Here is a 115,343-nt window from a genome sequence, read left to right as displayed (position 1 = left end):
TGACGCTGACGGTATTTCCTAGCGGTGTCGTAAAGGAGACGGGATTGTTGATGGCCGCGCTGAGATTGACCGAGCCGTTGATATAGGAACCGCCCCAGATCAGTTCGGCGTATAGCACCGTGCTTCCGGCAGGCAGCGTCAGAATGGCCGCCGAGCTGTTGTTCTGGTACAGACTGGTAGTACCCGCAGGGTAGGTGCCGAAGACGGAGGCTGTATTGACTGTGCTGAACGCGCCGATGCTGTCCTCGGTGCCGGGAACGCCGGTGGTGCCGGAACGGCTTAAGCCCAGCGTATTCCCGGTAAATGTGATGGCGCCTGTAGCGTTGACTGTAGCCCGAACGACTAGAGGAATGATTCTCACCTCCTTCTGATGAGTGTTGTCCTGCAAGAAGTCCCGCACGTACCTGAAAGCAGACCGCCCCCAGCCCAAACCGGCGTCCGCCTCTCGGATTTTACAGGAGGCATACACCAGGGACTTTGCAAAGCACCTGAATCCGCATGCAGTAACGGCTCCGCCTTTTTCGGGTTATCTTGCCGGGGTCCCCGCAAATAATCTGAACCGGCATTCTGTGAAAGCTCCGCTTTGCGGGGATTGTTTTGTGCTATATTAGCCTATGAAGGGGGATGTACGGATTTGTATGTCCCAGTGCATTTTTTCCTGAAATATATGATTTACCGCGAAGCCGGACCCCGCAGCACACAAAAAAAGAGAACAGCAGCTTATCTGCCGTTCTCTCCGGGCAGGCGTCTGTAGCGCAGAACCCGGGGCTCCGGGTAGGCTTTGCGGCTCATGGCCTCCAGCTCTTCCAGAGAGATTTCTTGTTTGATTACGGCAAAATGATACATAATTTCATGCACCACATTGGACTGCAGCGTGCGCAGAACCTCCAGCTCCTCCGCTTCGTACAGCGTGTCGTTGAACGGATACTGATAGAACACCTCCATGCGCAGCAGCCTGTAATCGAAGGGAGGAGCGGGCGAAGGGTAGTCGGGAACGGCCGGAGACGGCATACCTAGGGAAGGCTGGAAGAACTGGGCGGTGAGATGCCGCGGCGTGTATTCATCGAATTTTTGCCTAAACAAGGGATTGGAGACATGGGGGAAGCTGTGGGCGTATGGCGCAAGAATGCATACAACGGCTTTATGGGCACTGATGCGGTATATTTCTTTCATTACGGCAAACAAATTGCGTACGTAAGGCAGCACACGGCTGGCCATAACAAATTCGGCGGTATTGTCCGGCAGCGGGATTTCCTCATTAATATCACAGACGATATCCACGCCGGGATAGGCAATGCGGTCGATTCCCAGATAACCGGTTTCTTTGGCGGAACCGCAGCCGATATCGATTCTCACGGAAATCACTCCTTCGCGAAGGCTGTAATCAGGCTCATCATCATTGTATTAATCCCGCCCCGGCCTGCTTCCGGCTCTTGCCTAAGCCCCCTCCGGAATCGCAGGCAAAGTATATATAACGATATAAAAAGGAGAGTGGAGCAATTGAAAGCAACCTTGTTCACGAATGGCAACCTGTCCCTCAGCGGTCATCCGGAATCCGATGCCGTGTATGTAGAAGCTGGAGTAATCACGGCCGTGGGCAGCGGCAAGGACCTTGCCCTGCAGGTTGGCGGCAAAGACGTTGAGCACGTAGACTGGGAGGGCGCTCACGTGCTTCCCGGCCTGACCGATGCGCATGTGCATCTGGGCATGCACGGAATGAAGCTGGACATGCTCGATTTCAGCGGCATGGCTTCCAAGGAGGAGATGCTGCGCGCGGTTGCGCAGCGCGCGGCCGTCACGCCGACGGGAGAGTGGATTCTCGGCCTGAACTGGAATGAGAATGAGTTCGCTCCGAAGCTTGCACCGTCGATGTCTGAGCTGGATGAGGTCACGGACCGGCATCCGGTCTTTCTGACCCGGACCTGCTTCCATGCCTACCTGGGCAATAGCGAGGCGTTCCGGCGGGCCGGCGTGAGTGAAACAACGCCGGACTCTGCCTCCGGTGCATATGGCCGCGATTCTGCGGGCAAGCTGAACGGCTGGATCTATGAGGATGCGGCGGCACCGTTTCAGGCGGTTCAGCCCGAGCCGGATTATGCCGCCAAGAAGAAGGCGGTCCGCCGGGGCATCCTGGATGCGTTGTCGCTAGGCCTGACTGCGGTCCATACGGAGGACTTGCGTCTCCTGGGCAGCGTGGAAACGATGCTGCGGATTCACCGGGAGCTGCGCGAGGAGGGATTGTGCTTCCGCACCCACCAGCTGCTGTATTATGAGTTCCTGCAGGAGGTGGAGGCGCTGGGACTTAGCGCCGGGCAAGGCGACGAGTGGCTGCGGCTCGGAGCGGTCAAGCTGTTCGCCGACGGGGCGATCGGCGGGCGGACGGCGCTCCTCGAAGCGCCATACAGCGACGCTCCCGGGACAAGGGGCATCGCCATCCATCCGCAGGAGCAGCTGGACAGCATCGTCGCCGCAGCCCGCCGGCTCGGCTTCCCGGTCGCGGTGCATGCCATCGGGGATGCGGCGGCCCGTATGACGCTCACGGCTATGGCCCGGCATCCGCTGCCGACGGCTGCGGGACTACCGGACCGCTTCATTCACGCGCAGGTGCTGAGCCGCACTCTGGTAGAGCAGATGCAGCGGCTTCCGCTGATCGCCGACATCCAGCCGCGCTTCGTTGCCAGCGACTTCCCGTGGGTGCTGGAGCGGGTAGGGCCGGAGCGTACGGAGGTTCTGTACGCCTGGAAGAAGCTGCTGCAGGCGGGCATTGTCTGCGCCGGCGGCAGCGACGCGCCGATTGAGCCGCTGAGTCCCTTCCTGGGCCTGCATGCCGCCATAACCCGGCGCAAGCCGGGCGAGACGCATGCCGGGTATCTGCCGGAGGAGAAGCTGAGTCTCGGCGAGTCGCTGGCGATCTTTACTGCCGGCAGTGCCGCAGCCGCCGGCGAAGCAGCGGTGCGGGGCGGTATACAGCCCGGCCGGTGGGCGGACTTTACGGTAATTGACCGCGATATCTCTGCAGATCCTGAAGCGCTGCTCGAAGTAAAGGCAAGGATGACGGTAGTTAATGGAAGAGTGGCTTATACCGCAGGATAAGGGTCAGCGGGAGCGCCCGGCAGCAGAGTCTGGCCAAGTTTATGCAACCCTTAATACGGGTTAAACGTTATAAGGGTAAGCACATCCCAGCCATTACGCGAATACAAGAGGAGGCAATCATCATGAAGCACAAACGTTCACTGCCGGCCATCTCCGCGGCTCTGGTCTTAACGCTGGCTCTTACCGCCTGCACCGGCAACTCCGGTGCGCAGGCTCCCTCAGAAACGGTGGACCCGGCTTCTCCGGCCCCGGCTTCGAGTCCGGCCGCTACACCGAGCCCGGCACTCTCGCCCAGCCCGTCTCCAGAAGCGGAGTCGGAGGTCATCCATGACACCGGGATATATGTGGGCCAAATTGACAATCATTCCGTGGAGATCGAGACAGAAGCCGGACCGACAGCCTTTGAGCTGGGCGCCGGAATGGAGAATGCTCCCGAGGGTCTTGAAATGGATGATCAAGTGGAGTTTGAATATGTAGAGAAAGCCGTGGAGGGCGATGAAAGCGTCGTTCAGCGGGTGTTGTCCAAACTGGTCAAAGCCGGTGAAGATGCCGGCGGGGTTGCAGCGCTGCCCGGGACGAAGACGTTCAAGCTGACGCTTGAAGGGATGGAGGAGGAGAAGACGGCAGCCCTGGCACAAGGCGACGGTTACGCTCTGTACGTGTTTGACATCTTTGATTTCGATGCGGCGGCCAACCGGTTGTCCATGAAGGTCGATCCGGAGTATTACGCCGAAATTACCAAGCTGCCCTCCGATTTCAATCTGGACGCCCTGGAAGAAGAAGGACGGGCCGAGCTGTCCGCCGTCGGCAAGGTCAGTGCACTCAGCCAGAGTGAGCGGGACAAGCGGATGAGCAGCCTGCGGCTATATCTGAGCGCCATGAAGACCGGCCTGACCCGGCAGTATATCGTCAAGGAGATAGACGGCCAAGGCTACATCATCAAGCTGAATATCCCGCAGCGCGAAGCTTCCGAAGGCTTCGGCCCGCATGTCTATGCTTCGCTTGACTCTATGATCGACCAATAAGCCGAATACCGGATAACAGAACCCCGCAAAGCGGGAGACGGCTTCCCGGCCGCTCCGCACTTTGCGGGGTTCTCTCTCCGTGTGCCGGGCAAGAACGGTCAGGAAGCTCCTGCGTTCACCAGCACGGCGCTGACCATCAGCATGAACAGCAGCACGAACAAGGCGTTGAAGACGGTGCCCAGCACGGCAAATACTTTGCGCCGGCCCCGGAGTGTCAGGCCGATAATGCCGACGATGCCCCCGATAATGTTGAGGGCGAGCAGCACCAGGACAGACACTCCGAGCAGCATAATAACCTCGGAGGAGCTGGCAATGGGACCGCTGCTCGACTCCAGTATAGTTGTAGCTTGCACGCCGGCATAAAGCAAAGTAACAATGTATCCGATGAGCGTTACCATCGAGATAACGAAGGAAGCGATTCCCGGGCCGGAATGCTTCATGTCTTGCTTGCTCTGCCGGTATTCGTAAGGTGTCTCTTGCGGCTGCTCCGCGTAGTATCCGGGCATGGGGTGTTCCGGCTGGAAAGCGGAATCGGGCGGTTTAGGCGGCGGATGATTGTCCATAGGCGGCACTCCTTGCTTTTAGTAATATACTGTTGCTGCTGATTCCACTTTTTCACAAGATGACGGCAATTGCAAGCCCCCGGCCGAAAAATCATCCTCCCCCCAGCCGCTGGCTTTGTCTGGCCGGAATACGTTAATATAGGAGAAGCCTATAATCGATGAAGGAGTGGATCTATCCATGCAGCGAAGATTGACGGCCTGGGGAGCGCTGCTTGCCATGCTGTCGGTGGCAATCGGTGCCTTCGGTGCACATTTGCTGGAAGAGCGGATCAGCGAGCATTATATGCAGGTGTATGAGACTGGCGTCCATTATCACATGATCCATGCGCTGGGCCTTATTCTGATCGCGCTAACGGCAGGAGCGTGGGGGGAGAGCAGGCGGCTGCTCTGGGCCGGACGGCTGCTCATTCTGGGGATTATTCTCTTCTCCGGCAGCCTGTACGTGCTGAGCATCAGCGGAATCAAAATTCTGGGTGCCATTACGCCCCTGGGAGGCGTGAGCTTCATCGCCGGCTGGATCTGTCTGGCCTCGGAGGCGCTTAGCCGGGGCAAGTCCTGACAAAGAAAACAAGCACCGCTTCCGCATGCTATTGGGCGGGAGGGGTGCTTTGTCGGTTTTTTGACAAGAAAACGGCTACATAAACTCATCGATTTCATTAAGATGAAACGTATATACCTGCTTCTCGTCCACATGGTAGACGCTGATCGTATTAGCGGCTTCGTCGAAGTTCAGAATGCGGCAGGGCATGGAGGATTGCTTGCCCCTCTGATTGGTTCTGAGGCGTACAAGCTGCTTGTTCTGGATGTATTGCCTGATGGTATTATACACATCAAGCGGCCCTTCAACTGGAGGCTTGGATGCAGCCGGCGGCTGTTGCCGTTTCTCCGCTTGCTTCACTGGCAGCCTGATGGCTTCGGGAGCTGCAGCTTCTTGTTTCAGGGCAATCTTGGCCGAGCGCAGAAGATGGTCGATCGTCCTCCCCAGCTCGAGTCCCGAGTTAATGTTGAAGTCAGTGATTTTCTCATTGCTGTTCAACATCTCAAGCAGATACTGCAGCGCAAGCGGGTTGGTACGGGCATTGACCAGGATGTCGACATTAAATAAATAATTGCCGTCTGTATGATGTAATTTCTTGTCCATGGCTCCCCCAGCTTCATCGTAAACACGATTCATAAAGTAAATAAACTATATCATTATTTTAAGTTTTAGCATATACCCGAAAGGGAAGAACTTAGGACATTGTCCCCAGGAAATTGGCTCCATTCGTCCACACGCCGATTCCAATGGACGCATACACATACTTTGTGATTATGCTAAAAGGAGGAGCTGACATTGGTTACATTGGAGCCTGTTCAGGTAGGCGATCATACTCTGGTTGGCGTGGAGGTCAAACTTCCCAAGACGACGTTGCTCAGCATCAGCACCAGCCGCGGATATATTATGTGCGGAGCACTGGATGTCGGCCTCTTGAACACGAGGCTTGCCGACCGCGGCATTATTGCCGGACGGGCGGTAGGCGTAAGGACCCTGCAGCAGCTGCTGGAGGCGCCGCTGGAGTCGGTTACCGCCGAGGCGGAGAAGCTGGGGATTGTGCCGGGAATGAGCGGCGCGGAAGCGCTGCTCCGTATGCTGTAGAATGCAGATCCGCCCGCGTCCATATGGACATTGGCAGATCTTCGCGGAGAGACCCGACCGGCCTGCCGGCGGGTTTCTTTTTTTGATTAAGCAGCAGAACTCGCAAAATAGCTGAACCGGCTGCTGGCCTGCTGCAGCCGCAGGCGAGTATAATGAAGGCAGGAATGCCGCAAGCTATACCGCATGGGGCAGCCGTGCCTCCGGGGGCCGGAAATTGTTTCGACCCGCGGGGCCAAGGGTAAATGGAATATAGACAACGGCGAGGCCGGACACCGGATAAGCAGCCGGCAAATTTAAGGATAAGGAAGGGATATTGCAATGGCTAAAGCATCGAACAAAGTGGACTCTGCAACACTGGAACAAGTACTTAACCGTCAAGTGGCGAACCTGAATGTCTTATACGTCAAAATTCATAATTATCATTGGTACGTCAAGGGAGAACAGTTCTTCTCGCTGCATGAGAAGTTCGAGGAAATCTATAACGACGTTACCCTGAAAATGGACGAGGTTGCCGAGCGCCTGCTTAGCATTAAAGGGGCCCCGGCCGCAACGATGAAGGAATATCTGGAAATTTCTTCGATTCAGGAGGCTTCCGGCAAGGAAGACGCCCGCGGTATGGTGCAGGCGCTGATCGAGGACTTCGCAACGGTAGGCGAAGAGCTGACTGAGGGCATTGAGCTGGCGGAAGGTCTCAGCGATCAGCCTACGGCAGACCTGTTTATCAAAATCCGTACCGATTTTGAAAAGACACAGTGGATGCTGCGCTCTTTCCTTGGCCAATAAGCTGCTGAAATCATGCATAAAGCCTCTCCTGCGGGAGGCTTTATTTCTTGTCTACAGGTCAGCCGGAGTATTCCGGCTGACCTGTTTTTATAAAGACGCTTCGGGATGCCCCGCTACGATTTGTGGAACCCTGATACGGGTGTGGTACTCTGCAAAGGCTAGTTGGGGGACTCCGGCAGCTTCGGCAGCGGAAAATGCTGAAAGCCCAGGAAAGGCATGGATGCGGCTGGTTGAAAATTGAAAATAGATGTTTGTAAAAACGTATGCTTTGTAATAAAATTAGTGAGAATCATTGATAATCAGTTCATTCTACTTTATAATTATTATAATGTGATATAAAGTATAACTGTGCTGCAAGCAGGTTTATCCTGTCACAATACACTTTCTAGATTTCGCAAATTCATCAATGGAGGGAAAATTAACTATGGCAGCAGAATTCGTCATTGAGGGTCTGAAAGCGACGATTGAAGGCAAGGAGATTTTGAAAGGCATTAACCTGCAAATGAAGGGCGGCGAGATCCATGCCATCATGGGTCCGAACGGTACCGGCAAGAGTACCCTGGCTTCCGCTTTGATGGGCCATCCGAAATATGAAGTAACCGAAGGCACCGCGCTTCTTGAGGGTGAGGATCTGCTGGAGATGGCCGTCGATGAACGTGCCCGTGCCGGATTGTTCCTGGCTATGCAGTATCCGAGCGAAATCAGCGGTGTGACGAATTCCGACTTCCTGCGCAGTGCAATCAACTCCCGCCGGGAAGAAGGAAAGGAAATCTCGCTGATCAAGTTCATCCGCCAAATGGAAGCGAAGATGAAGGAACTGGAGATGAATCCGGAATTCCTGCACCGCTATCTGAACGAAGGGTTCTCCGGCGGGGAGAAGAAGCGCAATGAAATTCTGCAAATGATGATGCTGGATCCGAAGATCGTCATCCTGGACGAAATCGACTCCGGCCTTGATATCGACGCACTGAAGATTGTCGCCGAAGGCGTCAACGCGATGCGCAGCCCGGAACGCGGTTTCCTGGTCATTACCCACTATCAACGCTTGCTGAATTACATCAAGCCTGATTTTGTTCATGTCATGATGCAGGGACGTATTGTGAAATCCGGCGGTCCGGAGCTCGCAGAGCGTCTGGAAGCCGAAGGCTATGAATGGGTCAAGGAAGAGCTTGGCATCGAGGACGAAACTGTAGGACAAGAGGCTTAATCAAAGACGCCAGGAAGGAGGAAATCACTTATGACGACGCAAACCATTCTTCCGGTGGACGCTGCCCGGATTTCGGAGCTCTCCCAGGCTGGCGGCGAGCCGGTCTGGCTGAAGGACAGCCGGCTCAAGGCGCTGGAACTGGCAGCAGCTCTGGAGCTGCCGAAGCTGGAGAAGACGCGGCTTGACCGCTGGAACATTAATAATTACGGAAGCCACAAGGCCGGTGCAAGTCTCGCTTCGCTGGCCGAAGCACCATCATCCGTCGCCGCTTTGATCGCCGGACAAGAGGAAGGCAGTCTGGTTATTCAGCGCAATTCTGGCGCAGTATACACACACCTGTCCCCTGAGCTTGCAGCTCAAGGCGTAATCTTTACCGATCTGGCGACAGCGGCGAAGGAACACGGCGACCTCGTGCAGAAGCATCTGCATAAGGCCGTATTGCCGGATGAGCATGCCATCGCTGCGCTGCATGCGGCGCTTTGGAACGGCGGAGTATTCCTGTACGTTCCGAAGAATGTGGTCATTGACACTCCGCTGCAGGCGATTCTGCTTACAGACGATGCCGAAGCGACGTTTGTACCGCATATTCTGATCGTTGCCGATACGAACAGCTCTGTAACCTATGTCGATAACTACGTGTCCGACAAGACAGAATCCGGTCTTCATAACGGTGCGGTGGAAGTATTCGTCGGGGCAGGTGCGAAAGTGCAGTACGCATCAGTGCACCAGTTCGGCACTGATACCACGGACATCACTTACCGCCGTGCGGTCGTGGAGAATGACGGCACAATCGAATGGATTGTGGGCGAAATGAACTACGGCGACACTGCGAGCGATACGAAGTCAGTGCTCAAAGGCAACGGCGCCAGCTCGGATGCGAAGGTAATTGCCGTCGGCTCCGGCTCGCAGAAGCTGAACTATACGACACAGGCGCAGCATTTCGGCAAGAACACGCCGAGCGATATGATTACCCGCGCCGTTATGCGGGAATCCGCCACCTCGATCATCAACGGCGTCACCAAGATCGAAAAGGGTGCTACCCGGGCCGACGGCCAGCAGACGGAGAAGGTCCTGATGCTGAGTCCGAAGGCGCGCGGCGACGCCAACCCGATTCTGCTTATCGATGAAGACGATGTTACCGCAGGCCATGCCGCTTCCGTAGGACAGGTCAATCCGGAACAGATCTATTACCTGATGTCCCGGGGAATTTCACGGCATGACGCAGAAAAACTGATTATATACGGCTTCCTTGCGCCTGTAGTGTCGCAAATTCCACTGGAGGGACTGCGCAATCAGCTGCAAACTCTTGTGGAAAGGAAGTTGGGACAATGATTAACAGCGCCATCCGGGAGCAATTTCCCATCCTGAACCAGAATATTAACGGGCACCCGCTCGTCTACCTGGACAGTGCGGCAACTTCACAGAAGCCGCTCCGGGTCATTGAAGCGGTCAAAGCCTATTATGAGCTGGACAACGCCAACGTTCACCGCGGCGTGCATACGCTCGGCAGCCGGGCAACCGACGCCTATGAAGGAGCCAGAGAGAAGCTGGCGAAGTTCCTGAATGCGCGCAGCACGAAGGAGATTATCTTCACACGCGGCACCACTACGGCGCTCAATCTGGTAGCCTCCTCTTACGGTGCGGCCAATGTGGGCGAAGGCGACGAGATCGTCATCACCCAGATGGAGCATCACAGTAACTTTATTCCCTGGCAGCAGCTGGCGAAGAAGACAGGGGCGACTCTGAAATTCCTTCCGCTGCAGCAGGATGGAACAGTTACGCTGGAGGATGCCGAGAAGACGATTACGCCGAAGACGAAGATTGTCGCTATCGCCTATGTCTCCAACGTTATGGGCGTAACTCATCCGGTCAAGGAGCTGGCGGCCATTGCCCACCGCAACGGAGCGGTGATCGTGGTCGACGGTGCCCAGAGCACGCCGCATATCAAGGTGGATGTCCAGGATCTGGACTGCGATTTCTATGCCCTCTCCGGGCACAAGATGCTTGCTCCAACCGGGATCGGCGCGCTGTATGGCAAGAAAGCGCTGCTGGAAGCCATGGAACCCGTGGAATTCGGCGGTGAAATGATTGACGATGTCGGCCTGTATGACTCTACCTGGAAAGAGCTTCCCTGGAGGTTCGAAGGCGGAACGCCGATTATCGCCGGGGCTGTCGGCCTTGGCGCGGCGGTCGACTTCCTCCAGGAGGTTGGCCTCGACAACATTCATCAGCATGAGATGAAGCTGGCCGCTTATGCCGAAGCACGGCTGGCCGAGATTGAAGGGCTGTCAGTCTACGGTCCCAAGGGCCGGCAGGTTGGCGTTGTTACCTTCAATCTGGGCGATGTGCATCCGCATGATGTAGCGACTGTACTGGACGCGGAGGGCATTGCCATCCGTGCCGGGCATCATTGCTGCCAGCCGCTGATGCGCTGGCTGCAGGTCAGCTCAACGGCGCGGGCCAGCTTCTACCTGTACAACACGGAGCAGGATGTTGACGCACTGGTGAATGCGTTAATCAAGGCAAAGGAGTATTTCGCCTATGAACTTGGATGATTTATACCGTCGCGTAATTATGGATCATTATAAAAATCCCCGGAATCGCGGCTTGTTCGCAGATGACGCACTGAACATCGAACTGAACAACCCGACCTGCGGCGACCGCATTACGCTGCAGCTGAAGGTGGAGGACGGCATCGTACAGGATGCCCGCTATACGGGCGAAGGCTGTTCCATCAGCATGTCCTCGGCTTCCATGATGACGGAGGCGGTCAAAGGCCAAACTGTACAGCATGCGCTGGAGCTGGCCGAACGCTTCTCCGCACTCATGAAGGGTGAACCCGCAGAATTCGAAGAATATGAAGATATCGAAGCACTTTCCGGTGTTAATAAATTTCCGGCGCGGATCAAATGTGCCACTCTGGCCTGGAACGCGCTGCGCAAAGGGATCGACCCTGATAGAGAGCAGCAACAACATTAGAACAAGGAGGCTGACACCATGGCTAAAAAAGCGCCTGAAATGGAAGAGTACCAGTACGGTTTCCGTGATGAGCACAAGTCGATCTTTCAGTCTGGCAAAGGTCTCACCGAAGAGATCGTTAGAGAAATCTCCAAGATCAAGAATGAGCCCGATTGGATGCTGGAATTCCGCCTGAAATCTCTGGAGCAATTCCGCAAAATGCCGATGCCCAAGTGGGGCGGCAATCTCGACGAGCTGGATTTCGATGACATTCAATATTATGTAAGACCTTCCGAGAAGCAGGGCAAGACTTGGGAAGAGGTTCCTGCCGAAATCAAGGAGACCTTCGACAAGCTGGGGATTCCGGAAGCTGAGCAGAAATTCCTTGCCGGCGTCTCGGCGCAGTATGAATCCGAAGTCGTCTATCACAGCATGCAGAAGCAGCTGGAAGATCAAGGCGTCATCTTCACCGATACCGATACCGCGCTGCGCGAGCATCCGGAGCTCTTCAAGAAGTTCTTCGGCACGATCATCCCGCCTACGGACAACAAGTTCGCCGCGCTGAACAGCGCTGTCTGGTCCGGCGGCAGCTTCATCTATGTGCCGAAGGGCGTCAAATGTGAAGTGCCGCTGCAGGCCTACTTCCGCATCAACTCGGAGAACATGGGACAATTTGAGCGCACACTGATTCTTGCCGACGAAGACAGCTTCGTGCATTATGTTGAAGGCTGTACGGCTCCGATCTACAGCACGAACTCCCTGCACAGCGCCGTGGTTGAAATTCTGTGCATGAAGAACGCCCGCGTCCGCTACACCACCATCCAGAACTGGGCACCGAACATCTACAACCTCGTAACCAAACGCGCGGTTGCTGAAGAAGGCGCCAATATGGAATGGGTAGACGGCAACATCGGCTCCAAGCTGACGATGAAATATCCGGCTGTTGTCCTGAAGGGACGCGGCGCCAAGGGCTCCGTGCTCTCCATTGCCGTTGCCGGCAAAGGCCAGCATCAGGATGCCGGCGCCAAGATGATTCACCTGGCACCGGACACGACTTCGACCATCGTCTCCAAGTCGATCAGCAAGCACGGCGGCAAGGTGACTTACCGCGGTCTGGCTTCCTTCGGCCGTCAGGCGGAAGGCGCCAAGGCCAATATCAAATGCGATACGCTCATTCTGGACAATGAATCCACTTCGGATACGATTCCATACAATGAGATCATGAACGACAACATCGTGCTGGAGCACGAAGCGACCGTCTCTAAGGTCTCGGAAGAGCAGCTCTTCTACCTGATGAGCCGCGGCCTGACCGAGGCCGAAGCCACCCAGATGATCGTCATGGGCTTCATCGAGCCGTTCACCAAGGAGCTGCCGATGGAATATGCCGTTGAGATGAACCGTCTGATCAAGTTCGAGATGGAAGGAAGTATAGGTTAACCAATTGCTTTAATGTATAGCCGTCGTACACATACAGAGCCCTAAAAGGCCGTGTATGTGTACGGCGGCTTTTTTATTAGGAACTATTTAAACTGTGATCCATTAATTTACAAACCTATCCCTTCTAAGGTATAACATAACTAGAAAGGAGGATAAAAATGTCATTGAAGAACAAAACAATAATGATGCTATGTATTTTTGGTGTTTTGAACATGGGACAAGTATCTGCTTGGCGAGAGACAAGCATGAAGATTTATAAAATGAACGATTATTTTCGAGCGTGGCAAGGGGTTGGCGTTGACCGTGAGAGAATGTATGTTACTTCCGACAGGGATGCTCAGTTTCATTTAGCCAATTCAATCTCCGTGTACGACAGGAAAGGGCGCTTCCTGAAAATAGCACTTAACGCATATACAGGAACAGATGCAAAAGGACGCTTTATGTCATTTGGCGATTGTTTTGCTTACAATAATAATCTATATATAACAGCTTATAACTTTAATGTAGCGCCACCTAAAGATCAACGTGAGAGTAGAGTTATTCAGTTTCGTTTAACAGATTTACACAAGATAAATGAGTATCAGATCGGGGATGGCGTCGCGGAGTCCATCGCATACTACAAGAATTCCTTTTGGGTTGTCTATCATGATCGCAATGAAGTTAAACAATTTGATACGAGATTCCACTTTCTCCGGTCTTACTTTCTGGAGTCTGAGTTTGGGACAGAAGGAGGATATCAGGGGGTTTTTTTTAAGGGTGATGATATGTATGCGAATCTTCACGGCTCCAATAAGTTCAATCAGGAATACGCACAAGGGCTTGACCGCTATCATTTTGACGGGCATACGTTTGAATTTATAGAAAGAATAAAGCCGCCTACCTATGGCTCTGGTCAGGGAATTGAATTCTTTGACAACACTGTTTACTGGGCGGACCGTCCGGGCAATCAAATAGTAATGACTCCGGGGTTTCTTAATGCAAACTAAATATATACATGTTAATTATATTAAAAATTTTTGGCACGGCCACGAAGGTTCATCTTCTCGGCCGTGTTTGACTTTGACGATAGTCATAAAACTCTTAATAAATTATCCAGGATTCTGTATTTTGTTAATTGAACAGAATTAACGAGGAAATGGAAGCAATTTAAGCCTGAGGGTTGTTTTTCCACCGGGATGACCCCGCTTTTCTCGCGAATAAACCGGAATATGACCCATTCTCCGCTTTGCCGCAGCAAAACATGGATGGTAAACTGCTTAAAGTCGCTCAAAATGGAAGCGTTCAATTGATGGCTTGCGGTGCTGGAGAAATCCGGCATGGCAAGCCAAATGTGTCCTATGCGGACTATGAGGAGGAGAGACATGGATGTTCTCAGGCAACTGCGAGGCTTTTACCGGGAGAAGCGTCATTATTTGCTTCTGTCGATTCTAGCTTTAGCCGCCGCCACTGCAGTGGGGCTGATTACCCCCAACCTGTTAAGAAAGCTGATTGACGAAGTAATCGTGCCCCTGAAATTTGACGAGGTGCCGATGCTGGCCCTGTCCGTTCTGGCTGTAGTCATTGTAAAAGCCTGCCTGCAGTTTGCGCACGGCTTCTTTGGAGGAAGGCTGGGCAATTATCTGGCCTACCGGCTGCGCAATGCCTGCTACGAGAAGCTGCAATTTCTTTCCTTCCGTTATTACGACACGGCGAGGACAGGCGACCTGATGTCCCGTTTGACCGGGGATTTGGAAGCGATCCGTAACTTTATCGGTTTTGGCTTCGCCCAATTGTTGAATGTGTTTTTTATGGTGATTTTCGGTTCGGTGATGATGTTCTCGATCAACTGGCAGCTGACACTGGTAACGCTGATTACGATGCCGTTTCTGGCGGTGGTCGCACTCCGGTTTGAGTCGAAAATCCATCCGGCCTTTCAGGAGATGCGCCTGGCGCTCAGTTCGCTGACCACAGCGGTCCAGGAGAATGTGACCGGTGTACGGACGGTCAAGTCGTTTGCCAGAGAGGCTTATGAGGTGGAGAAATTTTCGCACCGCAATGAGCGTTACAAGGATAACCAGATTTTTGCCGCCGAGCTGTGGAGCCGGTTTTTTCCGATGATGGAATTGCTGGCTTCGGTGAGCGTCGCCATCCTGCTCGGAGTCGGGGGGACTCTGGTTATCAAAGAGCAGATGTCGCTTGGCGAGCTGGTCGCATTCTTCAGCCTGATCTGGTACATTATCGGTCCGGTCTGGGGCCTCGGCTTCCATATCAACAACTATACGCAGTCCAAGGCTTCGGGAGAACGCGTGCTGGAGGTGCTGAATCAGCCGATTGATGTACGCGACAAAGAGCATGCACTTGACCTGGATGCCTCACGTGTAAAAGGCGAAGTGGTGTTCGACCATGTTACCTTTGCTTACGGCAACAAAATGCCTGCGGTTAAGGATATCCATTTCACCGCCAAGCCGGGCGCAGTGATCGGCTTCCTCGGCGGCACAGGTTCCGGCAAATCGACGATCATTCAACTGATGATGCGCGCCTACGACGTGAATCAGGGCAGCATCCGGCTAGACGGTGTCGACATCCGTGAATTCAAGGTGCGCAGCCTGCGCGCCCAGATTGCGACGGTGTTCCAGGAGACGTTCCTGTTCTCGTCCACCATCCGCAATAATATTGCTTACGGTATGAAGCAGGTAGATATGGATGATATTATCCGTGCCGCCAAGCTGGCCAAAGCCCATGACTTTATTATGGAAATGCCGGAAGGCTATGATACGGTCGTCGGTGAGCGGGGAATGGGCCTCTCCGGCGGGCAAAAGCAGCGGATCGCCATCGCCAGAGCGCTGTTGAAGAATCCGCGGATTCTCATTCTTGACGATGCCACAAGTGCGGTAGATATGGAGACGGAGCATGAGATCCAGTCCGGCTTCCAGGAGGTTATGCGCGGCCGGACGACGCTGATTATCGCCCACCGTATTTCCTCGCTGCGCCATGCCGACCAGATTATCGTCATGGATGAAGGGCGGATGGTGCAGTCCGGCACCCATGCTGAGCTGATTGAGGTTCCCGGTCCTTATCAGGATGTATACCGGATTCAATATGCAGACTACCTGGCCAGAGCGGGCGGAAGAGGGGAGGGACCTACACATGAAGCTTGAGACCTCGAAGCAGACCGCAGCTGCGGATGCCAAAATAGAGACGGAGCAGGATCACGCCATTGAGGAGCGCTTCGTTTATAAGGACGACGACCAGATTGACAAGGCGTTCGACTGGAAGCAGTTCACCCGGCTGTTCGGCTACATGAAGCCCTATGCCAAGCAGATGCTGCCGCTGGTAGCGGCGCTGATGATACTGGGTACAATCACCAAGCTGACGGTTCCTTACCTGACGAGTATGGCGATCGACAATGCCCTGAGCCCGGTCAATCCAAGTCTCAGGCTGCTCTATTCGCTGACTGCCATCGTCATCGTGCTGTATTTGGTCCAGTGGATTGCCGGGATTTACCGGATCAAGTACACCAATATTATCGGGCAACGGGTCATTTATGATCTGCGCTCCGATTTGTTCCGGCATATTCAGAAGCTGTCGTTTAACTTCTTCGACAAGCGGCCGGCCGGATCGGTGCTGGTACGGGTGACCAATGACATTAACTCCCTGCAGGACCTGTTCACGAACGGGGTGGTCAATCTGATGATTGACTGCGTACAGCTGCTCGGGATCACGGTCATTCTGCTGCTGATCAATTGGAAGCTGGGCCTCGCCGTTATGGTTACCGTGCCGATCATGTTCCTGATCTCCACGAAGCTGCGGCAGAAGATCCGGATTGCCTGGCAGGATGTGCGGATGAAGAATTCGCGGATCAACTCCCATTTGAACGAATCCATTCAAGGAATCCGGGTAACCCAGGCGTACACGCAGGAAGAAGAGAATATGCAGTATTTCGATGCGATGAACATGGACAGCCGCAAATCCTGGAACAAGGCTTCGGCGATGAATCAGGCGTTCGGTCCGATTATCGAAATTACCGGCGGCTTCGGAACAATGATCCTGTTCTGGCTCGGGGCTTATCTGATTCAATCCGGGGAGCTGACCGTCGGCTATCTCGTCGCCTTCAGTACCTATGTGAGCAACTTCTGGGACCCGATCAACCGGCTGGGGCAAATGTACAACCAGCTGCTGGTGGCAATGGCTTCTTCGGAGCGGATCTTCGAATATCTGGATGAAGAACCGGCCGTACAGGACCGCGAGGGAGCGCTGCCACTGCCGAAGATCGCCGGAGACATCCGGTTTGAGAAGGTTATCTTTGAATATGAGCCCGGCAGGGCAGCGCTGAAGGGTATCGATCTGGAGGTAAAGGCGGGACAGTCGATCGCACTGGTCGGCCACACCGGATCAGGGAAGAGCACCATTATCAACCTGATCGGGCGCTTCTATGACATTAAGAGCGGTACGCTGACGATTGACGGCAAGGACATCCGCGGAGTGACCCTGCAGAGCCTGCGTGAGCAGATTGGCATCGTGCTGCAGGATACGTTCATCTTCTCGGGAACGATCCGCGACAACATCCGCTTCGGACGGCTGGATGCCACCGATGCGGAGATCGAAGAGGTGGCCAAGGCGGTAGATGCCCACGAGTTCATAATGAAGCTGCCGCGGGGCTATGACACGGAGGTTGAGGAACGGGGCAGCGCCTTGTCCATGGGCCAGCGGCAGCTGCTGTCCTTCGCGCGGGCCTTGCTTGCCGATCCGCGCATTCTGATCCTGGATGAAGCGACGGCCAGCATTGATACGGAGACGGAGATTAAGATCCAGGAGGCGCTGAAGATTCTGCTTAAGGGCCGGACCTCCTTTATTGTCGCCCACCGGCTGTCGACCATCCGTCACGCGGACAAAATTGTCGTGCTTGACCACGGCGAAATCAAGGAAGTGGGCAACCATGCCGAGCTGACCGCGCGGGATGGCATCTACAACGGACTGATCGAAGCGCAATTCAGGTTCCTGTAGACTGAATACGGCAGGCAAAGACAGTAAGCGTAACAAAGAAAGCCTCTGTCCGCGCAAGTGCTAATAAGTACTTGCACTTGCGGGCAGGTGCTTCTTTATCGTTATATTTACTTGAGGCAAGAGGGCTCCTGAAGGGTCACTTCCGGCCGTGCAGCTGCTCCCATTCCTCCCAGTACATCATCCCGAGTTCCGGCCGGGGATCATCGGGCAGCATGGCAATCAGCTCTAAAGAATGTCCGTCGGGATCATCGAAGTAGATGGAGACTGCCGGCATGAACGGAAAGACAATAAGCTTCTCCGCGCTTTCCCCCTTGAAGTTCTCAGGCTGCAGTCCCAGCCCAAGAAGCCGGTTCCTGGCTTCCGGCATGTCGGCAAGCGCAATCCGGAAGGCAAAATGCTGGCGCTGGACCAGCGGTGAAGGATAATTCTCGCGCAATCCCAGCATCGCTTCTCCCGGCTGTCCGATCCAGTAAAACCTGGACTTGCGCACTGGATCATTATACAGCGGTAGGACGCCGGGAAGCTGCTCATAGAAAGCAGCCGATCTCTGGACATTGCTTACATTGATATGAGTTTCAAAAAGGCCGCGAATCATAGATGTCAACTCCTCCTGAAGGTGAATGTGATAAAATACCTCACTGTACTGTAACATCTATTTCCGCCTTTTGCCTACCTTCCCCTTGGTGCGCAGCTCCGCCATTTGGGCGACGATCTCCTGCTGCCAGGCTAAATCCTGTGTATCTGCTGCCAGCAGGGATTCGTTGTTCAGCCGGGCCATTTCCCAGCAGTATAGGGCATTGGCCTGCAGGCAGTGCTTCTGTTCGGTCTTCTCATCTTTGGTCAGCGGACGGGCCATACTGAGCATGTACAGCTCCGCCAGACGCTGATGTACCGCCAGCATAAAGACTCCCCCTTGTGATTCATCCTAAGAATAGCCTCGACAGCAATGCGGATTTTCAAACCCGAATATTGATTGCTGACACAGCACTGCAGCAACAAAAAAGGAGGTTCCCCGGGCTCAGCAGAGTCCGGGGAACCTCTTCTTGACATGCAGCAGGGCTATTCCATATAGATCTCAATGACCGATACATTGCGTTCGCGGGAGAGGTCAAGAAATTGGCCGTCACACTGCACAAGCGGCCGGAATACATCTACGGGATTGTTCATTATAATGACGCCCAGGTCGCCGGTGCTGAGCAGCACACGCTTGCCGATGAAGCCCGGCATCAGGTGCTGGATGAAGGCCTGAACCGGTACGGCGCTGAGCTTGCCGAAGCTGAGCGAGTGAATCTCGCGCAGCACGGAGATGAGCTCTTGCTTGGATTGATAGACACGGTGGGAGGTCATGGCGCTGTAGATGTCGGCAACGGCAGCGATCTGGGCATACGGATGGATGTCTGTCTTGGTGAGGCGGTGCGGATATCCCGAGCCGTCTTCCCGCTCATGGTGCTGTAGGGCGGCAAGCGCGGTATAGGAATCGTTCATGGAGTTCCTGATGATGTCATGGCCGTAGATGGTATGCAGCTTGACTTCCTCATATTCCGCTGGAGTCAGCTTTCCCGGCTTGTTCAGGATAGCCGGGGAAATGCGGCATTTACCGATGTCGATCAGATACCCGGCACGGGCAATTACGTAGCATTCCTGCTTGGAATATCCCAGCCAGGATGCTATATAATAAGAAAGCATCCCTACCTGCAAAGAATGGGTATATGTATAATTGTCGCTGCGCTCAAGCAGCAGCAGCAGCGTCACTACATCCTTCTGCTTGTCGAAGGATTCAAGGGAGGGACGCAGAATATCGTCGACTACCGACTGGTTGAAGCTCCCTTTGGTCAAGGCTTCCATATAAACCGATTCGAAGCCTTCAATGGCGGTATCGAAGCCGCGGGCTACCGCCTGAATCATCGAGGTTCTGATGTTCGGCGCGGGCGGCTCCTGCAGTTCCTCGATATCCACATAGTCGACGCCATGCTGTATCAGCCTGGCAATCTCCTCCAGCTGCAGACGCGATCCTCTCGGCAATACATGCAGTCCGCGGGCGCTGAACGTATCCGCTTGCAGGAAATCGCCAGGTTTTAGGTCCATGACATGTACTCTCAATGACAAGGCCACCTTACATTAGCGTTTTTTTCCAGCATAGCAACAAACTTCGTATTATTCAATGATTCAATTAACGGTTTAGGTGTTATGAAACTTCGCGGCCGCAGGATCGGCTCCGACCCACTGTTCCCCGGATTCGCCCAGATCCTTCTTCCATACAGGAACAGTGGCTTTGAGCTGCTCAATGGCGTAGCGGCTGGCTTCATAGCAGACGTCTCGGTGCGCAGCGGAGACTGCGATAATCACGCTGGCTTCCTTGAGGCCGACGAGGCCGATACGATGGGCAATGGCGCAGTGCGCATTCCAGCGTTCACGGACTTCGTGCCCGATTTGCTGCATTTTGCCGAGAGCCATTGGCAGGTATGCTTCATAATAGAGTGCGGTTGTCCGCTGCTCACCGGTCATTTCCCGTGTAGTGCCGACGAATACCAGCGAAGCGCCGTGATTCTGGTCAAGCACCTTGTCAAGCAGCGCCTCGGCGTCCAGCGGCTGATCGTTTACACTGAACAATCCATCAGGTGTTTCACCGCAATCCGGTACGGATTCACCGCCGGAAACAGGGGGGATCAGCGCAACCTCGGCATCGCCGGTAATTCTGGTATCACCCGGGGCGTATTCACGGTTAATGGCGACCATGGACACCTGAATCTGTGCGGCGGCGTCGGGATAAGCGGCGGACAGCTGCTCCTTCAATTGATCGGCGGTTGCTTCCTCGTTATGCATGTGGAAACTGAGGGAGGATGTGCCGATGACTTCGGCCAGACCGGCAAATAACCGGATGTTGATATGCATGCTTCATTCACCTCAAGGTTTATAATGATTCCAATATACCATAATGGGCATGAAAATGTTATGCTAGGCTTTGTAGATCACAGCTTGCCGCTTCGTTTAAGAACGGCATAAGGGATAGGAAGGACAGAAGACGCATGGACCTGCTTCCGCAACGTTTGACTATACTTCATACCAATGATATTCACAGCCATTTCGAGATGATGGGCCCGCTAGCCGCCGAGATTACAGACATCAAAGCCGCTGCCGGGGAAGATCCGGTGCTGCTTGTGGACATCGGCGATCATATGGACCGCTCCGCCGTTGAAACGGAAGGAACGCTGGGCCAGGCCAATATCGACATGATCAATTTAACCGGCTACGATGCGGTCACGATCGGCAACAACGAAGGATTGACCTTTTCCAGAGAGACGCTGTCTGCCATCTATGCCGGCATTCAGTGCCCGGTAGTCTGCTGCAATGTGCTGGAGTCGGCAACCGGCAGGCCGCCGGAATGGATGGAGCGCAGAGTTATTGTAGAGAAGGACGGAATCAGGATCGGGATCACCGGGGCGACCGTTGCCTTTACCTCCTTCTATTCACTGCTGGGCTGGGAAGTGGGGGATCCTGAGATTTCACTGGAAGAACAGTGCCGGGAGCTTGCTGCGGAGACGGATATTGTGATTGTGCTGTCGCATCTGGGATTGCCTGCCGATCAGCGGCTGGCGGAGAAGCTGGAAGGGGTGCATGCCATTCTTGGCGGACATACCCACCATATGCTGGAGAAGCCGCAGATCATCAGCGGCACGGCGGTTTGCGGTGCAGGCAAGTTCGGGCGTTACCTGGGGCGGCTGGTGTTTGAAAGACCGGCGCCGGGTGAGCCTTTTACCTTGCGTGAAGGGGAATGCAGGGCTGCCGATCCCGCTAGATCGGATGAGGCCGTCCGTCAAGCCCGCGTTATCCATGTGCAGCATGCGCAGGAGAAGCTGGCGGAGACGGTAGCGATTATCGACCGCGAGCTTCCGCTTGATGTATACGGAGAGTCGCCGCTGGGTAATCTGCTGGCCCAGGCTGTACGCCATTTTACCGGCTGCGAACTCGCTTTGGTCAATACCGGACAGCTGCTGGGGCCGCTGCCGAAGGGTGAGATTACGGCGGGAATGCTGCACGGTCTGTGTCCTTCGCCGATCAATGCCTGTATCCTGAAGCTGATGGGCAGGGATATCCGCACAGCGCTTGAACAGAGTCTGACGGAGGAGTTCCGGGGCAAAGCCATCTACGGATATGGCTTCCGCGGAGAAGTTCTGGGAAGTCTGGCCGTGGACGGATTAAAAATCTTGTACGATCCCCGGGCCATGCCTTATGATAACGGTATTGCCGTTTCAGTCGGCGGGGAGCCGCTGGCAGACAACAAGGAATACACGGTAGGGACCCTGGATATGTTCACCTTCCGTGTTGGATATGAGAGTATTGCGGGCGGCCGTGATCCCGTTTATTTAGTGCCGCACTTTATAAGGGATTTGCTGCGGATCGAGCTGCAGCGTCCGGAAAGCCTCGATGAGGCTGCCGTTGCCCGCTGGGAAGCCGAAGCCTATTAAGGCTTCTTTTACATAATAGATTTACTGCGCCGCGCATTGGCTGGAACAGGTACTCCAATAAATATAAGAATGATTTGCGTAATACTGGATTTTTGTATTTTTGACAGCAGCAAAAAGTTGTACTATTTATACTATCGCAGTAAACAGGAGGAGCATATGGATACGATTACGGCAATTATACTTGCCATTGTGGAAGGCATTACCGAATTTATTCCGGTTTCATCGACCGGACACATGATTTTAACGAGTAAGCTATTAGGATATGACGAGCAGGAACCGATTATGAAGACATACGAGATTGTCATCCAGCTCGGTGCCATTCTGGCGATTGCGCTTGTCTACCGCCAGCGAGTCGCTGATCTGCTCGGATTCGGCCGCCGCCGGAGCAGCGGCAGGGGCGGGCTCATGCCAGCCTCCCGGCTGAACCTGATCCATGTCATTCTGGGCATTGCGCCGGCGCTGGCCGTGGCCTTCTTTGCCCGCGATTTCATTAAGGGATTGTTCGGGGCAAGCACGGTGTTGTGGGCGCTGGTTGCGGGCGGGATTCTGATGATTGTAGCCGAATGGGTGAACGGACGCAAGGTGCGTGTAACTGCACATGAGCTCGACGACCTCTCTTACGGGCAGGCACTGGCCATCGGGCTGTACCAGATTATCTCCGTGCTGTGGCCCGGCTTCTCCCGCTCCGGCTCCACCATTTCGGGGGGGATGCTGAGTGGCGTCAGCTACAAGGCTTCGGCGGACTTTTCGTTTCTGATCGCCATTCCGATTATGTGTGCAGCTTCGGGATACGAGCTGCTGGACTCCTACAAGTATTTTACCAGTGATACGATCTGGGACTTTGCCATCGGCTTTGTCATTTCATTCATTGTCGCCTATGTGGTGGTGGTACTGTTCATGAAGCTGATCCAGAAGATCAGACCGACACATTTTGCGATCTACCGTTTTATATTGGCGGCGGTATTCTGGCTGTTCATTATGCGTTAAGCATTCACCCCCCGGCAAACCGGCAGGGCCCGTCTGATTATCGCAGATGCACTTGCCGGTTCAGAGTAACGGTACAGGCATAGCGTGTGACCCAAAGATTTAGAAGCAGAGTAGAATTTACCGTTAAGGGCAGGAGTGAGCCAAGGTGCGTTTAGTATCCGTGAATCGGCTTCAGGCGGGCATGAAGCTGGGGAAGAAAATTTATAATGATGAAGGACTGGTTTTGCTTGCGGACGGCATGGAGCTGACGGATTCCCTGATCAAGCGGCTGGCCAAAATTGATATCGGTTATATCTATATTGAGGATGCTGTTACCGATGATATCGAGATTAAAGGCATGCTGCAGGAAGAAACGCGCCATCAGGCCCTTAAGATTATCCGTAACCAGTTTCAGGAAATGTCAAATGCGTCGGGAATCACCAAGGGGTTCTATCATCTGGATAAGAAATTCTCCAGCATCATGGATTCGATCCTTGACGACATGTCCTCGCAGGAAGACCCGATGATTATGCTGGCGGATATGAACACTGCGGATAATTATCTCTACGTGCATTCCCTGAACGTCTGCCTCTATACGCTGGTACTGGGAATTGCCCATGGCTACAGCAAGGAAGAGCTGCGTGTCATCGGCCTCGGATCGCTCCTGCATGATATCGGCAAGACCCAGATTCCGGTCAAAATTATCCAGAAGCCGGGTATGCTTACCGATGATGAATTCCGCCATATGCAGGCTCACACCGAGATCGGGTATAAGATCCTGAAAGAAGAGCCTAATATTCCGCTACTGGCCGCTCACTGCGCCCTGCAGCATCATGAACGGATCAACGGATCGGGATATCCGCGCGGACTGACCGGCCCGCAAATTCACGAGTATGCCAAATGGCTGGGGGTTGCCGACTCTTATGACGCCATGACCTCGAACCGGATTTATAAAAAAGCGATGCTGCCCCATCAGGCGGTTGAGGCGCTGTATGTGGGCTCCGGCACACTCTACGAGCAGAAGCAGCTGGAGCTGTTCCGGGACCGTGTGGCGATCTATCCGCTGGGGCTGACGGTCAAGCTCAGCACCGGCGAGACCGGCGTTGTGGTCAAGATTGACCCCAGTACCCCGCACCGGCCGGTGGTGCGCATTATTAGCGGCCCGGAAGGGGAGAAGGTCACTCCATTCGAACGGGATCTCTCGACCGCGCTGTCAGTCGTAATTATGGGAGTTGACGATGTGGATTCCCCTGCGGTGAATTCCACATCCATTTGAAGTGAAGGCGGCGGGAAGAATCCGGCAGGCGCGTAAGTCAAGCGGCGCCCGGGATTCGTACCCGCTGCCTTTGCATTTTGCCGTCCCGCCGGAAATGCAGCAGGATGGGGTGTTCCGGGAGAATGTGCAGATTTTTTGACGAGCATGGTATGATAAGAGTTAGGTTATCGTGCTTTATGTAAAGTTTTCGGTTAATAATAAGAAATACGCATCAAAGGAGACACTGAATAATGAGTATACTAGATCCTTCATCATCAACTGTGGCCAGGAGGCTGTCGCCTGCTTACGATCCATGGGATCCGATCACCTCACTGCGCGAGCATGGGCGTCATGTGCTGACCAGTGTGGAGATGACGGTGACAAATCTGTGCAATATGCGCTGTGAGCACTGTGCAGTTGGCGACAGTCTGACGATGAGAGAAGCGGAAATGCTGCCGCTGAAGACCATGCTGGACCGGCTGGAGGAAGTGGAGCATCTGCAGACGATCAGCATTACCGGCGGTGAGCCGATGTTCCGGGCCTCTACCGTAGACAACGTTATCGTGCCGCTGCTCAAATATGCCCGTGAACGGGGCATCCGTTCGCAGATTAATTCCAATCTCACCATGCCTTATGCCCGGTATGAGCAGCTGCTGCCTTACCTGGATGTTATGCATATCTCCTTCAACTATGTGAATGGCGATGATTTCCATGAGGTCGGCTTCGCCAACAGCGGACATCCGGTAGCCAAGGAGGCCGCTTACCGTCTGTATGATACGATGCTGGAGAATTCCCGTCGGCTTAGCGAGGACGGAATGCTGATCTCGGCCGAGTCGATGATCAACTACCGGACCCACCGTAAATTGCCGCAGATTCACCGGCTCATCCGTGAAATGGGCGCGGAGCGCCATGAAGTGCATCCGATGTATGCTTCAAGCTTCGCCTCTTCCCTGCCCGTGTTATCGCTTAAAGAGATGAATGCGGCCATTAATGATCTGCTGGACCACCGTGATCCGGAGCTGTGGATGCTGTTCGGCACGCTGCCCTTCTTCGCCTGCAGCTTCCTGGAGGAAGACCAGCAGCTGCTGCGCAGACTGCGCAGTGAGAAGAATGTAACGGTCCGCAATGATCCCGACGGCCGGAACCGGGTGAATGTCAACCTGTTTACAGGGGATGTATTTGTCACTGATTTCGCCGATATTTCGGCCTTCGGTAATGTGCATTCGAGCAAGCTGGACGATATCTTCACGGAATGGCAGGAGAAGCATCCGCTTAACCAGAAGGTGAATTGCCACTGCGATGCCGCTGCCTGCTGCGGACCGAATCTGCTGGTGGCCGACATGTACTATCCGCAGGTGGACTTCAAGACCAGACAAGCGATCAATTTGTAGAAATGGGGCGCTATTATTGTGCATACGGATTTTGATATAGGAAAATTGCTGTTTAATCTGGCTGTAGTCATTGTGCTTGTGTTCCTTAACGGTATATTCGTTGCCGCGGAGTTCTCACTGGTTAAGGTCAGGCAATCGCGCCTGACCCAGCTGGTCAGTGAGGGTAACAAAATGGCAGGCTATGCCCTGAAGGTCAACAAGAAGCTGGATGCCTATCTGTCCGCTACCCAGTTCGGGATTACGCTCGCCTCGCTCGGCCTCGGCTGGGTGGGCGAACCGGCAGTCTCGGAGCTCTTGATTGAGCCGCTGATGTTTCAGCTGGGTGTGACCGATGAGACACTGATTTCCACCGTATCCGTAATTATCGGGTTCTCCATTATTACATTCTTACATATTGTACTGGGCGAACTGGCGCCGAAATCGCTGGCGATCCAGAAGACAGAGGGCTCTGCGCTGCTCCTGTCCGCACCGCTGATGTTCTTCTATAATCTGTTCTTCCCGTTCATCTGGGTGCTTAATGCCTCGGCTAACGCCCTGCTGCGCCTGGTTGGCGTCGAACCTGCCAGTGAAGCAGAGGCGGCGCACTCCGAAGAGGAAATTCGGATTCTGATGAATCAGAGTGCGAAGAGCGGGGTCATTGACCAGGATGAAATGAAGCTGATGGACAATATCTTTGAATTCTCCGATCTGCTGGCCCGTGAAGTGATGCTGCCGCGTACAGATATGGATGTGCTGTACAGCAACCTGTCCCTGGAAGAAAATATGAGGATCATTACAGAAACGAAGCATTCGCGTTACCCTGTCGCAAATGAAGACAAGGACCGGATCATCGGGTTCGTCCATATTACCGATCTGCTGTTTGCCCCGCCGGAGCAGCAGAATGATCTGGCTTCACTGGTCCGCCCGATCCTGAACGTACCGGAGTCCATGGAGATCAGCCATGCGCTGCGGATTATGCAGAAGAACAAGGCGCAATTGACGCTGGTGGTCGACGAATACGGCGGGACCGCCGGACTCTTGACGGCCGAGGAGATTCTCGAGGAAATCGTCGGTGACCTGCACGACGAATTCGAGGATGAGCGGCCAAGCGTGGAATATAACGGCGATTATATCTCCGTTGAGGGCCGGATGCTGATCGAAGATGTCAACGATCTGACCGGGGTCATTATCGAGGATGACGAGGTGGACTCCATCGGAGGCTGGCTGTTCAAGGAGCTGGAAGGTAATCCGACCAAAGGCAAGAAGGTCGTCATCGGAAATGTGACCTTTGAGGTGGAGGAAGCGACAAGGCTGCGGATCACTCGGATCAACATCCACAAGGAAACGCCCGAGGAGAGCGAAGAGACAGCTCCGGCCGAAGAAGAGGATAACGAAAGGGATTAATCCGGTTACCCGGAGGATAGACAACCCCGCCTGCACAGATGCAGTACTGATCTGTGCAGGCGGGGTTGCTTTGTGTTGTTCGTTGACAGTTCTAATCGTCCGCCGACGGCATAGATTTGTTACGAAGGCAGTGCCAGAGGACTGCTTAACAGCTTTCCGGAATGTAAACCAAAGGAGGGTATAGCCGTGGAATCGCAGGAACGTGTATGGAAGCCGTACAGGGGGCCGTTCGATCCCTGTCCGCCGATCCCGTTCAAGACGTATATCGTGCCGCCCAATCTGTTCATTCCCTTTCAACCGCCGGGTCTTCCGCAATTTCCGCTGAATGAAGCGCTGAAGGCGGGAACGCTGTGGCCGGCCTTGTTCAGTCCCTATGAGTCCAAAGCCTGTGAAGGAGGGGGTAAAGGATGACGGAAGCAAATCCTTGTGATTCCCGGTACTACGAGCTGCTGGAGCAGCTGCAGGTGCTGGATTTTGCGCTGGTTGAGCTGAATCTCTATCTGAATACGCATCCTGAGGATCTCAAAGCGATTGAGCAGTTCAACCAGCTGACCCAGGAACGGACCCGGCTGGCTAACCACTTCCAGGAGCTTTACGGACCCCTGCAAAATTTCGGGCGTGCCTATTCGAAATGTCCATGGGAATGGAACCAGCCCCCGTGGCCATGGCAAGTTTAATTTAGGGGAAGGAGGGGGACTATCCAATGTGGGTTTATGAGAAAAAGCTGCAATATCCGGTACGCGTCAGTAAGTGCGATGTCCGCATGGCCAAATATTTGCTGGAGCAATACGGCGGTGCGGACGGAGAGCTCTCGGCGGCGCTGAGATATTTGAATCAGAGATACACGATTCCGGATAAGGTCATCGGTGTACTCAATGATATCGGGACGGAGGAATTCGCGCATCTGGAGATGATCGCCACCATGATCTATAAGCTGACGAAGGATGCCTCGGTCCATGAGCTGGAGGCAGCCGGGCTGGGGGCCAACTATGCACAGCGCGATCACGCGCTGTTCTACCAGAACGCCGCAGGGGTACCGTGGACCGCGTCCTACATCCAGGCCAAGGGTGATCCGATTGCCGATCTGTATGAAGATATTGCCGCCGAAGAGAAGGCCCGGGCTACATACCAATGGCTGATTGATATGACTGACGACGTTGATTTGCAGGATAGCCTGAAGTTCCTGCGTGAGCGGGAAATTATACATTCGCTGCGGTTCAAGGAGTCGGTACAGATCCTGATTGATGAGCGGGATAAGAAGCGGGTGTTCTAACGGATGAGGTTTAAGACCAAGGAGTAAAGCTGCCAGAAGGCTGCTTTACTCCTCTTTTTGAATGTAGAAAATTTCACCAGATCACTCAGTCGTTGAGGTGCTCTTTTTCATAAACACGATTCCTTTACCACCGAACATTTGGAAATAGTTGGCGGAGATTAACAATGTAATGACAAATCATTCATAGGTATTTTAACTCATCGCAACTAGGAGATAAATGCGTGAAATTGTTGTCGATGGAAAAGATTTTAATTGTTGAATCATTATAGCGATAAGAGTATTATAGGAAAAAAATATTTTCAAAAAAATGTTATTACTTTCTATTGTTTAAATAGAAAAAAGAAACTCTGGAATGGTGGAAGAAAACTAGAGAAAGTAGTGAGTTTATTGAATCGTTCGTATCATAATGGACTTCAATTTAATCTGAACAATTCGTTTGATCGATTTGTTTACTGCAGTTATGAAATTGAAACTGTAGCTGGTGAATTTATGTCACCATCTGTAATGCTTGATGGAATAACAATAATTTAAATTTAAATAATTGGAGAATACCAAATGCAAAATAATAGGAGAGCAGAATTATTGACGTTAGAATTTCAACGGTATGGGCTGCTGTTATTAAATGAAAATCCTACTTTACCGAGTGTAATTGGAGTAGGAGGAGACTGGAACTCTTTAATGAGTCTAATAGAATCACGTACTGTATTTTATAGTAAAATCTACAAAAACAAAGTGACTTATCTGTCTAGGGAGTTGTATTTTCATCTTAAACCTTTTCGCCAAAGAAAACTTTTCACAGAGTCGGAGAGAAAAATCTATGATTTCTTGAATGAGGTAGGAGAGGCTGAAAAAGATGAAATAGAATCTGTACTTTTGCTGAGTAAGGATTCTTATAATTATTCGATGGATGCTTTATTTAAAAGTTTAAATGTTACCGCAATACGGCGTGGAAGAACTATTAATCAGCATTGGAGCACATTAATCTGGGGAACGAGTGACCGATGGGAGGAAAATCTTACAGAAGAAAACAAAGATTATTCAATAGAAGAGAGTACTCGTTTTATATATGAAAAGTTAAAAGGTAATTTTTCAGAAAGACAAATTAAACAATTTATGTACAAATAGCTGGAGGTGACATGCTTTGGACTACAATTTAGCAGAATTATTTGAATATCCTACGTGGATCTCGTGGGAACTGACAGAACAATGTAATTAGCGGCTTTAATATTTCCAAAAGCCGGATGATTGGTTATGATTGGAACATGCATGTGACAATCATCCGGCGGGAGGCTTGCTTGATGAAGACCATTCGGAAGCTTGTAATGACGATTGTATTAATCTGCATCTGTTCGGCTTGTGCCGGCCAGGCCGAAGGCGGGGATGAGACCGGGCTGTCCCTTGACAGACTCCGAGATCTGGCCGGGAAAGGCGAAGCGCTGACCTGGGAGGATTTCACTGACTATCCGTATGAAGATGTCGGTTCAGGCCTGTACGTGCGCCAGTATCAGGTGGAGGGCGGTTACCGGCTGCTGATTAACGGCCCAAGCACCAAGGAGGCTCCCTTCTGCATTTGTCTGGTCAATCCGGAGGATGAGAGCAATATTGATATCCGCTATTCTGACATCGACCCGTGGATAGACGGGCACAACTAAAGAGGATGCCAATCCAGCCTTCCGGCTGGCGGCATCCTCTTTGTTGTCTAGGCGTGTACCGGCTCCGGCTTCTTCGCCAGCAGCGGCGGAGGGATAAGCCAGCCCTTCTTCTTGTTCATATGCAGAATTTTCAGGCCCAGCGCAGCCTTTGTTGCATGGTACTTGCCAAATAGCGTCCCGATATCCTCGCGGATGCATTGGGCCATCACCTGGCTGCAGGCCACCATTCCGGCACCGTTTCCTGCGGCCACCATGGCGGCGATTTCCGGGTCAGTGAAGCGGGCGCCGACCGGAATGTCCTCCAGCCGGGCTTCCGGCCGGTTCGGCATTGCCGGCGCAGCTGCGAGCCCGTTGTCGGCCAGCAGTGCATCGCATTCGCTGACTTCCAGTTCGGCTTGATTAATGAGCTCACCGAGCAGCTTCTTCAGATCATGATCGCCCGCATGAAACTGATATGCCCGGTAACCGGAGATCGCGCCTTTGGCCAGCATGGAGGTCTGCCAGATGCTATAGATCTCCCCGTAGTGCAGCGGTTCTTCCTTCGGGTTACCTCCAAGTATCCCTGTCATTATTGATTGCTCCTTTGTGGATGGGATAAGGTACCGGCTTAGTATTGCGTCTGACCGGCGATCTATGCCCCTCGGCAAACATTGCTTGATTATGAGCGAATTTGCCAAATTGAAATCAGGCCAGCCGGGAAGTCTAGGGAAGCGGATCAAAATATAAACAAGCGAGGAATGAGCTCATGGGCAAGGCATCCGGGAATGCACAAGCGAAGCAGCAACAACTGAAATGGTGGCAGCTTACCCTGCTGGGCGTTGCAGGTACGATTGGAACGGGCTACTTCCTGGGCTCCAGCCTGGCCATCTCCATCGGCGGTCCGGCGGTTCTGATCGCCTATCTGCTGGCCGCTGCCGGCACTTATATTGTATTTGACGCTCTTGCACGTATGACGGCCAAGCAGCCGGAGCAGGGCTCCTTCCGCTCCTACGCGAAGCAAGCCTTCGGTAATTGGGCAGGCTTCGGCAGCGGCTGGGTATACTGGTTCTCGGAGCTGCTGATAATGGGGAGCCAGTTGTCGGCGCTGGCGATCTTTGCACGGTTCTGGTTCCCGGCAGTCCCGATGTGGATATTCGCCGCCGGGTTCGGACTTGCCGGCATGGCCATCGTTTTTTTTGGCAACAAAGGCTTTGACCGGGTGGAGAATGTACTGGCCGTAATCAAGCTGGCGGCAATGGTGATGTTCCTGGTGCTTGCGGTCGCCCTGCTTGCCGGCTGGATCGGGGGAAATAAATATACCCCCAAGGTTCCGCTCAGCGGAGCAGCGATTTTCCCTGCGGGTGGGGTGGGCTTGTGGTCGGCTTTTTTGTTTGCCTTCTACGCCTACGGGGGAATTGAAGTGCTCGGCATTATGTCGTACCGGCTGAAGAAGCCGGAGGAAGCTCCGAAGGCCGGGAAAGTCATGCTGGTGACTCTTGCGTCGCTGTATGTGGTCTCGATTGGGCTGGCGGTAACGATGGTGCCGCTCAAGGCCTTTAACCCGGAGAAAAGCCCCTTTGTGCTGGCGCTGAGCAGCGACCGCCTGGCCTTTATACCGCATCTGTTCAACGGAGTGCTGATTATTGCCGGCTTCTCGACGATGACCGCTTCCCTGTATGCCGTGACCTCCATGATGATTACACTGGCCCAGGAAGGGGACGCGCCGCGGCTGTTCTCCCGGAAGTGGAAGGACAAGTATCCGCTGCTGGCCTTGAGCCTGATTCTGTGCGGTCTGATCGCTACGGTTGTGCTGGCCCTGCTTCTGCCCGGAAAGGTGTACGAGTATATCACTACGGCTGCGGGGATTATGCTGCTGTATAACTGGGCCTTTATTCTGCTGTCGTCGGGCAGGCTCCTGGAGTCCTCCGGATGGAGCAGCTTCAAGCGCTGGAGCGGCCTTGTGCTGATCACTGCGGCGGTAACGGGAACGCTGTTCCACAAGCTGAGCCGTCCGGGCTTCTTCATCAGTCTCGGCCTTGTTGCCCTTATTGCCGTATGTGATTTCATTGTGCAGCGAGTCCGCAAGAAGCGGCAGAATCCGGATGCTGCCGAAGCACAGGAACAGCAGGACTCCTTGGAGCTGCAGGCGCTGCCCGGTGGCCTGACGTTTCGCATAAAGGGGATTCGCCTGCGCAAGAGCAAAACCTAAGGGAATAACAGCTGGTAGGCCTGTACACCAAAATACAAGCCAAATCCGATCAGCGACAAGCCGGAGATCACCGATATCGACCGCAGCACCCGAAGCGTGAGGAAGCGGCGGAACATGCTGGAGGCGGTGGCCATCGTCACATCCCAGAGCAGAATACCCAGTACAATACCTCCGCTATAGATCAGCAGCTGCTGCAGCGGATATTCCGAGGAGGCTTTGGCCAATACCGAGCCATAAATACCGAGCCAGAACAGGATAGACAGCGGGTTGAACAGCGACATCAGAAAGCCGGACACAAACGACTTGGCATAGGACTCCTCCTGTCCCCGGCTGTCAGCCGCCGAGATGCTGCCTGCATCCCTGATGCTCTCGTAACCTGTGTAGATCAGCACAAAGAACCCGAACAGCCACAGGAATGCCTTGATGAACGGAGCATCCAGTACGTGGACCACACCGAAATAAACCAGCAGCATGTAAATGACATCTGCGCAGATGGCCCCGAGCCCGACCAGCCAGGCATGCAGAAAGCCGCCGCGTATCCCTTTATCGAGCTGCGAGGCGTTAATGGGGCCAATCGGTGCGGATAAGGACAGCCCCAGCAATATGTATCCGATAAAAGCGTTGATAGATATCACCTCCTCCTGTCTTCATACCTAAAGCTATTCCTCCGGCAGGAGATTTAGGACAGGTTCGAAGGCAAAAGGGTTCAATAGACTAAGAGGGTTGCGGACCGCGTAGATTGCTGCTCTGGAAGAAGCAGTGCATCATTTGGTGCCTGCATAAGTTTTTCCCGGAATGCAAGCTGTGACCCGGTGCATAATTAATTTCGGAAATACCCACACTAAGCAGCATGTAAAATGATAAAGGTGGTCAACTCATGAAGAGTCAAAAAGGGGCTCTGCTTGCGCTTGCCTCCATTCCGCTGATCATGACACTCGGCAATTCCATGCTGCTGCCGGTGCTGCCGCAAATATCGAAGGAGCTGGGAATCGGCGCGTTTCAGGTGAGCATGATTATTACGGTTTACGGGCTTATCGCTATTGTCATGATTCCCATCGCCGGGTATTTATCCGACCGCTTCGGGCGTAAAAAGGTTATTATTCCGAGTCTTGCACTTGCCGCTGTCGGCGGTGCGGTCTGTGTAGCGGCAGCCTGGTTCATGGACGGGATCGCTGCCTACGGAGTGATTTTGGGCGGAAGACTGCTTCAGGGAATCGGGGCTGCCGGAGCTTTTCCCATTGTGATCCCCTTTGTCGGTGATTTATTCAAGGATGAGAAGGAAGTCAGCAAAGGGCTGGGAATTGTGGAAACCTGCAATACCTTCGGAAAGGTCCTGAGCCCGATTCTGGGGGCATATCTGGGGCTTCTTCTTTGGTATGCTCCCTTCATTGCCATCCCTGTGCTTTGCCTGCTGGCGCTTCTGCTCGTCGCGCTGCTGGTGAAGGAACCTGAAAAGAAGGAAGGCGGCGAGCCGCAGAAGCTGAAGCAGTTCTTAAAGGGGATCAAGGAAATTCTGCATGAGCGTGGACGCTGGCTCTATTCCATTTTTGCCATCGGCGGCATCTGTATGTTTGTGGTGTTCGGCGTGTTGTTCTATTTATCGGAAACGCTGGAATCCAAGTACGGGCTGCACGGGGCTTCCAAGGGCTATGTATTGGCGATCCCGCTGGCTATGCTATGTCTAGCTTCCTATATCGGCGGCAAGATCATCGGACAGAAAAAGAACCGCATGAAATGGCTGGCATTCGCCGGAATGGCGCTGCTTACAGGAGCGATGGTGCTGACGATCTTCTCCAAGCAAATTGTGTATATGGTCAGCTTCTTAAGCCTGGGAGGAATCGGCATCGGCCTTGCTTTGCCATGTATGGATGCCCTGATTACCGAGAGCCTGGAAAAAGAAAGCCGCGGCACGATTACCTCGCTGTACAGCAGTATGCGGTTTATCGGGGTAGCGCTGGGGCCGCCCGCTGTCTCGCTGCTTATGCGGACAGGGCATTGGGTGCTCTTCGGCACCATGGCTGCATTGGGCGTCATTGGTGCGCTGCTCATTCTGTTCGCGGTAACTCCGAGCAAGAGCGGTGAAGAATCAGGTAAGCGGGCAAAGCCGGAGAAACGGGAAAAGCTGATATCCATCAAACCTGGAACCAGACAGCGGGCGAGGTAGTCAGCGACATATGGCCATAAAAATAAACGGCTGCTTCCGTCTGATAATGACGGGGCAGCCGTTTGGTATAAATCGGGCTCACTCTGCAGGTTGTAATATCAGGCCTTCTTGAGGATCGCGTAGCCGTATGGCGCAAGCTCCACCTGTACGAGGCCTTGCGCCAGGCCCTTCGCCGAGTCAGCGGGTTGACCGGTAAGCGCATCCCGCCACTGGCCTTCAAGCTTAAGGGACAGCCGTACGGTCTGGCCGGAAGGGTTCATCCAGACCGTCAAATGCTCTTCCTTGTCGAACCGTTCATAAATGAATGCCCGCTCGTCCTCTCTCGCCCGCAGGAATCCGAATTCGCCCGTGCTCAGTGCCGGGTGCTGATGTCTCAGCCGGATCAGCTCGCGATAGCTGAGCAGCAGGTCGCGGTCCTGCTGCTCCTCCTCCCAGAGCATGCATTTCCGGCAGTCCGGATCGCCTTCACCCTCCAGCCCGATTTCATCGCCGTAGAAGATGCATGGCGTTCCGGTAAAAGTGAACAGGAAGGCGGCAGCGAGCTTCAGCTTCCGCTTGTCTCCGCCAAGCTGGGTCAACAGACGCGCCGTGTCATGGCTGGCCAGCAGATTGAACATGACTTCGTTGGCCTGCTGCGGATAACGCATCAAGAGATGCCCGATATAAGCGGCGAACGTGTCCGCATTAAGGGATTCATCCCCCAGATATTCAAGCAGCCGGTCCGACAGCGGGTAGTTCATGACGGAGTCGAATTGATCGCCGTCCAGCCAGCGCAGGGAGTCTGTCCATACCTCACCGATAATATAGGCCTCCGGATTGATCGCTTTGATCCGCTTGCGGAATTCCCGCCAGAAGGTATGGTCAATCTCGTTGGCCACATCGAGCCTCCAGCCGTCCATGCCGATTTCCTTCAGCCAGTATTCGGCAATATCGAGCAGATATTCCCGGGTCTCCGGATTGGCGGTATTCAGCTTCGGCATTTGCGGGAAGAAGCCGAAGGCATCGTAATTCGGCCGGTCCTCCCTGACCTCCACCGGGAAGCTGTGGATATGGAACCAGTTGGCATATTTCGACTGCTTCCCGTGCTTGACGACATCCTGGAACTGCGGCGAATCTGCGCCGATGTGGTTAAAGACGGCGTCCAGCACGACCCGGATGCCTTTGGCATGGGCTTCCTGCACGAGCTGCTTCAGCAGCTCCAGATCGCCGAAATGAGGATCAACCTTCTTGTAATTCAGCGTATCGTATTTATGGTTGGTCGGTGCTTCAAAGATCGGGGTCAAATACAGCGCAGTGATCCCCAGATCGGCCAGATAATCAAGCTTGCTGATAATACCCTGCAGGTCTCCGCCGAAAAAGCTTTCTCTTGTCGGGGTATCGCCCCATTCGGAAGTCTCTTCCGGATCATTGTCAGGATCGCCGTTGGCGAAGCGGTCCGGCATGATCTGATAGAAGACAGCCGATTTAGCCCACGCAGGGGGATCGAACATGTCGATGACATGAACATAAGGCTGGTCAAAAAAGCCGTCCGGCGCATCCGGTTCTTCGGTATATACGCCGGTCTCGGTCAGCCAGACCGTCTCCTGTCCGGCGTGAAAGCGGAAAGCGTACGAGAACCGCCGGTGATCCGGGGTCACACCGGCCTGCCAGTAGTCAAAAAATCTGTCGCTGGCCACCTTGCGCATCGGATGCTCGTGGTGGAAGCTTTTCCAATCGTATTTATCGCCTGTCAGGGCGAAGGCCCGGTCTACATCGCCTCTCTTGGTGCGGACTCGTAAATGGAAGACATCCTTGTCATAGGAATAGGCCCATTTGCTGTGGGAAAGATGATGCAGGCACTCCAGATGAATCCGTGTAGGATGATCGGGTTGAATCTTGCGCTGATTGGTTATCATAGCTGACCCTCCGCTGTGAGTAGTTATATTTCCATTGTTGTCTGCGTCCGCAAAAATCATCCGCAAAATATAGTAAACCCTAAATTGGTTATATTAAACACTTTAACTAAATTAATTCATCTCGGCGGCGGAGATGCCGGTAAAGAATGCAGCCGCAGACTGCGCTAAGCAGTGCGCATAATCCGATAAAGGCGTACCCCGCCTGAAGCCCGCGCAGAAGACCGCTCGGGGTGGAGCTCCCGACGGCGCGCTTGACCCCTTCAATGATTCCGCCGATGGCGTAATTGCCGATCACACTGCCGAGTCCCATCAGCGTGACCGTAAATGTAATGGCTGTATCACTGCCATGCGGATAGCGCTTCGCGATAAAGGCCATGACAGTCGGGTAAATCATGGCGATGCCAATGCCGGCAGCGGCGAAGAGGAAGGCCAGAGATTCTCCGCCCCAGATCGCCGCGAAGGTGCACAATGCCGACAGTGCCGCGAAGATGATCAGCGACAAGGTAAACCCGATGCGGTCAGTAATTGGCCCCAGCAGCAGGCGGGCGAGCGCAAAGCAGAGGAAGAAGGCCGAGAGCATGCCTGAAGCCTTGACCGGCTCCCACTCGTAGGCTTTCTCCAGAAAGTTGACCAGCCAGCCGCCGACGGCCAGTTCGGACACAACACCGAAGGAGAGGATCGCCACCATCATCCAGATGACCGGATCACGGAGCAATGTCTTGAAGGGCAGGCGGTCCTCATGGGGAATATCATCGCCCGGAAAGGAGCTGAACCAGGCCGAGAGAATCGGCAGCAGGGAGAGGGAGAGCATCACCAGATACATTCCCCGCCAGTCCAGGACATGTCCGAAGAGGCTGACCGACATCAGGCCGGTAGCCATCAAGGGAGCCAGCGTGGAACTGAAGCCATAGAAGAAATGGGACAGATTCATCATGGTCCCGGTGTTCTTGACGAAGATGCGCGCACCCAGGATAGCGAGTGCGATCTCCAGCATTCCGTTGCCGATGTACATCAGGAAGTAGGAGGCGGAGAACAAGGAATAGCTATGCGAGACGTAGATCAGCACTCCGGAGATCAGCATGGAGGCGAAGGCCAGAATACTGACGGCCTTGATTCCCCATTTGCGTACCAGGATAGCCGTAAAAGAGCAGGCGATGAGGTACCCCAGCGCATTCAGGGACAGCAAAGTGCCGAGCTGTTGTTCCCCGAGTGCAAAGTCGAACTGAATCCGCGGAATCGCCGGGCCTTTAATATTCTCCGAGATGCCGAATACGATAAAGCCCAGAAAAATAGTTGCCAGCTGCAGGGCATAGCTGTTGCTGCGTTTGCCTTGTTGTTTCAATGTGCGACCCCCTGGTATGTTTGAATACATGAATATAGCTTTAGAATAAATATGGCTCAGCGCCGCTCGACCAGCTGTAAATGGTATGACAGGCTTTCGAGTGTCATGGCAGTCAGTCCGGACACATATTCCGGCTCCGTATCCTGCCTGATGATCAGCAGCGGCATATGTTCGGCGGGAATCTCCCGGCGGCAGCCCGCTTCCAGCGCTTCCCGCATGGATTCGCGGAATAAATCGCCGGTCAGCACAATGGAGAGCGGATTGATGATGGCGATGATCGAAATCACCGTCTTCACAGCAAGCTCCAGAAACCCGCCCGTGGTGTGCATTAATTGCAGCTGCTCCGCGCGCGTAATTCCGAAGGGCAGATAAGACACCTCACCGCCGAAGCGGGTGTTGCCCGCAAGGATGCGGCCGTCGACAATGAAGCCCGCGCCCGGAAAGTGATTTCGCGGAAACGTGACAATGGCGAGTGTCTTCTCTTCATCGTAGTTCTGCATCCGGTAGAAGCCGTAAATGGTCAGGTTCATGTCGTTCTCAACCGTAACCTTCAGGCCATACTTGTCTTCCAGGCGTCCCCCCAGATCGACCCCGGACAAGGCGGGAACGTCGCAGATGCCGATGACGCCGCTGCGGGCGACTCCCGGAATGCCGATTCCGGCCGCCTGCACATTAGGGTGTTCCGATATATAGCGCTCCACCAGCGCCTCAATGGTCCCGGCATCAATCTCAGAGTAGGTATGTGTGTCTTCACGGGCAGGCTCGCCCAGCATATTGGCCAGCACCGCCTTGATGGAATGTACACCGCCTTCTGTGCGTACAAGCAGCAGAAGCACATAGGCGTAATCGGCATTGTACTGATACTGCTTAGCCGGCCGTCCGCCGCTGGATTCCCCGGATTCCGTCTCCAGTACTTCACCAGTCTTCAGCAGTTCGTTAAGAATTGTGCTGCAGGTAGCTACACTAAGAGTGGTGGTTTGGGCAATCGCGGCCTTGGTAGCCACGCCCATCGCCTTCAGGGCATTGCGTACCAGCTCCACATTAAGACGTTTGAGCTGAACCGTGTTATGGGTAACAGGCTGCATAAGCTATCTCCTTATCGGTTTAATATACTACTTTTGATAACACTTATAATAACATTAATAAAATAACTTCGTTCGCGCAGACTGTCAATACATTATGCTGCAGCGGCCTGGAAACGGCAAAAAAGCCACTCCCTGATGGAAGTGGCTTCGAGCATGCGAATGGTTATTGGCGCAGTGTCTTGAGAGCCCCGCTCCAGGCCAGAACCTGGTCCAGCATGGCATTAACATTGGCCTTGTGCAGATCGGCCGGCTTGAACACCGTGCCGTTCTCAAAGTCAGTGAACAAGGACAGCAGCGGATGCACCCGGACATCGGCTACCTGCAGTTCGCCAAGGATGCCGCGCAGATGCTCTGCGGCGCGGATTCCGCCGCCGGAGCCATAGCTGACAATGCCGGCCGCCTTGTTGTTCCACTCGTCTCGGGCCGAATCCAGCGCATTCTTCAGCGCCCCGGTGAGGCTGTGGTTATATTCCTGCACGATGAATACGAAGCCGTCCAGGGTTGCCAGCTTCGCCGCCCAGGCCTTGGCCGGTTCGATGTCGTCTGTCTCGCCAAGCAGCGGCAGCTTGAAGTCGGCGATGTCGACAATCTCATAGCTGGCGTCGCCCCGTTCGTCGGCGATGCCCTTAACCCACTCTCCGACTTGCGGGCTAACCCGTCCCTGACGTGTGCTTCCCAGAATAATTCCGATGTTTAATTGGCTCATTTAAATTACCTCCCAAGAGTATGTTTTGGTTGCCAGTGCTTTTCTTCTGATGAAACTAATTATAGCATATTACTTTTATTAAGCAAGTATATTTTTGAAACTATTAATTTGGGTGTTTTGATAGCTTCATTCATAGACTTTCATAGACATTCTACAAATGGATAGAAATGTGAGACAATCTGCTCTAGAATAAAAGGGCATGAACCAACCGGTTCCTCCGGGGAACCGCAGATAAGGAGAGGAGTGTTCAGATGAAATACCGCAAATTGGGCGGCACCGGACTGAGGGTCAGTGAGATCAGCCTGGGCAGTTGGTTAACGTACGGAGGCTATGTAGAGCGGGAGAATGCCGTCAAGGCGATTGAAACCGCTTACGGCCTCGGCATCAATTTCTTTGACACGGCCAATGTGTATGAGCGCGGAGCGGCAGAGAAGCTGCTGGGCGAGACGCTGCGCGGCTTCCCCCGTGATTCCTATGTGCTCGCCACCAAGGTATATGGCGTAATGGGCGAAGGACCCAATGACCGGGGCTTGTCACGCAAGCATATCACCGAGCAGTGCCATGCCAGCCTCAAGCGGCTGGGTGCGGACTATGTCGATATTTATTATTGCCACCGCTTCGATCCCGATACACCGCTGGAGGAAACCCTGCGCGCGCTGGATGACCTGGTCCGCCAGGGCAAGGTGCTGTATGTCGGGGTCAGCGAATGGACAGCGGCGCAGATGACGGAGGCCTTGGCGGTCGCCGACCGCTATCTGCTGGACCGTATCGTCGTGAACCAGCCAATCTACAATATGTTCAACCGTTATATTGAGAAGGAGATCATTCCGCTCGGCGAGAGCAAAGGCATCGGACAAGTGGTGTTCTCGCCGTTGGCCCAGGGCCTTCTGACCGGCAAGTACAGCGCCGGGGGCGGCATTCCCGAGGACAGCCGTGCAGCCAAACTGGAAGGGCTGCGCAAGAATATAACGGAGGAGAAGCTGGCCAAGGTGCAGGCGCTCTCCGGCATCGCCGGAGAACTGGACATTTCGGTCGGCAATCTGGCCCTGGCCTGGGTGCTGCGCCAGGGCAACGTGGCCAGCGCGCTGGTGGGCGCAAGCCGGCCGGAGCAGGTCGAAGAGAATGTACAGGCTTCGGGTATCGAACTTCCGGAGGAAGTATTGACCCGTATCGAAGAAATACTCGGCTAAAGAAAGGAGCAGAACGGGATGAAGGTATTGTTTATCGGAGGAACGGGATTGATCAGTGAAGCAGTGTCCAAGCTGGCTGTCCGGCGCGGCATTGAGCTGTATCTGTTTAACCGCGGCGAACGCAGCGACCTTGTGCCGCATGGGGCGCAGGTCATCCGCGGAGACATCCGCGACAGCGCCGGTGCGGCCGAAGCGCTCAAGGGCTATGAATTCGATGTCGTCGTGGACTGGATCGCATTTACTCCCCGGCATGTGCAGCTTGACATTGAGCTGTTTGCCGGCAAGACGAAGCAGTACATTTTCATCAGTTCGGCCTCAGCCTATCAGAAGCCGCAGCGTCATTACCGGATTACGGAGGAGACGCCGCTGGCCAATCCGTACTGGCAATATTCACGCGACAAAATCGCCTGTGAGGAGCTGCTCCTGGAAGTGCACAGAACCAGCGGCTTTCCGGTGACCATTGTCCGTCCGTCGCATACTTACGGCATTACTACCATTCCGGCGGCGCTGAACAGCTGGAAGCACCCGTGGTCGCTGATCGAGCGTATCCGCAAGGGCCAGCCGCTGGTCATTCACGGGGACGGCACCTCGCTGTGGACGCTCACGCATAACGCCGATTTCGCCAAGGGCTTTGTCGGCCTGCTCGGCCATCCGGAGGCGATCGGCGAGGCGGTTCATATCACCTCGGACGAGGTGCTGAGCTGGAATCAGATCTATGCCGCCATCGGCGAGGCGGCAAGGCGGGAGCCCAAGGTGGTCCATATGTCCACCGATTTCATTGCCGCCCATGCACCGGCGGGAACGGCGGACGGACTGATCGGGGATCAGGCGGTCAGCTCTGTATTCGACAACAGCAAGATCAAACGGCTGGTGCCGGATTATGAAGCGACCGTTCCGTTTGCCGAAGGCATCAAACAGTCGGTATTATGGTTCGAGAACCACCCGCTGCTGCGCACGACCGATCTGGCCTGGTCTTCGGTGCTGGATATGCTGATCGGGAAGCATGGCGTGGACGCCAAGCTCTTGTCTTATTATGTATAAGCTTGCCTGATCCCGGCGGGCAGGAAGGAAGGCGGCGGTCCGCTGCAGGACCGCCGTCTTTGCTGTGCGGTGAGGTTATGGCATGATTCAAGCTTTCCTGAATATACTCTCACTACCGATAACCCCTGATAAAGGAGTCTTGGCCATGCCGACACACCCTTACGTCTCGCGCTTTTTTGTAACGAACGATGCCCGCCGCGACAAGCTGATTTATGATCTGCCGGAAGCCTGGTGGAGCAGGCCCTATGAATATGCATGGTGCACCAACTTTATCTCGCCCCATGATACTGTTCTGGATGCTGCCTGCGGTATTTCCCACCCGCTCAAATTCTATCTTGCCGGCTTCTCCAGCGAGGTATATGCCTGTGATCTCGATGCCCGGATTTTGTCCTGGGATGCCGTTATCCAGGAGATTGCCGACGATATCGGCGTAGAGGCAGCCGCTCAGGTGGATGAACGGAAGCGCAGCCGCCTGCATTTTGCCCAGGCAGACCTCACGGCACTGCCCTATGCCGATGAGAGCTTTGATACGATATTTTGCATTTCCGTGCTGGAGCATCTCTCGCTGGCCGATGCGGTACTGGCCGTGGGTGAATTTTACCGGACACTGAATGGTGAGGGTCTTCTGGTACTGACCTTCGACCATCCCACAGTCAACCTGCCGCAGATGAATGATGTGCTACTGCAGGCCGGCTTTCAATACTGGGGGGATACAGATTTCACCCTGCCGGAGGATGCCGTACGTACAGAACAGTGGGGAGGCCTCCATTGCTTCCGGGCAGTGCTCAAAAAAGCGCCGCGGCAGTAACCCCGAAATTAGAGAAGAGCGCAAGCGTTATGCAGGACTTTGGGCTCTTCATACGGAAATCGTCCTCTATTATAGTAGAGAAAAAATATAAAGGGGAACGCGCACTTGCGTAAAGGGGTTATTATACTATTTCTTGTTCTGCTGCTTGTTCCCGCACCGGGTGCTTACGGGGCCAAAGCTCCAGGTGCGGAGAAGGATATTACGCTGGCCTTTGCCGGCGATATTCTGCTGGACGGCTTCGTCGGCGAGCAGATTGCCGCATACGGCGTCAAGTTTCCGTTTGTGAAGGTGGCTCCCGCGCTGCAACAGGCGGATCTGGCCTTCGCCAATCTGGAGACCCCGGTCTCCACCAGAGGCAAGCCCGCCGCCAAAAGCTTCGTCTTCCGCTCCCGCCCGGCCACACTTGCCGGGCTGAGCTTTGCCGGCATCGACGGGGTGACGCTGGCCAACAATCATATTCTCGATTACGGGCCGGATGCGATGCTCGATACCTTGAGCTATCTGGACCAATACAAGCTCGGCCATACGGGTGCCGGCAAGAATGCGGCAGAGGCCTTTATGCCTTACACTAAGCAAATTAAGGGCAAACGCATCGCTATTCTGGGAGCCAGCCGGGTGCTGTCCGGCCCTTCGTGGCATGCCGGGGCAAGCCGTCCGGGCGCAGCGTCGGCTTATGAGCCTGAACCGCTGCTCCAGGCGATCCGGAAATCAGCCCAAACAGACGATTATACCATTGTCTACATGCACTGGAATGAGGAGTTCAAGGACTATCCGCTGAAGGAATCGCGGACGCTGGCCCGGCAGATGATTGACAGCGGTGCGGATATCATTCTCGGGGCGCATAGCCACACGCTCATGGGGATCGAATATTATAAGCATAAGCCGATCTATTATTCGCTCGGCAATTTTGTCTTTAACCGTTCCACCCGCGGCGGCGAGAAGACCGTGCATTCCATGCTCCTGCGCTTCACCATCAGCGGGGAGGAGCTATCGGCCAGGATTACGCCGGTCAAGATCATCGGTGGTCAGCCGAACCTGATGGGGGCGGCGTACAACAAAGAGACCATCGGACTGCTGAACCGTCTGTCGTACAATGCCAGGATCGGGGCGGACGGCGCCGTAACAGAGAAGCAGTAGGTAGGGTAGGTGAACTCTCCAAGAGGGAGACAGAATTCGATAGCGGCTGCTCTACCGTGTAAGTTGAGGGAACCCGTGTCCGGGAACACCGGAACGGGTTCTTTCTTGTGCATGGGCTGCTACAGATTGCATAGCATTGGCTTCACGCTTGCCGTGAGCGGTAAAGTACGCGTATAACAGTACATTACCGAGAATGGGCAGCATCACCTGTGTTAATCTGTATCCGTACGATTAAGTTATATTACACTGCCGAACGGAAAGAGGCGTTCTCATGATTCTATGCAGCACAGAATATAAAGATAAAGTAATTAATCGGACAAGCTTCAACAGGCTTGCCGGTATGGTCTTCGGTCTTGATTTTGAAGAGTGGTATCAAAGAGGCTGCTGGGATGACCGCTACATCTGCCATTCCATCGCCAGCGGCGACGAAATCATCGCCAATGTGTCCATAAGCAAGATGGACCTTGTTATTAACGGAGAGCTGCGCCGCGCCATACAGATCGGCACGGTCATGACTCATCCCGATCACAGGGGCCAGGGGCATTCCAAGCGCCTTATCCAGGATGTGCTGGATACCTACGCCGGAGACTTCGACCTGTTCTATTTATTTGCCAATCGCAATGTGCTGGATTTCTATCCCAGATTCGGCTTCACTGCTGTAGCGACTACGGAGTATGAAATGGACGTGCCAAATGTCTCCGGAGCGGCCGCCGGACTATGCTTCGTCAAGCTGGATCTCTCTTCGGAGGAGGATTGGGAATTGCTGCAGCGTAAGCTGGCAACGCGGGTCTCTGTCTCCCGGCGGCTTGGTGTGGTCAACAACACCGGATTGTTCTCCTACTATGCCTTGGGTGCATTTCCGGACGCCCTGTATTATTGCGCGGATGAGGGGGTCATCGTCGTTGCTGAGCATGAAGGGGAGACGCTGCATCTCTATGATGCGGTAAGTGCCGCTCCGGTCCGGCTGGAGCGGCTGCTGCCGGCGCTGTGCACCTCACAGACTCGACATGTCCGCTTTCACTTTACGCCGGATTCACTGCTGGAGCGGGTGTACCCGGTGGACCCGGGCGCTTCGGACGAAGTATTGTTCGTCAGACCGGCCCGGGAGCTGGACAGTATCACGCCGCTCTGCTATCCGAAGCTGGCGCAGGCTTGAGTCCATGCTGCATAAACAAAGGGATGTTCCCGGCGAGCCTGAAGTATGGCTCGCGGGGAACATCCCTTATTTACATGCAGTTTATCCTTTCACCGCACCGGCGACAACGCCCTTGACGATGTATTTCTGCAGGAAGATGAAGACTACAATGGACGGCAGCACGGCCATGACCATGGCGGTCATTGCATATTGCCAGTCGGAGGTGTACTGTCCGACGAAGGTATAAGCCGCGAGCGTCAGCGTCTTGGTCGTCGGCGAGCCGTTGACCATCAGCAGCGGTAGCAGGAAGTCGTTCCAGATCCACATCACGTCAATGATGATGATCGTCGTTGTGACCGATTTCAGCAGCGGGAAGATGACGCTGAAGAAGAGACGGAAGCCGGAAGCGCCGTCGATTGTCGCGCTCTCATCAATTTCCAGCGGGATGCCCTTGACGAAGCCATGATAGATGAAGACGGCGAGCGGGGCACCGAAGCCCCAGTACAGGAGGCCGAGGCCCCAGGTGCTTTCTGACAGATTCAGATTCTTCGAGGTCTGCAGTACTGTCAGCATGATCGACTGAAACGGGATCAGCATCGGCATAATGCAGATGAAGTAAATGATTCCGCTGAGGCGCGATTTCGTCCGCGCCAGCTTGTAGGCGGCGATGGAAGAGACGAGGATAATCCCCAGCAGGCCCAGGCCGGTGATGATGAAGTTGTTCAGGAACAGGCGCGGGTAGTTGATAAACTCCCACACATAGGAATAGTTGCTGAACTGGAGCTTCTGCGGCAGGGCGATGACGTCGGTCATGACCTCGCCGAAGCTTTTGAAAGAATTGATAACCGTCAGGAACAGCGGATACAGGAACAGGAGCGACAGAAGCACAAGTACGACTTCGAGAACAATCCGGCCTGCTTTGTTGTTGGTATTTGTCATTATGCCTCAACCTCTCTTCGCTTAAAGAACGTAAGCTGGATGACCGTAACGATCAGGACGGCAACGAACAGAATGAGCGCTTTGGCCGTACCGTAGCCGTACAGGTTGTTCTGGAAGGTGTCGCGGTAAATATCATAGGCGATACTGTAGGTCGTTCCGCCCGGACCGCCGCCGGTCAGCGACAGAATGACGTCGAACACCTTGATCGAGTTGGTCAGCGCCATGAACACCGAAATCGTGATGGACGGCGCCAGCAGCGGCAGCGTAATGCTGAAGAACCGGCGGATTGCGCCTGCACCGTCTACCGTAGCGGCTTCCTTGAGATCATCCGGCACGGATTGCAGACCGGCAATATAGATAACCAGGTAGAACCCGATGGATTGCCAGATGGATACGCCCAGAATCGAGATGAAGGCGAGTCCCGGCGTCCCCAGCCAGCTGAGATCGAAGATTCCCCAGCCGGTGCTTTCGCCTAGTGAGTTGAAGCCCTGCATGAAGATAAACTTCCAGATGAAGCCGACAATGACCAGACTGAGAATATAAGGAATGAAGAACGCGGCTCTCAGCCAGTTAGTCGTTCTCAGCTTCATATCGAGCAGCACGGCCAGCAGAATCGCCAGCACATTGACGATGATGATATACAGGACCGCATATTTGATCGTAAACCAGGCGGAGCTGGTGAAATTGGCATCACCCGTAAAAATCTGCTTGAAATTATCCAGCCCGACAAAGGTCGGATTCTTGGAGATCCCGTTCCATTTCGTCATGGAATAACGGATGGTCATGACAAAGGGGATGTAGAATGCCACGGCGACACAGATCAGAACAGGGAGGGTGAATAACCCGAATTCTGTTTTGTCGCGCCATTTTCTGCCGAGTGATTTGAACATGGTTGCACCTCTTCTTGGTTTATAGGGTGGAGTCATGGCCTGCTTGCCACACATAACCATTCCGGTTAGTCTATATTGTGTATTATAGAGCAGGCCCCTATACTCAAAAATGGATTTAAGAGTACAGTTAGGGGTAAAAAGGTGAACTGAAAAAAGCGTTATCATTTTACTGGACGATCAGGAGGGCTGGACATCAAAACGACATTACGGGGAATCTTCGAGCCTCTGCGGGAGCGGATCACACGGCGTCTGGCGAACAAGCTGATCCTGCTCTTCACGACCATCATCATCCTGGTGGTGGCTTCGCTGACCTTCATTTCATACAGCATGCTGCGCAAGGAATCGGTGAATGCCAGCATTGCCAGCACAAGCAATAATCTGCTGCTCGTCGGCCGCAACCTGGAAAGCTATCTCGCCGGCATTGAGCAGCTGTCGCTGCCGCAAATCTCCTACGACGAAATTACCTACGCCATCATGCATGAATCGGAGAATTACGCCTCCAGAATGTATGTGGAGGATTATCTGCGCAACCTGTATTTCTCCAGGAACGATGATTTGGAGGCAGCCTATCTCTACATTATCAAAGAGCATAAATACTATGTGGTGACCAAGGAAAACTACAATATCACGGTACGGGTGGTCGAGCATCCTTCCATTGAACAGCTGTCCTGGTATCAGCGTGCGCTCCAGAGTCCCTTTAACCGGTCTTACCAATCCCTGCTCGGGGGTGCGGATGAACTGGAGGAAGGGGATTATACCACCCGGACGGACCGCAGCTTTATGGGGTATCACCGGCTGCTGCGCTCGATTGTCTCCCGGGAACCGCAGGCTGTACTGTCGCTTTATTTCAACGCTTCGCGCGCCGATGAGATTCTGAAGGATATTCCGCTTGAAGCAGGGGAGCATCTGATGGTTCTCGGTGCGGACAATGCGCCGTTCAGGGTGGATGACGAAGACTTTTATGAAGAAAGCCGGACGGCGGGGCTTCCGGAGCAGCTGACGCCGGGCAAGGACGGCCGGGTTACCTGGTCAAGCAGGGAAGAGAAGTATCTTGTCAGTTACAATATCGGGGAGAAGGAAGGCTGGAAGCTCGTCAAGCCCATTCCTTACAAGGAAATCTATGCGGCGGCCACGACGACCCGTCAGCTGAGCCTTATCATTGGGGTGTTGTTTCTAATTGTATCGGTGGTCCTGGTGAGCATTATCTCCAATAAAATCACGAACCCGCTGAAGAATCTGTCTCTGCAGATGAAGCGCTTCAGCACGGGCAGCTTCGATGCCGAGACCACGGTGGAAGGTAATGATGAAATTGCTTATCTCTCCCGCCACTTCAACAAGATGGTCGGGCGGACCAACGAGCTGATCAACGAACGCTATAAGATGAAAATTGTCGAAAAAAACGCCGTGCTCAAGGCGCTGGAAGCGGAGATCAACCCGCATTTTCTATACAATGCGCTGCAGGCGATCTCCACCAAGGCGCTGAAGAACAAGAACGACGATATCGTCGAGATGGTCGATAATCTGGCGCTGACCTTAAGGTACTGCATCAGCGGCCGCGATGTGGTTCAGGCCCGGGAGGAGCTGCGGCATATCGAGCGTTATCTGGCCCTGCAGAAGGCCCGGTTCGGCGCAAGGATGCAGGTGTTCACCGATTGGGATGAGGAGCTGCTTACCTTGAAGATCCCGAAGCTGTCCCTGCAGACGCTGGTGGAGAATTGCATCAAGCATGGACTGGAGAAGGTATCGACGACAGTTACGATCCGCATTGAAGCCAAGGTATCGGATACGCACAGTATAATCGCCGTCCATGACGACGGACCGGGGATTACCGAGCAGCGGCTGGAGGAGGTTCTGGATCTGCTGGAGCAGGAATGGGATCATCCGGGCGGATTGCCGGAAGACGGCGGGAATGAGAGCATCGGCCTGAAGAACCTGCAGATGCGCTTGAAGCTGCTTTATGGGGAGGAAGCGGGACTGGTCATCGGCAGCGATGATCAAGGTACCGTTATGGAAATGCATTTACCGCAGGGAGGCTTGGGACAACATGGTGAAAGTGCTGATTATTGACGACGAAGAACCGCTGCGCGAGGCCATTCATATTCTGGGGGACTGGGAGGGTCTCGGTGTGACCGAGGTGCTGGAGGCGACGGACGGCCAGTCCGGTCTATCCATGCTGCGCGAGCACAGCATCGACATTGCGCTGGTGGATATGAAAATGCCGGAGCTCAGCGGCTTGCAGCTGCTGCAGACCGTCCAGCAGGAGTTCCCCGAGCTGCTGCTGATAGTTATTAGCGGCTATGACGACTTCCAATATACCCAGCAGGCGATCCGCTCCAAAGCGGTCGATTACCTGCTGAAGCCGGTCAACCGCGCCGACCTGAACGGCGCGCTGCGCAAGGCGGTGGACATGCTGGAATCAAAGCGTCAGCGCGAAAATGAGTTCATCAACCGCAATATTACGCTGAATATGTCATTGCCGAAGCTCAAGGAGAAGCTGTACCTGTCCATCCTGGAACGCAGCTTCAAGAGCCATTCCAATGAAGCGTCGCTGCCCCTGATCGGGGCGGGTGTTCCCGGCAATGTGTTCGCCGCCGGCATTCTGCGGCTGCTGAATCTGGAGCAGGTGCGCAGCGCCCGGTTTCACGGAGACCGCGAGCTGATGCGCTTTGCGGTGACCAATGTGCTGAACGAGAACAGCGTTCAGGGCTTTGAGGCGTTCAGCTTCGCCGATCCCAAGGAAGAACGGGAGGTGGTAGCGGTCTTTACACTCAAGGGAAGCTACAGCGACGAGGCCGCCTTCCATTCCATGCATCATCTCCGCAAAGCGGTGTCCATGCTGAAGGAGCTGTTCGGCATCGTCTGTGTAGGCGGACTCGGCCAGCCCTGCCGCGAGGTCCCGGACCTCGCCCGGTCCTATGAGGAGGCCAGATCGGCGCTGGACCGCATTGATCTTCTCCAGTTGAAGCCGAATACTGTAGCTGCCATTCATGATGCCAGGTCCGCCCTGCCCGAGCGGCCTTCGCTGACCGGCAGGCTGCCGCTCCTCCGCAACTTCCTGGAGAGCGGCAACGCCTTGCAGGCCCGGAGCGTGCTGAAGGAATCCGTGCAGGCCTGGCAGAACACCGGCTATTTCACTCTGGGCGACGCCGACCGGATGATTCGGGAGTTTATCTTTCTGCTGAACGATATTGCGCAGGAGCTGGGGGCGGCGCCGGAAGCGCTGCGGGACGGCAAGCACAAGGAATTGCGCAGCCTTGGACTCAGCGGGGATTACACCTCTTTCACCGAATTTGAAGCTGTGCTCGGACACATCCTGAGCATCTATGCTGCCGAGATCAGCCGAACGCTCGGCGGAGACCGGGGCAGCGTGCTGGAAAATATTAAAGCATACATTGATAACCATTATTTCGAGAATATTAAAATATCGATGTTCACGGATAAATATTTCCTGAGCAGAGAATACTTGATGAAGCTGTTCAAGGGTCAATACGGCTATGGTATTCATGAGTATGTGCAGAAGGTGAGAATGGACAAGGCCAAGGAGCTGCTGTCCGATCCCGTCCTGAAGATCCAGGATATTTCCGAGATGCTGGGCTACCGCGACAAGAACTATTTCAGCAAGGCGTTCCGGAATTACTATGACTGTTCGCCTTCTGAATTCCGGATGCTGCCGCCGGAGGTCAAAAAGTGAAACGGTTACATTAGCTCACTTTTTTACCCTTATCTCTTCACTTATGTACATTCTTATCCTTTTTCTTTTTATTTAGAATAACACCAAGACCACAAGATGCTATTGAAGAAGAGGGGGCAACATTCACGATGAGGAAACAAGTGATGGCATTATCCGCAAGTCTGCTGCTCGCCGGCGGACTGCTGGCCGGCTGCGGAGGCAACAATAACGCCGCAGATAACAATGCGGGAAATACAGCTGCACCCGGCAACGCGGCTACAGACAGCTCCAAACCGGTCACGATCAATATGTTCACCGCATCTCCCGAATATACCGACGCCTTCAACGCCTACATCGCTGAATACAAGAAGGTTAAACCGAACGTAACCATTAATCTTGAAATTATGCAGGCCGACTACAACACCGTCCTGAAATCGCGGATTGCCGCAGGCAGCACGCCGGACGTGTTCCAGACCACGGCGGGCGGCGACATTGACACCTTCGCCGAATACAGCGCCGATCTGACCGATCAGCCGCTGGCAGCGGCTATGACCGATGCGGTCCGCGCCAACATGAGTTCTACGGACGGCAAAGTGCTGGGCCTCCCGGTCAAGGGTAATCTGTTCGCTCTGATGTACAACAAGAAGCTGCTCTCGGATGCAGGCATCACCGAAGCGCCGAAGACGATCGCCGAGCTGGATGACGCCATTACCAAGCTGGAAGCCAAGGGCATTACGCCGTTCGCCAATGCCTACAAGGAATGGTGGGTCTGGAAGCATATCTTCCAGCACTATGTAGATGCAGCTGCACTTGATGCCGGTACCGACGCCAAGACGCTCGTAGCCGACTTTATCGCCGGCAAGACGACCATCAAAGAGCATCCGGCGCTGTACGACAACTTCTTCAACTTCATCGACACCACCGTCAAGCATGGTACAGACAAGCCGCTGGAGCGTGACAGCAACGCCCAGGTCAGCGACTTTGCCCTCGGCAAAGCAGCCTTCATGACCGGTAAAGGCGCGTGGGACGAGGAAGCGATCAAGAAGATTACGCCGGACTTCGACCTTGGCATCTCCGGGTATCCTGTCAGCGACAAGGCTGAACAGTCGCAGATCATTACCGGTGCCGACCAGGCACTGCGCATCAACAAGGATTCCAAAGTGGTGAATGAGACGATTGAATTCTTCAACTGGCTCTATACCTCCGATTACGGCAAGAACTGGTTCTCCGCAGTGGCCAAGGTGATTCCGCCGATCAAGGACGCTCCGATGCCGGACCTGCAAATGCCGAAGGAAATGGAAGAGATTCTGGCAAATGAGCCGTCGGGCGATCTGTCCGTCAACTACTCGCTGGATACCTTCCACCAGAAATTCGGTGAGCTGATGCAGGCCTATATCGGCGGCAGCAAATCGAAGGATCAGGCGATTGAGGAAATTCAGCAGGCCTGGATTCAATTCGGGTCCGCGCAATAACAGTCAGTCTGAATTAAGGGGGACGGCCTTCCAGGTAAGTATTTTACCGGCGGGCCGTCCCTTTCGCTTATAGAGACAAACCCCTATAATCGGGAGTAGGAGAACCCATCATATGGCAGGAGGCTAACAAGTGAGCATGCAATCCAAGGTTATCGACATTCAGGAGAACGGGCTTTATCTTACCATCGAGGTTACTGAGGAGCAGGATGTGCGGCTGCTGCATTTCGGCGCGGCACCGCTTGAGGAAGGTGCTGTAGCGGAGAAGAACAAGCCGGGCTTCCGGCTGCTGGAGCTGCAGCTGACCGGCGAGGACCGGGCGGAATATCACGGGCGCACGCATCGCGCCTCGTATCCGGGCCTGCGTATGGTCTACAGCGGGCACAGCGATACCGTGAACAGGCTTGGGCGCAAGTTGGAGCTGACGTTAACCGATCCGGTAACGGGCATGCAGGCCGTACAGCACTATCAGTTCTACAGCGGCGTACAGATTGCACGGTGCTGGACGGTGCTCGTCAATGAAGGTGCGGAAGAGGTGGCGGTAGAGTACATCTCCTCGTTTGCCCTGACAGGAATCGACAAAGAAGGCGCGGGAGAACGCAATGATAAAATCGAGGTATCCCTCGCCCACAGCGGCTGGCAAAGCGAGCTGCAGTGGCAGACCTACAGCCTGCCGGAGCTGGGCATGTCCCATCTGGCCGACAGGGGCTCGAAGCGGATTGCCGCCAGCAACACCGGCTCCTGGTCGGCGGCGGAGCTGCTGCCGATGGCGGTGCTGTATAACAAGGCGGGCGGCAACAGCCTGTTCTGGCAGATCGAGCATAACGGCTCCTGGCACTGGGAACTGACCGACCAGTACGATCAGTTGACCCTGCTGGCCGGCGGGCCGACCGAGCATGACAACCACTGGTGGAAGCGGCTCGCTCCGGGTGAAGCGTTCACCTCGGTTCCTGTAGCCGTTGGCGCAGCAGCAGGAGGCTTCCAGGCCGCTGCGGAGCAACTGACCCGTTACCGGCGGCTGATCCGCCGGCCGAACGAAGACAACGAGCTGCTGCGCATCATCTTCAACGATTATATGAACTGCCTCTGGGGCAGCCCGACGACAGAGAAGCTGCTGCCGCTGATTGATGCCGCTGCCGATGTCGGCTGCGAGTATTTCTGCATCGACGCCGGATGGTATGCACCGGGCGAATGGTGGGATGGCGTGGGCGAGTGGCTGCCTTCCAGCGAGCGGTTCCCGGAAGGCATCAAATACGTGCTGGATTACATCCGCAGTAAGGGAATGATTCCGGGACTGTGGCTGGAGCTGGAGGTCATGGGGATCAACAGCCCGAAGCTGGCCGAGACGGACGACAGCTGGTTCTTCATGCGCCACGGCAAGCGGATCAAGGACCGCAGCCGCTATCAGCTCGATTACCGCAGCCCCAAGGTTATCGCCCATGCGGACGGCGTGATCAAACGACTGGTCGAGGAATACGGCGTCGGCTACATCAAGATGGACTATAACATCAATGCCGGGATCGGCACGGAGACGGCTGCCGACAGCTTCGGGGACGGCCTGCTGCAGCATAACCGGGCATATCTGGCCTGGCTGGACAGCATCTTCGCCCGTTATCCGCAGCTCGTCATCGAGAACTGCTCCAGCGGCGGCATGCGCATGGATTACGCCATGCTGAGCCGCCACAGCATCCAGTCGACGAGCGACCAGGAGGATTATGTGCAGTATGCGGCTATCGCAGCGGGCGCTCCGGCTGTCTTAACGCCGGAGCAGGCGGCGGTCTGGTCGTATCCGCTGCGGGAGGGCGACGACGAAGAGGTCATCTTCAATATGGTCAACGCGCTGCTGCTGCGCGTCCATCAGAGCGGTCACCTGGCCGAGCTTACGCCGCCCCGCCGGGCGCTGGTCAAGGAAGCGCTGGATTACTATAAAACCATCCGCGCCGACATTCCGCAGGCGGTGCCGTTCTGGCCGCTGGGCCTGCCGGATGCCGGCAGCGAATGGGTCAGCCTGGGACTGCAAGCCGGCGATACCCGCTATGTAGCTGTATGGCGGACGGCGGGGGACGGGGCAGAGGTCAGCCTGCCGATCAGCGGACTGGCCGGTACAGGTCCGGACATTATCTGCGCTTATCCGCAGGACCATCATTCAACGTGGAGCTGGGATAACGCGGAAGGTGCGCTCACAGTAGCGCTTCCGCCGGGAAGAACGGCTAGGCTGTTTGAGATACGTGCATAGCTAACCTTAGAGATGCCCTTTGTGAGCGGAGGAAAGCCGCGTGCGCAAAGGGCATGTTCTTATGTTAGGTGAAGTTATAGAACCGGAGAATCTCTCAAATTGAATATTCTAAAATAAAAACTTGTCAATCTCAAAGAAAATTGGATAAAATAGAGATTAAGCTTTGTTTTTGTCGAAAAGGCTCTAAAAAACGCCGAGTAATTTGTCGATAAATATCAAAAGATGTAGAAATAAATTTGACAGGAAAGAAATAGCACACTACAATTGTCAAAGAGGAATAATCATTTCTACTATTTAGAAGCTTAGATAGCTTTTAACATCAATGATTAGATAAAGTGTGACTTAAAGGAGGAAACATTGTAATGAAAGCAACAGGTATTGTGAGAAAAGTAGATGAACTGGGACGTATTGTAATTCCGATTGAGCTGCGCAGAACAATGGGCATCGACATTAAAGATCCGCTTGAAATTTTTGTCGACGGCGAAAAGATCATTCTGCGGAAATATGAGCCAACCTGTATCTTCTCCGGAAGCGCAGAAAATCTGATCAACTTCAAAGGCAAGATGGTCAGCAAGGATGTTCTGGACGAGCTGATCGCCAGCTTTGACCGGGTCTAAACTCATATTAAGCACTTCTTATACTTAACCAAGCCGGGGCCGGATTCCGGGCACTTTACAGTGCCTGAGATCCGGCTCTTTTTTAAGCGGCGGCTACGGCGTGGACAATCCTCCCGGCCTCCTATATGATGGGGGAGGTAAGCAAACCTGAAGTTCAAGCGGAAGGGAATGGATCACTTCATGACGAATGAAGCATTGGAGCCGGCCGCACACGGCCATGCACGGCTCAAGAAACCGGAAGCCATCGTCTTTGATATGGATGGAACCTTGTTCCAGACGGAAAGCCTGCTGCTTCCCGCCTATCACAGGATGTTCGACATTCTGCGGGAAGAAGGGCTGTACAGCGGACCGACGCCACCTGAGGAGTTAATCTTGAGCAGTTTGGGTCAGCTGCTGGCGCAAATCTGGAAGAATGTAATGCCGGAGGCCGATGAGGCGGTGCACCGCCGGGCCGACGATCTGCTGCTGCAGCTGGAGATCGAAGGCTTGGAGGCGGGAGGCACCCTGCTCTATCCGCAGGTGCCGGAGACGCTGGCTGCGCTGCAGGCCAGAGGCGTGCGGCTGTTCGTGGCCAGCAACGGGCTGCAGGATTATATCCACAGCATCATTGTGGTGCATAAGCTTGGGGATTTGTTCGAGGGTCTGTACAGTGCAGGCGGGCAGGGAACGGCCACCAAGACGGAGCTGCTGCGGATTCTGCTGGACACTCATGGCGTGGACAGTGCCTGGATGGTCGGGGACCGTTCCTCCGATGTCGAGGCCGGCAAGGGGAACGGGCAGACCGTCATCGGCTGCGCCTATGCCGGATTCGGCAAAGAAGAGGAGCTGAAGGGCTCGGACCGCATCATTACCTCATTCGATGAACTGATTGCGCTGTACGACAATGCGGAGTAACGCCGCAGGCGCTTATTCCCCCCGGGCGGCAATCCGCCGCCCATTACAAGCAAAGACGTCCGCAGCACCCTGATTGAGAGGGGTGTGCGGACGTCTTTTTTGACGGAGACTATCGGGACCTTGGTGGAATTACTCCGTGTGAAGAAGGGCGGCTGCTGGATTGGGTATGCCTGGTCATTCATGGTTAAAGAGAAACTTGGCACTTTACATCCTGAAATTTGAGCGTATAATACAGCGTTGTGCCGGAAATGTAAGGACCGCCCGGACACCTTATCGTTCATGCGGTGCGCTGCCCGGGCACATATGAAATACAATGAGAACCTTTCTGAAATACATGAATAGGTTGATCGGAGATGGTCATGGCTGCTGTCCATATCGGATTCATTATTTTAGCGAAAGCATTGTCCGCCGTTACCGTAAGATAGTTGAAAACCAAGTAAAGCCGAAGAATCAAGCAAGGAGATGGGTCACAGGTATGAACAAGTCATACGATCTCAGAAATAAGCCTATTCTATTATTCACGTTCCTGCTGCTGCTCAAGAGTGCGGTCGCCTGGTACGTCGTTTTTGACGACGGGCCGAACTGGAGCATGCTGGTTACGGAAATCCCCTTTTTCATCATTGTGTTCAGTCTGATAGAATGGTTCGCCGCCAAGCGGAAAATTCTCTATTATATGATTGCGAATCTGCTGATTACGCTGATTTATTTTGCCGTCCTGATGTATTACAAATACTACGGTGTCATCGCGACCTACCACGCCCTGCAGCAGGCCGACAAGGTGACCAAGGTCGGGGAGAGCACGTATTCGCTGATTGCGCCTTACTATCTGTTTATTTTTGTGGATATTGTCTTCTTCCTGTTCCTGATGTTCCGTCCGAAGTATGTCAAGCGGATGAAGGAACGGGGCGGCAGTCGGATGAGCCGGAAGGTGCTGCTGACCTCGACCGTCCTGTCGCTGGCTCTGTGCGTCTTCAGCGTCTGGCCGAACCACGCCAGCATGAACGAAATCAAGAAGGCCGAAAGCATGGGCATACTCAATTATGAGCTGTATACGCTGCTTGCAGATTCGACCGAGGACGATAATATCATTGCTGCCAGGGAGATCTCGCAGCAGGCCGTCGATCAGCTGAAGGGCGTGGTGACACCGGCTGCTCCGAAATATTTCGGCACCGACAAGGGCAAGAACCTGATCGTCGTACAGATGGAGTCCTTCCAGAACTTCCTGATCGGCCTGAAGATTGACGGCCAGGAGATTACGCCGAACATCAATAAGCTGGTGAAAGAGAATACCTACTTCAACAATTTCTATACCAACGCCGGACAGGGGACGACCTCGGATGCTGAATTTGTGGTGAACACATCGTTCTATGTGCCAAAGAATGAACCGGCCACGTCTTCCGACTATATGAATAAAGCCGTACCTAGCCTGCCGCGGCTAATGAGCAACAACGGGTATTATACAGCTACTTTTCATACCAACAGCGTAGAGTTCTGGAATCGTACGGCGCTGTACAAAGCCATCGGCTTCGACACTTACTACGACCAGGCCTTCTACGGCGACGACGACCATATCGCTTTCGGGTCCTCCGATGAGGTGCTGTTCAAGAAGACGGTGCCGGAGCTCGCACGCCTGGATAGCCGGCCGCAGCCGTTCTACGCCATGGTGATTTCAATGAGCGCGCATCATCCGTTCCACCTCCCGGAAGCGAAGCACAAGATCCAGCTGCCGGAGGAATACGATGATACCCTGCTCGGCAATTACCTGTATGCCCAGAATTATGCCGACTATGCCATGGGGCAGTTCCTGGATCAGCTGAAGGCCAGCGGGCTGTGGGATGACAGCGTAGTTGTATTCTATGGCGATCATCAGGGCGTACCGATGTACACGCTGGACAGCGCCGAGAAGGAGCTGATGGCATCGCTCGTCGGCCATGAATATGGTTATACCGACATGTTCAATATTCCCTTTATCGTACACTCCCCGAGCGGCCGGCTGCCTGCGGTCATGAGCGGAACGGGCGGACAGATCGATATTCTGCCGACGGTCGCCAATCTGCTGGGTGTGTCAACAGAGAACCAGCTGCATTTCGGCCAGGACCTGTTTAACCAGGAGAGCAATCTGATTCCGCTGCGGCACTTCCTGCCGACCGGCTCCTTCATCAACGACAGCAGCATTTACGTGACCGGCAAGGATTATGCCGACGGCATTAATTACAGCCTGAGCGACAACGGCAAGCTTGCGGACGGCTCCACTGAAGCGCAGTTCGATGCTGCGCAGCGGCTGCTTGCTCTGTCGCACAGCTATTTGCTGCAGCTGCCGGACCAGGAATAGTGCAGGGAGCTGCGATGAACTGAACCTGGCCGGGATGAACCCAATCTGCTCCACTACTCCTCATTATACGAAGACCTGTTAGCGCAGTATTAAACAAGGAGCCGAATGTTGTATAATAGATGGACATTGAGGATAGGGAGGGAATTACCATGTCAGGCATTAAAATCGCTAAAGCAAACGGTACCCTGCTAGTGGAATGGCAATTGTTGCGCATTGCCATTCCTTTGACGGAGATTACGGAAGTCGCCCCCAATGAAACCTACAGGGGAAGCGGAAGAACGGCTGTACGCATCGGGCTGCCTGCCGGTACAACGGACAGAGTCGCCATCCGCACCCGCACCAAGGACTATATTATCTATACTTCAGATGGACGTGCCGTCAGTGAGCAGATTAACGGTTATATGCTCCGGCACCAATAGAACGTTCCTGCAAATAGGCTGCCCCGCGCACCGTACTCCCTGGGAGATATGGTGCACGGGGCAGTTTGTTTACGTGGAGGCTGGCAGGCGGAGAGGTTGCGGGAGGGGCAGGAAGGTGGGGAAGGGGCAGTAGGTGCAGAAGTTGCGGGAGTTGCGGAAGGTGCAGAAGGAGCAGAAGGTGGGAAGTAGCAGAAGTTGCAGAAGTCGCAGATGTCGTCAAAAGCCGCTGGAGCTATTCTGCATGTAGTACCTGCCGGCAGCGGACTCAGATGCCGCCGAGAATAGGCCCGCGGATCGCTGCCGCGCGCTAAGGCTCAAAGTTACTCTTGAGCCTTAGCCTGCGGCAGCTTCACCCATACCTCAAGACGGCCCTGGGTGACCGCTGCACCTGTGCTGCCGCCCATTTGCTCAGCCAGCAGCTTCACAATATGCAGGCCCAGCCCGGAGAAGCGGGCGCTTCTGGCCTCATCGGCGGTGTAGAACCGCTCGAACAGGCGTTCCGGCTGCGGGGCAGCCCCCGGCGCCAGAGGATTGCGGAAGGACAGCAGCGCCTGTCCTTCAACCTCCACAGCGACCTTGACCTTCACATCCCCTGCGGAATGAGCGAGGGCATTGGCGATCAGATTACGGATGATCCGCGCCGTCATTTCAGGATCGGCCTGCACATTGACCGGCGACGGGGCATGCAGGGTGAGCGCTAACCCCTGCGCCTCGAACGCCTCCACTGCGTCAGCCAGGCATTCGGTCACCAGCGAAGACAAGGAGAACCGTACCGGTGCCCCCTGAGGCCCGGCGGTCAATAGATAGGAGTATTCGAACAGCTGCTCAATCAGCCGCCCGAGATGCCCTGCGTGATTCTGGGCAATCCGCAGCTTCTCCAGCTGACCCGGAGTGAGCCCGCCCCGCTCCACCAGCTGCTGGTAGCCCTTGATTGCTGTGAGCGGCGTGCGCAGATCATGGGAGATGTTCGAGATCATCTCCCTGAACCGTTTCTCGCCGCGCAGCGCATCAATGCGCAGCTTCTCCTCCGCCTGCAGGCAGCGGTTCATATAGCCGGCCAAGGCGCTCAGATCCCTGTCGATCAGCTCGAGGCTAAGCGGCTCGCGCGAATGCTCGCGGAGCCGCTTGTCCAGCTGCCGGTTCAGGCTGCGCAGCTGCAGCTTCAATCCAATAATGTAGGTGCCCCCAAGAAGAATACACAGGAGCAGCAGCACAACTGCAACCGCCATAGCAGCCTCACCGGCCTTTCGTCATTTGATTTCTGCTTTACGGAAGATCAGCCACGCCACTCCGGCCATTGCCGCCGTGTAGATCAGACTAACGGCAATGCCTTCCAGAAGATCGCCAGGGGCAGTCTCAAGTGTACTGAAAATATACTTTCCTCCATAAGGTGTACGGGCAAATATCCGGCCGAAGCCGGAATCGGCGCTGCTGAACGCCAGCAGCTGTCCGGTCATGGCATTAAAAGCGTTATATAAAGCAACAACGAAAACAGGGCGCTTGAGCAGCAGAGCCAGCGGCAGGCATATGCTCAGCTGGGCTATATAGACGAGTGCCAGCGTCAGCGATACTGCGAGCAGCTTACCGAGTCCGGCCCCTGTCAACTCATTACCGGAGGTCAGCAGATGGAGAAAGCCGATGCTCGCAGAGCCCATGCCGAACTCCCCGCCAAACGCCAGGAGGGTACTAACGATAACCGCATACGGGAGAAGAGTGAGGAGAATGGCGCAGCTGTACACAGCCATTTTGCCGCCGATAATTGCCCTGCGGCTTGCACCTGCAGCGACTGCGTGGTGTAGCGTCTTATTGTCGTAATCCCCGCAGATCAGGATCGAGGCAGTTATCGCTCCCAGAATGCTGATGATATTGATATCGGAGAACAGGAAGCCGACTCCCGACAGGCGATCATCCAGTTGTCCTTGCGGAATAAGGTAAGCCAGAGTAGCCATCACGGCGGTGCTGAGGCAAGCCACGAGGAGAATCCATTTCAGGGCAGCCGATTTCCGCAATTTAAAGACATCGGCACGTATCAGATTAAACATGGTCCCGCCCCCCGATCACCGCGATAAAATAATCCTCCAGCGTATCGCCGCCCCTGGTCAATTCGGTCGCCATAATCCCGTGTTCATGCAGCAGCCTGACCACCCTGTCTTGCTGGTCGAGGTAATCGTACAGGTACACAGTCTGATCGGGCATGACCCGGAAGTTCGAGGTCTTCAGCTCCGTTTCCAGCATACTGGCCAGCCGCGCCGGATCGCCCGAGCCAATGCGCAGATGCTGCCGGGTGTTCGTCTCGAGCTGCTGATGCGTCAGCGTCTGCTTCAGCTCCCCTTTATGGATTATCAGATAATCCGTGGCCGTCTGGTAGAGCTCGGGCAGATTATGGCTGGAGATTAGTATCGACATTTGCCGCTCCTCGCACAGGCCCTTCAGCAGATTGCGGATGTCGACAATGCCCAGCGGGTCGAGTCCGTTCACCGGCTCGTCCAGAATGAGCAGCTCGGGCGAAGCCAGCAGCGCGATGGCAATGCCCAGACGCTGCTTCATGCCCAGCGAGAAATGCTTTGCTTTTTTGCGGCCTGTATCGCTCAGACCGGTCAGCTCCAGCAGCTCATCCTCCTTGGCCTGCTCGGGAATGCCCCGCATGATCCGGTGGAGACGGAGATTCTCTTTGGCTGTCATATATGGCACGATGGCCGGATGCTCAATGAGGCTGCCGAGGCGTTTGCGTTCCCGCTGCAGCGCCTGGCTGCCGCTATGGCCGAACAGCTCCAGACTGCCGCTTGTCGGCTGGGCCAGGCCGGCGATCAGGCGCATCAGGGTTGTTTTGCCGGCCCCGTTCTGGCCGATCAGGCCGTAAATCCGGCCTGCGCTCAGGCTGACCGACACATCCCGTAAGGCGGCGGTGCCCTGGTAGATTTTTGTCAAATTCGCGGTTGTCAGAACTACACTGCTCATATCCATCACCTATCCTTTCCTGATCCACTGTAAGGCGCAAAGGTTTAGAAAAGGTTAAGGCGTTATTCTTTATACAGCCGGTATCCCAAACCCCATACCGTTTCAATGTATTCGCTGTCCGGGCTGGCCTTCTTCAGCTTGCTGCGGAGATTGCTCATATGTGTCTTGATCGCGTTGTCGCCGCCGTCCTCTGCTTCGGGCCACAAGCGTTCATACAGATTCGCTTTCGTAAACACCTTGCCGCGGTGCTTCAGCAGCAGCTCCAGAATTCCGTATTCCTTCGCCGTCAGCTCCAAAGGTTCGCCCCCGAGCGTCACCAGCTTCAGGCCGTCGTCCAGCTTCATGCTCTTGTATGTATAGATTTGAGCCGCTTCCGGTGAACGGCCCGCACGGCGCAGCAGACTCTCTACTCTGGCGAGCACCTCGCCCAGATCAAACGGCTTGGTCAGATAATCGTCTGCTCCCAGGCGCAGCATCTTGATTTTGCTGTCTACCTGATCCTTGGCGGAAATGACCATCACCGGCGCTTCCGAGAAACGGCGCATTTCCTGCAGCAGCTCGTCGCCGCTCAGAAAAGGCAGCATCAGATCGAGCACCACCAGGCTGAATTCCCGGCGCTGCAGCTCAGCAATCCCGTCCGCTCCCGTATAAACCGACCGTACCCCGTACCCGGCATCCGCCAGCATTTCGGCCAGCATATGATTGATATCCTTGCTGTCTTCGATAATGAGGATCATCTCTGTGATCTGGCCCCCTTGATGAATTGTTAGTAACAGTATAGCTGATGGCAGGGCGGAAAGAGGAAGCTTTTCCAAAACATACTGGGGTTCATGGAGAAAAACTGGCCGGGTTGCTCACAAAAACCAAACTTATTCCGACATATATAGTATCCAGTAAAAAAATGGAACTTGTGGAAGGGGTACCACATCAATGAATGCAATTCGCATAGTCACAAGAGCTGTGCTGCACACAGGACTGATTATTTTATACATTTGTCTTTCGTTTACTTCCTGGGCATTCGGTTGGAGGGGGGCGCCGTTATGTGGAGAAAGCTTGTTGTAACGTCAATGAGGGTACTTTTGATTGTTGCATATCACTTACTGGCAGCCGGCCTGTTGAACATTCGGATCGAACATTTTACTCGCCATGCTGCCGGCCTGTTAATGAGTTATTTGCTGCCGCTCACATTGCTCGCGTTGACTGCCCATCTATATTTCATTCATTCCTCACGTAAAAGAAAAGCAGCCTGGCTCGTCGGCAGCACTGTTCCAAGTACGATCCTGCTTTACCGCATCACTGGCGGTTATGACTCATTGGAAGAACAGGCTCTCTTCATCTTTGACAGGTACAGTATTGAAATGGGAATTTGGTTCCCGTTCATGTATCTTGTGATCCAATTCGTGCTCCTTCTGGCCTGGTTGGCAGAATGGAGATCGCAGAGGGACGGGACTAGCTATAATTAGCTTGGCACCATTGGATGGACAACATTACTGAAACCGTGGAAGTTACATAAAGGAGCACAACATGATCATTAGCATACTGTTCATTCTCTTCAGCGCTGGCATTGGAGTAGCGGCATGGAATTTGGTTGTGGGTATTGCTTTCTCAGCGGGTGGGGGCAGCTTGTATATAACTGCGAGCTATGATTCTTTAGCCGTGAACATCGTCCTTTTAGTATTGTGTATGATCGCCTATTTCTTTTTGGCATGGCATTTAATTGAACAAAAGCTGGAGCCTTTGCTGCTGATCTGCGGGTTTACCACACTACTTTTCTTTTTTCTCACCTATTGGTTTATGTAAGGAAAGGCGGGGGGACGGACGATGATACGGATAAGGTCAGCAGTTCCAGCTATCCTTTATGTGTTACTAATTGTTGGATTACATCTAGTGTTAATCGAATACCTTGGTATAAGAATAGAAGGCTCGGCGACAGAATTAAGAAAAGAAATAGGTAAGGTGTACTTTTTGCCGCTGCTCTTGTGTATTATTAATTCTTTCATGCTTACAAAGATCAGGAGGATGAAGTACCGTGTCACCTGGTTTCTGGTAACGGTGATCCCAAGTTATTTACTATTGTTATTTCTCAAAGCAATTCAAGATGTTGAAGATAATGATTATGGGGTGGTGGTTCCCATTGAATTTTTTCCATAATATTATGCGGAAATGCTCATTCTGCTTCCCTGGAGCATATTAATCATTCAGTTTATTTTGGCGGTCTATCTTCTCATCACCATAAGAATAGATGCTAAGCGTTCGAAAATTGATACGGAAGCATAGAGGGGGATTTACACAGCAAACAGCCCGTTCCCGTAATAGACAGGGAACGGGCTAAACGCTTTTCCGCCCGGTCCGGGCGCGGCGCGCATACTACTCCTCCGTCGTCTTCGCCCCGGCGGGCACGCTCTTGTTCTTGTGGACCCACATCGCGTACTCGAGGGGGCGGACCAGCGCCTTGCGGTAGGTGGCGCTGTCGCCGATGCGGGCGAACACCTCGCGGGCCGGCTTCGGGTTGACCTCCAAGACATAGATGCGCCCTTCGCGGTCGATGGCGAGGTCGAGCGCCAGCTCGCAGAGCGCGCCGAAGCTGTCTTCGAGATAAGCGGCAGCCTCAAGGCCCAGCTTCTCGGCGGTCTTCATTACTTTGTCCACGCGCTCTTCACTGCCAAGCCACTCCTTCAGCAGCTTCTCCGCGCGGACCGCGTGGCCGCCGCCGTGCAGGTTGGAGGTGACGCTGCGCGCCGCGCCTACCCGGCCGGCCATGCCCGTCAGCTCCCAGATGCCCTGGCCGTTCTTCTGCACGAGCATGCGGTAGTCATGCACCCGCCCGCCCGGCAGGCGGAGGGGAATACCCTGCTGTACGATGAACCGCCCGCCCGCGCACCACTGGCGCACAATGGACTCAAGGCGCGCCAGCGACACCTTGCGCGGCGCAATGATCTGACGGCTCTGGCGGCGGCCCTGGATGTCGTACATGCCTTTCTGATCCCGCAGCCGCTCGATCCGCAGGATGCCGCGCCCGCCGGTGCCGTTGATCGGCTTGACGTAGACCAGCGGAGCAAACTTCAGCATGCGCACCAGATCGGCGGAGGACTGGTACAGCAGCGTTTCCGGCAGATGCTGGCGGAAGCGGCTTTTCTGGGCGAAGGTCTGGTGAACCGTATGTTTATTGCGCAGGGGGCGGTTGAGAAAGGTCAGGTGATTGTATTTGGCACGGAACTGCAGCAGCTGCTGGAAGCGGTGGCTGCGCTGAATCCGGCAGCGGTCGTAGATCATGCCCGGAAAAGCCCGCCATTTACGCGACCATTTGCCGCTGGCAGGATCATAAACAAGCGCGTGGATCAGCTCCTTGCTGCTGTGCACATCCATCGGCGTAAACACAAAGACATCCAGGCCGATTCGGCTGCCCTCTATAATCATCCGCCGGTATACGTTCTTCTCCTCCAGCTGTTTGGCATCGTTCAGATATAAAGTCAGGATGCCTAAGACCGGTTCTGCCACAGCGGATCACCTCCTTGCATCAGGATGTCCGCTTTGCCCTCCTGAGGGATGGAGCGCAGCAGCAGGGTAGGCTTGCCGGTCTTGCCGGTCAGCAGATCGACTGCGGCGAGCCCGCTGTTGAAGCACATTCTCAGGCTGGCCGCGTTGTCGCAGGCCACCTGGCATTCCAGGCGGCCCAGACGCTGCAGCTGGGCGCTCAGCAGAGCCGTGCCGGTCCGCCGGTTCCGGTACAGGGGATGGACGGCGACAAGGCAGGCTTCCTTGCCGTAGCCGGAGACGAAGCTGACGCCAGCCAGCTGGCGGCCGTTCTGGCCGCGCACGGTGGCGACCAGCAGGGAGACGCCGGGCAGACCGAGCTGCTCCGGCGTCAGGCGGGCCAGCACCCTGCATCCGCGCAGCGTCAGCCGCTGCTCCCCGTTTTGCTTCAGGAATTCCAGCAGGCCGGACAGCTTCAGCTTCCACCGCTCCGGGCTGGAGTCATAGACCGAGGAGATCTGCATGGTGTGTCACTTCCTTTAAAGAATAATTTTTATGGCTTGCTCTGCCGCGCCAGATGCTGGCTGTACTGAAAAATCCGCTCCAGCGACAGCTTGCGGATGGCCGGCTCGTCGAACTTCATCGGCCGTGAGTTGGCCTCGAAGAACCAGAGTCCGCCTGCTTCATCAACGCCGAGATCCATCGACATTTCACCGAGCGTCGTTTCTGAAGCCCGCTCGATCTGGCGGGCGAGCAGCAGCGCGGTGGCCGGAACGCTTTTGAGAATGGCTGCCGCCTGTTCCGTGCCGAAATGCTCGCTGAGCATTGTCGCCGGCTCCTCGACGCTCCCGCCGCGCGGCACATGGGTGGTGATGCTGCGGGACCCGGCGAGCCGGGCCCCGATTCCGGTCACGCCCCAGGCACCGCGGCCGTTCTTTTGCAGCAGCACCCGCAGGTCAAACGGGCGGCCGTGAAAGGTCGCCAGTCCGATAGCCTGCTGTACGATATAGCGCGTAAGCCCTTTTTCCCTGCTAATCCGGGCCCAGAGGCGTTCCACCGAAGCGGCTTTGTACGTCGTGTTTTTTTTGTCGCTTTGAATTTGCAGCCGGTAGGGAAGACTCGTGTCTTCCCGGTACTTCAGACGCATGATGCCTTTGCCCGCTTTTCCGCTCTCCGGCTTCAGGTACAGGCTGTCGTGGTTCCTTAGCATGGCGCTCAGTGTGGCGGCGCTGCGCAGGCGTCTGGTCTTGGGCACATGCTTGGCGGTAGCGCGTGATTCCTTCAGCCATTCGAACAGATTCCATTTATTAAAAAAGTTCGGATTATACAAATGAATGTGCTCATGTTCCAGACATTCGGCGATTTTGCGGGCGACCGGCGCCTTCTCCTCCTCGTTGCGGTTGGGTATCCGGTTGTAGATCACCTGCGGCAGCGGAACGGAGATGCTGTACCACAGCTTGCCGCTGGCCGAGGGCACGTAGCCGCTCACTGTCCGCTCATCCAGCTTCAGATCGCGGACGGTAACGACATAGACCAGATGGCCGAGCTCTCTGCCCCGGTTAATAATATCGCGGAAATTGTTGCGGTTTCCTTTGAACTGCTTGACACGGTCGCTCGTGGTCAGGATGGCGACGACGGGCTTGTTGAGATCACGGGTGCTCACAGGTCATCCCTCCGGCGGAACTTGCTGAGATATAAACAGTGCTCCAGGATATGCTCGACGGAGGCCTTTCCTTCGCTGCGCAGAGAGGGATGACGGAAGATCGAGCGTCCGGGCTTGGCGTTGGCCTCGAACATCCAGATGTTCTCATCCTGGTCAATGCCTAGATCAAAGCCGATTTCGCCCAGCAGATGACGGTGCTGGATCTCCAGTGATTCCGCCAGGCGGATCGCCGTCGTCTTCGCCCGCTGCAGCACCTCATCCGCCCTCGTATTGAACACCCGGCCGAGCGCCTGCTGCGGAGTCAGAAGGGCGCCGCCGTTCTTGAGGTGCGTGGTGACGCTGCCCCGGCCCGCTTTCTTGGCCCCGATACCCACGACGACCCACTGGTTGCTGCCGTTCTTATGCATATGGAAGCGGAAGTCGATGGGGCAGCCGTCGATCTCGATCAGCCGGATGCCCTGCTGCACGACATAGCTCTGCAGACCTTGCCCATGGCGGGCGCGCAGCATTCTCATCAGACTGTCGAAGCTGGCGAAGCGCAGCAGCACATTCTTGCCGCTCCGGCGGTAGCGGGCGAAGTAGCCCTTCTTGGGAAGATAGGTCAGCCGGTAAATTCCAAGTCCCAGACTGCCGGCAGAAGGTTTGTAATATACAAAATGATGACGGTCGAGCATTTCCCGCATCTTCTCGGCGCTAGGATTGGCATGCGTCTCCGGCACAAATTTATTGGCTGCGCCGTCGTTCTCCAGCAGACGGTAAATGTCGGATTTGTTGAAGAAGCTCCAGTTAAAGTATGGAATCCGCTTGCGCATGAACCGTTCACGGAGCTGGTTAATGTAGGGCGAGGTTTCCGCCTTCCGGCTCGGCAGGCGGTTATAGACGACATCGGGCAGGGGGACGATTTTGCGTTCGAATTTGCCGCTGGAGGTCAGAAAATAGCCGTTCACCCGTTCCTGCTGCCAATCAATATCACGCGGCATAAAAGCAAAGATATAGCAGCGGTTCGCGCCTTCGCGCAGCAGCTGCTTAATGAAGCCTGTGCGCGAGCCGAAGGGCTGGGCGGCAGAGGCCGGTCCATCGGAGAGCACGCCGACCAGCGGACCCAGCTGCACTTCGTCATTTTGCAGATTGCGCAGATAAATGCCGCCGGACTTGGGAACCTTGATCGCGCTTTTGACCCCCGATGCCAGGAACAAGTGCTTGCCGGCACGCTTGATCGGCTTGATTGCCGCCGGAATCGCGTCTTTGCCGAGCCGCAGACGGATATTTTTTTTGCCGGAAAGCTTCAGGCTCTTCATTAGTTCACCTGAGACGTAAACGACCCGTTGGGGTTGCTTGGTGAAATGCACGTTGCAAAAAGTGAGACCCATTGTTGAATCCTCCTTAGGAACCGTTGATTTCGTCTTCCGTCATTAATGGAGCTGACCGCGCGGTGCGATTGCAGCCCGCCCCCCGCGTCAGCAGCAGATGGCGTGCATACCGCAGCGGGTTCTCCGCGGCCAGTCTGGCCGCGCGGCGGTCGCCGCTTAAGCAGAACACGGTGCGCCCCGGCTTGGAATTGGCTTCGAGCAGATAGATCCGGCCGGTCCTGTCGATTCCGAAATCGAGGCCAAGCTCTCCGAGTCTGCCGCAGGCTGCCTCCAGCAGAGGAGGCAGCAGGACCGCCGCCGTGGTAAGCTCGCGGAGCAGAGCTTCACCGGAAGTGCCATACTCTCCAAGCAGATAGGACTGTGCCTGAACTGCGGTTCCTCCGCCGTGAAGATTGGAGGTCAATGCCCCGCGTCCGCCCAGACGAACGGCCATGCCGGTTAACGCCCAGACGCCCCGGCCGTTCTTCTGCATCAGCACGCGGACATCGAACGGATGTCCCTGGCTGTCGGTCAGGTGCAGATAAGGCTGTATGATATAGCGGCGCCGGCCGATAAATTGCTGGATCCACCTCAGGCTATCGTTCATGGAATTGAAGGTATGGTGAAAGACCTGATTGGCTCCGTCCCGCCCGCGAATAACGATTGTGCCGGCTTCCCGGTCTGTGCTGCGGCGGACATGGACTGAGCGTTTGCCGTGCAGACCTGCCGCCGGCTTGAGGAACAATCCCTCCGTGCGCTGCTCCAGGCGCTCCCGGAGGTCTTCGGGACCGGCATACAGCCGGGTCTCCGGCAGCAGCAGGGCCGCCTTCCGGCTGCGGCGCAGAATCCGGTGCACGCTCCATTTGTCGGGGAGTCCGCGCGACCAGGGGATGGAGCGCGGCAGTGCGGCCACTGCCGCCGCAGCGGCCCGTTTCTCCTGCGGGGCAGAATTTAGACAGCGGTTATACAGAATGTCCGGCGAAGCTGCTACGGTCTGCTCCCACTGTCCGCCGCTGTAGGTATAACCGGAGATGGTATCGCCTCCCCCGGCCACCCCTTCGGGATGGAAGACGAGTGCCCGCAGCCCATACAGCGGGGCGGCGGTGCAGAGCTGGCTGTAAAAGTCCGGTTCGGAGATCGGCGGGTAGCCGTTTCTGCGGCCGGTCATAATGCCGAGGAAGCCAAGTGCTGTCTGTGTCATCATGTCCTCCTCATAACCCGGCCAGATATCGGCAATAGAGAATCATTTGCTTGACGGATGGCCTGATTTTGGTTTCATTCAGCGGCGTATTGTCATTCTTCGACGGCTTGGAGTTCACCTCAAGGAGCCAAATCCGCCCCGACTGGTCCAGGGCTAGATCAATGCCGAGCTCACCGAAATGGGCGGGAATATACGTCTCCACGCCTCTGGCGATTGCCAGAGCGGCCCGGGGAAGCTGGATCTGGACGCTCTCCTTTATGCCGGCGGGGAGATTACTCTTGCCGACCGCCTCCCGTACAGGACTGAGGCTGCCGCCCCGCGCCAGATTCGACACAAAATGGTTGTTGCCTGCGGTGCGGGCAACGATGGAGGTGACGGCCCATTTGCCGGTGCCGTTCTTCTGCACCAGTGCGCGGAAATCGACCGGACGCCGGCCGATCTCCATCAAGGTCAGTCCTTGCTGGATCTGAAAGCGCGTAGTTTTCATCTTGGGCGCGATGGACTGAAACAGCTTCGTCAGGCTCGGATAAGTCTGTCTGCGGGTGCCCAGCGGTGTGGTGGAGAGCAGCCGGTATCCCCCGCTTTCGTCTCTGGAAATACGTAATATTCCTTTGCCCAGGCTGCCGCGCACAGGCTTGAGAAATACGCTCGAGTAGCTGTTGCACATCTTCTTGAGAATGGCGAAGCCTTGCAGGGCATGCGATTCCGGCAAATACCGCTGCAGTGCGGGATCATGCGCCAGCGCTTCGAACACCTCCGTTTTGTCCAGGAACTTTTCATTGAAAAAATGCGTTCCATAGCGGGATTTTACATCCGCCAGAAAATGCTGTACGCTAGGTTTGTTCTCTACCTTTCGCGTGGTAAGCCGATTGTTGATCACATCGGCTACGGGAAGACTCAGCTTCCGCCAGCCCTCGTCGTATACCCAGCCCTGGATGGAGGTGCTGCGCGTTTCCAGCACATCCGGGGTAAAGAAATATACATAGGCACCCTGTGCATGGCAGGCATTGGTCAATTCGCGGCAGAACATGGTAATGGGTCCGAACAGCCGGTCGGGGTTATCGGGATGATCGCGGCTGACCATGACGCCAATCAGCGGCCCCAGCCGCAGCGTTCGGCTGCCGGGGCTGTAGGAGACATTCAGGTTCAGCTTGCTTTTCCAGCCCAGCCGCCGTCCGAGCCCCTCGTTGACACGCAGGCTTTCGGCTTTTGGTACGGGAATGACCGTCACCTCCTGCCGGAATGAACCGAAGGCAAGCTGGATATTTCCTTGTGCCGGTATTTTGAGCCGTTTCATGGTTTTGTCGCCAAGCATTACAGCGTTTTCCTGCAGGATGCCCGAGTGGACCGTTTGGACCGGGATCTTGAACTTAGACATCGTGGATCTCCTTCCGGTAGGCAGCATGATGCCGGCAAAATGATAGCTAAGGGTTACATATCATTCATCATATGGAGACATTCGACCCTTGGTGATTGACCCATTTCACGAAAAGCCGTGCCGGGCGCCTGCATCCGCGCCCCGCTCCGCCTGCGGCATCCGCAACCGGGATAGGCGCCTATATGCCGCCGGACACGCTTGGGCGGCAGACCTGACAAACCCGCAGGCGGATAGGCCGCCAGCCGGTGCAACACCGGCCGCCGGGCTTTGGGGCCCGGCCTTGGGTGGAGACAACTTCATTTAGCGGGCAGATGCGGCGCCGAGGGTTGCGTTGTGGAATTGCCAGGGTGGAAATCTCCGGATGCGGGTAATGTTGTTGGATACCGGGAGTGTCCACCCGACCAAGTGGATGTCAATAAAACTAAGCGGATGTTCACAAAACTTAGCGGGTGCTTTCGAAGCGAGTTTTGTACGAAGCCAAATCAGGGAAGCAGATGCTCACAAAACTGGGCGGATGCATTCGATGCAAGTTTTGTACGAAGCTAAATCAGGGAAGCCGATGCTCACAAAACTTTTAGGAGGAATCACAATGAACGTAATCGATAAAGCGCATGAACTGGCGAGGGCCATCAAAGAAAGCAGCGAATTCGTGGATGTATCGAGCGCTATGCGGGTCATTGAAGGCGATCCGGACAGCAAGGCGATGCTGGATAATTTCCGCGCGAAGCAGGTTGAGCTGCAGCAGCGGATGATGAGCGGCGAAATGCCGCCGCAGGAGGACATGGAGCAGATGGAGAAGCTGTTCGAGGTGCTGAACCTGAACCTGGCCATCCGCCGCTTGTTCGAAGCGGAACGCCGCCTCAGCGTCGTGATCGAGGACGTCAACAAGATCATTACCGACAGCTTGGCGCAAATGTACAGCGGCCACTAATAACGGACCTGGCTGCAAGCCGCCATGTCCTGCGCCGTAGTGAACAGAAACGATGTAAGTCAAATTAAAGGGAGTTCCTTAGCCATCCGGCGGAGGAACTCCCTTTTGATTAATATGCGCTGCAGCTTAACTGGCGGCCAAGTAACATCTGTATCAAAATGCCCCGCATGACGGTCAGTAAGACCGGCAGTGTGAGGCTTCCCGGAACGCCACCGTAACGGACTATAGTGTGCTAACTAACTCTTCCGATGGCTGCAAACGCGCTGCCGCTCCGGCCGAATCCAGCCGCCGGCCCAGTCTCAGCTCCGCGCCGCTGGCCCGCGCAACGGCTCTGCGCCGCCAAGCCCCAGCGGCGCGAGCGCAGCTACTCCTGCTTGCCCTCCACGGCGCAAAGCAGGATGCCTGCCGCCAGGCCGAGGCGGCGGTCCAGCTCGCCGCGCCGGTCTTCCGTGAAGTCGGCGATGATCTTGGTGACGAACGGGTTGATATTTTGCCGGAACGCAGGGATGGTCTGATGCCGCAATACGATGTTGTATTGCTGCGGAATCAGGGTGATCACCCGCCGCAGCAGCGCCATGAATGTGCTGTCCTCCTTGATCGCGCCAAGCTCGTGGTCCTGCCGGTCCAGTATGGTCCACTCGTCCTTGACGATGGATTTCAGCCCCTTGCGCCGCAGCGCGCCGATGTGCTCGCCGGTCTCCGAATCCCATACGTCGAAGGTGGCGCTGAAATCAATCATTTTGCGGGCCTTGATGCGCAGCAGTTCCTTCTGCATGTTCTCATCGGAATAAAGCGCAATATCCTCCTTGAGCTTAAAAGCCTTCATCTCCGAATACCCGACAAGCTGCTCTGCGTTGTTGTAGATGTGCAGCCGGGCGCCCATGATGGAGAATACCTTCTTACGGATCGTATATTGCGTGTAGCCGAATGTTTCGTTCACAACAATCCCCCCTTGGTTGCATCTATCATCTCACAGGCCGGCCGCTTTTTGCTATCATAATCAGCTTATCCGCGATTCTAGCACTGTGGTGCGGATTCTAGTACCTTGACCCATTCAAATACCAGGGTATAAGTGCTTTAATTCCCCTAAACATGCATGCAACTTTACATGAGAGCTAAATCAAACTAAAAGTAATAATTTTACAGTTGGCTTTGCAGGCTCAAAGAAAAAAGAACAACGACACCTTAAATCGTAGGTTTGGTTACCAAATAAAGGTATATATTATTTGTTATTCCAAAATTATTTTTACCGTTGCTCGCTTCTCTTTTGTTTCCACTAGAGTTTCTGCGGGCTTAGGAACTTTTTGCCTTCCTTTAGAACGACGAGTCGGTTCGCGATTTAGCGCTTCGACGAAAATATTCCAGTCTTTCATGGCGTAATACCTCATCTTTCGCAGCATGCTCCATACACTTAGGGTCGGCTGTACTTCTAAATGGATGAGCTGACAAAGCAAGGCCGTAATGATTCCGATGTAACATTGGACCCACACTGCATGTGGGTGGTGATTATGGAACGTTACGGTGGCCAGGTGCTGCTTGATCCATTTAAAAAACAGCTCAATTTGCCAGCGACAGCGGTAAATTGAGCTAACGTCTTCGGCTGAAAGATCCTGGCGATTTGTAATGACCTCGTACATTTTTCCATGCTTATCTTGGAATTGTACAAGGCGAACGCAAAACGTTTGGCCCGAGTTTTTATCCAGAATCTCAACGTCAGCGTCCCAAGTAATAGGGCTGCTACCTGAAACGGGATGCTCGGTCAGCACGGTGTACTTTGTCTTTGCACGAATCCGGGCTACAAAAAGCACCGTTCCTTCCGACCATTCTCTGAAGTTTCCGTAGTGTACGTAGCCACGGTCAAAAATGTAGGTGATTTCTCCAGGGACAACCAGATATTTGACCGCTTGTTGATCCGACACACCGATAGTGGAGAGGACGATCTCATCCGGAAAATGGCACCCAGCTTCCAGCGAAAGCAGCCGCGTATGGATTTTGACACCCTTGGTCTTGTTTTGATAAAACGCCCAATCCCCGAGTATATTGGGTAGCGAAAGGCTCGTTGAATCGACAGGTGATAACTTTCCAAGGTGCTTGATGCCCTTGGCATTCGCTTTTCGCCTTTTTAATTCTTGAACGAGTTCGCCAAACAACCACTCGAGATAAGCAAGAGGAATGGTGTCAAGCTTGCGGTTCAAGGTTGATTCGTGAATGGTCGTGAGTCCGGTAATGTCCTGAAGTTCCGCATTCGTTTCCAAATGGAGCACAATGTCGGAAAGAGTCCGCCTCTGCTGCAACTGAGCTTCTACAAAAAGAGTAATCGCGGCTCCGACGGTAAGTTTTTTTGAATAGTGATCTGCGAACGGACAACGAAAAGAATTTAACATTAAATACTGTAAGTACTTGCGTAAAACTGAATTTTGCGATATGTTACCCATGGTTGAGCTCCTTTTGTGGAGAGATGTGGGTAACCTGCCTACTCTCTCTACATTAGGGCTTTTTTCATTTTTCACCAGAGTAAACTCATCTTTTTTATCCATAATTAGCTAACTATTTCAAATGAATTTTCATGTTAGCTTTGGTGCATGTCTAGTGCTTTAATTCCCTCTAGCTGCTCGGTTATAAAGTGCCATTGCATCGATTTCTGTCCTGCTTTTCATTAGGTGAGCTTGGCTTGCGGATTATGGTCGATTTTTCAACTACGTTTGCCCTGTCTACCATCACTTCAGCCCATTGTGGTCGGTTTTTTGACTACAATGGGTCTGTTTTCCTCAACGGCAAGACATTGTGGTCGATTTTTCGCCTACGTTTGCCCTATTTACCTTCACGGTAGCTCATTATGGTCGATTTTTCGCCTACAATAAGATTGATTAGCCGGACTGTGCTGTTTGTCGGCCTGTTTACGGGAAAGGAATGCTGGTGCGGACGTCCCCAGCCTTACTTGCAAATAGATGGTTCATAGCTACAATTCGATGCGGTCAAGGTACTAGTGCGGCGGACGAGAGGCTTTTCATATTTTTGAGGGAGTTGTCTCATATTTGGCCAGGCAGGTTCATAGAGTAGAGATATAGAGCTGAAATGAACAATCTTTGCCAAGAAGAAGGAGCTGACCAAACGATGAGAAAAAGAAACAAGTTCAAGCATGCCGTATACATGCTCTCGGCCCTGGCGATGCTGCTGTATGCGCTGCCGCGGCTGTCCTTCGGGAACGGGCCGGGGTGGGTGCTGGGCTTCGGGCTGGTCTGGTGTGCGTTCGCATTTCTGGTGATTGCGGCCCATATGCATTTCCTGCTGGGTGTAGACGAGGAGAAGCAGAAGCGGCTCGACGCGGTCCGCAAGCATAAGCTGGAGCAGTGGCAGGAGCAGTGGACTGAGAAGTCGAGGGTCGCCGGACGATAATAGTCGCAGCCATTTTACCTGACAATAAGTGTCACTCTGAAAAAAGGCGTCCCCTGACCGTTTCCGGTTCCTGCGGGCGCCTTATTCGTTGCCGGAACCATCACCGTGTAACTAGGTTGCCAACGGTTTCCCGCGCTCCCTCAAAATTGCTTGCGGCATTCCCACCGCCCCCTCAAAATTGCCACGGCATACTCGCCACTCCCTCAGAATTCCCCATGGCATTCCCGCCGCCGAAAGCGCACAAACAGCCCCCGGAATCGGGCTCTGCTTTCTTAATTATCATTTCAGGCCCTCTGCAATTATCTCTTCAGGCCCTCTGCGTCAAACAACGTTCAATTCCTGCCCTGTATCTGCTGCAATGACTTGCGAACCGTACCGCTGGCGGTTAATATATAGGTACAGAATGATACAGATCGGACCCTGGGGGTGTAACAGTTGGAGAGCCAAGGCGACAATATAACCAAACATGAACAACTGCTGCAGCACATTGAGAGCTTGAAGGTCGGCACCAAAATTTCGGTCCGCAAGCTGGCACGGGAAATGGTAGTCAGTGAAGGTACGGCGTACCGCGCCGTGAAGGAAGCGGAGAATCTCGGCATCGTGATCACCAAGGAGCGGATCGGTACGGTCCGTGTGGAGAAGAAGCCGCGCAACATCTCCGATCAGCTGACCTTCGGGGATGTTGTCGATATTGTGGAGGGCCATGTGCTCGGCGGGGCGGACGGGCTGGGCAAGCATTTGCACAAATATGTCATCGGTGCGATGAAGGTGGACGCGATGGTCCGATACATCGACGCCGACAGCCTCCTGATCGTCGGTAACCGCGAGGATGCGCACTTGCTGGCGCTGGAGCAGGGAGCGGGGGTGCTCGTGACAGGGGGCTTCGGGACCAGCCGTGAGGTGAAGGCGCTGGCCGATGAGCTGGATTTGCCGGTGATCTCCTCACGCCATGATACGTTTACCGTGGCGTCGATGATTAACCGGGCGATTTTTGACCGTCTCATTAAGAAAAAGATTATGCTCGTCGAGGACATCATCGAGAGCAAGCCCCGTCTGCATACGCTTAAGACCTCCAATACCGTCGCCGATCTGCGGATGCTGTCGCAGGAGAGCGGGGAGCAGCGCTTCTCGGTCACCGACGAATGGAACCGGGTTATCGGCATCGTCGGCAAGCGGGATGTCGAGGATCTGCCCGCAGAGCACAGCATCGAGAAGGTGATGGTCCGCAGCCCGATTACGGCCGGACTTCAGACCTCGCTCGCTTCTGCCGCGCAGATTATGGTGTGGGAAGGCATCGACTTCCTGCCGATTGTGGACCGCAACCGCAAGCTGGTCGGCTCGCTGACCCGCAGAGAGGTGCTGCAGAGCCTGCGCGATGTCAGCAACCAGCCGCAGCTCGGGGAGACGTTCGACCACCTGATCTGGAACGGATTTGCCGAGGAACGGGACGAGGAGGGCAAGCTGTTCTTCCACGGCTTCATTACCCCGCAGATGGCGACTAATCTCGGCACGATTTCCGTCGGCGTGCTTTCCACGCTGATGACGCTGTCCGCTTTTAAAGCGGCCAAGGATATTACCGGCAACGATTATGTGCTGGACAACATGTCCACCTATTTCATCCGCCCGGTGCAGATTGAGCATTCGATTATCGTACTGCCCAAGCTGCTGGAGATCAGCCGGCGTACCTGCAAGCTGGAGATCGAGATCAGCCACAATGAGACGATGGTGGCCAAGGCGGTGCTGACGCTGCAATCGATTGATCACGGATAAGTTATATATTGAAGAATTAAGAGCCCCAGGCTGCTGGGGTTCTTTGGGTTTCAGCTCGAACAGCCAATGTCAATGTCAGCCCCGCGCCGACGGACGGATTTCGACCCAGATTTGCAGCACGCCCTCCATGACCAGCATGGTGCGGATGCTGACGGCGTACTCTTTTTCACGGACGATATAGATTTTGCCGTCCAGCAGGAGGCGTGCCAGCTTGCCGTCGGTGTCAATCTCGAACATGCTGCGGCCGCGCATCGGCTCCAGATCCTTCGTCATTTTGACGACGATTTCCTTGGCCGTTGCCGGGTCCAGTGCCGCCTCACCGTCCTTGTCCCTGCTCTCTTCCGCACGCAGCTTGATCTCGCGGATCACCGTGGAGGTATTGTTGTATTTCTTCAGCGTCTGAATGTCCTTGCGGTACTGCTCCATTTCCAGGCGCATTTCCTGATTGTCTCTCCAAAGCACGCTATACCCCGCATGAAATATTGAATTGTACAGCACGGAACCCGCGACCATTCCCAGCACAAATACGGCGGAAATCTGCGAAAAGCGGCGGTAGCGGTGAAACGGCGGCACTCTCATTATTCATTCACCCCTTGCCGCAGACCCATTTGACCAGCTCGCTGCCCATGTGGGCGCCCAGGAAGGCGAAGACGAGATAGAGAATCTGCTTGATGGCGGGCGACAGGTTGCCGCCGAGCATATTGCTCTCAATAACCCTCATCGGGTCGATCGTCCCGCCGACGGCGGCGGCCAGGGCCCAAATCTTGATCCGGTCCGCGATTTCCAGCATCGTCTGGGTGGGGGGCTGCAGCGAGACCGCCGCACCGACGCCGCCCAGCATGGCGCCGCCCAGTACAATGCCGAAGGCAATAAAGAAGTCGAGCGCGGCTTTGCTTAAGAATACATTCATACATGCGCTCCTTTCATGGATTATCGGAGGGGGCTTATACAGGTATTATTGCTATGGGTGCAGGCGGTGCTCTTTGAAACAGCGCCGGCCTGTCCCCGGTGTATCTAATCCATTCTATGGGCGGCTCCCGGGGGAATATGATAAAATAGTTAGATCATATGCTTTGATTTTGGCAGCTGAAGGGAAGTGGGGACGTTTGAGCCCATTCGTGCATTTGCATGTGCACAGCGAATACAGTTTACTGGACGGGGCCGCGCGCATTACTGATCTCGTGCGCCGGGCCGGCGAATACGGCATGACATCGCTGGCGCTGACCGATCACGGAGTGATGTACGGGGCCGTTCCCTTTTATAAAGCCTGCACCGCCGCAGGCATCAAGCCGATTATAGGCTGCGAGGCCTATTTGACGGCAGGCTCGCGCCGCGAGCGGGGCAGCCGCAAAGACCAGCCGATCTATCACCTGATCCTGCTGGCGAAGAATCTGAACGGCTACAGGAACCTGATGCGGCTTGTTTCCATCGCCCATCTGGAGGGTCAGCATTACAAGCCGCGTATCGACATGGAGGCGCTGGCCGCCCATGCCGAAGGCATCATCTGCCTCAGCGCCTGTCTGGGCGGGGAAGTGCCGCAGCATTTGCTGCACGGCCGGGACGAAGAAGCCCGCCGGGCGGCGCTGCGGTACAAGACCATCTTCGGCGATGATTTCTACCTGGAGCTGCAGGACCACGGCATGCCCGAGCAGAAGCGGGTCAATCCGAAGCTGATTGCGCTGGCCGGGGAGCTGGACATCCAGCTTGTCGCCACCAACGATGTCCATTATCTGGAGCGCGAGGATGCCGAAGTGCAGGATGTGCTGATCTGCATCGGCACCGGCAAATCCGTGGACGATGAAGACCGGCTGAAGATCGGAACGGATCAGCTCTACCTGAAGAGCGGCGAGCAGATGGCCGCCTTGTTCCCGCATGTGCCGCAGGCGCTGGAGAACACGCAGGCGATTGCGGAAAAATGCAATCTGGAGTTAACCTTCGGCGAGCATATTCTTCCTGAATATTCACCTCTGCCCGAAGGGCTGGATGCCGCCGCATACCTGCGGCAGCTGTGCCTGCAGGGGCTGGAGGAGCGTTATGCCGGCCCTGGCGGCTGGCCTTCGCCGGAGCTTGAAGATACAGCCCGGCAGCGGCTGGATTATGAGCTGGGCGTCATCGAGAAGATGGGCTTCAGCGATTACTTCCTGATCGTCTGGGATTTCATCGCCTTCTGCCACCGCCAGGGCATCGCCACCGGACCGGGGCGCGGCTCCTCCGCGGGCAGCCTGACCGCCTATTGCCTGCGGATCACCGATGTAGACCCGCTGAAATACAACCTGCTCTTCGAACGCTTCCTCAATCCCGAGCGGATTACAATGCCCGATATCGACATCGATTTCAGCGATGAACGGCGCGATGAGGTTATCGCCTATGTTGTCGATAAGTACGGGCATGAGCATGTGGCGCAGATCATCACCTTCGGCACGATGGCGGCCCGCGCCGCTGTCCGGGACGTCGGGCGTGCGCTTAATCTGCCGTATAACGAGGTGGACAAAGCGGCCAAGCTGATCCCCGGACAGCTTGGTATCAGCATCGCCAGGGCACTGGAGAGCAGCCCTGAGCTGAAGGTGATGTATGACAGCAACCCGAAGACGAAGGGGCTGCTCGACATGGCGATGAAGGTCGAGGGGATGCCCCGGCACGCCTCGACGCATGCCGCCGGAGTCGTCATCTCCAAAGGCCCGCTGACCGACAATGTGCCGCTGCAGGCAGGCAGCGAGAATACGGCGCTGACGCAGTACTCCATGGAGAATCTGGAGAGCGTCGGCCTGCTCAAGATGGATTTCCTGGGTCTGCGCACCCTCTCCATTATTGAGCGTACACTGGACTGGGTCCGGGAAATGACGGGCAGCGTGCCTGATTTCCGCAGCATTCCGGACAACGACCCGCTGACCTATGAAATGCTCGGGCTGGGCGAGACCACCGGTGTCTTCCAGCTGGAGTCGGCGGGCATCCGCCGCGTGCTGAAGGATTTGAAGCCAAGTGTATTTGAAGATATTATTTCCGTGCTGGCCCTGTACCGTCCGGGCCCGATGGAATTTATTCCTAAATATATCGGCGGCAAGCATGGGGAATTCGAGGTGGAGTACCCCCATCAGGACCTGGTGCCGATCCTTGCCGATACTTACGGTATCATCGTGTACCAGGAACAGATCATGCAGATCGCCTCGCGCATGGCCGGCTTCTCGCTGGGCGAAGCCGATCTGCTGCGCCGTGCGGTCTCGAAGAAGAAACGCGAGACGCTGGACCAGGAGCGCAGCCATTTCGTCGAAGGCAGCCTGCGGCTGGGCTACGGGGAACAGGATGCCAATGCGGTCTACGACATGATCGTGCGCTTCGCCAACTACGGCTTCCCGCGTGCCCATGCCGCCGCCTACGGCGTGCTGGCCTTCCAGACGGCTTATCTGAAGGCGCACTATCCGGTGCAGTTTATGGCCTCGATGCTGACGGCTATCATGGGCAATCACCGCAAGGTGGCGGAATATGTGCTGGAATGCCACCGCACAGGCATCGGCGTACTGCCGCCCGATGTGAACGAGAGCGGCGTGCTGTTCACGCCGGTGGCGGGAGAAGGTGCCGGCGATATCCGCTTCGGTCTGGGTGCAGTCAAGAATGTCGGCACGCTTGCGGTAGAGAACATTATGGCGGTCCGCCAGGAACGTCCTTTTGACAGCCTGCTGGACTTCTGCCGCCGCGTGGACCTGCGGGTCTGCAACAAGCGCGTCATCGAGTCGCTGGTGCAGGCCGGAGCGTTCGACCGGCTGCCGGGCCACCGGGCGCAGCTGCTCGCCATGCTGGACGAGACGGTGGATGCGGCGCTCAAATGGCGCAAGGAGCGCGAGGAGCTGCAGATTCAGCTGTTCGACGATCTGATCGAGACACCGAACTGGGAAATCCGTTACCCGGAGATTCCACAGTTGAGCGTGGGCCAGCAGCTTGAGCTGGAGCGCGAGCTGCTTGGACTCTACCTTTCCGGTCATCCGCTCGACGACTACGCGGAGCTGCTGGAGGAGCCGGGCATGCAGCGGCTGATGGATCTCGGCGAAGCCGAGGACGAGAGCATGTCCGTGACGGCCGGGATGGTGGTGTCCGTCAAGGAGATTACCACCAAAGCCGGCAAGGCCATGGCCTTCGTGCAATGGGAGGACCAGATCGAGCGCTGCGAGGTGGTGTTCTTCCCCGAGGTGTGGAAGCGCAGCCGCAGCATGATCGCCAAGGGCGCGCTGCTGGCGCTGCGCGCCAGGGTGCAGCAGGAGGACGAGGGCTTCAAGCTCCTCGCCGAAGAAGCCGCGCCGCTCGACGCCGGCGCGGTCCGCGGGCTGCTGCAGCGGAGCCGCGCCGCAGCGGCCCGCGCTTCCGGCGCCGCCCGCACGCCGGGCGCCGGTGCCCCCGCGCGGGCAGCCGGCCCGCGCAGCGCCTCTGCCGGCGCAGCGGTCCGGGCAGAGCCTGCAGCGGCGCCAGCCGCCGCAGGGGCCACGCCGGCCGCAGCAGCGCAGCAGGCGCGTACCAGGCCGGCTGCAGCTGCGGGGCAGGCACGATCCGGGCCGGCCGAGAACGGCCCGCGCGTCTTCATCAAGATCACGCCGGATGCCGAGAATCCGGCGCTGCTGACCCGCCTCCAGGCGCTGCTGCAGAGCCATCCCGGCCCGTCCGCAACCGTGCTGTTCTACGAACGCGACCAGCGGCTGCTCGCATTGAGCGACGCTTACCGGATCAGTCCCACCGGGGAGCTGGTCGCCGCTGTCGAAGACATGCTGGGAGCGGGCACGGTGCGAATAAAGTAAGCACATATTTGTGACTTTCCGCATACATTAGGGAACCACAGGGCATTGTCCCGTGCGGAAAGGAGAGTGGCCATATGTCTTACCAATTGGCGGCGGATATGCTGGAACGCAGGGGTGTCACACTTGCTTCCATCGCGGAGATCGTATATATTTTACAGTCGGCGTATTATTCCGATTTAACTCATGAGGAATGTCTGGCGAGCGTGAAGGCCGTACTCGGCAAAAGAGAAGTGCAATATACGCTGATGACAGGCGTAGCGCTCGATGAATTGGCAGAGCAAGGCGTCCTGCCCCAGCCGCTGCAGGCGGTGATGGAGGCGGACGAATCGCTGTACGGGGCGGACGAGACTCTGGCGCTCGGGATAACCGGGGTGTACGGGATGATCGGGCTGACCGGCTTCGGCTACCTCGACAAAATCAAGCTGGGCATCATCGGCAAGCTCAATGACCAGGAAGGGCGGATTCATGTGTTCCTGGATGATCTCGTGGCCGGCATCGCGGCCGCCGCATCGGCGCGGATCGCCCACCGCCACGAGGGAGCCAGGGTATACCCGCATCACACCGGGACGGAATGATCCTCCATCCGGCATTAACAAAATTTGGGCCTCCCGGTCCTGCTTCCTTTGTCCTACTCCTGTTGCGGGTGCAAAGAAAACTGTGTTATCATGATTCCAATATACGGGTACGGCCGGGAATTTAGATTAGGGAGGCTTTGTCAGGGCATGTGGACGGTAATATACATTGCGCCGACCGCCAAAGTGGCGGATATGATTCAAAGCAGGCTGACGGAAGAAGGATTTATGGTGAAATGCCGCCCGATCAATATGTCCAAGCAGCAGTTCGAGATTCTGGTTCCTTCCGGCGAGCTTGAGGAAGTGCAGGAAGTCCTTAATCTGATTTTGCATCCCTAGAAGCGAACAGGCGGGTAGAGCGGAGGCTTCTTCCGCTTGGAGGTACAAGCTTCAACAGACCGCCATTCACGACCCTGCGCAAAGCGCCATGCACGCCCTGAACTAGACTGAGCAGCAGCCGCATGGCTACTGTATTTGCAAATAAACGGCTGAAGAGGTGCGACCTTGTTTAAAGATTTATTTCAAAAGAAACGGAAGTACGCCACGATCCCTTCAGATCGTCTGGAGCGGAGCGGCGGAGCCGCTGAAGGCGAACGCCCGAAGCGGGAAATCCCGGAAGGGCTGATGAGCAAATGCAGCAAATGCGGAAGCATCCAGTACAGCAAAGAGCTGGAGAAGCATTTGAAGGTATGCCCTTCCTGCGGCCATCACATGCGTCTTAACGCCTCTGAGCGTATTGCCATGATGCTGGACCCCGAAGGGTTTATTGAATTTGACAGCGAAATGTCATCTGTTGACCCGCTGAATTTCCCGGGATACGCCTCCAAGCTGGAGCAGCAGCAGTCCAAAACCGGACAAGTTGAGGCCGTCATTACCGGTCAGGGGACCATCGGCGGACATCCGGTGATTATCGCCGTGATGAATTTTGAGTTCTTCACCGGCAGTATGGGATCGGTCGTCGGCGAGAAGATTACACGGGCGGTGGAAGAAGCCACCGAGCGAAAGCTGCCGATGCTGATCTTCTCCACCTCCGGCGGAGCACGGATGCAGGAGAGCATTCTCAGCCTGATGCAGATGGCCAAGACCAGCGCGGCGCTGGCCCGCTTCAGCGATGCAGGGGGTCTCTACATCTCGGTGATTACGGACCCGACAACCGGCGGAGTATCCGCGAGCTTCGCGAGCCTTGGCGATATTATCATCGCCGAGCCCGGCGCCGTCTTCGGCTTTGCCGGACGGATCGTCATTGAACAGACCATCCGCCAGAAGCTGCCCGATGATTTCCAGACGGCGGAATTTAATCTGCAGCACGGCCAGCTGGATATGGTGGTGCACCGCAAGGAGCTGCGCTCCACATTGACGAAGCTGCTGGAGCTTCATGACGGGAAAGGGGGATTTTAAGATGGCGGGAGAGTTGCCTTTTGAAATGCCTCTGATTGAAATGCGCAAGAAGATCGGGGAGCTGCAGCAGTTCGGAGAAGAGAAGGGCATTGATTTCAGCGATGAAATCGCCCGTCTGGAGGAGCGCTACCGTGTACTGGCGGATGAGATTTATTCGAATATCACAGCCTCGCAGAAGATGCATCTGGCCCGGCACCACGGCCGGCCTACCTCGCTGGATCTGATTAACCTCATCTTTACGGATTTCATTGAACTGCACGGTGACCGCCAGTTCGGTGACGATCTGGCCGTGGTTGGCGGAATCGCCCGGTTGAACGGCCGTCCGGTGACGGTGATCGGGCAGCAGCGCGGCAAGGACACCAAGGACAACATTCAGCGCTTCTTCGGCAGCGCGCATCCGGAAGGCTTCCGCAAGGCGGTACGGCTGATGAAGCAGGCCGAGAAATTCGGCCGTCCGATTGTTACCTTCATCGACACCAAGGGCGCCTATCCGGGGAACACGGCCGAAGAGCGCGGCCAGTCGGAAGCAATCGCCCGCAGTCTGTTCGAGATGTCCCGGCTGAAGGTGCCGGTGGTCTGTGTCGTCATCGGCGAAGGCGGAAGCGGCGGAGCGTTGGCCCTGGCCGTCGGCAACCGTGTGCTGATGCTGGAGCACGCCATCTATTCGGCGATTTCACCGAACGGCGCCGCGTCGATCCTGTGGAAGGATGCCGCGAAGGCGGAGCAGGCGGCGGAAGCGATGAAGATTACGGCGGCCGATCTGCTGGCGAATGAAGTTATCGAAGAGATTGTTCCCGAGCCCCAAGGCGGGGCCCACCGCGATTATGAGGCGACGGCGGAGGCGATCAGGGAAACGGTCTGGCGCCATTTGCAGGAGCTGTCCCTGCTGGATGCCGATGCGCTCATCGAAGACCGCTACCGCAAGTTCCGCAAGATCGGCGAGTTCGCTGAGCCGGAGGCCGAGCCTGCCGTGCTTGAAGAAGAGCTGCGCGGAGCGGAGTGAAGAGTCCCAGCGGATTTGTACTTTCCGCACTATGCCTGGCTGTGTAAGGTATGCCGGGTGAAGTTTGATTTTACTATAATAAGAATCCCGCCGATCTGGCGGGATTCTTATGTTTCGGGGTCCCAAGTACAGCGGAATTCGACCGGATTTTACACGAAAACCTCGCTGCAACATTGATTTTGTCTCCAAGTTGCAGTAATATTCATAAGGGCACAGTATATGGCATATGTGATAAAGTTCCTATACAAGCATCAAGCCTTATAGTAGATTTTGTAGTTGGAAAAAGTGAGACAGAGAGAACGAAAAAACGGAGGAAAACCTAATGCGGAAAAGTAAAATTGTATGTACAATCGGACCTGCGAGTGAGTCGTTGGAGAACATCAAAAAGTTGATTTTGGCTGGTATGAATGTAGCCCGTCTGAACTTCTCCCATGGCGATTTCGAAGAGCACGGCGGCCGTATCAAAACGATCCGTCAGGCTTCGCAGGAACTTGGCAAGACTGTTGCCATTCTGCTCGACACCAAAGGACCGGAAATTCGCACAGGCAAGCTGGAAGTAGAACCGATTGAACTGGTTCAGGACGAATACCTGACACTGACTACGGAAGAAATCCTTGGCGATCAGAACCGTATCTCGGTGACTTACGCGGATCTTCCTAACGACGTTCAAGTCGGATCGACCATTCTGATCGACGACGGTCTGATCGGATTGACAGTTGTTGACATTCAGGGCACTGAAATCAAGACCCGTATCGTAAACGGCGGAACGATCAAGAGCAAGAAGGGCGTTAACGTGCCTGGAGTTGCTATTTCCCTGCCGGGTATTACGGAAAAAGATACCAACGACATTATCTTCGGGATCGAACAGGACATTGATTTTATCGCCGCTTCCTTCGTCCGCAAAGCCAGCGACGTTCTGGAAATCCGCACACTTCTGGAGAAGCACAACGCTTCCCACATTCAGATCATCTCCAAGATCGAGAACCAGGAAGGCGTTGACAACCTTGACGAAATCCTGGCTGTATCTGACGGTCTGATGGTTGCCCGCGGTGACCTTGGCGTGGAAATTCCTGCTGAAGATGTGCCGCTCGTGCAAAAAATGATGATCCGTAAATGTAATGTTGCCGGCAAGCCGGTCATTACAGCAACGCAAATGCTGGATTCCATGCAGCGCAACCCGCGTCCTACCCGCGCTGAAGCGAGTGACGTGGCTAACGCCGTATTCGACGGAACCGACGCTATCATGCTGTCCGGCGAAACAGCTGCCGGGAAGTATCCGGTAGAATCCGTACTGACGATGTCCCGCATCGCCGAGAAGGCTGAATCTGCGCTGAACCACCGTGAAATCTTCATGAAGCAGCAGATCGCCCAGGAAACAACGGTTACCGAAGCAATCAGCCAATCCGTGGCCATTTCTGCGCTGGATCTGAACGCCAAAGCGATCATTTCTTCCACCGTTACCGGCCACACAGCACGCGTCGTTTCCAAATATCGTCCGAAATCGCCAATCATCGCGGTGACGACTCAAGAAAGAACTATGCGTCAGCTGGCTGTTGTATGGGGCATTACGCCTGTATACGGCAAAGAAGCCACTTCGACCGACGAGCTGCTGGAAACCGCACTTAAGGGCGGCAAAGCTTCCGGACTGGTTAAATCCGGTGATCTGGTAGTGATTACTGCAGGTATCCCACTGGGCAAATCCGGCTCCACCAACCTGGTGAAAGTGGACACCATTCCTGCCGACTAAGCTGCATTTTAATTCTTGAATGGATAGATCAAAGAGCAATGGTGTAATTCACCATTGCTCTTTTTGTAGGAGTGGAAGTTTGTTTAAGCAGCACCGGCCTTATGACTGGTGCCCGGTATTTATACAAGGTAACACACTAGGATGGATTAAAGAGCGGACCCCGCGAGCAAGCGAGCGGTACGCTTTTACGATAGGAACGCCTGACGGTAAAGCCGTCCCCGCAGCGGTTAGGGCAGGAAGGGATGGCTACCGTCACCCGCTTCTGGACCATATAGCCGCCGTTAGCGGCGGCAAGCCGCGGACTGCGGCCGTTCACCCGGCAGCGGCTGAAGCAGACGGATGTCATGCGGGTGAGGGCGGCAACGCTGCCGCCGACCAGCGGAGCTTCTACGACCCACTCTGCGGAGCTGTGCGGGCCGGAATACCGCTGTACCGTGCGGAAGAACCAGCCTTTGCTTACATTGCGGAGCAGGATGCACCATTTGCCGGGCCGGAGCTTGTAGATCAGCGCATACATGTGGTCGCCTGGCGAAACAGGAAGCGGAATGACGGTTTCCGCAGCAGGGAGAATCTCCCACCAGGCATAGTAATGTACGCTTCCGTTCACCGATTCATGGCCGGTGCCGGTCTGGATCAGGCTGCCGTTCCGGAAGCCGTCGATGCCGATCCAGGCCGATGAATAAGTCGGCCTTTCTGTAGCTTTGACATAAGGGACATTCCACTCGGCGGAAATCCGCTTGAAGGAACCCTTGGCACCGGTGACGGCATAGCCGCTCCAGTTGCGGGAATTCCAGCCGAACCCGGCCTTCCGGGTCCTGGCCGAATTGGCTTTGTCTATAAGACAGGGCTTGCTGCTCTTGGTTTGCGCTGAGATGCCCACTTGTCCACCGCCTTTGCAAGGATTTCTCTCTATTAAATGCGGCGAACTCTTCTTAAGGTTGGGTATTCCGCTAAAAAGGAATGGGAAGGATTTATAGAAAGCTATGAATAAATTAGTAAAGCTGCGCGGCTTTTATCTGTTCCTGGGGCTGGCCGGCGGCTCGTTCGGCTCCTACCTGTCGCTGCTGCTTAAGGACAACGGGCTTGACGTCGGCCAGATCGGCATGCTGATGGCCATCGGCACCCTGATTGCGATAATTATCCAGCCGGTCTGGGGGCTGATCTCGGACAGATATAACCAGGCGCGCCTGGTTCTGATATTCAGCGTAGCCGTACCGGCGGTGCTCTCCGTCTTCTACCGGTCGGAGTATTTCATCGTTCTGCTGCTGGTCTACACCGTCTCTACCATCTTCTCATCCACACAAGCGCCTATAGCCGATTCTTACGCCATTACAGCGGCCAACCAGGCCGGGGCGACTTACGGCAGTATCCGGCTGATGATGAGCATAGGAGCGGCTGTAGGCGCCTATGCGGGGGCCCAGTATGTTGCTCAGGTATCGGTCTCGACGATATGGGTGCCTTTCCTGCTTCTCAGCAGCATCGCTGTGGCAATCGCCTTCTCGCTGCCGAAGCAGGCGGAGGAGAATCATATGATGGCCCAGTCGTTCTCCAAAGGCGTGAAGCAGCTGCTCGGCAACCGTATCTTTCTTGCGTTTCTCGGCGGCAGCTTTCTGGTTAACCAGACGATGACGGCCTTCGGCACCTACTTTGTGATCGCCTTCCAATCGGTGGGCGGCTCAACCAGCCATTCCGGCATCGCCCTGTTTCTGGCTTCTGTGACGAACGTGCCGTCCATGTTCTTTGCCTCCAAAGTTATCCGCAGACTGGGGATGGAACGGACGCTGCTGCTCGGCGCGCTGATTTATGTGCTGCGCTGGGGCATCCAGGTGCTGTTCCCTTACCCGATGGTGATGATCGGAGTTCAGGTGCTGCATGGCCTGTCCTTCGGATTCTTTTATATTGCAGCCGTGGAGTATGTCTCCAAAATTACCGCTCCGGAGATTCAGGCCACAGGCCAGAGCGTGTTCAACATGGTCTTCTCGGGCTTTGCCGGGATTCTGGGCAATCTGCTGAACGGCTTTCTCCTGAACCAGGGCGGTGTAAATGCGATGAATTTATCGTGTATGCTGAGTTCTCTGGTCGGGGCGGCACTGCTGTTCTATGTAGCCCGCAGCTCGCGCGGCCGTACCCAGGCACCGGCTGCCTCCGGCGAGCTCGGGGCTTGACGTTATTAGTTCGGAAGTTTATGCGAAAGGGGCATCAATGAGATGAAGTCACAGGCACCTGAGCCCGCCGGCCGCTGGTATGGAACGAACTTTCGGGTACGTTATCAGGAAACCGACCGGATGGGCGTGGTTTATCACGCCAATTATCTAAGCTGGTTTGAAACCGGCCGGACCGAAATGTTCCGCAGTCTGGGCCTCACCTACCGCTCCATGGAGGAAATGGGCGTGCTGCTGCCCGTGACGGCGGCAGATTTGCAATATAAAGCACCTGCGCGATATGATGATCTTGTAGCCGTATATGCGCGGCTTACTGTTTGTTCAGCCTTGCGGGTGGTTTATGAATATGAAGTGCGCCGGATCGGGAGCGGAGACGAAGGCGCCGGAAGCGCCCAGGCGCTCAGCCGGCTTGCCGGACCGCTGGATCATGCGGAGCTTCCCGGCGAATTGCTGGTTTCCGGAACCACCAGCCATGTGTGGGTGAACGAGGAGTGGAAGCCGGTGCGGCTGGACCGGGCGTTGCCGGAGCTGTATCAAGCCATCAGAGGAGCGCTCGGGGAAGAAGGAGGAAAGTAATGATCAGAAGCAAATGGCTGTGGGCGGCTCTCTTTATCATCCCGGCTGTGGAATTATTCGCTTTTATTTATGTAGCGGAAGCTGTCGGCGCACCCAAGACGCTGCTCTTGATGCTGTTTACTTCGGGTCTTGGCATGCTCATGATGCGCTTTGAGGGTAAGAAGGTGCTGCAGGACAGCAAGCTGCAAATGCAGGAGGGGAAGGTGCCGGGGCGGACCATGCTGGACGGCCTGTGTATCTTTTTTGGCGGACTGCTGCTTATACTGCCTGGATTTATTACCGATATCGTCGGCTTCTCGCTGGTATTTCCGCTGACGCGGCCGCTATACCGGGCGGTTCTGCTGAAATGGATTGAGAAGAAGATGAAGAACGGCTCCATCACCTACTACCGCAGATAACTGCGGTATCATTGACAAGGCGTGTTACTCTGCAGCATAAAGCGGAGTGATGCGCTTTTTTGTGCTGTCAGGTCACATAACTTTTCGTTACGCAGTTTCGGGCTGAGTGTTACTGAAATGTGAGTGAGCCGTCAGTGCCCGGGGGTTTAAATTCACTTCAGCTTGAGTTACGATAAGCACTGGAGTTATTTAACAATGCAAGAAATTCTGGAACAGTAAACGGAGGGGATTCATCTGGAAAGCTATGCATGCTTATATGTCGTACGCGGCGAACCCTATCGTTCGGGCACCTGCGTGAATCTGAGAGAGGATGAAATCCTGGTCGGCCGGGCCTCCAGACAGATCACTCCGGATTTGGCCTTTACGAACGCATTTATTTCCCGGAAACATTTCGTCATCCGCAAGGAGCAGGACAAGGCGGTGCTTTATGATTTAGGAAGCCGGCACGGAACCCAGATCAATGGCGTCACGCTAACGCCCCATATGCCCTATCCCTTGAGCAATTTTGATATCATTAAGCTTGCCAAAGGGATGGTGGCCCTGGACTTTTCATATATGTTTGCCGATCAGACCCTTGATATTGGACCGCTCAGCATTACGAGATATCTGGAAATCCCGCAGCTGCCGCTCACTATTCATTGGGAAAAACGGGAGTGTGTAGTGGAAGGCAGGAGAATCCGGATGTCTGAAAAAGAATATCTGCTGATCCGTGTGCTGCATGAGAACGCAAACCGGCTGGTTCCGCTGAGCGAAATTAAATCCAGGGTATGGCCGGAACGAGTATCGGGACCACAAGGCGTTACGGATGTGACGCTCGATGAACTGAACGCGTTGGTATACCGGGTCCGCAAAAAATACGGAAAGGATACCTTTCCTATCAGCGCAGTGCGCGGCGGCGGTTATATGCTCGAATCCGAAATGAAATCTTTCTAGGCGGGAGTGAGGTAACTTTATGAAGTACATACAGGCGGATTACTCCGGCCCACTGAACGGAACTGTACATATCCCGGGAGCAAAGAACAGCTCCCTTGCCTTACTTGCCGCCGCTTGTCTGACTGACAATATAGTCACTTTAGAGGGCATTCCACGCATAGATGATGTCCGTGTAATTGCGGATATCGGCCGGGATATCGGCCTGAAGCTGGAACAGGAAGGCGGGCAGGTTACCATTGATCCGCGCGGGATTCACAGCTCTGTGATCGATCCCGGTAAAGCTTCAAGCTACCGGGCCTCCTATTATTTCGCCGGTGCGCTGCTGTCCAAATTCGGCAGAGTCACCATCGGAATGCCTGGAGGCGACGATTTCGGTTCAAGGCCGATTGATCAGCATATCAAGGTATTTAAAGCGCTCGGAGCTCAAGTACATATCTTCAAGGATCATTATGAGGTCGAGACGGCCGGGCTGAAGGGTGCGGACATTTATTTCGATACCATTACCTCGGGTGCGACGATCAATGCGATGCTGGCCGCCGTTCTGGCCAAAGGGCAGACACGGCTGCATGGTGCAGCAGTGGACCCGGAGGTGTGCGATACGGCGAGCTTCCTGAACCGGCTCGGAGCACGGATTTACGGGGCGGGTACGGAGCATATCCGTATTGAAGGGGTCTCTTATCTGCACGGGGGAACGCACACGGTTATTCCGGACCGGCTGATCGCCGGAGCGTTTCTGATGGCGGCGGGGCTCCATGGGGGGCAGGTTACCGTCAGGGACGTCATTCCCGAGCATCTGGGCTCATGTCTGGCCAAGCTGGAGGAGATAGGTCTGTCTGTGGAGTGCGGCGAAAGCCATATTACAGCTTTCGGAACCGGCTCGCTGAAGGCAACGCGGATTCGCACAGGAATGTATCCGGGCTTTGCCACCGATTTGCAGCAGCCCATGACCGCGCTTCTGCTGCAGGCCAGGGGGACGAGCATCGTCAACGACCGCGTCTATCCTAAACGCTTAGCCCACGTTCCGCAGCTGCGGCGGCTTGGCGCCGAGATCGAGCTGCGGCAGGAAAGCGTGTTTATCCGCGGCGGGGCACCGCTCCAAGGCGGCTGGGTTCATGCCGCAGATGTGCGTGCCGGCACTTGCTTGCTGCTGGCCGGCTTGGCTGCTGAGGGCAGCACCTGTATTACAGGAGTCGAGCATATCGAACGCGGCTACGAGGACGTCATTGGCAGCTTCCGGTCCATAGGGGCCAAGGTCTCAATGCGTGAGCTGGATGCGCAGGAGCTGCCGGGCCAGAGTCCGCAAGCCAGTGTGAATGTGCGTGCATTCCGTTAAAGACATAGTGTAGATGGATATTGCATTTACATCTGGAACGACTACTAGGGCCATCCCCTTCGGATGGCCCTTTCCTGCTATGCGGCTTTGCCGGAAGGTGCATCCGTCCGCTTACGCCGATAGATTGGTTTGCCCCTTGACCAATTGATGAATGGTTGCTCTATAACATAATAAGAGAGAGTCGCTACTACATATGAGATGGCGACGACGGATACACTGATCCCTAACCAGCGCCACACGTCGTTGATTCCGAAATTGCGGTAATCCATGATGCCGTACTTTTCAATTAACGTAATGATCAAATAATGCCAGATATACAAGCCGAATGAAATTTTTGCGGTAAACCGGAAAAACCGGTTGTCCAGCCATCGCCCTAATCTCAGACTGAAGGGTGCCGACATCAATACGATTCCGAACAAAATAGCATAAGCCGGGAAATAATACGGCTGCTGCTGGAAGCTGAAATCGAATTCGTCCAGGTGCCGCATGCGCCAGAGCAGCAAGCCGGCAAGCCCCAGGGCAGCCGCCCCGACTGCGTCGAACAGCCCGAGGCTGCGTAACCGTCCGATCGCGGGACCGCGCTGCATAAGTGCGGCTGTAACGCCTGCTGTCAGGATGCCGATGCTGAAGTGGCCGAAGAATCCGACCGGATTGTAACGGGGCATCCAGTATTTTGCGCCGCCAATCATGCCGTATTGCCATCCCCGGCTGTTCTCGCCTGGCGTAAACCACTGATGTACGAGGGAGTTGGCGGCCAGTATCAAGCCGAACACAATCACCCAGAACAGGACCGCCTTGCCGAAGGACCGCCGCTTGCCGAGCCTGAACAATAAAGCCATAAACAGAGGCATCAGCATGTAGCAGAACACCTCGAAGCTTATCGACCAGAACGGGCCATTCAATTCAGACGGGAAGAATGTTGTATAGTGGAAGCCCGTCGTAAAGGTGAGGCCCGTGATGATCCGCCGCCACAAATATTCTGTGTGAATGTCCAGCCTCCATACAAGCAACAGACAAACCAGGAACGACACATAGAAGCCGGGCATAATCCTTGCAGCGCGGCGCAGTGCATATGTACGGATGCTCGGATATGCCTCGTGTTCCAGATAAGCCTTCCAGAAGGGGAACGCCAGCAAAAATCCGCTTAACACAAAAAACAGGCTGACCCCGCTGTTTCCAAGTAAAACAACGGACTGCACTTCCTGGAGCCAGTGCTTTTGGGCTGGCATTGCCAGCCGCTGTGACAAATGATGCAGGATTACGGACAGGCAGGCGAACGCCCGAATGCCATCCGCTCCTGTGAATTGGGGGTTGTCTAAACGAATCTTGGGCATCAGCTTGAATTCCTCTTTTCCGCAGAGTCTTTCCGAACGCCTTGCATCTATACTCTTTCAATACCTTACAGGTAAATCCTTCAAGGAATATAGAATTCTGCAATAAACCACAGCGATCGAAGCAAACCTCTCTAAGCGGGGGGATATCAGTGCGGTCAGTGCAGCCTTCCGCTGACGACATAGCTGAGCAGTGCCCGGAATACGCCGGCGCGGTTAAAGGCATCGAGCACGACCAGAACCACCGGTCCCAGAAGGATGCCGAGCATACCGAACAGCTGCATGCCGGCGAATACGCCGATCAGCATGGCCAGCGGATCAATGCCGACGCTGCTGGCCAGCACCTTCGGCTCCAGCACCTGGCGGGTCACGAGAATGACGGCATACAGCACAAGCAGCCCGGCGGCGAGTCCCAGGTCGCCGATCATATACGAGTACAGCGACCAGGGGAGCAGGATAATCCCGACGCCCAGGTAAGGAATCATATCGACCAGCCCAATGGTCAGCCCGATGGCAAAAGCCGAATTCACGCGCAGCACCAGCAGTCCGGCGATGACGATCATTGCCGTTACCGAGATCAGCACCAGCTGCGCCCTCATATATCCGAACAGCGCTTTACGCAGATCCCCCCAGATCTCCAGCACCGGCCGCTGCAGGGAAGAGGGGAGCAGCGAGCCCAGCCGTGCATTGTGCCGTTCCCAGCCGGTGCTGAGGAAGAAAGCGGCCAGCACGATGACAATCAGGATTGTACCCAGGCTGGGCAGGGCGGACACCAGCTTCAGAATCATATTAAAGAACCCGGTAATCAGCTCTGTAACTGCGTGGGCGATGCTTTCCGTCGTTCTGCTGATATTATTGTCGATGGTGGCATGGTAGTCCGGATTGTCATAGTAGAATTGGTTGATCTGGTTAATGATGTTCTGAATACTGGCATTGCGGCTGAAGGAGAGCAGCAGCTCGCGCCATTGTCCGGTGTGCAGATCAAAGGTCTGCAGCAGCACGATCAGCTCTTTGACAAGCCGCGTAATCAGGGCCGTCAGCACAAGAGCGGTGCCGCCGATATACAGCAGCAGCGACAGCGACACGGCCAGCCAGCCCGGAAGGCGGATGTCCTTCAGCAGCTCCACCAGCGGACGCATGAGGTAAGCGAGCAGCCAGGCCAGCAGAAGCGGGTAGAGCAGCGGCAGCAGAAAATATACCGCGAGCACCAGTCCCAAAGCAGCCAGCAGCACCCAAAGGCCGCGCAGCACTCTTTTCAGCACAAGCATGTCCATTCCCCGTAACTCTCCCCCGGCTTCTTAGCCCCGTATTGAAATCAGTGGCTGCCCCTTATGTATATTCATGGATTGTCCCTAAAAGACTATGGGCATCCGGAAGCGGAGAATGCAGGGGAAGGTATAAACTGAAAACGCTATCATGAAACAGTAGAATCGTTCGTTTTTTTCTATCTCCTTGATAAAATCATTTGATGTTTGGCAAAGCTTCCATGTTGTTCACATAACCGTCAAAATCCGTTATGATTATTAAAGAATCTTCTTCAAAATAGCGTTGCATTCCCCACAAACGCTGCATTTGCCCACTCTTTATGCGTGCTCATCGCTAAAAATGTAAATGTTTTCATCATGTTAGAAACGGTTTTTATACCCTTGTTGGCAAAGGAGAGATAGAATATGACAGCTACAAAAGGATTGGAAGGCATCGTTGCCACGACCTCCTCGATCAGCTCCATTGTGGACGGCGTCCTCACCTACCGCGGATATGATATCGACGATCTTGCAGTGAACGCCAGCTTTGAAGAAACCGCTTATTTGCTGTGGTTCGGCAGTCTGCCTACCGTCATCGAGCTGCAGGCGCTGCAGCGGGATTTGAGTGCGTTCGCTGCCATCCCGGAGCAGGTCATCGCCCAGATGAAGCTCTTTCCGAAGGAAGCCAACACGATGGCTGCACTGCGTTCGGCCGTATCCAGCCTGGCGCTGTACGATGAAGCTGCCGACGATATGAGCCGCGAGGCCAATGAGATAAAAGCCGTCAAGCTGCAGGCCCAGATCCCGACGATTGTGGCCGCTCTGGCGCGAATCCGCAAGGGTCTTGAGCCGGTCGCACCGAAAGAGGGCTTGTCGCTGGCCGAGAATTTCCTGTATATGCTATGGGGCAAAGAACCGGATATGATTTCGGTCAAGGCGCTGGACGCCGCGCTGGTACTGCATGCAGACCATGAACTGAACGCCTCGACCTTCGCCGGCCGTGTCACGGTCGCTACCTTATCCGACATTTATTCCGGCGTGACCTCCGCCATCGGCGCATTGAAGGGACCGCTGCACGGCGGGGCCAATGAGGCTGTTATGAAGATGCTGGAGGAAATCGGCAGCCTGGAAGAGGTGGAGCCGTACATTCAGGAGAAGCTGGATTCCCGCGAGAAAATCATGGGCTTCGGACACCGGGTGTACAAGAACGGCGATCCGCGCGCCAAGCATCTGATGAAGATGTCCCGCGAGCTGGGCCTGATGAAGAATGACACATCGCTCTATGACATGTCCGTGAAGATTGAAGAGCTGATTACTTCGCAAAAGGGACTGAAGCCGAATGTCGACTTCTACTCCGCTTCGGTGTACACCCAGCTCGGCATTGAGCGTGAGCTGTTCACGCCGATCTTCGCCATCAGCCGGGTATCGGGCTGGACCGCCCATTTCCTTGAGCAGTACGACAACAACCGCATTATCCGTCCGCGTGCCGAATACACTGGACAGATCGAACAAAAGTACGTTCCGGTCGATGAGAGATAAGCCTGTCCTTGCAGGCTGCTCCTTCCCTTTAGTAGAATAAACTATAAATATACCGCCAGCAGCCGCTGCAGTCCTGGAACCGGGCCGGTTCGGGCCGCAGAACGGCTGCTGCAATTATCCCATAGGAGGAATCCCCAACCATGTTGAAACTGGAGAAATACGCTCTGCCGACTGAAGGCGAACAAATCACAATCGAAGACGGCAAACTGGTGGTTCCCGATCAGCCGATCGTTCCGTTTATTGAAGGCGACGGCACAGGCCGCGATATCTGGCGCGCATCGAAGCGCGTGCTGGACGCTGCGGTGGAGAAGGCTTACGGCGGCAAGAAGCAGATTGCCTGGTACGAAGTGTTTGCCGGTGAGAAGGCCTTCAATACATACGGCGAATGGCTGCCGAATGATACGCTGGAGGCGATCCGTGAGTACATTGTAGCCATCAAGGGGCCGCTGACTACGCCGATCGGGGGCGGTATCCGCTCACTGAACGTGGCGCTGCGCCAGGAGCTGGACCTCTATGTGTGTCTGCGTCCGGTACGCCATTTCGACGGAGTTCCTTCACCGGTGAAGCATCCCGAGCTGGTGGACATGGTTATTTTCCGCGAGAACACCGAGGACATTTATGCCGGTATCGAATACAAGGAAGGCTCCGAGGAAGTCAAGAAAGTGATCGAATTCCTCCAGAAGGAAATGGGCGTGAACAAAATCCGCTTCCCGGAAACCTCCGGCATCGGCATCAAACCGGTATCCTCCGAAGGCTCGAAGCGTCTTGTGCGCGCAGCGGTGGAGTATGCCGTGAAGCATGGCCGCAAGAGCGTAACGCTTGTTCATAAAGGCAACATTATGAAATTCACCGAAGGTGCATTCAAGAACTGGGGTTATGAAGTGGCCGAGCAGGAATTCGGCGACAAGGTGTTCACCTGGAACCAGTACGATGTCATCAAAGAACGTGATGGGGAAGCTGCCGCTAATGCCGTCCAGAAGGCAGCGGAAGCCGCCGGCAAAATCATCATCAAGGACGCAATTGCCGACATCGCCCTGCAGCAGGTACTGACCCGTCCAACCGATTTCGACGTTATCGCCACGCTGAACCTGAACGGCGACTATCTCTCCGACGCGCTGGCCGCACAGATCGGCGGCATCGGCATCGCTCCGGGCGCGAACATCAACTATGTCACGGGACATGCGATCTTTGAAGCGACGCACGGCACGGCTCCGAAATATGCGGACAAGGATGTTGTGAATCCGGGCTCAGTCATTCTGTCCGGCGTGATGATGCTGGAGCACCTGGGCTGGCAGGAAGCTGCTGACCTGATCTATAAGGGCATGGAGACCGCGATCAACAACAAGACGGTCACCTATGACTTCGCCCGCCAGATGGAAGGCGCAACCGAAGTGAAATGCTCCGGCTTCGCAGACGAAATCATCAAGCATCTGTAGGGGAAGCAGATCCTTACGAAGCAAGTTTTGTGCGCAGCACATTCATAGCAGTAACGCTCACAAAACTAAGCATATCCTTACGAAGCGAGTTTTGTACGCAGGACATTCATAGCAGTAATCCTAACAAAACTAAGCGGATGCTTACGAAGCAAGTTTTGTACGCAGCACATTCATAGCAGTAATCCTAACAAAACTTTTAGGAGGTCAAATCGTGGCCATCAAACGTTACAAAATTACGGTTGTAGGCGCCGGATTCACCGGTGCGACTACGGCGCTTATGCTTGCGCAGAAAGAACTGGGTGATGTGGTGCTGCTGGATATTCCGCAGCTGGAGAACCCGACCAAGGGCAAGGCGCTCGATATGCTGGAGGCCGGACCGGTGCAGAAGTTCGACAGCCAGATTACGGGCACGTCCAATTATGAGGATGCATCCGAATCCGACATCGTCATCATCACGGCCGGCGTTGCACGCAAGCCGGGCATGAGCCGCGACGATCTGGTGAACACCAACGCCGGCATCGTCAAGTCGGTCTGCGAGAATATCAAGCAGGTTGCTCCGGAGTCGATTGTCATCATTCTCAGCAACCCGGTTGATGCAATGACCTATGTGGCCTACAACACACTGGGCTTCCCGAAGAACCGCGTGATCGGGCAATCCGGTGTACTCGACACCGCACGCTATTGTACCTTCATTGCCCAGGAGCTGGGCGTGTCTGTGGAGGATGTGCGCGGCTTCGTGCTGGGCGGCCACGGCGACGACATGGTACCGCTGGTGCGGTACTCCAGCGTCGGCGGTATTCCGATCGACACGCTGATTCCGGCTGAGCGCATCGCCGAGATCGTGCAGCGCACACGCGTCGGCGGCGGCGAGATCGTCAGCCTGCTCGGCAACGGCAGCGCTTATTATGCGCCGGCCGCGTCGCTGGTGCAGATGACTGAGGCGATCCTGAAGGACAAGAAGCGGATTATTCCTGTCATCGCCCTGCTTGAAGGCGAATATGGCTATAACGATCTGTTCATGGGTGTGCCGGCGCTGCTGGGTGCAGAGGGCATTGAGAACATCTACGAGCTGGAGCTTACACCGGAGGAGCAGGTGGCTCTGGACAAATCTGCGGATTCTGTCCGCAATGTAACTTCGGCAGTAACGTTATAATCTAATTGCATAAGATTAAGCCCCCGGCTGTTATCAAGCCGGGGGCTTTCCTGTGTATGTCTGCCAGCATAATTACGAAAATGCGACTGGATGAGCAGTGCCGCTGAAGGGCCGGAGCAGCCTTTGTGCAGCCGCTTAGCGTCAGGTTTACCTTTGAGAAACTATGATTTAGCCGGGCCGCGGCGTCAGCTGCATAAATCTTGCGGACGCTTCCTTTTCTTCCTATGCCAGATTGGGTATAATAGAATGTAACTTTAATCACTGATAAATAGGAGGATACCTGCTATGTGGAAGGTTACGTTTTTCCTACATATGATCGGCACCCTGGCGGTTGGCTTTTATCTGGTGCTGCCGTTTGTGCTAGGTAAGGCCGAGAAGCTGTCTGCTTCCGCCAAGGAGGGCACGCTGAGCTTTATCAGCGGCTTCAACCGGTTCGCCCAATACGGGCTGGTCATTCAGTTGCTGACAGGCGGCTACATGATGTCCCAAGGAGATTACTCCGTGCTGTGGATGGTCATCGTGGTTGTGCTGATGCTGGCCATGTTTGCGTTTGGCGGCATTATCGGCAAACCGCTGCGTCTGGCGGCGGCCGGCATGCGTGAGAACCGCGATGTCTCCGCGGAGACAAGCAAAATCCGTACCTTCAGTCTGCTGCTGATGGTAGCGCTGGTGCTGATGATCTTTTTCATGGTATACAACGAGATTGTTTAGCACAATTCACTGCAGCTTACATAACCCGCCTCCCCGTATGGGGCTGCGGGTTATTGGCGTTCCTCGGGCGTCTCTGGTTACTGCAGCTCCGCCAGCTTCCATACCCCGCTGCGCGTGAAATCCTCCAGGATGCCGGATGAAAGCAAGCGTTCTGCCTCTCGCCTCGTACACCACTTATACTGGCTGTGTTCCTCCGACAGACGCACCTCTTCTCTTACGGACCGGCACAAATAGGTAATAAGCACCAGCTGCCTGGACGGATCGGTTAAGAACGAGGTGGCATACAGCAGCTCCCCCACAGCCACGGTAAGGCCGGTCTCTTCTTTAATTTCGCGGGCCAGCGCGTCTTCCAGGCTTTCCCCGAATTCGATTTTGCCGCCGGCGCACTCCCATGTGCCCGCTCCGACGGCATCGGCTGAAGTACGCTGTACGAGCAGGATTCTGCCTTGATGCAGAATGACCCCTTTCACGGCGACGATGATAATGCGTGAATTTTTCCCCATGAAGTCTACTTCCTCTCCAAGAACCTTCAATGCACCTAATCCAGTATATAGCTCGCTTCCGGGAAAAACGACAATTATCGTTTGACTGCCCCCAAGGTGTGGTAAGTAACATAACGTAACCACTATTGCACTATAGCCGCAACACGTATAAAGCATGTCCCATTAGCCATCCTAACACGAGTGAGATTATCAAAAAGCGCACAGCGAAAGGAGACTATGAACATGTCAGACAACAAGCAAACCCAAAAAACATTGCCTCCGCAGGAGCAAGAACGCCAGCCGGGTATCGAGAGTGAAATGCACCCGCTGCCGGAATTTGAATCGGCGGAATATAAGGCCGCAGGCAAGCTGCTCGGCAAAGCCGCACTGATTACAGGCGGAGACAGCGGAATCGGGCGGGCGGTAGCCGTCTATTATGCCAAAGAGGGCGCCGATGTCGTGATTTCCTATCTCGATGAGCATTCCGATGCGGAAGAAACCAAACGCCAGGTGGAGCAGGAAGGCCGCAAGTGCATTCTGGTGGCCGGCGATATCGGCGTGGAAGCCTTTTGCCAGGACCTCATCAACAAGACGGTGGACGGTCTGGGTAAACTCGATATTCTGGTCAACAATGCGGCCGAGCAGCATCCGCAGGAGAACCTGGAGGATATCAGCTCCGAACAGCTGGAGCGGACCTTCCGCACCAATATTTTTTCCATGTTCTATCTGACCAAGGCAGCCATGCCTCATCTGAAAAAAGGTTCCGCCATCATCAACACGACCTCGGTCACCGCATACCGCGGACAACCGCAGCTGCTGGACTATTCGTCCACCAAAGGCGCGATTCTCAGCTTCACCCGCTCGCTGGCCCTGAATCTGGCGGAAAAAGGCATCCGCGTCAACGCCGTTGCCCCAGGCCCGATCTGGACACCGCTGATTCCTTCGACGTTCGACGCCAAGAAGGTCAGCGAATTCGGCGCCACCCAGCCGATGAAGCGTCCGGGCCAACCGGAGGAGCTGGCTCCTGCTTACGTCTACCTGGCTTCCAGCGACTCGTCCTATGTGAGCGGCCAGGTCATCCACGTCAACGGGGGCGAGATTATCAACGGCTGATGCCGGACGTGAGTGTAAATTACAACCGGTGTTCCGGCCAAGCCTTATCCTTGATGGATAGGGCTTTTTGCTGTGTGTGGCGGGTTCGGGTGTGGGTGAGAGGGGGATGGACAGGGTAACAATTAGGCGTGTACAGCTTAAGCAGAGATGGTGCATCTATGAGGTAGGCGGTATCTGTAGCGATAGTGTAACAAAATGGTTGTGTGCGGAATGAGCAGTGATGCGCTGGCAGCAGCATGAAGTTCTCGCCGGGTTATCGGACAACAGAGCCTTGATAAGAGTGGCTCTAGTACCTTGACCGCATCAAATTGAAGCTATGCACCATCTAGTTGCCAGTAAGGCTGGGGACGTCCGCGCCTACATCCCTTCCCGTGAACATGCCGACAAACAGCACCCTCCGGCTAATCAATCCTATTGTAGGCGAAAAATCGACCATAATGGGCTACCGTGAAGGTAAATAAGACCAACGTAGTCGAAAAACCGACCACAATGTCTTGCCGTGGAGGAAAACAGACCCATTGTAGTCGAAAAACTGACCATAATGGGCTGCAGAGAAGGTAGACAGGGCAAACGTAGGCGAAAAATCGACTATAATCCACAAATCAAGCTCATGCGCCGGAGTCCGTAACGGTAGAGGTTTAAAAGTAAAATCCGCTAATCAGCGCCATGTCGCTAATAGGTAGTGAGGGCGCCGCATTGGCACCATTGGCCGCGTCAGATGCCCCAAGCCGCGGTCCTCGGCGGCTCTGCCTTCGGGCCAGCGTCTCACGGTGATCCGCTGCGCCTCACGCGTCTCGCTGCCGCCCCGGCGCCACAGCGTGCGCCCGCGCCTCACGGCATCCCGCCGCGGTCCCGGCCGCGATCACCGCGCCCTGCTCACGGTGCCCGGCGCCTCGGCGCGGGCCAGCTACCCTTCGCTGCCCTCCGACAGCTCGTCCAGCGACAGCTCAAACCCCGGCGCGAGGTGGACGAGGAAATAGTCCACCTCAGGCATGGCCAGCTCGCGCAGCTTGGCGCCGGTCTGCGCCTTGGCGGCAGCGAACTCGCGGTTGCCTGCGGCGACCTCCCAGACGCATTTCAGGTAGGCGTCCAGGCTGTCGGCGGCCTTGACGTACCGGAGCAGTCCGGCATCCCCGGAGCCGGGCGGACTGTCCTGGGGCTGCAGGAGCGGCGCGTAGACGGCGCGCAGCTCCGGCGGGACCATCGCCGCGAGGCGCTCGGCGGCGATCCGCTCCATGTCGCGGAAGCTGGCCAGGAGCCGCGGGTTGTTGTGCTTCACCGGCGTGGCGATGTCGCCGGTGAAGACCTCGGTGGCGTCGTGGAACAACGCCATCACAGCGGCCCGGTCGGCGTTCAGCGAGCGGGCGAAGTGGACGTTGCCGATGGTGCAGACCATATGGGCCAGAAGGGCGACCTGGAACGAATGCTGCGCTACGTTCTCGGGGGTGGTGCTGCGCATCAGACTCCAGCGCTGGATATACTGCAGACGGTACAGATAAGCGGAGAAATGGTAGTTCAATTTTTAAGTAACCCCTTTCATACGCGCTTTAATATGATATTATAATAACTAATTGTAACAGAGTTTAAGCAACCTTGACGGACAGAGAGGAGCTTGATAGCGATGCGGGATTTCGAAGAGAGTATGTACCGGTTGATCGTAGAGACCTCCACCAATTTGCCGGGGGACGTGCGGCGTGCAGTGGCCAAGGGGCGCGCACTGGAGGATCGGGCGACCCGTTCCGGTCTGGCGCTGACGACAATTGCACAGAATATCGGCATGGCCGAGCAAGAAGTATCGCCGATTTGCCAGGACACGGGGATGCCAACCTTTATTGTGCATACGCCGGTCGGCGTTAATCAGATTGAGATGAAGAAGGATATCCACAGCGCCATTGTCCGGGCTACCAAGGGCGGCAAGCTGCGTCCCAACTCCGTGGACTCGCTGACAGGCGAGAACAGCGGCGACAATCTGGGCGCGGGCACGCCGGTGATTCATTTTGAACAGTGGGAAGAGGACAACATTGATGTCAGGCTGATTCTCAAGGGCGGCGGCTGCGAGAACAAGAATATCCAGTACAGCCTTCCGGCGGAACTGGAAGGACTGGGCAAAGCCGGACGCGATCTCGACGGCATCCGCAAATGCATCCTGCATGCCGTGTACCAGGCGCAGGGGCAGGGCTGCAGCGCAGGCTTCCTCGGCGTCGGCATCGGCGGCGACCGTACCACCGGCTATGAGCTGGCGAAGAAGCAGCTGTTCCGCAAAGTGGACGATGTCAATCCGGCCGCCGACCTGGCCAAGCTGGAGGATTATATTATGGAGAATGCCAACAAGCTGGGCATCGGCACGATGGGCTTCGGCGGCGAGGTGACGCTGCTGGGCTGCAAGGTGGGCGTGATGAACCGGCTGCCGGCCAGCTTTTTTGTCTCGGTAGCCTACAACTGCTGGGCTTTCCGCCGGCAGGGCGTGCTGGTCGAACCGGCGACAGGCAGCATTAAGGAGTGGCTTTACGAGAGCGGCACGGGGGTATCGGTAGAGAGTGAGCCGGAGGTCCTGGAAACTGTCGCTGCCGGGCGGCTTGCCACATCCGTTACCGACGGCGTTGTCTCCGAGGATGCAAGCATAGCGGCGGCGCCTGAAATAGCCCCGGCAGCTCCAGCGGCTGCAAACGGCCAGTCCTCCGGCGGAACGCGGGAGATCCGCCTGACGACGCCGATCAGCGAGGAGCAGATCCGCAGCCTGCGCGTGGGCGATGTGGTGATCCTCTCCGGCGAAATGCATACCGGGCGCGATGCCCTGCACAAATATTTGATGGACCACGACGCGCCTGTCGATTTGAACGGAGCGGTGATTTATCACTGCGGTCCTGTTATGCTGAAGGACGAAGACGGCTGGCATGTTAAGGCTGCAGGTCCGACGACGAGCATCCGCGAGGAGCCGTATCAAGGAGAGATCCTGAAGAAGTTCGGCATCCGTGCCGTTATCGGCAAAGGCGGTATGGGACCGAAGACCCTGCAGGCGCTCCGGGAGCACGGTGGCGTGTACCTGAATGCCATCGGCGGAGCTGCGCAATACTATGCCGAATGTCTCAAGAAGGTCAATGGCGTGGACTTTATGGAGTTCGGTATTCCCGAGGCCATGTGGCATCTGCAGGTCGAAGATTTTGCCGCGATTGTTACGATGGACTCCCATGGAAACAGCCTTCATGCAGATGTGGAGAAGGATTCGGCCGCCAAGCTGGCGATGTTGAAGGAGCCGGTCTTTAAGTAGCGCTGGTGGACGGTTTCTGCATTGTATATTGTACCGCACTCATAATTTATATCATTCCCCAAAGCCCTGTTCGGACCACGAATCCGAATAGGGCATCTTGGGCGTTCACCGGGATCATCAGCGGTCCGAGTATTAATCCCGCCAAGCCGACAATGCGGTATATATTTCTCCGTCCCGGAATGCTGCCATCCAGTATGGATCTTTCCCCATGATACGGGCAGCCCAATCGGCCATCGTCCAGCTGTTCATCATTCATCCCTCCTTATTCCTTATTTAACCAAATACGAAGTGGAATCAGACAAACTTAAAGCCGCATATGGGTACATAAACACGAATGGGGTGGATCATGAGACCTATGCTGCCAAAACATGAGTTCCAAGTCTATGTCATCACCAAAGGGGATGTGCTGCGCTTCTTCGTAATCGAGATCATTATCGGAACGGTGACGTACTCACTGGCTATGAAGATTTTTCATAATGTAGTGCTGGCCAGTGCAGGCGGATGGGCATGGACCGAGGGGATGAAACGGCTGGGCCTGAATCAGTTATTAGGAAAATAAAGCAATGTCGGGCCATTCTCTTGCGGGATGGTCTTTTTCATGCGCTTCTGCAAAAAAACGATAATTAAATTTCTTGACAACGCAACCATGGGCATGGTAATTTCTAGGGGGAAACCGGTTTCCTGTACCAATTGCTAACGCTTTACACCTTCTGCTGTTCTTCAGTAACCCTGCCTGTCCTTCACTCAGCTTTGTCAGTCACTTTAGCCGATTGTCTTGCCAACAAGTCCCGGAATGCCCGTTTCGCCCCGCAATACTGCCAGTCAATCCGCAAGTTCCAGTGAGTCCTGCAAGCCCGTTTATGTCAAGAGGAAGTAGAAGTACAGACTGCTGCCATTTTGTGCAAACGATTTAACTGTTTTGAAAACGCTTTTACGAGAGGATGATAAGGATGAAACGTAAACCATGGCTAGTTCCTGTTCTGATTGCGTCCATTGTACTTTCCATCACGATGAATTTGTTTGTTGTGCCTCCGGCGCAGGTTGAAGCGGCCAGCATCGGAACCGTTACCGAGAATGACACGATTTATCAGATTATGGTGGACCGTTTCCATGACGGAGATACCTCCAATAATGCCACCGGCAGCGCGATCCGTTACGGAGAGAACTCCGAGGAGGATTTCCGCTACATGAAGGGCGGAGACTGGCAGGGTGTCATCGACAAGCTCCCGTACATTGCGGGCATGGGTTATACGGCGATCTGGATTTCTCCGGTGGCCGAGCCCCAGATGACGAACCGGGAGAATAACGGCTCCGGCAAGAATACCGCCTATCACGGGTATAACGTCAAGGACCCTAACAAGGCCAATCCTTACTTCGGCACCAAAGAAAAACTGAAAGAGCTTGTGGATTCGGCCCATGCTCTCGGCATCAAGGTCATTATCGACGTCGTACCGAACCATATCGGCGATTACATGCTGGGCACCCAGGCTTACTACGACATTCCTGCCTTGCAGCCGGCTGCACCGTTCAACAATCCGGCCTGGTATCATCATAACGGCGATATCAACTGGTCGCTGGCTGACGGGCGGTATGACCAGTGGGCACAGGACTACCTGGAGAACCATGATCTGGGCGGCCTCGATGACATTGATTTCGATGTTCCGGCAGCCAAGCAGGCCATATTCAGCTCCATCAAGGGCTGGTTTGACTATACCGGCGCCGATGGGGCGCGTGTGGATGCGGCCAAGCTGATGAAGCCGACCGATATCGGCGAGCTGCAGAATCTGCTGGGCGTAAACACCTTCGGTGAGAATTTCGACGGCAACGCCGAATTCGTCTCCCGCTGGGTTGGTGCGAACAAGGAATGGGGTATGCTTGACTTCCCGCTGTTCTTCTCGGTGCTGAACAGCTTCGCATACGGCCAGTCTTTTGAAGCGAATGTCAAGAATACATTGGCCCAGGATTCCTACTACAACGGAAATGCGAACCACATGGTGACGTTTATCGACAACCATGACCGTAACCGGTTCCTCACGGAAGCCGGCGGCAGCGTAGAGAAGCTGCAGAATGCGTTGTCCTTCATCTTCGCTGTCCGGGGAACGCCGGTCGTCTTCCAGGGCACCGAGCAGAACAAGGGCAACGGCAACGGCCAGATTATGACCGGCGGCATTGCCGACACGTGGAACCGCTGGTCGATGGTGAAGCGCGATGCGAACGGCAATGTAATTCAGAATTACTTTGATCCGAACGCCAGCACTTATAAGCATGTAGCCAAGCTTAATGAAATCCGCAAGAATAACCCGGCTCTGCGTACCGGTACCCAGCGCGAAATGTGGGCTGCACAGAACCTCTACGCGTTCTCGCGCCGGATCGACAACGGTACGAACGCTGGCCAGGAAGTTATCTCCGCGTTCAGCAATGCGTCCGGCGGCTCGCAGACCGTAACGATTCCGCTGCGGGTCGAAAGCTCACTAGCTGTCGGCACAAAACTGTACAACCAGTTTAACAGCGCAGATACTATCACCGTTCAATCGGGCGGCGTAACCGGCAAACAGATTACAGTAACACTCGGCGCCAACGCGGCCAAAATTTATGCCGTAACCCCGCTGTCCACTGACACCACCGCACCAAGCGTTCCGACGAACGTGACAGCCGTTGCCCAGAACGCTTCAAGTGTAAAGGTGAGCTGGACCGCTTCCACGGATAATGTCGGCGTAACCGGCTATGAGGTTTACCGCAACGGCGTCAAGGTTGGAACTGCGGCAGGCACCTCGTACACCGATACCGGATTGACCGGCAGCACAAGCTACACTTACACGGTAAAAGCCTTTGACGCTGCGGCCAATCTGTCGGCCTTCAGCTTGGCGGCACTGGCAACCACTCCTGCCGGAAACAGTGTGACCATCTATTACAAGCAAGGCTATACAACGCCTTACATTCATTACCGTGCGGCCGGCGGGACATGGACCACGGCACCTGGGGTAGCCATACCCGCCGCTGAGATCAGCGGATATAACAAGATCACGATTGACATTGGTGCGGCAAGCCAACTGGAAGCCGCCTTCAACAACGGCAGCGGCACCTGGGACAGCAATGGCGGAAGTAATTACCTGTTCGGCACAGGCACCTGGACTTACACGCCGACAGGAAACATTCAGGCGGGAGCACCGGTAACACCGACGGCCACTCCGACGCCAACACCAACACCGACTGTGACGCCAACAACGACACCAACACCAACGCCTACCGTGACGCCAACAGCGACACCAACACCAACGCCGACCGTGACGCCAACAGCGACACCTACGCCAACGCCGACTGTGACGCCGACGGCCACGCCAACGTCTTCGGTCACTATTTATTACAAGAATACAGCTTACACCAATTCTTATATCCACTATAAGCTGGACAATTCCAGCACATGGACTACCGTACCTGGCGTACAGCTGCAGGCCTCTGCCTATACCGGATACAAGTCGGTAACCATTCCGCTGGGCAGTGCGGCCGGGTTAACCGCTGCGTTCAACAATGGCAACAATACCTGGGATAACAACGGGGGCAACAATTATCACTTTGCCGCCGGAGCCTGGAGTCTAGTGAACGGCAGCATCGCCGCAGGCGAACCGCAGCCGGACAGTGTAACGTTCCGGGTAACGGTGCCGGCTTCCACTCCGGCAGACGGTCCGGTGTATCTCTCCGGCAGCTTCAATAACTGGAATGCCGCCGATCCGGCCTACAAGCTGACCAAGGGCAGCGACGGAGTGTACTCCATTACACTGAATCTCCCGGCAGGTACGGCAGTGACGTATAAGCTTACCCGCGGGGCCTGGACGAACGTGGAGACCGCCTCGAACGGTGCGGACATCGCTAACCGCTCCCTGACACCTGCGGGCGGAGCGCAGACGGTGACATTGACCGTGCAGCGCTGGAAGGACCAGTAACCGGATGTAACAATCCGATATCTGAGAGGGGTTGATTCATCGGATGAAGCACTCCAGATCCAGCTGGAGGCGCAAGGCTGCGGCTGTGCTGCTCGGCTCACTGCTGCTGGCTCAATCCGCCGGGGCAAGCGTCTCGGCGGAAATTGCGGCCTCCCATGTCTATCACAACCATATGCCGAATTTCTGGGCCTATTATGATGTGAACGCCTATAATTCCTTGCCCGTCGGCAGTCCGATCCGTTACACGTACGACGGGGATGTCATTCAACTGAAGCAGAATCCGCCTGCAAATTATACGTACTATCTGCCCAATGGCTCGCCGATGCCGCATGACGATCTCGTGTCTTATTATTCCCACCATGCCAAGACCGGTGCGTATCTGACCTGGCCGTGGAGCGTGGCCAATACGCTGGACGCGAATCATCCCCAGGCGCAGATGCATGTGACGATGTCCGGCTCTGTCGTGAACAACGTCAACAACATCATCCAGCGGGGGAACATCGCCGGTTACACCGATCCGAACTGGGGAACACCCTGGAAGACCGCGTATACCCAGCTTAAGACGGCGAACAACAAGAATACGCTCGACATGGTTCATTTTACCGGACATCATTCCATGGGGCCGCTGGTCGGCAACGATTATTTGCTGAAGGACCTGATCTACCATGGGGCTACTCTGGCCCAGCCTTATTTTCTGGGCAGCAGCTACAAGTCCTCCAAGGGTTTCTTCCCTACGGAGCTCGGGTTCTCCGAACGGATCATTCCTGTCCTTGAGAAGCTGGGCATCCAGTGGTCGGTCATCGGGAATAATCATTTCTCGCGGACGCTCAAGGACTATCCGCTGCTGAACAGCCCGGGTGCAGACACGATGGTGTCGCCGCCGAACCGTGCCGATCTGCAGAATACCAGCACCGTAGGGGCCTGGGTGTCGGAGCCGATGTTCAATGAGCAGCAGGTTGTGCAGAACAAATACCCGTTCGCCTCTACGGCGCATTGGGTTCAATACGTCGATCCGGCGACAGGCAAGCAGTCCAAGGTGGTCGGTGTGCCGGTGGCACAGGCCCAGTCCTGGGAGGAAGGCTATCTCGGACAGGTCAAGGCGGATGCCCTGAAGCCGTACGAGAACCTGGTGGCACAGAAGCAGATTTTTGTAGTCGCGCACGACGGCGATAATTCCTCGGGCCGCGCGGGCTCCGAGGAGACGTGGCGTAACGCCGGAAATGTCACCTATCGGGACAGCGGCGTCAAGGGGATGGGCATCGACGAGTATCTGCTGTTCAACATGCCTTCAGCCTCTGATGTAGTCCATGTGCAGGATGGCTCCTGGATTGATACCCGGGATTCCTCCTCCGATCCGACGTGGTATCACTGGCATCTGCCGTTTGGTATCTGGAAGGGGCAATTTGCCGCCTTCAATCAGGCGAATGGCACCTCCTATGCACCCAAGAAGAATCTTTCCGGGGTAGAAGAGGGCATGACCGTCTCCTTTGAAGAGGGCTACCATTATCTGGAGCGTAATTTTGCACTGCTGCAAGCTTCGCTGAATTATGCGCAGACCGCAGAGCAAATCTGGCTCGAAGAGCATCCGAATTACTGGAAGCCGACAACGGCGCTGGACCGTGAGGTTACGTATGAAGGCAACCAGCTTAATCCATGGATGATCTCCTATCCGGTTAAAGGGGACGCGACCAGAGATTACGCTGGCGGCGCCAATCCGGCCGAGCTGGCCTGGTACTTCCTGCTGCCGGCGATGGATTCGGGCTTCGGCTATTACGACGAGAATGTGGATGACAGCGTGAAGCCGGCGCTGGCCTTTAACCAGTCCATCTATTTCTCCAAGCCGTATGTCACCCAGAAGCTGGCCAAAGACAAGACCGGTCCGTCCGTATGGTGGCCGCAGCGCTATCCGTACAACCCCGGCAGTGCGAATGTCAGCAAGGCCGAAGGCTGGACGCTGCAGCATTTCAACAATGAGTTTGCGATTTATACGTACGCTTACGATACGAGCGGCATCAGCGATATTAAGGTTAAGGTTCGGGTGCACCGCGATAAAACAGCGGACGCTACCGACAATACCTTCAAGGTCTACGATCCGGAAGGTTTGGCCGCCGCCGGTGTCGCCGGAATTAATCCGGATAAGGTCGGGGATTGGGTGGAATATCCGATGAATGTCCGCGATCTGAATCCTGATATCAACGGGGTCGACTGGCAGCCGAGCAGCAAAGCGGTGATGGAGAAGGTTCCGGCCTCGGAAATCGGCGACCTGTATTTCAGCTATATTTCCGATTACCGCGACCAATTGCTGGACTATTATATTGAAGCCAAGGACGCCAAGGGCAATGTGACCCGCAGCGATATCCAGCAGGTGTATGTCGGAGCAGGCAAGTATACGCAATCCGGGGGCAAATATACGGAGAATATTAACGGAACGATTGAGGGCACGCATCCGTTCATTACCGATGTGCCTGCCGTTCCGGATCACGAAGCTCCGAGCACACCTGCGAACCTGCAGGCTTCGGTGGTCAACGCATCTTCCGCAGCACTGACATGGAATGCGGCCACTGATAATGTACGCATCACCGGATATGAGATCTTCCGGAACGGCGTGAAGGTGGGCACCACTACAGGCACCTCATATACCGACAGCGGACTTGCGGGAAGCACTGCTTACGAGTATAAGATCAGGGCGTTTGATGCCGCCGGCAATCTGTCGGCGTTCAGCGCAGCTGCTTCGGTGACGACACCGGAAGGCAATAATGTGACGATCTATTATAAGCAGGGGTATACGTCACCTTATATTCACTACCGTCCGGCCGGCGGCACATGGACGACAGCTCCGGGTGTACCGATTCCGGCGTCCGAACTCAGCGGGTATAACAAAATAACGATCAATATCGGCGCAGCTACCCAATTGGAGGCGTGCTTCAACAATGGCAGCGGGACCTGGGACAGCAACGGCGGCAGCAATTACCTGTTCGGGGTCGGCACCTGGACCTATACGCCTACCGGCAGCATCAAATCCGGGGCGCCAGTGACACCGACAGCAACGCCGACGGCGACACCGACCGCAACGCCAACGGCGACACCGACAGCAACGCCAACGGCCACGCCGACAGCAACGCCGACGGCCACGCCGACAGTAACGCCGACAGCGACACCGACGGCCACGCCGACAGTAACGCCAACGGCGACACCGACACCGACACCGACACCAACACCGACAGCAACACCAACGGCAACGCCGACCGCTGTGGCGAACATTTATTACAAGAACACTTCATTCAGCAGCTCTTATATTCATTACAAGCTGAATAATGCCACTACATGGACGACCGCTCCCGGTGCGCAGATGCAGTCTTCTGCTTTCGCGGGGTACAAATTCTTGTCAGTTCCGCTCGGCAGCGCAACAGGTCTCACGGCCGCCTTCAACAACGGCAGCGGCACCTGGGACAATAACGGCGGAAACAATTATACCTTCACGGCAGGAACCTGGAGTCTGGTGAACGGCACGGTTACAGCGGGTCAGCCTCAGGCAGACGGTGTGACGTTCCGGGTGAGCGTTCCCGCCTCTACACCGGCGGATGCAGCCGTGTATCTCTCCGGCAGCTTCAACAGCTGGAATGCTGCAGATCCGGCCTATAAGCTGACCAAGGGCAGTGACGGCGTCTATTCCATTACGCTGAATCTTCCTGCGGGAACGGCGGTGCAGTATAAGCTGACGCGCGGCAGCTGGCCGTCTGTTGAAACAGCCTCCGGCGGGGCAGATATTGCGAACCGCACGTTGACGCCTGCCGGGGGAGCGCAGACCGTCACACTGACGGTACAGCGCTGGAAGGACCAGTAGCAAGAGCTGCTCATTGCATTTAAACAGTAAAATTCAGAGCATAAACAAGTGAAAACCGTACCGGGTAAGGGGTAGCCCTTATCCGGTACGGTTCTTTGTATCGGAACTGCAGAATCGCGTTGAACGGAGACCTGCCTGACAGCAGATGCCTATTGTTCTGCACCGTTTCCGTCAAAGCTTGGCTTCTTTTACTGCCAATAATTGCACATGATTAAGGTTTGACTGTACAGCTCTCGGCTTGGCGGTTGACCCAAACCAAAGGGCCGTGCTTTTATTGCAGGCCCGCCGTAGATTCGCGCCCGATCAGCTCAGGCTGCAGCAGAAGCTGCCGTGCCGTAGCCTGACCGCTCTGGATGCGTTCCATCAGCCACGAACCGGAGGCCTCGCCAAGCCGGAGCGTCTCAATGTTCAGCGAAGTCAGCGGAGGCGTGGTGTAGGGGGACAGCGGGTATTCGTCGAAAGAAGCGATTCCGAGCTGCCCCGGCACATTCACGCCGAGCTCGCGGGCGGCCTTCAAGACACCGAAGGCAGCGTAAGCGGTCATGCAGACGAAGGAGTCAGGCCGCTCAGCGCACTGCAGCAGACGCAGCGCTGCCTGGTACCCTTCATGCTCATTGGCCTCCACGTTGATGATCCAGTCACTGGAGCCGGCTGTGCCGTTCTCACGCAGCGCCTGCAGATAGCCGGCCAGCCGCCGGGTAAATATCCGCTCGTTCCGCTCCCCGCCGACAAAAGCAGGCCGGCTGTAGCCCTGCTGCAGCAGATGGGAGGTCAGCATCCTGCCGCCTGCTTCATTGTCGAAGTCAACCCAGCTGCCGGGTGCGTGGATTTCACCGATGGAGATGTAAGGGAAATTCAGTTCGTTCAAGGCGAGCGACAGTTCCTCGGTCAACACGGAATTATTGGCAATGATCCCGTCGACCCGGCCGCTGCGCACCAGCCGGTTCAAAAAATGCTCCTCGCCCTCTGCATGCTGCACGTTGAAGAGGGTTAGCTCATATCCCAGAGGGCCGATCACGCTCTCGATGCCGCCGATAATGTTATAGAAGAACTGGTTCAGAAATTCGCTTTGTTTAGACATATCGACAAGCAGCCCTACAGTTTTGCTGCTGCGTTTGGCCAGCCCGGTAGCCATGCTGCTCGGGATATAATTCATCTCCTTCATGATTTCCCGGACCTTGCGTTTAGTATCCGCCGAGATTCTGGGGGAATCATTAAGCACCTTGGAGACCGTAGATTTGGCGACATTGGCCGCTTTGGCCACATCGGAAATGGTTACTTTCATAGATTGACCTCACGATAAGAACAAGATTTGAGATGATCATATCATAATCTTCCGGGAACCCACCAATCTGAAGCGGAATATCAGCCCGGGTGGACCGTAACATTTTACACTGCGTTGATATTTGACGCGGCCTCTGGTATTTTGGCAGGAATGGAGTTAGGATGTGTTCATGGAAACCACCCCGAAGAAAGAGGACAGATAGATATGAAACCGTTCCGCATTCGCCTGACATTAATTATGATGATCCTGATCGGTATTTCGATGATCGGTGCGGGTCTGACGATGGCCAAGCTCTTCCGCGATTCCCATGTCGGAGCGTTGGAGGAGAATATGCTGCGAGAGATTCATCTGCTCTCCGGCACCATGCCGTTCGTCGATATGAATGGAGAAGACGCCTTAAGCTATTATACGGAGCAGGCTGAACGCATCGCTGCGCTCGCAGATTCACGGGTGACCTTTATTACCAAAGACGGCCGTGTCATCGGTGATTCCGAGAAGAATCCGCTGGAGATGGACAATCACTCGAACCGTGAGGAGGAGCGGCTGGCCGCCAAGGAAGGCGTAGGGCGGGCGATCCGCTACAGTGATACGCTCGACCGCGAAATGCTGTACGTGGCCGGAGCGGTAACATCGGAGGAGGGCTTCGACGGCTACATCCGTATGTCGATGGGACTGGATGCGGTGACGGAGGGGCTGGGGAAGGCCTGGGCCGTTATGGCCGGCGGGCTTGTACTGCTGTTCATTGCGGCAACCTTCGTCAGCTACAAGGTGGCGTCCAGCATGACCTCTCCCCTGGAGCAGATCACGCGTGTGGCCCGGCGCATTACCGATCTGGATTATGATGCCAGAGTGACGGTGCAGCGCAAGGATGAGGTCGGCCAGCTGGCGATTGCAATCAATGCGATGGCCGACAGCCTGCAGGCCCAGCTCAAAACCATCCGCGACAACGAGGATTTGCTGCAGAGCGTGCTCGACAATATGACGGGCGGCATTGTTATGATCAATGAGCTCGAAGAGATCGCCCTGCTGAACCGTGCGGCCGAGAAGCTGCTGAATGTGCAGAACAGCGAGATGGCCGGACGGTCCTATAAGGAGCTGAAGCATCATTATGAGATCTCCCGGCTGATTGAAGAGGGCGTCTCCAACAGGGAAGCGATTCATGACGAGCGGAGCATTTACAATCCGACCGAGCGGATTGTCCGGCTGGACGGGGTGCCGATGGTGCAGGACGGCTCATATCGCGGCATGCTGTTTCTGCTGCAGGAGGTTACGGAAATCCGCCGTTTGGAAAAAATGCGCAGTGAGTTCGTAGCCAACGTCTCTCATGAGCTCAAGACACCGGTGGCGGCAGTCAAAGGCTTCGCCGAGACGCTCCTTGGCGGAGGCGTAACCGATGAGAAGACCGCCCGTTCCTTCCTGCAGATTATCTATGATGAGAATGAACGGCTGAACCGCCTGATCGGCGATATCCTGGACCTGTCCAAGATCGAGTCCAAACGCGTACAGCTCGACTGCTCACCGGTGCATCTGATTGATTTTATGAAATCGGTCCTGGAGACGCTGAGCAAGGTGGCTGAGAAGAAAAACATCAGCATCAGCATCGATGTACCGGATGAATTATTTATCGAAGCCGATGAAGACAAGCTGCGGCAGATCTTAATCAACCTGCTCTCCAATGCCATTAATTACACTCATGAAGGCGGCAATGTCAGAGTGTCGGCGAAGACCAGCCAGAAGGCCGACGGCACGGAAACGGTAATCTTTAACGTCAGCGATACCGGAATCGGCATTCCGCGCAAGGACCTGCCGCGGATTTTTGAACGCTTTTACCGTGTCGACAAGGCGAGGTCGCGGGGCTCCGGCGGTACGGGCCTCGGTCTCTCCATTGTGAAGCATCTGGTCGATATGCACCACGGCTCGATTACGGTGGAGAGCGATCTGGGATTGGGCAGCTCCTTTATTATTGAACTGCCGGTGCTGCAGGAACCGCAATAAGAGCATACAGTGTCCGCCGTTTAGGAAGATGCCCTGTCGCCGGGAGCCGGGCGGCAATGCTCTCCGCCTCATACCCATAGAAGTAAGCAGCCGTTGTCAGCCTGTCACCCAGGCGCTACTATTAAGCTGAGAACAAATCCTTTTTAATGGGGATAAGATTTTACACCAAGTTAACATTATGGTGATATGATGGGCTTGGCTCTATTTCGGTTGATCTTTAAGTGCATACAGGGTTATCGTAACTACAGGGAATGTTTGGACTTCCAGCCGCTGTTGTCTCCAGATTTCTTTAATTCTATCGCTTTAAGCGGTAGAAATCTGGTGACAGCCGATGCTTTCTATGCTAGCTTTCCTCTGGAAAGCTTTCAGGCGGACGCTAACGCTCCTCCAGTTCCAAACTTCCCCTCCGCACTTCCACCCTCGATATGTAAATGTAAAGCTCGACCTCTATAGGTTTGTTAAATTGTAAATTTAAACACAAGAAAGACGGGGGGAACTATGGCACAACGATTGCTTGTCATTGAAGACGAACCGACGCTGGCCCGGCTGCTGTCCTACAATCTGACGCAGGAAGGATACGAAGTGACGGTTGAGGATCATGGAACGGCAGGGTACGACCGTGCGACTAGAGAACCTTTTGACCTGATCGTGCTGGATCTGATGCTGCCGGGGATGAACGGAATTGATATTCTCGATAAGCTGCGGGGGCAAGGGATTCTTACGCCGGTCATCGTGCTGACCGCCAAGAAC

Annotated in this window: 103 protein-coding genes (2 of these 103 only partly in view); 66 read left to right on the top strand and 37 right to left on the bottom strand. The window is 55.2% G+C overall.

From position 1 onward, the window contains the following. Together F1379_RS05860 and F1379_RS05855 are read right to left on the bottom strand one after the other, a co-directional pair. A protein-coding gene (locus tag F1379_RS05860; RefSeq protein ID WP_476739480.1) for a DUF7507 domain-containing protein crosses the window boundary here: on the bottom strand, positions 1 to 352 show its beginning. 6,359 nt of this gene lie to the left of the window's left edge; the window shows 352 of its 6,711 coding nt (coding positions 1-352); it begins with the start codon at positions 350 to 352; the stop codon falls past the left edge of the window. Positions 353 to 720: 368 nt separating this feature from the next. Continuing rightward, positions 721 to 1,356 carry a methyltransferase domain-containing protein gene (locus F1379_RS05855; RefSeq protein ID WP_150267346.1) on the bottom strand — a complete coding sequence of 212 codons (636 nt, stop codon included), beginning with the start codon at positions 1,354 to 1,356 and terminating at the stop codon, positions 721 to 723. A gap of 144 nt (positions 1,357 to 1,500) precedes the next feature. Between F1379_RS05855 and F1379_RS05850 the strand changes: the two genes are divergently transcribed. Further along, positions 1,501 to 3,093 (top strand): amidohydrolase, encoded by a 1,593-nt coding sequence (locus tag F1379_RS05850; protein WP_150267344.1) that lies wholly within the window; start codon positions 1,501 to 1,503, stop codon positions 3,091 to 3,093. 122 nt (positions 3,094 to 3,215) lie between these two features. Further along, positions 3,216 to 4,118, top strand: a complete 903-nt coding sequence (locus tag F1379_RS05845) for a hypothetical protein (protein ID WP_150267342.1) — start codon at positions 3,216 to 3,218, stop codon at positions 4,116 to 4,118. A 98-nt stretch (positions 4,119 to 4,216) separates the two neighbouring features. On the opposite strand, the gene F1379_RS05840 is transcribed toward F1379_RS05845, so the two are convergent. Beyond that, a complete protein-coding gene (locus tag F1379_RS05840; protein ID WP_150267340.1) occupies positions 4,217 to 4,681 on the bottom strand; it encodes a hypothetical protein in 465 nt (154 codons plus the stop codon). 178 nt (positions 4,682 to 4,859) lie between these two features. Between F1379_RS05840 and F1379_RS05835 the strand changes: the two genes are divergently transcribed. Then, complete coding sequence (locus F1379_RS05835) at positions 4,860 to 5,240, top strand: DUF423 domain-containing protein (protein ID WP_150267338.1); 381 nt, start codon at positions 4,860 to 4,862, stop codon at positions 5,238 to 5,240. Between the two features lie 75 nt (positions 5,241 to 5,315). Here the strand turns inward: F1379_RS05835 and F1379_RS05830 are convergent, their stop codons facing one another. Further along, complete coding sequence (locus F1379_RS05830; RefSeq protein ID WP_150267336.1) at positions 5,316 to 5,822, bottom strand: hypothetical protein; 507 nt, start codon at positions 5,820 to 5,822, stop codon at positions 5,316 to 5,318. Positions 5,823 to 6,014: 192 nt separating this feature from the next. On the opposite strand from F1379_RS05830, the gene F1379_RS05825 reads away from it, so the two are divergent. The 10 genes from F1379_RS05825 (at position 6,015) to F1379_RS05780 (ending at position 17,685) form a co-directional block, all read left to right on the top strand. Further along, a complete protein-coding gene (locus F1379_RS05825; protein WP_150267334.1) occupies positions 6,015 to 6,317 on the top strand; it encodes a YunC family protein in 303 nt (100 codons plus the stop codon). Between the two features lie 318 nt (positions 6,318 to 6,635). Continuing rightward, positions 6,636 to 7,100 (top strand): Dps family protein, encoded by a 465-nt coding sequence (locus F1379_RS05820; protein WP_150267332.1) that lies wholly within the window; start codon positions 6,636 to 6,638, stop codon positions 7,098 to 7,100. Positions 7,101 to 7,524: 424 nt separating this feature from the next. Next, the gene (gene sufC, locus F1379_RS05815) at positions 7,525 to 8,307 is read left to right on the top strand and encodes a Fe-S cluster assembly ATPase SufC (RefSeq protein ID WP_150267330.1); all 783 of its coding nucleotides are present in this window, start codon (positions 7,525 to 7,527) and stop codon (positions 8,305 to 8,307) included. A gap of 30 nt (positions 8,308 to 8,337) precedes the next feature. After that, positions 8,338 to 9,639, top strand: coding sequence for a Fe-S cluster assembly protein SufD (gene sufD / locus F1379_RS05810; RefSeq protein ID WP_150267328.1), 1,302 nt, complete (start codon positions 8,338 to 8,340; stop codon positions 9,637 to 9,639). Next, positions 9,636 to 10,862, top strand: a complete 1,227-nt coding sequence (locus tag F1379_RS05805; RefSeq protein ID WP_150267326.1) for a cysteine desulfurase — start codon at positions 9,636 to 9,638, stop codon at positions 10,860 to 10,862. Before sufD ends, F1379_RS05805 begins: the two co-directional genes overlap by 4 nt. Next, on the top strand, positions 10,849 to 11,286 hold the full coding sequence (sufU, locus tag F1379_RS05800; RefSeq protein WP_150267324.1) for a Fe-S cluster assembly sulfur transfer protein SufU: 438 nt from the start codon (positions 10,849 to 10,851) through the stop codon (positions 11,284 to 11,286). Before F1379_RS05805 ends, sufU begins: the two co-directional genes overlap by 14 nt. A gap of 18 nt (positions 11,287 to 11,304) precedes the next feature. Continuing rightward, positions 11,305 to 12,702: a Fe-S cluster assembly protein SufB gene (gene sufB, locus F1379_RS05795; protein ID WP_150267322.1), complete on the top strand. Its 1,398-nt coding sequence runs from the start codon at positions 11,305 to 11,307 to the stop codon at positions 12,700 to 12,702. Between the two features lie 158 nt (positions 12,703 to 12,860). Further along, positions 12,861 to 13,688, top strand: a complete 828-nt coding sequence (locus F1379_RS05790) for a hypothetical protein (protein ID WP_150267321.1) — start codon at positions 12,861 to 12,863, stop codon at positions 13,686 to 13,688. Positions 13,689 to 14,063: 375 nt separating this feature from the next. After that, complete coding sequence (locus F1379_RS05785; protein ID WP_150267319.1) at positions 14,064 to 15,839, top strand: ABC transporter ATP-binding protein; 1,776 nt, start codon at positions 14,064 to 14,066, stop codon at positions 15,837 to 15,839. Then, positions 15,829 to 17,685 carry an ABC transporter ATP-binding protein gene (locus F1379_RS05780; RefSeq protein WP_150267317.1) on the top strand — a complete coding sequence of 619 codons (1,857 nt, stop codon included), beginning with the start codon at positions 15,829 to 15,831 and terminating at the stop codon, positions 17,683 to 17,685. Before F1379_RS05785 ends, F1379_RS05780 begins: the two co-directional genes overlap by 11 nt. A 136-nt stretch (positions 17,686 to 17,821) precedes the next feature. On the opposite strand, the gene F1379_RS05775 is transcribed toward F1379_RS05780, so the two are convergent. The 4 genes from F1379_RS05775 to F1379_RS05760 form a co-directional block, all read right to left on the bottom strand. Then, a complete protein-coding gene (locus F1379_RS05775; RefSeq protein WP_150267315.1) occupies positions 17,822 to 18,280 on the bottom strand; it encodes a VOC family protein in 459 nt (152 codons plus the stop codon). A gap of 57 nt (positions 18,281 to 18,337) precedes the next feature. Continuing rightward, positions 18,338 to 18,586 (bottom strand): DUF7667 family protein, encoded by a 249-nt coding sequence (locus F1379_RS05770; protein ID WP_150267313.1) that lies wholly within the window; start codon positions 18,584 to 18,586, stop codon positions 18,338 to 18,340. Positions 18,587 to 18,744: 158 nt separating this feature from the next. Further along, on the bottom strand, positions 18,745 to 19,785 hold the full coding sequence (locus F1379_RS05765; protein ID WP_150267311.1) for an HD-GYP domain-containing protein: 1,041 nt from the start codon (positions 19,783 to 19,785) through the stop codon (positions 18,745 to 18,747). Positions 19,786 to 19,863: 78 nt separating this feature from the next. Further along, entirely contained in the window at positions 19,864 to 20,577 is a 714-nt protein-coding gene (locus F1379_RS05760; RefSeq protein WP_150267309.1) for a molybdenum cofactor biosynthesis protein, read from the bottom strand. A gap of 134 nt (positions 20,578 to 20,711) precedes the next feature. On the opposite strand from F1379_RS05760, the gene F1379_RS05755 reads away from it, so the two are divergent. From F1379_RS05755 to F1379_RS05710, 10 genes are all read left to right on the top strand, one after another. Continuing rightward, positions 20,712 to 22,151: a bifunctional metallophosphatase/5'-nucleotidase gene (locus tag F1379_RS05755; RefSeq protein WP_150267307.1), complete on the top strand. Its 1,440-nt coding sequence runs from the start codon at positions 20,712 to 20,714 to the stop codon at positions 22,149 to 22,151. A 156-nt stretch (positions 22,152 to 22,307) separates the two neighbouring features. Continuing rightward, positions 22,308 to 23,138 carry an undecaprenyl-diphosphate phosphatase gene (locus tag F1379_RS05750; RefSeq protein WP_150267304.1) on the top strand — a complete coding sequence of 277 codons (831 nt, stop codon included), beginning with the start codon at positions 22,308 to 22,310 and terminating at the stop codon, positions 23,136 to 23,138. 145 nt (positions 23,139 to 23,283) lie between these two features. After that, entirely contained in the window at positions 23,284 to 24,393 is a 1,110-nt protein-coding gene (locus F1379_RS05745) for an HD-GYP domain-containing protein (protein ID WP_150267302.1), read from the top strand. A 230-nt stretch (positions 24,394 to 24,623) separates the two neighbouring features. After that, entirely contained in the window at positions 24,624 to 25,763 is a 1,140-nt protein-coding gene (gene yfkAB, locus F1379_RS05740) for a radical SAM/CxCxxxxC motif protein YfkAB (RefSeq protein WP_150267300.1), read from the top strand. An 18-nt stretch (positions 25,764 to 25,781) separates the two neighbouring features. Then, positions 25,782 to 27,146, top strand: a complete 1,365-nt coding sequence (locus F1379_RS05735) for a hemolysin family protein (RefSeq protein ID WP_150267298.1) — start codon at positions 25,782 to 25,784, stop codon at positions 27,144 to 27,146. Positions 27,147 to 27,332: 186 nt separating this feature from the next. Beyond that, positions 27,333 to 27,557, top strand: coding sequence for a spore coat associated protein CotJA (locus tag F1379_RS05730; protein ID WP_150267296.1), 225 nt, complete (start codon positions 27,333 to 27,335; stop codon positions 27,555 to 27,557). Then, positions 27,554 to 27,823: a spore coat protein CotJB gene (locus F1379_RS05725; RefSeq protein ID WP_150267294.1), complete on the top strand. Its 270-nt coding sequence runs from the start codon at positions 27,554 to 27,556 to the stop codon at positions 27,821 to 27,823. Before F1379_RS05730 ends, F1379_RS05725 begins: the two co-directional genes overlap by 4 nt. Before the next feature lie 26 nt (positions 27,824 to 27,849). Continuing rightward, positions 27,850 to 28,419, top strand: coding sequence for a manganese catalase family protein (locus tag F1379_RS05720; protein WP_150267292.1), 570 nt, complete (start codon positions 27,850 to 27,852; stop codon positions 28,417 to 28,419). A gap of 555 nt (positions 28,420 to 28,974) precedes the next feature. Further along, entirely contained in the window at positions 28,975 to 29,544 is a 570-nt protein-coding gene (locus F1379_RS05715) for an AlkZ-related protein (protein WP_150267290.1), read from the top strand. Positions 29,545 to 29,717: 173 nt separating this feature from the next. Then, positions 29,718 to 30,071, top strand: coding sequence for a hypothetical protein (locus F1379_RS05710; RefSeq protein ID WP_150267288.1), 354 nt, complete (start codon positions 29,718 to 29,720; stop codon positions 30,069 to 30,071). A gap of 47 nt (positions 30,072 to 30,118) precedes the next feature. Here F1379_RS05710 and F1379_RS05705 read toward each other — a convergent pair whose 3' ends face one another. After that, positions 30,119 to 30,640 carry a DUF3231 family protein gene (locus F1379_RS05705; RefSeq protein ID WP_150267286.1) on the bottom strand — a complete coding sequence of 174 codons (522 nt, stop codon included), beginning with the start codon at positions 30,638 to 30,640 and terminating at the stop codon, positions 30,119 to 30,121. A 176-nt stretch (positions 30,641 to 30,816) separates the two neighbouring features. Between F1379_RS05705 and F1379_RS05700 the strand changes: the two genes are divergently transcribed. Beyond that, the gene (locus tag F1379_RS05700; protein ID WP_150267284.1) at positions 30,817 to 32,259 is read left to right on the top strand and encodes an amino acid permease; all 1,443 of its coding nucleotides are present in this window, start codon (positions 30,817 to 30,819) and stop codon (positions 32,257 to 32,259) included. Here F1379_RS05700 and F1379_RS05695 read toward each other — a convergent pair. After that, on the bottom strand, positions 32,256 to 32,885 hold the full coding sequence (locus F1379_RS05695; protein ID WP_150267405.1) for a LysE family translocator: 630 nt from the start codon (positions 32,883 to 32,885) through the stop codon (positions 32,256 to 32,258). The two genes, F1379_RS05700 and F1379_RS05695, sit on opposite strands and share 4 nt — an antisense overlap. 251 nt (positions 32,886 to 33,136) lie before the next feature. Between F1379_RS05695 and F1379_RS05690 the strand changes: the two genes are divergently transcribed. Continuing rightward, positions 33,137 to 34,423 (top strand): bacillibactin exporter BcbE, encoded by a 1,287-nt coding sequence (locus F1379_RS05690; protein WP_150267282.1) that lies wholly within the window; start codon positions 33,137 to 33,139, stop codon positions 34,421 to 34,423. 98 nt (positions 34,424 to 34,521) lie between these two features. Here F1379_RS05690 and F1379_RS05685 read toward each other — a convergent pair whose 3' ends face one another. The 4 genes from F1379_RS05685 to F1379_RS05670 all read right to left on the bottom strand — a co-directional run bounded on the left by F1379_RS05685 (position 34,522) and on the right by F1379_RS05670 (position 39,451). After that, the gene (locus F1379_RS05685) at positions 34,522 to 36,318 is read right to left on the bottom strand and encodes an alpha-glycosidase (protein WP_239004570.1); all 1,797 of its coding nucleotides are present in this window, start codon (positions 36,316 to 36,318) and stop codon (positions 34,522 to 34,524) included. A 106-nt stretch (positions 36,319 to 36,424) separates the two neighbouring features. Further along, complete coding sequence (locus F1379_RS05680; protein WP_150267280.1) at positions 36,425 to 37,660, bottom strand: MFS transporter; 1,236 nt, start codon at positions 37,658 to 37,660, stop codon at positions 36,425 to 36,427. Positions 37,661 to 37,716: 56 nt separating this feature from the next. Continuing rightward, on the bottom strand, positions 37,717 to 38,745 hold the full coding sequence (locus F1379_RS05675; RefSeq protein ID WP_150267278.1) for an ROK family protein: 1,029 nt from the start codon (positions 38,743 to 38,745) through the stop codon (positions 37,717 to 37,719). A gap of 163 nt (positions 38,746 to 38,908) precedes the next feature. Beyond that, on the bottom strand, positions 38,909 to 39,451 hold the full coding sequence (locus tag F1379_RS05670) for an NADPH-dependent FMN reductase (protein WP_150267276.1): 543 nt from the start codon (positions 39,449 to 39,451) through the stop codon (positions 38,909 to 38,911). Positions 39,452 to 39,702: 251 nt separating this feature from the next. Between F1379_RS05670 and F1379_RS05665 the strand changes: the two genes are divergently transcribed. The 5 genes from F1379_RS05665 to F1379_RS05645 all read left to right on the top strand — a co-directional run bounded on the left by F1379_RS05665 (position 39,703) and on the right by F1379_RS05645 (position 44,783). Next, positions 39,703 to 40,641: an aldo/keto reductase family protein gene (locus F1379_RS05665; RefSeq protein WP_150267274.1), complete on the top strand. Its 939-nt coding sequence runs from the start codon at positions 39,703 to 39,705 to the stop codon at positions 40,639 to 40,641. A gap of 18 nt (positions 40,642 to 40,659) precedes the next feature. After that, complete coding sequence (locus F1379_RS05660; RefSeq protein WP_150267272.1) at positions 40,660 to 41,682, top strand: SDR family oxidoreductase; 1,023 nt, start codon at positions 40,660 to 40,662, stop codon at positions 41,680 to 41,682. A 145-nt stretch (positions 41,683 to 41,827) separates the two neighbouring features. Next, complete coding sequence (locus F1379_RS05655; protein ID WP_150267270.1) at positions 41,828 to 42,490, top strand: class I SAM-dependent methyltransferase; 663 nt, start codon at positions 41,828 to 41,830, stop codon at positions 42,488 to 42,490. Positions 42,491 to 42,595: 105 nt separating this feature from the next. Next, positions 42,596 to 43,627 carry a CapA family protein gene (locus F1379_RS05650; RefSeq protein ID WP_150267268.1) on the top strand — a complete coding sequence of 344 codons (1,032 nt, stop codon included), beginning with the start codon at positions 42,596 to 42,598 and terminating at the stop codon, positions 43,625 to 43,627. Between the two features lie 271 nt (positions 43,628 to 43,898). Beyond that, on the top strand, positions 43,899 to 44,783 hold the full coding sequence (locus F1379_RS05645; RefSeq protein ID WP_150267266.1) for a GNAT family N-acetyltransferase: 885 nt from the start codon (positions 43,899 to 43,901) through the stop codon (positions 44,781 to 44,783). A gap of 81 nt (positions 44,784 to 44,864) precedes the next feature. Here F1379_RS05645 and F1379_RS05640 read toward each other — a convergent pair whose 3' ends face one another. The 3 genes from F1379_RS05640 to F1379_RS30235 all read right to left on the bottom strand — a co-directional run bounded on the left by F1379_RS05640 (position 44,865) and on the right by F1379_RS30235 (position 46,959). Further along, a complete protein-coding gene (locus tag F1379_RS05640; protein ID WP_150267264.1) occupies positions 44,865 to 45,701 on the bottom strand; it encodes a carbohydrate ABC transporter permease in 837 nt (278 codons plus the stop codon). Continuing rightward, on the bottom strand, positions 45,701 to 46,591 hold the full coding sequence (locus F1379_RS05635; protein ID WP_150267262.1) for a carbohydrate ABC transporter permease: 891 nt from the start codon (positions 46,589 to 46,591) through the stop codon (positions 45,701 to 45,703). The genes F1379_RS05640 and F1379_RS05635 overlap by 1 nt, the downstream gene beginning before the upstream one ends. A 161-nt stretch (positions 46,592 to 46,752) precedes the next feature. Then, a complete protein-coding gene (locus F1379_RS30235; protein WP_239004569.1) occupies positions 46,753 to 46,959 on the bottom strand; it encodes a hypothetical protein in 207 nt (68 codons plus the stop codon). Between F1379_RS30235 and F1379_RS05630 the strand changes: the two genes are divergently transcribed. The 8 genes from F1379_RS05630 (at position 46,937) to F1379_RS05595 (ending at position 58,228) form a co-directional block, all read left to right on the top strand. After that, positions 46,937 to 48,658: a sensor histidine kinase gene (locus tag F1379_RS05630; protein ID WP_239004568.1), complete on the top strand. Its 1,722-nt coding sequence runs from the start codon at positions 46,937 to 46,939 to the stop codon at positions 48,656 to 48,658. The genes F1379_RS30235 and F1379_RS05630 overlap by 23 nt on opposite strands. Beyond that, positions 48,636 to 50,282, top strand: coding sequence for a response regulator (locus F1379_RS05625; protein ID WP_150267258.1), 1,647 nt, complete (start codon positions 48,636 to 48,638; stop codon positions 50,280 to 50,282). Before F1379_RS05630 ends, F1379_RS05625 begins: the two co-directional genes overlap by 23 nt. Before the next feature lie 128 nt (positions 50,283 to 50,410). Next, positions 50,411 to 51,733, top strand: coding sequence for an extracellular solute-binding protein (locus tag F1379_RS05620; protein WP_150267256.1), 1,323 nt, complete (start codon positions 50,411 to 50,413; stop codon positions 51,731 to 51,733). Between the two features lie 136 nt (positions 51,734 to 51,869). Next, positions 51,870 to 53,966, top strand: coding sequence for a glycoside hydrolase family 36 protein (locus F1379_RS05615; RefSeq protein ID WP_150267401.1), 2,097 nt, complete (start codon positions 51,870 to 51,872; stop codon positions 53,964 to 53,966). Between the two features lie 362 nt (positions 53,967 to 54,328). Continuing rightward, positions 54,329 to 54,583 (top strand): AbrB/MazE/SpoVT family DNA-binding domain-containing protein, encoded by a 255-nt coding sequence (locus F1379_RS05610; protein ID WP_020428768.1) that lies wholly within the window; start codon positions 54,329 to 54,331, stop codon positions 54,581 to 54,583. Positions 54,584 to 54,763: 180 nt separating this feature from the next. Continuing rightward, positions 54,764 to 55,477, top strand: coding sequence for an HAD family hydrolase (locus F1379_RS05605; protein ID WP_150267254.1), 714 nt, complete (start codon positions 54,764 to 54,766; stop codon positions 55,475 to 55,477). A 475-nt stretch (positions 55,478 to 55,952) separates the two neighbouring features. Then, entirely contained in the window at positions 55,953 to 57,809 is a 1,857-nt protein-coding gene (locus tag F1379_RS05600) for an LTA synthase family protein (RefSeq protein WP_150267252.1), read from the top strand. A 149-nt stretch (positions 57,810 to 57,958) separates the two neighbouring features. Beyond that, a complete protein-coding gene (locus tag F1379_RS05595; RefSeq protein WP_150267250.1) occupies positions 57,959 to 58,228 on the top strand; it encodes a SunI/YnzG family protein in 270 nt (89 codons plus the stop codon). Positions 58,229 to 58,548: 320 nt separating this feature from the next. Here F1379_RS05595 and F1379_RS05590 read toward each other — a convergent pair whose 3' ends face one another. The 4 genes from F1379_RS05590 to F1379_RS05575 all read right to left on the bottom strand — a co-directional run bounded on the left by F1379_RS05590 (position 58,549) and on the right by F1379_RS05575 (position 61,923). Further along, positions 58,549 to 59,457: a sensor histidine kinase gene (locus F1379_RS05590; protein ID WP_150267248.1), complete on the bottom strand. Its 909-nt coding sequence runs from the start codon at positions 59,455 to 59,457 to the stop codon at positions 58,549 to 58,551. Positions 59,458 to 59,478: 21 nt separating this feature from the next. Further along, positions 59,479 to 60,270 (bottom strand): ABC transporter permease, encoded by a 792-nt coding sequence (locus tag F1379_RS05585; protein ID WP_150267246.1) that lies wholly within the window; start codon positions 60,268 to 60,270, stop codon positions 59,479 to 59,481. Next, positions 60,263 to 61,186, bottom strand: coding sequence for an ABC transporter ATP-binding protein (locus F1379_RS05580; RefSeq protein ID WP_150267244.1), 924 nt, complete (start codon positions 61,184 to 61,186; stop codon positions 60,263 to 60,265). The genes F1379_RS05585 and F1379_RS05580 overlap by 8 nt, the downstream gene beginning before the upstream one ends. A gap of 62 nt (positions 61,187 to 61,248) precedes the next feature. Then, on the bottom strand, positions 61,249 to 61,923 hold the full coding sequence (locus tag F1379_RS05575) for a response regulator transcription factor (protein ID WP_150267242.1): 675 nt from the start codon (positions 61,921 to 61,923) through the stop codon (positions 61,249 to 61,251). Between the two features lie 303 nt (positions 61,924 to 62,226). On the opposite strand from F1379_RS05575, the gene F1379_RS05570 reads away from it, so the two are divergent. From F1379_RS05570 to F1379_RS05560, 3 genes are all read left to right on the top strand, one after another. Further along, positions 62,227 to 62,649, top strand: coding sequence for a hypothetical protein (locus F1379_RS05570; RefSeq protein WP_150267240.1), 423 nt, complete (start codon positions 62,227 to 62,229; stop codon positions 62,647 to 62,649). A 61-nt stretch (positions 62,650 to 62,710) separates the two neighbouring features. Beyond that, the gene (locus F1379_RS05565; protein WP_150267238.1) at positions 62,711 to 62,986 is read left to right on the top strand and encodes a hypothetical protein; all 276 of its coding nucleotides are present in this window, start codon (positions 62,711 to 62,713) and stop codon (positions 62,984 to 62,986) included. A 21-nt stretch (positions 62,987 to 63,007) separates the two neighbouring features. Continuing rightward, positions 63,008 to 63,337, top strand: a complete 330-nt coding sequence (locus F1379_RS05560; RefSeq protein WP_150267236.1) for a hypothetical protein — start codon at positions 63,008 to 63,010, stop codon at positions 63,335 to 63,337. Positions 63,338 to 63,553: 216 nt separating this feature from the next. On the opposite strand, the gene F1379_RS05555 is transcribed toward F1379_RS05560, so the two are convergent. From F1379_RS05555 to F1379_RS05530, 6 genes are read right to left on the bottom strand one after another with little or no spacing between them, the layout of a single operon-like run. Continuing rightward, entirely contained in the window at positions 63,554 to 64,684 is a 1,131-nt protein-coding gene (locus F1379_RS05555; RefSeq protein ID WP_150267234.1) for a YheC/YheD family endospore coat-associated protein, read from the bottom strand. Beyond that, positions 64,666 to 65,184, bottom strand: coding sequence for a GNAT family N-acetyltransferase (locus F1379_RS05550; RefSeq protein ID WP_150267232.1), 519 nt, complete (start codon positions 65,182 to 65,184; stop codon positions 64,666 to 64,668). Before F1379_RS05550 ends, F1379_RS05555 begins: the two co-directional genes overlap by 19 nt. 29 nt (positions 65,185 to 65,213) lie before the next feature. After that, positions 65,214 to 66,323, bottom strand: coding sequence for a YheC/YheD family endospore coat-associated protein (locus F1379_RS05545; protein WP_150267230.1), 1,110 nt, complete (start codon positions 66,321 to 66,323; stop codon positions 65,214 to 65,216). Continuing rightward, positions 66,320 to 67,693: a YheC/YheD family endospore coat-associated protein gene (locus F1379_RS05540; protein ID WP_150267228.1), complete on the bottom strand. Its 1,374-nt coding sequence runs from the start codon at positions 67,691 to 67,693 to the stop codon at positions 66,320 to 66,322. Before F1379_RS05540 ends, F1379_RS05545 begins: the two co-directional genes overlap by 4 nt. A gap of 13 nt (positions 67,694 to 67,706) precedes the next feature. Further along, positions 67,707 to 68,873 carry a YheC/YheD family endospore coat-associated protein gene (locus F1379_RS05535; RefSeq protein WP_162551084.1) on the bottom strand — a complete coding sequence of 389 codons (1,167 nt, stop codon included), beginning with the start codon at positions 68,871 to 68,873 and terminating at the stop codon, positions 67,707 to 67,709. A gap of 10 nt (positions 68,874 to 68,883) precedes the next feature. After that, the gene (locus F1379_RS05530) at positions 68,884 to 70,251 is read right to left on the bottom strand and encodes a YheC/YheD family endospore coat-associated protein (protein WP_150267224.1); all 1,368 of its coding nucleotides are present in this window, start codon (positions 70,249 to 70,251) and stop codon (positions 68,884 to 68,886) included. Between the two features lie 589 nt (positions 70,252 to 70,840). Between F1379_RS05530 and F1379_RS05525 the strand changes: the two genes are divergently transcribed. Then, complete coding sequence (locus tag F1379_RS05525) at positions 70,841 to 71,182, top strand: YlbF/YmcA family competence regulator (RefSeq protein ID WP_150267223.1); 342 nt, start codon at positions 70,841 to 70,843, stop codon at positions 71,180 to 71,182. A gap of 364 nt (positions 71,183 to 71,546) precedes the next feature. Here F1379_RS05525 and F1379_RS05520 read toward each other — a convergent pair whose 3' ends face one another. Further along, positions 71,547 to 72,122 (bottom strand): LURP-one-related family protein, encoded by a 576-nt coding sequence (locus F1379_RS05520; protein ID WP_150267221.1) that lies wholly within the window; start codon positions 72,120 to 72,122, stop codon positions 71,547 to 71,549. 289 nt (positions 72,123 to 72,411) lie between these two features. Continuing rightward, entirely contained in the window at positions 72,412 to 73,617 is a 1,206-nt protein-coding gene (locus F1379_RS05515) for an IS4 family transposase (RefSeq protein ID WP_162551083.1), read from the bottom strand. Positions 73,618 to 74,296: 679 nt separating this feature from the next. Here F1379_RS05515 and F1379_RS05510 point away from each other — a divergent pair. Continuing rightward, positions 74,297 to 74,578: a hypothetical protein gene (locus tag F1379_RS05510; RefSeq protein ID WP_150267217.1), complete on the top strand. Its 282-nt coding sequence runs from the start codon at positions 74,297 to 74,299 to the stop codon at positions 74,576 to 74,578. Between the two features lie 435 nt (positions 74,579 to 75,013). After that, positions 75,014 to 76,348 (top strand): DRTGG domain-containing protein, encoded by a 1,335-nt coding sequence (locus tag F1379_RS05505; RefSeq protein ID WP_150267215.1) that lies wholly within the window; start codon positions 75,014 to 75,016, stop codon positions 76,346 to 76,348. A gap of 75 nt (positions 76,349 to 76,423) precedes the next feature. On the opposite strand, the gene F1379_RS05500 is transcribed toward F1379_RS05505, so the two are convergent. Further along, the gene (locus tag F1379_RS05500; protein WP_150267206.1) at positions 76,424 to 76,927 is read right to left on the bottom strand and encodes a sporulation membrane protein YtrI; all 504 of its coding nucleotides are present in this window, start codon (positions 76,925 to 76,927) and stop codon (positions 76,424 to 76,426) included. 7 nt (positions 76,928 to 76,934) lie between these two features. After that, positions 76,935 to 77,258 (bottom strand): YtrH family sporulation protein, encoded by a 324-nt coding sequence (locus F1379_RS05495; protein WP_150267204.1) that lies wholly within the window; start codon positions 77,256 to 77,258, stop codon positions 76,935 to 76,937. Positions 77,259 to 77,454: 196 nt separating this feature from the next. On the opposite strand from F1379_RS05495, the gene F1379_RS05490 reads away from it, so the two are divergent. From F1379_RS05490 to pyk, 6 genes are all read left to right on the top strand, one after another. After that, a complete protein-coding gene (locus F1379_RS05490; RefSeq protein ID WP_150267202.1) occupies positions 77,455 to 81,129 on the top strand; it encodes a DNA polymerase III subunit alpha in 3,675 nt (1,224 codons plus the stop codon). Positions 81,130 to 81,203: 74 nt separating this feature from the next. Further along, entirely contained in the window at positions 81,204 to 81,704 is a 501-nt protein-coding gene (locus F1379_RS05485; protein WP_150267200.1) for a phosphatidylglycerophosphatase A family protein, read from the top strand. 147 nt (positions 81,705 to 81,851) lie between these two features. Then, positions 81,852 to 82,040 (top strand): glutamate decarboxylase, encoded by a 189-nt coding sequence (locus tag F1379_RS05480; protein ID WP_150267199.1) that lies wholly within the window; start codon positions 81,852 to 81,854, stop codon positions 82,038 to 82,040. Positions 82,041 to 82,205: 165 nt separating this feature from the next. Next, on the top strand, positions 82,206 to 83,099 hold the full coding sequence (gene accD, locus F1379_RS05475; protein ID WP_150267197.1) for an acetyl-CoA carboxylase, carboxyltransferase subunit beta: 894 nt from the start codon (positions 82,206 to 82,208) through the stop codon (positions 83,097 to 83,099). Position 83,100: 1 nt separating this feature from the next. Beyond that, positions 83,101 to 84,102 carry an acetyl-CoA carboxylase carboxyltransferase subunit alpha gene (locus F1379_RS05470; RefSeq protein WP_150267195.1) on the top strand — a complete coding sequence of 334 codons (1,002 nt, stop codon included), beginning with the start codon at positions 83,101 to 83,103 and terminating at the stop codon, positions 84,100 to 84,102. A gap of 322 nt (positions 84,103 to 84,424) precedes the next feature. Next, positions 84,425 to 85,849: a pyruvate kinase gene (gene pyk, locus F1379_RS05465; protein ID WP_150267192.1), complete on the top strand. Its 1,425-nt coding sequence runs from the start codon at positions 84,425 to 84,427 to the stop codon at positions 85,847 to 85,849. Between the two features lie 136 nt (positions 85,850 to 85,985). On the opposite strand, the gene F1379_RS05460 is transcribed toward pyk, so the two are convergent. After that, complete coding sequence (locus F1379_RS05460) at positions 85,986 to 86,729, bottom strand: G1 family glutamic endopeptidase (RefSeq protein ID WP_150267190.1); 744 nt, start codon at positions 86,727 to 86,729, stop codon at positions 85,986 to 85,988. Positions 86,730 to 86,832: 103 nt separating this feature from the next. Between F1379_RS05460 and F1379_RS05455 the strand changes: the two genes are divergently transcribed. From F1379_RS05455 to murA, 5 genes are all read left to right on the top strand, one after another. Continuing rightward, positions 86,833 to 88,014 carry an MFS transporter gene (locus F1379_RS05455; protein ID WP_150267188.1) on the top strand — a complete coding sequence of 394 codons (1,182 nt, stop codon included), beginning with the start codon at positions 86,833 to 86,835 and terminating at the stop codon, positions 88,012 to 88,014. Between the two features lie 42 nt (positions 88,015 to 88,056). Continuing rightward, positions 88,057 to 88,587 (top strand): acyl-CoA thioesterase, encoded by a 531-nt coding sequence (locus tag F1379_RS05450; RefSeq protein ID WP_150267186.1) that lies wholly within the window; start codon positions 88,057 to 88,059, stop codon positions 88,585 to 88,587. Further along, entirely contained in the window at positions 88,587 to 88,985 is a 399-nt protein-coding gene (locus F1379_RS05445; RefSeq protein WP_150267183.1) for an FxsA family protein, read from the top strand. The genes F1379_RS05450 and F1379_RS05445 overlap by 1 nt, the downstream gene beginning before the upstream one ends. Positions 88,986 to 89,279: 294 nt before the next feature. After that, positions 89,280 to 89,918, top strand: coding sequence for an FHA domain-containing protein (locus F1379_RS05440; RefSeq protein WP_239004567.1), 639 nt, complete (start codon positions 89,280 to 89,282; stop codon positions 89,916 to 89,918). A gap of 19 nt (positions 89,919 to 89,937) precedes the next feature. Next, positions 89,938 to 91,251, top strand: coding sequence for a UDP-N-acetylglucosamine 1-carboxyvinyltransferase (gene murA / locus F1379_RS05435; RefSeq protein ID WP_150267179.1), 1,314 nt, complete (start codon positions 89,938 to 89,940; stop codon positions 91,249 to 91,251). Positions 91,252 to 91,328: 77 nt separating this feature from the next. Here the strand turns inward: murA and F1379_RS05430 are convergent, their stop codons facing one another. After that, positions 91,329 to 92,585: an acyltransferase family protein gene (locus F1379_RS05430; protein WP_150267177.1), complete on the bottom strand. Its 1,257-nt coding sequence runs from the start codon at positions 92,583 to 92,585 to the stop codon at positions 91,329 to 91,331. Between the two features lie 155 nt (positions 92,586 to 92,740). After that, positions 92,741 to 93,856, bottom strand: coding sequence for a sporulation integral membrane protein YtvI (gene ytvI / locus F1379_RS05425; protein ID WP_150267175.1), 1,116 nt, complete (start codon positions 93,854 to 93,856; stop codon positions 92,741 to 92,743). A gap of 396 nt (positions 93,857 to 94,252) precedes the next feature. Between ytvI and citZ the strand changes: the two genes are divergently transcribed. The 4 genes from citZ (at position 94,253) to F1379_RS05405 (ending at position 98,665) form a co-directional block, all read left to right on the top strand. After that, positions 94,253 to 95,365, top strand: coding sequence for a citrate synthase (citZ, locus tag F1379_RS05420; RefSeq protein WP_150267173.1), 1,113 nt, complete (start codon positions 94,253 to 94,255; stop codon positions 95,363 to 95,365). A 140-nt stretch (positions 95,366 to 95,505) separates the two neighbouring features. After that, positions 95,506 to 96,801, top strand: a complete 1,296-nt coding sequence (gene icd, locus F1379_RS05415; RefSeq protein WP_150267171.1) for an NADP-dependent isocitrate dehydrogenase — start codon at positions 95,506 to 95,508, stop codon at positions 96,799 to 96,801. 211 nt (positions 96,802 to 97,012) lie between these two features. Beyond that, positions 97,013 to 97,954, top strand: coding sequence for a malate dehydrogenase (mdh, locus tag F1379_RS05410; RefSeq protein WP_150267170.1), 942 nt, complete (start codon positions 97,013 to 97,015; stop codon positions 97,952 to 97,954). A 285-nt stretch (positions 97,955 to 98,239) separates the two neighbouring features. Then, the gene (locus tag F1379_RS05405; protein ID WP_150267168.1) at positions 98,240 to 98,665 is read left to right on the top strand and encodes a hypothetical protein; all 426 of its coding nucleotides are present in this window, start codon (positions 98,240 to 98,242) and stop codon (positions 98,663 to 98,665) included. 77 nt (positions 98,666 to 98,742) lie between these two features. On the opposite strand, the gene F1379_RS05400 is transcribed toward F1379_RS05405, so the two are convergent. Then, positions 98,743 to 99,168 (bottom strand): NUDIX hydrolase, encoded by a 426-nt coding sequence (locus tag F1379_RS05400; RefSeq protein WP_150267166.1) that lies wholly within the window; start codon positions 99,166 to 99,168, stop codon positions 98,743 to 98,745. Between the two features lie 222 nt (positions 99,169 to 99,390). Between F1379_RS05400 and F1379_RS05395 the strand changes: the two genes are divergently transcribed. Continuing rightward, complete coding sequence (locus F1379_RS05395) at positions 99,391 to 100,260, top strand: SDR family oxidoreductase (RefSeq protein WP_150267164.1); 870 nt, start codon at positions 99,391 to 99,393, stop codon at positions 100,258 to 100,260. Between the two features lie 907 nt (positions 100,261 to 101,167). Here the strand turns inward: F1379_RS05395 and yfbR are convergent. Beyond that, positions 101,168 to 101,779, bottom strand: coding sequence for a 5'-deoxynucleotidase (gene yfbR / locus F1379_RS05390; RefSeq protein WP_150267162.1), 612 nt, complete (start codon positions 101,777 to 101,779; stop codon positions 101,168 to 101,170). A 102-nt stretch (positions 101,780 to 101,881) separates the two neighbouring features. Here yfbR and F1379_RS05385 point away from each other — a divergent pair, with 102 nt between their 5' ends. The 4 genes from F1379_RS05385 (at position 101,882) to F1379_RS05370 (ending at position 111,313) form a co-directional block, all read left to right on the top strand. Continuing rightward, entirely contained in the window at positions 101,882 to 103,528 is a 1,647-nt protein-coding gene (locus F1379_RS05385; protein ID WP_150267160.1) for a fumarate hydratase, read from the top strand. A 355-nt stretch (positions 103,529 to 103,883) separates the two neighbouring features. Continuing rightward, positions 103,884 to 104,087, top strand: a complete 204-nt coding sequence (locus F1379_RS05380) for a hypothetical protein (RefSeq protein ID WP_239004566.1) — start codon at positions 103,884 to 103,886, stop codon at positions 104,085 to 104,087. A 391-nt stretch (positions 104,088 to 104,478) separates the two neighbouring features. Continuing rightward, positions 104,479 to 107,469 (top strand): alpha-amylase family glycosyl hydrolase, encoded by a 2,991-nt coding sequence (locus F1379_RS05375; protein ID WP_150267156.1) that lies wholly within the window; start codon positions 104,479 to 104,481, stop codon positions 107,467 to 107,469. A gap of 43 nt (positions 107,470 to 107,512) precedes the next feature. After that, complete coding sequence (locus F1379_RS05370; RefSeq protein ID WP_150267154.1) at positions 107,513 to 111,313, top strand: carbohydrate binding domain-containing protein; 3,801 nt, start codon at positions 107,513 to 107,515, stop codon at positions 111,311 to 111,313. Between the two features lie 271 nt (positions 111,314 to 111,584). Here F1379_RS05370 and F1379_RS05365 read toward each other — a convergent pair whose 3' ends face one another. Beyond that, on the bottom strand, positions 111,585 to 112,598 hold the full coding sequence (locus F1379_RS05365) for a LacI family DNA-binding transcriptional regulator (protein ID WP_150267152.1): 1,014 nt from the start codon (positions 112,596 to 112,598) through the stop codon (positions 111,585 to 111,587). 204 nt (positions 112,599 to 112,802) lie between these two features. On the opposite strand from F1379_RS05365, the gene pnpS reads away from it, so the two are divergent. Both pnpS and F1379_RS05355 read left to right on the top strand, forming a co-directional pair. Then, a complete protein-coding gene (gene pnpS, locus F1379_RS05360) occupies positions 112,803 to 114,593 on the top strand; it encodes a two-component system histidine kinase PnpS (RefSeq protein WP_150267150.1) in 1,791 nt (596 codons plus the stop codon). A gap of 498 nt (positions 114,594 to 115,091) precedes the next feature. Then, positions 115,092 to 115,343, top strand: partial view of a response regulator transcription factor gene (locus F1379_RS05355; RefSeq protein ID WP_150267148.1) — the beginning only. Its footprint extends 477 nt past the window's final position; the window shows 252 of its 729 coding nt (coding positions 1-252); the start codon lies at positions 115,092 to 115,094; its stop codon lies off the right edge, out of view.

It is taken from the genome of Paenibacillus tepidiphilus, assembly GCF_008635795.1.
Taxonomy (GTDB): domain Bacteria; phylum Bacillota; class Bacilli; order Paenibacillales; family Paenibacillaceae; genus Paenibacillus_AQ; species Paenibacillus_AQ tepidiphilus.
Note: the sequence above shows the minus strand (reverse complement) of the source record. Positions and strands in the feature narration are given on the sequence as shown.

Excerpts from the sequence above, each read along its gene's own strand:
- F1379_RS05845 (WP_150267342.1), top strand. The coding sequence starts at position 3,216 with ATGAAGCACAAACGTTCACTGCCGGCCATCTCCGCGGCTCTGGTCTTA.
- F1379_RS05840 (WP_150267340.1), bottom strand. The coding sequence starts at position 4,681 with ATGGACAATCATCCGCCGCCTAAACCGCCCGATTCCGCTTTCCAGCCG.
- F1379_RS05835 (WP_150267338.1), top strand. The coding sequence starts at position 4,860 with ATGCAGCGAAGATTGACGGCCTGGGGAGCGCTGCTTGCCATGCTGTCG.
- F1379_RS05830 (WP_150267336.1), bottom strand. The coding sequence starts at position 5,822 with ATGGACAAGAAATTACATCATACAGACGGCAATTATTTATTTAATGTC.
- F1379_RS05820 (WP_150267332.1), top strand. The coding sequence starts at position 6,636 with ATGGCTAAAGCATCGAACAAAGTGGACTCTGCAACACTGGAACAAGTA.
- sufC (WP_150267330.1), top strand. The coding sequence starts at position 7,525 with ATGGCAGCAGAATTCGTCATTGAGGGTCTGAAAGCGACGATTGAAGGC.
- sufD (WP_150267328.1), top strand. The coding sequence starts at position 8,338 with ATGACGACGCAAACCATTCTTCCGGTGGACGCTGCCCGGATTTCGGAG.
- F1379_RS05805 (WP_150267326.1), top strand. The coding sequence starts at position 9,636 with ATGATTAACAGCGCCATCCGGGAGCAATTTCCCATCCTGAACCAGAAT.
- sufU (WP_150267324.1), top strand. The coding sequence starts at position 10,849 with ATGAACTTGGATGATTTATACCGTCGCGTAATTATGGATCATTATAAA.
- sufB (WP_150267322.1), top strand. The coding sequence starts at position 11,305 with ATGGCTAAAAAAGCGCCTGAAATGGAAGAGTACCAGTACGGTTTCCGT.
- F1379_RS05790 (WP_150267321.1), top strand. The coding sequence starts at position 12,861 with ATGTCATTGAAGAACAAAACAATAATGATGCTATGTATTTTTGGTGTT.
- F1379_RS05785 (WP_150267319.1), top strand. The coding sequence starts at position 14,064 with ATGGATGTTCTCAGGCAACTGCGAGGCTTTTACCGGGAGAAGCGTCAT.
- F1379_RS05780 (WP_150267317.1), top strand. The coding sequence starts at position 15,829 with ATGAAGCTTGAGACCTCGAAGCAGACCGCAGCTGCGGATGCCAAAATA.
- F1379_RS05775 (WP_150267315.1), bottom strand. The coding sequence starts at position 18,280 with ATGATTCGCGGCCTTTTTGAAACTCATATCAATGTAAGCAATGTCCAG.
- F1379_RS05770 (WP_150267313.1), bottom strand. The coding sequence starts at position 18,586 with ATGCTGGCGGTACATCAGCGTCTGGCGGAGCTGTACATGCTCAGTATG.
- F1379_RS05760 (WP_150267309.1), bottom strand. The coding sequence starts at position 20,577 with ATGCATATCAACATCCGGTTATTTGCCGGTCTGGCCGAAGTCATCGGC.
- F1379_RS05755 (WP_150267307.1), top strand. The coding sequence starts at position 20,712 with ATGGACCTGCTTCCGCAACGTTTGACTATACTTCATACCAATGATATT.
- F1379_RS05750 (WP_150267304.1), top strand. The coding sequence starts at position 22,308 with ATGGATACGATTACGGCAATTATACTTGCCATTGTGGAAGGCATTACC.
- yfkAB (WP_150267300.1), top strand. The coding sequence starts at position 24,624 with ATGAGTATACTAGATCCTTCATCATCAACTGTGGCCAGGAGGCTGTCG.
- F1379_RS05725 (WP_150267294.1), top strand. The coding sequence starts at position 27,554 with ATGACGGAAGCAAATCCTTGTGATTCCCGGTACTACGAGCTGCTGGAG.
- F1379_RS05720 (WP_150267292.1), top strand. The coding sequence starts at position 27,850 with ATGTGGGTTTATGAGAAAAAGCTGCAATATCCGGTACGCGTCAGTAAG.
- F1379_RS05715 (WP_150267290.1), top strand. The coding sequence starts at position 28,975 with ATGCAAAATAATAGGAGAGCAGAATTATTGACGTTAGAATTTCAACGG.
- F1379_RS05710 (WP_150267288.1), top strand. The coding sequence starts at position 29,718 with ATGAAGACCATTCGGAAGCTTGTAATGACGATTGTATTAATCTGCATC.
- F1379_RS05705 (WP_150267286.1), bottom strand. The coding sequence starts at position 30,640 with ATGACAGGGATACTTGGAGGTAACCCGAAGGAAGAACCGCTGCACTAC.
- F1379_RS05700 (WP_150267284.1), top strand. The coding sequence starts at position 30,817 with ATGGGCAAGGCATCCGGGAATGCACAAGCGAAGCAGCAACAACTGAAA.
- F1379_RS05690 (WP_150267282.1), top strand. The coding sequence starts at position 33,137 with ATGAAGAGTCAAAAAGGGGCTCTGCTTGCGCTTGCCTCCATTCCGCTG.
- F1379_RS05685 (WP_239004570.1), bottom strand. The coding sequence starts at position 36,318 with ATGATAACCAATCAGCGCAAGATTCAACCCGATCATCCTACACGGATT.
- F1379_RS05675 (WP_150267278.1), bottom strand. The coding sequence starts at position 38,745 with ATGCAGCCTGTTACCCATAACACGGTTCAGCTCAAACGTCTTAATGTG.
- F1379_RS05670 (WP_150267276.1), bottom strand. The coding sequence starts at position 39,451 with ATGAGCCAATTAAACATCGGAATTATTCTGGGAAGCACACGTCAGGGA.
- F1379_RS05665 (WP_150267274.1), top strand. The coding sequence starts at position 39,703 with ATGAAATACCGCAAATTGGGCGGCACCGGACTGAGGGTCAGTGAGATC.
- F1379_RS05660 (WP_150267272.1), top strand. The coding sequence starts at position 40,660 with ATGAAGGTATTGTTTATCGGAGGAACGGGATTGATCAGTGAAGCAGTG.
- F1379_RS05655 (WP_150267270.1), top strand. The coding sequence starts at position 41,828 with ATGCCGACACACCCTTACGTCTCGCGCTTTTTTGTAACGAACGATGCC.
- F1379_RS05645 (WP_150267266.1), top strand. The coding sequence starts at position 43,899 with ATGATTCTATGCAGCACAGAATATAAAGATAAAGTAATTAATCGGACA.
- F1379_RS05640 (WP_150267264.1), bottom strand. The coding sequence starts at position 45,701 with ATGACAAATACCAACAACAAAGCAGGCCGGATTGTTCTCGAAGTCGTA.
- F1379_RS05635 (WP_150267262.1), bottom strand. The coding sequence starts at position 46,591 with ATGTTCAAATCACTCGGCAGAAAATGGCGCGACAAAACAGAATTCGGG.
- F1379_RS05625 (WP_150267258.1), top strand. The coding sequence starts at position 48,636 with ATGGTGAAAGTGCTGATTATTGACGACGAAGAACCGCTGCGCGAGGCC.
- F1379_RS05620 (WP_150267256.1), top strand. The coding sequence starts at position 50,411 with ATGAGGAAACAAGTGATGGCATTATCCGCAAGTCTGCTGCTCGCCGGC.
- F1379_RS05615 (WP_150267401.1), top strand. The coding sequence starts at position 51,870 with ATGCAATCCAAGGTTATCGACATTCAGGAGAACGGGCTTTATCTTACC.
- F1379_RS05610 (WP_020428768.1), top strand. The coding sequence starts at position 54,329 with ATGAAAGCAACAGGTATTGTGAGAAAAGTAGATGAACTGGGACGTATT.
- F1379_RS05605 (WP_150267254.1), top strand. The coding sequence starts at position 54,764 with ATGACGAATGAAGCATTGGAGCCGGCCGCACACGGCCATGCACGGCTC.
- F1379_RS05600 (WP_150267252.1), top strand. The coding sequence starts at position 55,953 with ATGAACAAGTCATACGATCTCAGAAATAAGCCTATTCTATTATTCACG.
- F1379_RS05595 (WP_150267250.1), top strand. The coding sequence starts at position 57,959 with ATGTCAGGCATTAAAATCGCTAAAGCAAACGGTACCCTGCTAGTGGAA.
- F1379_RS05590 (WP_150267248.1), bottom strand. The coding sequence starts at position 59,457 with ATGGCGGTTGCAGTTGTGCTGCTGCTCCTGTGTATTCTTCTTGGGGGC.
- F1379_RS05585 (WP_150267246.1), bottom strand. The coding sequence starts at position 60,270 with ATGTTTAATCTGATACGTGCCGATGTCTTTAAATTGCGGAAATCGGCT.
- F1379_RS05580 (WP_150267244.1), bottom strand. The coding sequence starts at position 61,186 with ATGAGCAGTGTAGTTCTGACAACCGCGAATTTGACAAAAATCTACCAG.
- F1379_RS05575 (WP_150267242.1), bottom strand. The coding sequence starts at position 61,923 with ATGATCCTCATTATCGAAGACAGCAAGGATATCAATCATATGCTGGCC.
- F1379_RS05570 (WP_150267240.1), top strand. The coding sequence starts at position 62,227 with ATGTGGAGAAAGCTTGTTGTAACGTCAATGAGGGTACTTTTGATTGTT.
- F1379_RS05565 (WP_150267238.1), top strand. The coding sequence starts at position 62,711 with ATGATCATTAGCATACTGTTCATTCTCTTCAGCGCTGGCATTGGAGTA.
- F1379_RS05560 (WP_150267236.1), top strand. The coding sequence starts at position 63,008 with ATGATACGGATAAGGTCAGCAGTTCCAGCTATCCTTTATGTGTTACTA.
- F1379_RS05550 (WP_150267232.1), bottom strand. The coding sequence starts at position 65,184 with ATGCAGATCTCCTCGGTCTATGACTCCAGCCCGGAGCGGTGGAAGCTG.
- F1379_RS05540 (WP_150267228.1), bottom strand. The coding sequence starts at position 67,693 with ATGGGTCTCACTTTTTGCAACGTGCATTTCACCAAGCAACCCCAACGG.
- F1379_RS05535 (WP_162551084.1), bottom strand. The coding sequence starts at position 68,873 with ATGACACAGACAGCACTTGGCTTCCTCGGCATTATGACCGGCCGCAGA.
- F1379_RS05530 (WP_150267224.1), bottom strand. The coding sequence starts at position 70,251 with ATGTCTAAGTTCAAGATCCCGGTCCAAACGGTCCACTCGGGCATCCTG.
- F1379_RS05525 (WP_150267223.1), top strand. The coding sequence starts at position 70,841 with ATGAACGTAATCGATAAAGCGCATGAACTGGCGAGGGCCATCAAAGAA.
- F1379_RS05515 (WP_162551083.1), bottom strand. The coding sequence starts at position 73,617 with ATGGGTAACATATCGCAAAATTCAGTTTTACGCAAGTACTTACAGTAT.
- F1379_RS05510 (WP_150267217.1), top strand. The coding sequence starts at position 74,297 with ATGAGAAAAAGAAACAAGTTCAAGCATGCCGTATACATGCTCTCGGCC.
- F1379_RS05500 (WP_150267206.1), bottom strand. The coding sequence starts at position 76,927 with ATGAGAGTGCCGCCGTTTCACCGCTACCGCCGCTTTTCGCAGATTTCC.
- F1379_RS05495 (WP_150267204.1), bottom strand. The coding sequence starts at position 77,258 with ATGAATGTATTCTTAAGCAAAGCCGCGCTCGACTTCTTTATTGCCTTC.
- F1379_RS05485 (WP_150267200.1), top strand. The coding sequence starts at position 81,204 with ATGTCTTACCAATTGGCGGCGGATATGCTGGAACGCAGGGGTGTCACA.
- F1379_RS05480 (WP_150267199.1), top strand. The coding sequence starts at position 81,852 with ATGTGGACGGTAATATACATTGCGCCGACCGCCAAAGTGGCGGATATG.
- F1379_RS05470 (WP_150267195.1), top strand. The coding sequence starts at position 83,101 with ATGGCGGGAGAGTTGCCTTTTGAAATGCCTCTGATTGAAATGCGCAAG.
- pyk (WP_150267192.1), top strand. The coding sequence starts at position 84,425 with ATGCGGAAAAGTAAAATTGTATGTACAATCGGACCTGCGAGTGAGTCG.
- F1379_RS05455 (WP_150267188.1), top strand. The coding sequence starts at position 86,833 with ATGAATAAATTAGTAAAGCTGCGCGGCTTTTATCTGTTCCTGGGGCTG.
- F1379_RS05450 (WP_150267186.1), top strand. The coding sequence starts at position 88,057 with ATGAAGTCACAGGCACCTGAGCCCGCCGGCCGCTGGTATGGAACGAAC.
- F1379_RS05445 (WP_150267183.1), top strand. The coding sequence starts at position 88,587 with ATGATCAGAAGCAAATGGCTGTGGGCGGCTCTCTTTATCATCCCGGCT.
- murA (WP_150267179.1), top strand. The coding sequence starts at position 89,938 with ATGAAGTACATACAGGCGGATTACTCCGGCCCACTGAACGGAACTGTA.
- F1379_RS05430 (WP_150267177.1), bottom strand. The coding sequence starts at position 92,585 with ATGCCCAAGATTCGTTTAGACAACCCCCAATTCACAGGAGCGGATGGC.
- ytvI (WP_150267175.1), bottom strand. The coding sequence starts at position 93,856 with ATGGACATGCTTGTGCTGAAAAGAGTGCTGCGCGGCCTTTGGGTGCTG.
- citZ (WP_150267173.1), top strand. The coding sequence starts at position 94,253 with ATGACAGCTACAAAAGGATTGGAAGGCATCGTTGCCACGACCTCCTCG.
- icd (WP_150267171.1), top strand. The coding sequence starts at position 95,506 with ATGTTGAAACTGGAGAAATACGCTCTGCCGACTGAAGGCGAACAAATC.
- F1379_RS05405 (WP_150267168.1), top strand. The coding sequence starts at position 98,240 with ATGTGGAAGGTTACGTTTTTCCTACATATGATCGGCACCCTGGCGGTT.
- F1379_RS05400 (WP_150267166.1), bottom strand. The coding sequence starts at position 99,168 with ATGGGGAAAAATTCACGCATTATCATCGTCGCCGTGAAAGGGGTCATT.
- F1379_RS05395 (WP_150267164.1), top strand. The coding sequence starts at position 99,391 with ATGTCAGACAACAAGCAAACCCAAAAAACATTGCCTCCGCAGGAGCAA.
- F1379_RS05385 (WP_150267160.1), top strand. The coding sequence starts at position 101,882 with ATGCGGGATTTCGAAGAGAGTATGTACCGGTTGATCGTAGAGACCTCC.
- F1379_RS05380 (WP_239004566.1), top strand. The coding sequence starts at position 103,884 with ATGCTGCCAAAACATGAGTTCCAAGTCTATGTCATCACCAAAGGGGAT.
- F1379_RS05375 (WP_150267156.1), top strand. The coding sequence starts at position 104,479 with ATGAAACGTAAACCATGGCTAGTTCCTGTTCTGATTGCGTCCATTGTA.
- F1379_RS05370 (WP_150267154.1), top strand. The coding sequence starts at position 107,513 with ATGAAGCACTCCAGATCCAGCTGGAGGCGCAAGGCTGCGGCTGTGCTG.
- F1379_RS05365 (WP_150267152.1), bottom strand. The coding sequence starts at position 112,598 with ATGAAAGTAACCATTTCCGATGTGGCCAAAGCGGCCAATGTCGCCAAA.
- pnpS (WP_150267150.1), top strand. The coding sequence starts at position 112,803 with ATGAAACCGTTCCGCATTCGCCTGACATTAATTATGATGATCCTGATC.